Below are 115343 nucleotides of genomic sequence, written 5' to 3'. Positions count from 1 at the left end.
ATCAAATCGATTTAAATTTGATTTTTCTATTTCCTTTATTGATTTAATTTCCACTGAATTAATTTCGGTAAACTCTTTCTGAATGCGACTTGCTAACATTTTCGAAGTACCTATCCCAGTTGGACAAACAATCACAGCATGAATCGTTGTTTTTTCTTCGTTCATTAGCAATGCCGAGCCAAAATGAAGTACAATAAAGGCAATTTCATCGTCAGAGAAATCAATATCTGGTAACTCTTTATCTAAACTGTTTCGTACAGCCATAAATAACATCGGATATTTTTTATTAATTTGATCTGATAATGGATTAAATAACCCCATCTGATGCTGTATTCTAAAGATAGCAGGCTCCATATGGGCGAGTAATCCTTGAAACAAAGAAAAGTCTCTTGATAAATCAACATTGAGCTGACTTGCCACATCTTGAATGATATTTTTAATAATTTGCGAAAGCATAATACTGTCATAATCGACAGTCTCTGAATTTTGCAGCTTGGATCCTTTTAAAATAACGGCTAAGTAGTGCACATCTTTATTCGTTAAAGGTATTGATAATGTTGTCTTCAATTCTTCACATAATTGATCAATCAATTGAAAGGCTTGGGTTGATTCTGTTTGTTTCTCGATTGAGTCCTCTAGTACAAAACCGTTCTCTACTCGCTGAATCGTTATCGCGATATGGACTACTAACCCTAGGTAATCATTATCTGCTAAACGTGTTTGTCCTCTATCAAACAAGTGGTGGACCCTCTCATCAATCACCGTTAAATTAGCAGCTGAAAAATATCCCAGTACAGGAGTATCTATTTGATTATTTTTTTGCAATAAATAAAGACTTTCTAGTAGTTCTTCATGAAAATGAAACAATAAATATGTAGCTAATGCTTTGCGCATGTTTGCTTCATTTCCGCTTAAATGGATGCCAACACCACGTTTACGTGTCAAGTCAACAGAAAATCTATGCAACCAATCTGTTAGGTCATTTAAATAAGAACTAAGCGTTGTTACACTAACACCAAGCTCTTTTGCTAGAACTTGTGTTTTAAAAAATGAACCTTCATGTAAAAGTGTAACCAGTAATTGTAGCTTCTTTTCTTCTGGTGTTTCATCTGTCGGATGTACTTGATATAGCTGTTGAATCAGCTTAAATATTTGCTCATCTTTTCCATCAATTATTAATCCATCATCGGTAGTCCTCTTCAATTGTAAATCAAAGGTTGTTAAAATATTTTCTACAGCCTTTAAATCACGCTGAATAGTTCTCACACTTACATGGAGATAGCTAGCAAGTGAATGTGGTGTGTGCTTACCTGACGTCTTCATTACTAAATCAATAATTGATTTTTCTCTGGACGTTATAAACATTCTAGCCACTCATTTCTATTTTTATCTTATATACAGCATATAACAGAGTAGAAAGACAGTCATCTACCGTCTTTCTACTCTTGTTCCATATTACTGACTATTGATTATAGCTAATAATTCTTTCGCTGTTTTTGCTTGTACCATTTTTTCAATGTTTTCTTCTTCCGCACATATAACGGCAATACTAGAAAGAATCTCTAAATGCGTACCGTCTTTACCAGCGATACCGAAGATTAATTTTGCTTCTTGTCCATCAAAATCAACGCCATTCGGTACTTGAATAACGGTAAATCCTGAACGAAGCACTGCTTTTTTCGCTGCTTCTGTACCATGTGGAATCGCAACATTGTTCCCCATATATGTTGATGTCATATTGTCACGCTCAATCATTGCATCCACATAACTATCTTCTACATAACCAGATTTCACTAATACTTCACCAGCAAAACGGATTGCTTCTTCTTTCGTAGCAAATTCTTGGTTAAGGAAGACATTTTCTTCTTTTAATAAATCATCGTCATCATTACTATGATCTACAGCTGCTACTTCTTCTTCTGTTTCTTCGACTACCTCTGTTAATTCCTCTGATACACCATTTTGTAAGCTATCGATTAGCTTATCATATTCAGGGCTTGATAAGAAGTTATCGACTGAAATGTGGTAAGCACTAGGTAATTTATCTTTTGCACGAGGGGTTAATTCCTCTTGCGTAATAACTACTTGTGCATCATTAGGTAAATTACTAATCGCTGTATTTGTAACATACACATCTAAATCAGCTGCTTTTACTTTCTTACGTAATAAAGAAGCACCCATTGCACTTGAACCCATTCCTGCATCACATGCAAAGACGATTTTATCTACTTTATCTGGAAGTGATCCATCATTAGATTGAAGTGCTCCAGCTACAGAGCTTTTCTTCCCTTTCATTTCTTGCATTTTTTGTGTTGCTTCTTCAATATCTTCCTCAGTTTGTTTTCCTGATTTTAATACAAAGCTTGCGACAATAAAGGAAACAGCTGTTGCTACAATTACCGCAGCAATATTCGCAATATAAACACTTACTTTACCTGGTGTAAGAGCAAGGATAGAAAGAATACTACCTGGTGATGCTGGAGCAGTTAATCCTCCACCTAATAGAACTAATGTTAAGACACCACTCATTCCACCTAAAATAACAGCAAGAATTAACATTGGACGCATTAATACATATGGGAAATAGATCTCGTGAATCCCACCAAAGAAATGAATAATTGCTGCCCCTGGTGCTGATTGTTTGGCAGTACCTTTTCCTAATAACATAAACGCTAGAAGTACACCAAGACCTGGTCCCGGGTTTGCTTCTAATAAAAGAAGAACAGATTGTCCCATACTATTTGCTTGCTCAATACCAATCGGTGATAGAATACCATGATTAATTGCGTTATTTAAAAATAAGATTTTCCCTGGTTCAATAAAGATACTTGTTAATGGTAATAGTCCTTTATCAACTAACCAGTCTACCCCTACTACAAGTACTTGTGTAAAAGCATTTACTGCTGGACCAACACCTAAAAATGATATGATCGCAAGTAAACCACCAAGAATACCAGCCGAGAAGTTATTTACTAGCATTTCAAAGCCAGATTTAATTTTCCCTTCGATTAGTTGATCAAACTTTTTAATGACATAACCACCAAGTGGCCCCATAATCATTGCACCTAAAAACATTGGTGTTTCTGGCGCACCTACAATAACCCCCATTGTAGCAATTGCACCAACGACACCACCACGTTGATCATGGATTAATTTACCTCCTGTGTAACCGATCAACAATGGAAGCAAGTAAGTTACCATTGGATCAACTAACTTCGCTAGGTTTTCATTTGGAATAAAACCATCTGCAATAAATAAAGCTGTAATAAGTCCCCATGCAATAAATGCACCGATATTTGGTAGCACCATTGAGCTAAGGAAGTTACCAAATTGTTGGACTTTCACTTTTACTTTGGATTGTGCCATGTCTCTCTCCCTTTCTTCACATATATTTTGAGATGTTTCCTACACACATCTTGTTATGTTTCACTACCCCTCATTCTATGTCGAAAAACCTCTAAAATGAACGGATTTCCTTTACCTTCTTATGATAGAACAGAGATATCCTATCTTCAAGATACTTGAAAACTAACTTTGTCGCAGAAAGGATGACAAAACTATTTTTTCTCAAATGGAAGTATTTATACAAATAGTTCGGATTACATGAATTGTCATACTTTCGTCATACTTTTGTCGAAATTTATCCATAGCCATTTAGGTGTAGCTTTGATATAAATAAGGTATAGTATATATAAAATGAGAGGATGAATGAACATGTTTAAACGAGCATTATTGTTAATTATCGTTTTACTGATTGCTTTACCAACAGCAATTAGTGCACATACACACTTAGAAACTTCAAATCCGGAGGAAAATTCGGTCTTAGATGAAAATACAGAAGCTATTACATTGACGTTTGATTCAACGGTACAAGATGTCAACGAGGTAACGTTAACAGGAGAGAACGATGAAGTACTACAACCAGACTTTTCACATGATTCTGCTGATACTATCATTGTAACATTACCTGAAGAAATGGAAGACGGTGCATATACACTGTTTTTCAGTATCGTCAGTGAGGACGGACATGTAATGGAGCAAGAATTGGCTTATCAATTCTTAGTTTCAGAGGAAGCTACTCCAGAAGAAGCAACAGATGAGCAAGAGGTAACTGAGGATCCTATTGAAGAAGAAGCTGATCAAGTAGAATCAGATGCAAATGAAGTTGTAGAAGATACAGAGGAAAGTAATAACTCTACGATGATTATCGTCATTGCTATCATTCTTGTTATTGTAGCTATTCTTGCAGTTGTGATGATGAGGAAAAACAAAAAATGATTGCGCAGGTAAGTAATGGCCTTTTATATATTTGTTTTGCGGTGGTGATGGGTGCTTGTATTCTCGGCCTTATTCCTGAAGATAAAAAAACGAGCATTACGATGCCCAAAAAAATCGTCGCACTTGCCATTACACTTATTCCTGTTCTTTCTTTTTTGTCATTATTAGATTTAGCAATAACATTAAATCCGTATCGAGAAGAATCGTTTTTAGCAACCACCGGTCATGTCATTTTGCACATCGCTAATGGACATGCCTGGGTTGCATTAGCTATTTTAGCGATTATCTTTTTGATTCTTTTCGTTGTGTTACGAGAGAAAAAGGTATTACCACTTCTTTATGGAATTGGTTTGCTTTTAGCATTTGGTATGTTAGTGACACAAACAGTTGTTGGACACGCTGCTAATATGGGAAGTTATCCCGGAGCTCTTGCACATCTATTTCATTATATAGCGGTAACTGCATGGATGGGTGTGCTATTCATTACAAGCTGGTTTTCTAAAAATGATAACAACTGGCAAGCGTTTCTCGGCTGGTTCACACCGTTTGCGATCGGATGTGTCAGTATTTTAGCTTTATCTGGTATGTTTATGAGCTATTTTCTGAATGAGGATCTTGTTGCTTCGTGGACATTACCGTATGGACAAGCGTTATTAGTAAAATGCTTATTATTTATTCCAATTCTCTTTTTCGCCTTTATTAATAGTGTACTAGTGCGAAAAAGAGTAAAGGAAGATGTGCAATATTCACCTCGTAGCTGGTGGCGTGCTGAAAGTGTGATTATTCTAGTAGTACTTGCGGTAACAGCAATTATGACCGAACAAGAGCCACCACATAATATCGCACAAACACTCGTGCAAGGTGAATCGTCTATTTTATTCCAAACATTCGCTTCCGTTCCTGCAGGGACAAATGTAATCTTTGCATTTAACGGATTAAGTGTATTATTTTTAGCAGTTGGCCTACTATTTTTAGGTTGTATCCTTTATAGCTTTCTCCAAAAGTTATCACCCTATATCTCACTTGTGATGACAGGACTTGCGGTTGTAAGTATTTATATAGGATTAATGAGTGGTGTGACTGTATAAATGGGGTATTATGGACATTTGCATTGTAAGAAAACCCAAAACCTACCACTGGTTTTGGGTTTTCTACATTTTTGCTACTGGGCTAAAGTAATAAGTGTTCACCTATCATTAAGTATGCGCTTCTCCTGATTGATGCTGATAATGACGGATACTCATTCCATTCACTTTGTTCATACCGATTTTTTCATAATAGGGTACTAAAGCATCATCACAACATAGGTCGATCATATATAGATCCTCTAATTCCTTAAACATTTTTTCTACTAATACTTTACCAATTCCGTTATTCTGATAATCAGGTAATACTTCTAAAAATGGAATATAAGCAGATAGTATACCATCACTTATCGCTGTGATAAATCCTACCACTTTCTGTTTCTTGTCATCTAACGCAAGCACTATATGACTACTACTTTGTAAAAGCTTTAAGTGTGTTGCCATACTAGGTTTATTTGGCCAACCTACAAAAAAACCTTCTAACATATCCGCTGAAATATCATCAAGACTATATGTATATCTCATTTCTCACCCTCCTCTTTTTATATAGCAACAGAAATAGTTAAGCTAATAATATCCATTATTATACCAAATATTTGATAATAAAGTGAGACTTCAATCAGTGGGAATTAGCGTCCGTTTATCCCCCGCTTAACTTCCTCGTTTTCACCTGAACCTTGAAGTGGGGGGTGATGTATATAAGCTATTTTTTCACGATTGATTTATCTAACCTTCACCGACTTCTTTTTTTACTGTTCACAACTAATACCCCGATAATAACCATGACCATTCCAACAATTTGTTGCCAGGTTAGCATCTCATCATATAAGAGGACAGCGATAATAGAAGCGTTAATCGGAACAAGGTTCATATAAATACTTGCTTTGCTTGCACCAATTCGATGAATCCCTTCATTCCATAAGAAGAAACCAATTACGGTCGCAAAAATAATCATATAGAGCATCTCACCCCATGCTTGATGTGACATAGACAACACTGCCTGCCACTCTCCATCAAAGAAAGAGCCTATCGCTAAGAATACTGTACCAACTAACGTCGTAACAGTCGTCGTAAACAACGGTGATATGCCTTTCATCACTACTTTTCCAACTAGACCATGAATCACCCAACTTAGCAATGCTAGAATAAATAGGAGGTCTCCTTTATTAAAGGAAAAGTTTGCTCCTTGTAAAATAACTAAACAAACACCGGATAATGATAGAATAAGTCCTATTCCTGTTCGTTTATTCCATGCTTCATGTAAAAATAAAATGGCCCCTAATGTAATAAATACAGGTGAGGTTGCCATAATTAACGAACCATTAACAGAACTAGTATAATGTAAAGCAATGAAAAAGAACGCATTATAACTAAAAATCCCTGTTAACGCCATAATCAACAAGCCAAGCCATCGCTCTTTTAATATAGACCAGTTCCATTCCCTACGAATCAATATAATGATAAGCAAAATCAGACCAGCCGTACCAAACCTTAATGTGGCTGCAACAAGCGGTGAAATTTCTGTAATCACGTGCTGTGCCGCTCCAAAAGCCCCTCCCCAAAATAGTGGAACGAACAATAATAAAAAATAAATTGTTTTATTGTTTTTCATATTTATTTCCTCTCTCTGTCTATGTACACACATTATAAAAAAACATACTAACATTAGTAATACATGGTTAGTGATACTAATAATAATATGTTTTAGCTTAATTATGTTTTGGAGACAGCTTCTCAACGACCTAGATTTCCTTTTTCTCTGAGTTATGTCTTTGAGATGATTTCTTCCTATCTTTTTACAGATTTAATGTTTGTAATTCTTTTTTAATGAGAGAAATCACGTATTCGCGATCTTCTGGGTTGTTCTCAAAATCTAGATTATCTACATTAATTTTTAATACTGGTGAAGCTTGATATGCGTCAAAGTATGCGCGGTATTCTTTGTTTAACCTTTCCCAATACGCATTTTCTGTATCCATTTCATAGCTGCGACCACGTTTATTAATTCTCTTAATAGCCTCTTCTGTAGAAATCTCTAAATAAATCATTAGTGCTGGTGGCTGACAGTGTTCAATCATATTTTCGAATAGATCTAAATAGATATGAAATTCTTCTTCAGACATTTCACTATTATCTTTTAGCATTTTAGCAAAAATAACATCACCATAAATAGAACGATCTAATATCGCACGATCAAGTTCACTAGCATTTTTAATATGTTTAAAACGTTCATTTAGGAAAAATACTTGTAATGGGAAGCTATAACGTTCTCTATCATAATAAAATTTATCCAAGATCGGATTATTAACAACAGGCTCCTCAAACGGTGTATAGCCAAGCTCATTCACCATAATATCCATTAATGTCGTTTTTCCTACACCTACTACTCCATCAATTGTAATCATTCTCCATCCATCTCCTTCTGTCTTTTTCAACTTTTGTAAACATTCCTCGTAAAAGCTTCCCATTTGATATAACTCCTTTGTAAAACGTATATATAATTGAAATAAGTTCGTTTATCACGATTTCCACTGATTGAATCCTGCTTTTATGCACAACCTACATATTATAGCACACGATATAGAATCTGAATATGTGTTATATACTAGATATAGGGATTAAATCTGACTATTATATGAACAAAGCAGTCTGCTTTACATTTCAGATGCAATTCTTTATGATGGAAGTGAAATTTGATATCGAAAGGATGAGTTAACATGGGTAAGAAAATTGCTGCTCTAGTAACAGATATGGTAGAGGAAATCGAATTAACTGATCCTGTAAAAGCATACGAAGAAGCAGGACACACTGTTGAAATCATTAGCGATGAAGCAAGCAAAGAAATCAACGGTAAAAATGGTGATAAAATCAAAGCAGACAAAGGTATTGCAGATGTAGATGCAAATGACTATGATGCGCTATTAATTCCTGGCGGATTCTCTCCAGATCTTTTGCGTATTAACCCGAAAAATGGTGAATTTGCAAAAACATTCTTACAAGAAGATAAACCAGTATTCACTATTTGCCACGGACCACAATTCCTTGTAGAAACAGATCTTCTAAAAGATCGTGAATTGACAAGCTTTGTGTCTGTTCGTAAAGATTTAGAAAACGCTGGTGCAACAGTGAAGGATGAGGAAGTTGTAGTAGATAACAACTTAGTAACAAGTAGAACTCCTGATGACCTTCCTGCATTTAACCGTGAATCACTTAAATTATTAGAAAAATAATCGGCATAAATGAAAAAGGAAAGTGTGGCAATCACACTTTCCTTTTTACTATTTCTTCGCCTTACTAACCTTTAACTTCTTCCCTTTCACTTTCGTATGTTCCATTGCTTCTAATACTAAAGAGCCTTTACCATTTAGAATATCTACATAGGACCAATTATCTTTTATCGTAATAATCCCAATATCATCTGCCGTTACATGTGGGATATTAGAAATCGTACCAACTAAATCTACCGCTCGAATTTTCTTCTTTTTGCCCGCATTAAAGTGTAGCTTCATAATATCTTGATTGATTCTAGCTGTTTTGTTATTTTTCACAATACGGCGTTCAGCCATTTTTTCTTCGAATGGCGCTTTAGCCTCCGTAACAGCTTCCTCTGTCGGTGCTTCTTGCTGCTGAAGTTCGAAACCAATATACTTTTCAATTGATTGTATATACTTCTGTTCAAAATGATCGACAAAAGTGATTGCTTTCCCTTTATTACCAGCACGGCCCGTTCGTCCTGTTCTGTGTACATAGCTTTCTTTTTCGGTTGGAACATCGACATTAATAACAAGTGACACACTATCCACGTCAATTCCTCTTGCTGCTACATCTGTTGCTACTAGATAACGAAATTCTCCCGACTTAAAGCCTTCCATTACTGAAAAGCGCTTTTCTTGTTCAAGTCCACCATGTAGCTGTTCAATTGAATAACCTGCTTGTTGTAACGTAGTCCATACATCATGAACTTTGTCTTGTGTATTACAAAAAATGATACAACTATCAGGATTTTCGATGACAGTCACATCTTGCAATAAGGACAACTTCTCTGATGTTTTCACTTCTATTAAGTGATGCTCAATATTGTTTGTCGTAACTTCTGTACTCATCTCTACTTTTTCAGGAGATTGCATATATTGATGACAGAGGTCTTCAATTACTTTCGGTAATGTCGCAGAATATAACATGGTTACTCTATTTGTTGGTACTTGCTCTATAATGGCCGCAACTTCATCTAAAAAGCCCATTTTTAGCATCTCATCTGCTTCATCTATCACTAGATACTTGATCTTCTCTAAGTCTAGTGTCCCTTTTTCAATATGATCCATTACTCGTCCTGGTGTACCTACCACTACATGTGTTTTTTGTTTTAATTCATCTTTTTGAAATGCAAATGGTTCTTTACCATATAAGGCTAACGCTTTGATTCGCTTGAACCTTCCGATATTGGTAAAATCTTCTCGGACTTGAGCAGCTAACTCTCTTGTAGGCGTTAATACTAATGCTTGGGCTTTATTTTCTTCCCATGTAATATGCTCACTAATAGGTATAGCAAACGCAGCTGTCTTTCCGCTACCAGTTTGAGATTTTACGATCAAATCTTGCTGCTCTAGCACTTTAGGAATGACTTCCGCTTGTACCTTCGTTGGTTTGTGATATTTTAATACATCCAATGCTTTCTTTATTTCATGACTTAATTGATATTCTTCAAAAGTTGTTTCATTCATTCTTTACCCTCATTTGCATTAGATTTAGTTATACTATTTGTACAGATAATTAATCATATACCATTAGAAGAAAAAATGTAATCATTTTCTTTCGATACAGCGAACCTTCCATCAGCGAGAGCTCTAGACTCCTACTGATAATTGCTTGATATACCAGCTATCACAGGCGTTATGCTCTGTACCTTCCAGCGGTTGACTAAGCTCTTCAAAACCAAACATATTATAGAGATGATTGGCTGCTTCCAATCGTTTAAATGTTTCTAAATAACAATATGTATAATGAGTTTTAGCAAAATCTAATGCAACTGTCATTAATTGCTTCGATAATCCTTTTCCTTGTGCTTCTGGACTAATGTATAGCTTTTGTAATTCACAAACATTCTCATCATCGCCAAATGGACCTATACCTACTCCACCAACAACTTGATCAGCACTATTAACTGCAACCCAGTACTTTGCCTTTGGCTCTTCTTGATAAAATTGGGCTAACTTGCCTAATTGCGGATCAAAATAAGCGGTACCAGGAATGTTTAAAGAAAAGGATTCTAGTGATTGCTTAATAATTTGCTCCATTGTCTGATTATCTTTTTCCATTATCTCACGAATATGCATGTCTATCACCTATTCTTCTTAAGTTGCTATTATTCTAGCATAAGAAGGGAAAACAGACTATCTTGCCGTTACTCCAAATATCTTAATCACTTATTCGCGAGTACAAACTGATAGGCACGCTCCACTACCTTTAAATTACCATCATCTGAAAAGCCATGCCCCTCTCCATTAAACACTTCTAGTTCTGCTCTCGGATAAAGCTTGGATGCTCTCTTTCCATATTCCATCGGGACAACCTCATCTTCATCACCATGGAAGATCCATACGTTCTTATCATATTTTCCAATGTGCTCGAATGGATCAAAGTTATGAATGGATGCAAAGAATGGTTTTCCTAGTGTTACGTCCCATACTTCCCACGTCTCAGGGATACTAGCTAATGTTGGGAATTTTTCATTCCAGTTATCCGGTATATTAAAGGCTGGAAATAGCAACAATAGACCTTTTATCTTCTCATTGTAATCAGCTGCAGCTAATGCGGATACTAGTCCTCCTTGACTTCCACCAAACAAAAAGATACTATCCTCATCCACTGTCTCCCAATCACTAATTGTCTCTATAATAGCAACAAGATCTTCTTTTTCAGTAAAAATTGTCATCTCTGTTGTTTTAAGATCACTTTTGGAAAAGTTAGAGCCACCGCAAAAATCAAAACAAAAAGCTCCAATACCTTTCGAGGCTAGATATTCAGCGTTCATAATAAAATCTTTATTTGTGCCATTAAAACCGTGACTAAAAATAACAATCGGACTTTCTTCTACTTGTTCAGGCATGTAAGATACACCATATATCGTTCTTTCACTATGGGTGATTGTCACTTCTTTTTTGATACACTCAGACATTTTTATAACCTCCAATATATTATTAATCGCTTTCATTTAGATAAACAAATACTTACATTGGATATGGATAAATATTTTCAAAAGCTCACTATTAGAACAAGTATATCACTTTTTTGACCAAAAATAATCCATATATATGTTTATGTAAACAGTTGATGACTAACATTAAAAAAACCCCTCAAAAATTAGTCTGCCAGCTAATCTTCGAAGGGCTCTCTTCATTTTATTCAAATTCGTCAGCATTATTTGCCTCAAACTCATCAAGCATCTTGCGTGCTTCATCTGTCGATTTCGTATTCATTAAATGGTTTCTTAAGCCACCAGCTCCACGGAATCCACGCACATATATTTTAAAGAAGCGATGTAATGCCGTGTATTTGCGTAATTCCAACTCTGCGTATTTATCATGTAAATCCAAATGATGTCGTAAAAGATCAAGCAATTCTTTCCCGCTATGTTCTTTTTTCTCCTTTTCAAAGGCGAATGGATTTTTAAACACACCACGTCCAATCATAACACCATCTACACCATATTTCTCAACTAATTCTAATCCCATTTGGCGATCAAGAATGTCTCCATTAATCGTCAAAAGTGTATCTGGTGCCACTTCATCACGAAGCTGCTTAATTTCAGGGATTAACTCCCAATGCGCATCCACTTTACTCATCTCATCTCTTGTACGCAAATGGATAGACAGGTTCGCAATATCTTGCTTTAGAATATGTGTTAACCAATCTTTCCACTCATCCAAGTCTGCATAACCAAGTCTCGTTTTCACACTGACCGGCAATCCTCCTGCTTTAGCTGCTTCAATTAATTCTGCTGCCTTTTCTGGTCGACATATAAGTCCACTACCTTTTCCATGCTCTGCTACATTCGGTACAGGGCAACCCATGTTAAGGTCAACACCTTTGAATCCTTGCTCTGCCATACCAATACTCATTTCGCGAAAGTGCTCAGGCTTGTCTCCCCAAATATGCGCAACCATTGGTTGTTCATCCTCGGTAAACGTTAAACGTCCACGTACACTTTTTCTACCGTCTGGGTGACAATAACTTTCTGAATTGGTAAACTCCGTAAAGAATACATCTGGTCTTGCCGCTTCACTAATGACATGGCGGAACACAACATCTGTGACATCTTCCATCGGTGCAAGTACAAAAAATGGTCGTGGTAACTCACGCCAAAAATTATCTATCATCATCAAATTCCTCTCATTTAACTATCATTAATAATATATAAAAAAATAATTCATTTTCTTCTTTTATACTTATAACATGTGAAAGGGTTTTTAATCAAACTGATTGCAAAAACGTAAGTAACTGAAGGCTCATTGAACAAAAAGAAAAGGGCTGAATCACAATGGATCCAGCCACAAATGTTCAACTACTATAATAAAGCAGAAGGGCAACTATTTTATTTTTTTGTAGTGAACTGATGTATTAAGAAAGTTCAGAAACTGTTACAAACTCGTAGTCATTTTCTGCTAGATACGTTAAGACAGGCTCGACTGCTTCGACTGTCGTCTCATGTATATCATGCATAAGAATAATCGAACCATCTTGGACATTTTCTTTAACTTCTTTCAATATCGCCTCTGGATCATGAGACTTCCAATCCAATGTATCAATCGTCCAAAGGGTTAATGGTAAATCTGTCGCCGCTTCGACTTGTTTATTCGTCGCGCCATATGGTGGTCGCAAAACAGTAGGCTTTTGTCCTGTCGCTTCGAAAATGATTTCACTCGTATCATCGATTTCTTGTTTTATAGTTTCTGAATCAAGGGTCGTCAAATCTTTATGACTCCATGTGTGATTTCCTATCTCATGACCATTTTCTGCTACTTCTTTTGCGATAGTTGGGTAAAAGTCAACTCTGTTACCTAACATGAAAAATGTTGCTTTGGCATCGTATTCCTTTAATAACTCCAAAATTTTCGTCGTGTTTGTTGGATGCGGCCCATCATCAAAGGTAAGAGCCACTCGTTTTTTATTTTCAGATACATCGTTTTTAGGTTCTTCTTTTGATTTCTCTTCATTTTTCTCACTGTTTGGTTCTGTTGATTCATCACTATCGGTTTTATCTTGTTCATTCAATCGTTCTAGCCACTCGTCAGAAAGAATCTCGCGAACCTGTTCAAACGGTAATTCAATTTCTGGCATACCAGCTGCTCCTGCAGTCACTTCGTATTTATCGAATGCAAACACAACTGATTGATTTGTTAAATACATATTCGAAAACTCATTATTTTCTTGTTGAATCCAAGCTTTTAAATAGTCTTCATTTAAAAAAGGGCTATATTGTTCTGAGTCCTTAAATCCGTTAAATAATAGATTGTGCAGCTCTTCTTTGTTTTCCTTCGTATTCTGAATAATCTCTGTTTGTTTTATCAATCGATTCGTTTCTAAATCAACGATAAACACTTTGTTATGTAAACGAGGGTTAGCACCTCCAAAATAACCTTCTTCCTCAAACACAATAGAGTACACTTCATCCGTTACAGGATAGATATCAAATGTTACATAAAGCTGGGCAGGGTGTTCTTGTAAACTTTCGATATCTTGTTTATCTAGCTCCTCCTGAAAGCTTTGTTCGATTTCCGACACATACTTACCAATCGCGTCATTCAAAGACTGTTCCTTAAATTTTGGATAATGTATCGCTTTGTAAAACGTCTCTTCTTCCAATGTATCGGTAATAATATCTACTCCAGAATATTGAGAATGCTCCACTGTCTCGTGTTTTTCTTTCGTATCATTTCCCGTATCCTCTTTATCGTCCCCTTGCCAATAAAAATAAGCAAGAATAGCCAATCCTACCAGTCCAATTATTACGAGAATTATTTGAGTTAATCTAGTTGGTTTCATTTTAAAAGCTCCTTAAATGTTTCTTTATACAAGGCTCTATTGTATCAAAATCAAGGTAACTGCGTCATTATCTATCTTTTAACATATTATGATTGAAGCTTTTATAACTATAAATTTGGAAATAATACGAAATGAATTGAAGCAAAAGATAGACAAAAAAACCGAAGATCGCAAATGTTGCGAAAACCGGGGCTTCTCTATCATTTATTTCAATTCTAACCTATCGATTGTTTCACTGTGAGAGGAGTTGACACTGCATACAAAAGTAATATTAGTTTAGGCTTAAAGCGAATCAAAGGCTCCGTTTTCAACTAATTCCTTGAACTAAACTAATTAATCTATGTTGTTTCGCATCTATGTATCCTTTTTGTTCATGACTTCCCTCATTTTTTCCGGAATCATAACAACTTCCGTAGATAGGTCAACAGGGCTAAACGTAGAATCTATACATTGCTCCCAAAACTCTACATGCTTTTTATCAACCCAGTGATTGGATTCTTCAACTTCTTGACCACCATCACCTTGAACGGAATACCAATATAAATACTCCTCACCATCCAGAGTTTCTCTAAAAATAGTTTCTACATACATCCTTTCATCTTCTAATGTTAGCAGGACATCTTGCATATTATCGTTTAAAAACTTCATCCATTCATCTACCAATTTAGATTTACCTTTTTTAACTCTAAATCTCGTTAATTCAACATTCATCATGTATTCCCCACCTTATTTTTTTATCCTGTATTCCATTCACCTGCTTTTCTGAGTATATTTTGTTCGATGCAAAATGACTTTTAATAGTTTGCAGTACAATCAAATTTCGTTTTTCTTTACTTGGAAACGCACCCATCCACTGTCTATCTCCTCTTTAAAATAGGTTGTTAAAACTTTATTCTTAAGGTTTATCATCGAAAGAGAAAAAATGATCTACACTGTAGCAGGTCTCATTGCTTAATCATTTCTTGCTCTTTTCTCTTTAGTCTTCCTTCAGTAAGAATGTAAATCAAGACTAAGGAAACGATTACCCAAAGTAACTCAATAAATCGATAGTACTCGTTTTCATAGGGGAAAAACAGTAAAACTGCGCCAATCGCAATATTTATAGCTCCTACCCACACAGATAACTTAGAGTAATATACTTGTCCTAGATTCCACAAAGTTTCGTTCTTCATTGACCTTTTCGTTCTATAACCAGCTACTCTGTTAATATTGCCCTGACCAGAAGTTCTGACTATAAAACTACCTATGATAGTGCCAATACCACAAATTAAGATGAGCATATGCAGTTCTGTCCCCCCATTCACCCTTCTCAAGTATTCTATTGCAACGTGCAACCAAATAATCATTACTTGTATCTTTATTATATAATAGAACACCACATAATTAAATTTGATATACAAGTTATTATCTTGGTACACACGCCAATGATTTTTTCTGTTATTGAGTAATGTCAAAGGAATAAGAAGGAAGGTTAAAGTGGTTGTTATTTGTTCTCCTCCATCACTGTTGCAAAAGTATTTAAGCTGTAACAGATATATCAGTTGACTAAGCCAAATAGGATAGGCATTAATAGCGCTAACATTAGAATGCTTATCCGTTCCTATCAATATTTAACTAAAAACCACCAAAGCAATTGTTATCAAGCTATAATAAAAAAATATTGATATTTTCATTGAAAAAGTGAACTAATTATATTCAATAACATCCTATCGTTTTATTATCTCATTCACCGCCCAGCCTTGATATTCATGAAATAAACATTCTATTGCTTGATATGGTTCCATCCATTTTTAAAAATGGTCTTCTTCTATTGGCTCACTTAATTTTTTACCCTTTTCACATAAATAAAAGTAACCCTCATTAAGATAATATTTGTACTCATTTATAGAATAAAAGTATCTCCGAGCACATCCAACAAATTGACTTATCTCAATTTCCATTCCCATTTCTTCAAGAGCTTCTCTTTTTAAACATTCTTTGTGTGTTTCATTATCCTCTATTCCACCACCTGGAAGAAAATGCTTACCATCGTCTGTTTGTATAATCGCTATCTTATCTTTCTGACTATTGAACATCAAACAATAAACAGCAGGCCTCAATATATATTCTTTACCTTCTTCTTTTTCACCAAATGTGATAATTTCCATTATCCTATTCTCCTTCATCCAGTATAGGGGTTAATAAACTTACAACTTGATAAATTTGTGATAACCTATAGGTTATCACAAATTTCTAACACTTCTACAATAAAAGAGAATTAGTTGTTACTTATCTGTTTATCATTAACATACATAAGTATATTCTTAGCTTTAGTAAATTCCTCTTGTAATTGTTCTGGCACCTTATCCATTTCAGAGGAGTTTGTAATTCCACTTTGTGCCATTATTTGTTCGTGCGTCATTAAAGCACTTATATATTCCTCATATTCCGAATTCGTTAAAACTTTTTCACTTGATTCTTGGCCATTTAATTTATCGAAATATGGCTGAATCTCAAACAAAACTTCTTCTAGTTTTGTTTGCTGTTCACCAGGTATTTGAGAGTAATCAATGTATCCATGTTTATTACCATACTCTAACTTCGAGGTTGTAATGACATTTAGTAGTTCTTTAAAATCAGTATATTCTTCTTTCCCTAGCTCGCCTTTAGCTTGTGTTAATTTAGCATCCAAAAGCATATAACCCTCCATTGTGATAACAGCCATATGTTTTTGTAAATTCTCAAATGAACCATAAAAGTCATCAGCGAGAAGTGTTTGATAAGCAAAAGCTCCCGTTGGAATGAACAAAGATACTGCTATAGCTCCGGCTATGAGACGTTTCCGTACATACCGTTTTATTTTTCCTTCCATTTCTGCCTTTGCACTTTTCACACCGTTTTTACTTCTCTCATGGAGTTCATCTGGTATTTCTATATTAATCAATGCCTGTTTTAGGTCATTATTCATCATTCCCCGCCTCCTTATAATTTTTACGAAGTTTATGTAAAGCTCTATATAGTATTGATTTCGCTGTACCAAGCGGAATATCTAATACCTCAGAAATTTCTTTTATTGTATGATCTTGATAAAACCTTAATAGAATCACACTTTTTTCGTCGTCTTGTAAACTTTCCATTAGTTCCTGTAAAGATAGAGAAAGTATAAGATTTTCATCTTCCCTACCAGGCAGCACATCAAATCCAGAATGTAGAGGAACTACCCTTTTATTATTTCTGATTACATTAATTGCACAATTCATCGTAATCTTCATTAACCAAGTTTTGAAATACTCAGGCTTCTTCAGCGTATCAATTTTCTTAAAAGATTGATACGCTACCTCTTGAACAACATCTAAGGCATCATCTTTATTCTTCACATAAACATAAGCAATTCGATAGATGTCCTCTTCGAATTGTTGAAAAAGTTTTAAAAAAGCCTTATCGCTTCCTTTTTGCGCTTTTTTTACTAACCGTTTTATAGTCATTCACCCTTTCTTTTGAACTTACACTTATTAGACAAATGAGATGCTATTTTGGCTTAAACTTTTTTATTTTTTTCATATTAGTTTTCAAAGTTAGAATAATATACTACTTTTAATTGTATCGGAACATGTTTAAACAAAATAAGCACATCCTACTCCGAGACCTATTCTACAATTAGAGTTAATTTATACCCCTCCCCAAATGTCATTTAATGTAAAAGAAACGAAAATATCCAGACAGGAGACGAACCTACAGAAAACCCGGAAATCGCAAATGTTGCGATTTCCGGGCCTAAGCTATTATTTATTTCTGTAAAACAATAATAAACATCTCCTGAATAAGACCCTTCTACCCTACATTCCACCGTTCGAGTTAAAATAAAGATTTCTGATGAAAGAAGGAAGAGGATATCGAGAAAATCCAGTAAGGACAAGGGCTACACGTGAAAAAGACCCGAAAATCGGAATTGTTTATTTTACCGAAATCCAGGTCTACTTTTACTGGGGAATGTTTATTTTAGTTAGACACTTTCTGTGAAATTAAAATAAACATCAATTTTTTTACGCCCCTCCAGCAACGTTCCTAAAAACTTTCCTAGCATGATTTCCAGTCTTGACACTTTTGTCACAAGCAATCGCATCGTTTTCAACTCAATCTCCTTGTTAATCAAATCATGAGATGTTGCAAAAACAAATAAAAAACCAAACACCAGAACAATTAATGCAATTGCCGCTGTATATACAGACCCTTCTTCACCACCACTTTCCATAAATTCATTAATAAAGCTAGGATTATTATCAATGAATGTGGCTGATTGGTACGAAGTGAATGTGATAAAAAATAGAATAAGAATAGATCGTACACTTTTAAACGCATCAATAAATTCCTGTTTTAATATATGTAACATTTTACCTGCTTCCTCCTCTTACTAACTACTTCATATCATAAGATTCTGTATTTCTCTAATTCTATAAAATAGGCCTTCCTCATGTTTAATCCTCAGATTCTACTTGGTGATTTAGATAATCTCGTATCATCCATTTTAAAATGATACTAATTAAAATTAGGTAGCCAATTAGCTTTGTGTAGGATATTGAAATGATGGAGTTTTGAATTAACAAGGTGCCAATCAATAAGGCGATAATGATAAACCAATAGATTAGATTTCCTGAAAATAAAGCATTATATCTTGTGCGTTGATCATGCTGAAGATTGATTTTATTCCATCTAGCTTTTTTATGAATATCACGACCAAATGCAATGACTTGAATAGTTGCTAAAATAGCAATAATTAAAGTGATTTTAGAGTGTGAAACAAAAAAATAACTAATAAATAAAAACAATGGAATCCCCATACGCAAAATAAAGGCTGTTCGATACGATACGTTCATATTATTCCTCTCCTTCAATCCAAAATAGTTTTTCAAGTGAACAGTTTAGAACAGTTGCTAATTTAATAGCAGTGCCAATAGATGGTTCGTAGCGTTGTTTTTCAATAGCTATAATCGTTTGTCTTGTAACAGAGATCATTTCAGCTAATTGATCCTGCGTAAAGCCTTTTTCCTTTCTAAATACTTTGACTGAATTTCTTACCCCGTGTTTCATAAATTACATCCTTCCCAAAATGTAACGTGTACATTACATATTATTATAATATACAATTCGAAATGTAATGTCAACCTTACATTTCAAATTTATAATTTAAGTATTTTACCTTTTCCAAGTCACGGGGACTCTAACAAAGTAATTAATAAGCCTTGAATATGCTAGTATTTATGCACAACTCGTCTATTTTGGTTTTCTAATCCTTTTATTGCAATATCATCATTTTTTAATTATATAAATACCCACAGTGGCTCCAAAACAATTCTTTAATGCTTATCATACTATACCTTTGGAACTTAGTTGGTATCTCCCAAATCCCCTTCCACCCCTTACCCCTATTGACTCCACGCTCTCTTTTCTCCCTTATGGCAATGGAACTTAGTTCTTCCCCAAAACACCCGTTTTTCCCCTCTTTTTTCTGTACTGGATTGTATAGAATATTCTGCCATTGTAAATAAGTTCTTCCATATTGGAGAGTAGAAAAGGGAATATTAAAGAGGAAATGTAACGATTTGAGGATGGTGTAACAGTTAGGAAACACACTGAACAGAGATTGAAAATCCGTTGGATTTATATTGTGAGGAAAACAATTGAAAAGGGGTTGGACACCGCCTGAGCTCATTATTGGCAAGGGATTAGAGGGATATTGAACAAAAAGTAACGAACTGAATTATTATTGGATCCAACCCGTTTAATATTGACTTATGATTAAAATCCTATTGGATGATGATTGAACACATATTGAACTACATACTGTTTCGTTACTAGCCGTCTCATTACCACTTGAGGATGGACCATAGGACAGTGAGAAATAAAATACGTTCTTACTCCTCTTCCCTCTCTTATTCCACCTTTGTATGAAATATTACAAACCAAACTCAATCTCTTTTCTCTACTATGTGAAATTAAAATAAACATCAATTTTTTTACGCCCCTCCAACCCGCATTCCACCGTTCGAGTTAAAATAAAGTTTTGCTACGGAAACCCCCATTTTGAAGGATTTCCGGTTCAAAAATGACCGTTTTTCCGCTTGTTTTCCACTCGTTTTTTCACCTTTTTTTCGGAGTTGGAATAAAGACTTGCGAAATAATGGAAATAAGAATTGGAGAAAGAAGAGTTGAAGAAAAAAGAGAAAAATATTAGATAAGTATTGATATTATATTGAGTGGTATATTGGATAAACCCAGTAATGGTAATGGATAGAGGGGTATAAAGGTATTGAGAAGATATCGAAAAATGCATAAAAAACTCGGGCTCCTGTTGAGGAAAACCCGAGAGAATTTTGGATTTTGTATTGAAAAAGCAAATGTTTATTATTACAGAATTGGTGGTGGGATTAGCAAGAGTTTATTTTAGTTAGACACTTTCAATTCCAACCTCACGACCGCCTCAATGTGATTTGTTTGCGGAAACATATCAACAGGCTGCACTTCTTTTGTTTCATACCCTCCATCTTCTAAAACACGTAAGTCTCGTGCTAATGTTGATGGGTTACAGGATACATAGACAATTCGCTTTGGTTTCATTTCAAGCATTGCTTGAAGTAATGCTTCGTCACAGCCTTTTCTTGGTGGGTCGACAACGATCACATCTGGATCGAGACCTTGTGCTTGCCACCATGGCATGACTTTTTCTGCTTGTCCGACGAAAAATTCTGTGTTATCAATATTGTTTAGTTTTGCATTTTCTTTTGCATCACTAATTGCTTCTGGCACTACTTCAACACCGTACACTTTTTTGGCTTTTTGTGCTAGGAATAGAGAGATAGTTCCTATACCACAGTATGCATCAATCACTGTTTCATTTCCTGAAAGGTTCGCATACTCTAATGCTTTATCATATAATTTCTTCGTTTGTGGTGGGTTTACTTGGTAGAAGGATTTTGCTGAAATAGCAAATTTAATATCACCAATCAAATCATAAATATATTTTTCACCCCATAGTACTTTTGTTTTCTTCCCTAAAATAACATTGGTACGGTCAGGGTTAATATTTTGCACAATCGATTTCACATGTGGATTCGCTTCTGTTATTTCTTTGATTAGTTGGTCTAAACCATGTACTTTCTCTTTTCGAGTTACTAATACAATCATTGTTTGATTCGTTGCTTGGCCAGAACGTACCATAATATGACGCAAGATACCACGATGATTCTTTTCATCATATGCAGGGATTCCTAAACGGTCAGCGTTTGCTCGAACCGCTTCTACCATTCGATCGTTCACTTCATCTGTAATGATACAATGGTCCATGTCATCGATGATTTCATGACTTCTTTTACGGTAAAAACCAGTAATTAATTTTCCGTCTTTTGATTGGACAGGAATTTGCACTTTGTTACGATAACGCCATGGATCATCCATTCCAATTGTCGGATGAACAGGCACTTGATCAATATGACCAATTTTCTTCAAAGCATTTTGTACTTGATTTCGTTTCATATCCATTTGCATCTCATAACTCATATGCTGTAATTGGCACCCACCACATTGGTAAAATACATCACACGGTGGAGTCACTCGGTGTTCACTTTCCTCTGTCACTTTAATAAGGCGACCAAAACCAAAATTCTTTTTAACCTTTACTACTTTTACCTCGGCCTTCTCTCCAGGCAAACCATATGGTACAAAAAGTGGATAGCCGTCAATCTTTCCTACTCCGTCACCTTCATGAGTAATATCTTCAAATGTAAGTTCTATTGTTTGATTCTTTTGTACAGGCGGGGCTGTTTTTGTCATATTATCAACGTCCTTTTTTCTTATCATGTCTTATTTTAGCTACCGACATCTATTCTGTCCAAATTTTATCACACGTTGCGACAAATAGAAAATTCCGTGTCTAAACAGATCATTTCCTGGGAAATAATTCGAGCAATATCGCTAAAACAGGCAAGCATTTCCCATAAAGTGAGACTTCAATCAGCGGAAGATTTTGACTCCCACTGATTGTTAGCGAAACTTATCAGGGTGTTAGCGTCCGTTTATCCCCCATCTTCGCTTCTTTGTTTTCACTCGAACCTTGAAGTGGGGTATTACGGACGTTTGCACCGCGAAAAATAAAGGCACACTCCGCAATAGAATGTACCTTTTTAACTACTCGATTTTTAATTGCTTATCTAAAAATTTATCTGAAACAAAAAATTCGATATGTTGATGGAGATTTTCAAATTCTCCTGGTAAAAGCCCACCATATTCTCCATCTATATTCAACTGCATTTTTTCTTCTGTATGAACTTTAATGCGGTTTGCTCTTGTGTAAAAAATATTTTTATCTACTAAATGAGCACCTTTTGTCGCCGCTGAAGTAATTCGGACAAATTCCGCTAAATTTGTTTTTCTTAATATGAGTAAATCAAAGTACCCATCATCCATTCTTGCCTCTGGAGCAATCTTTTCGAATCCACCGACAGAGTTTGTGTTAGATACTAAGAAAAGCATAATTTCATCTTCAAACCAGTTTCCATCATATTCTATTTGTACTTTTGTCGGCTTTAAAGATGGAAGCATTTCGATTCCTTTTAAATAATAAGCAAGCTGACCGAGCATTGTTTTTAGCTTACTTGGCACTTCATACGTTAACTCTGTAAGCTTCCCGCCTCCAGCAATATTCATGAAATACTGATCATTTACTTTACCAATATCTAGCTTACGGATCTTATGCTGTAAAATAACATCGACAGCCTTCTGAATTTCGCGTGGAATACTGAGTGCTCTAGCAAAGTCATTCGTCGTACCTACTGGAATAATAGCAAGCTGCGGACGATATTCTTGTTCGGCAATGCCCTGTATTACTTCGTTAATCGTACCATCTCCACCGGCAGCAATAACTACATCATATTGTCGTTCTACTGCGATTTTTGCAGCCTTTGTCGCATCACCTTTACATGTTGTTGCATGGGCAGATGTCTCATATCCTGCTTCCTCAAAACGCCTCAATACCTCTGGCAATTCTTTTCTAAATGCCTCACGACCCGAAGTTGGATTATAGATAATGCGTGCACGTTTCATAGTCATTCTCCTCTTAACGTAACTTCTATCTTTCATCATAATCGTTTTAGTAAAAATTGCAAATGTTTTGATGAAAAATAATCACTATTCACGAGATACTTTTCGCTTTCGGCAAGATTCTCGCAAGATAAAGTGAGAGGCTTTACAGACGTTTACACCATGATGCCTCTCAGGAACAGAACTAATTATCTCGTGAAGAAAGGACTGTACCATTAGCTTGGCACAGCCCCTTTTTCATTATTATCGTTTATTGATTTCTTCCAAGATAATTTTATTTACCATTGGTGGGTTTGCTTGTCCTTTTGTTGCTTTCATTGTTTGACCTACTAGGAAACCAAGTGCTCTATCTTTTCCGTCCTTGTAATCGATGATTGACTGTTCATTCGCATCAAGGATTCCAGTAATGATCTCACGTAATTGACCTTCATCAGAAATTTGGACAAGTCCTTTTTCCTTAACGATTTTTTCCGGTTCTCCACCATTTTCAACAAGCTCTGCGAAGACTTTTTTCGCCATCTTAGAAGAAATAGTTCCATCTTCAATAAGTTTAATCATTTTCGCTAGAGCAGCAGGTGTCATTTTTAAGTCTTGGATTTCAACTTGTTGCTTATTCATATAAGCGGACACTTCACCCATTAGCCAGTTAGATGCTTGTTTTGCATCTGCACCAGCTTCAATTGCTTCTTCAAAGAAATCAGACATTTCAATTGTACTTGTTAAGACACCAGCATCATAAGCTGGTAAGTCTAATTCTTTTACGTAACGTTTCTGGCGAGCATCTGGTAATTCAGGAATCTCTGCACGGATACGTTCTTTCCACTCATTATCAATATAAAGTGGAACAAGGTCTGGTTCAGGGAAATAACGATAGTCGTCAGATCCTTCTTTAACACGCATTAGAATCGTTTCTTTTGTTTGCTCATCGTAACGACGTGTTTCTTGAAGAATTTCACCACCATTTAGTAGTACATCACGTTGGCGTTTTTCTTCAAATTCCAATCCTTTTTGCACAAAAGAGAAAGAGTTTAAGTTTTTCAATTCAGCTTTTGTACCGAATGCTTCTTGCCCGACTGGACGGATAGAAATGTTGGCATCACAACGAAGCGATCCTTCTTCCATCTTACAGTCTGATACCCCTGTATATTGAATGATATTTTTTAATTTTTCTAAATAAGCATAAGCTTCTTCTGGTGTACGAATGTCTGGCTCTGATACGATCTCTACTAGTGGTGTACCTTGACGGTTATAATCCACGTAGGAATAGCCATACTCACCGTGCGTTAGTTTTCCTGCATCTTCTTCTAAGTGAAGGCGAGTAATACCGATTCGTTTCTTCTCACCATTTACTTCAATTTCAATCCAGCCATTTTCACCGATTGGTTGATCAAACTGCGAGATTTGATAAGCTTTCGGATTATCAGGATAGAAATAGTTTTTACGGTCAAATTTCGTATCTGTGGCAATTTCACAGTTTAGTGCCATTGCGGCTTTCATTGCATAGTTAACTGCTTCTTCATTCAATACAGGTAACACACCTGGATACCCTAAATCAATTGGGTTTATGTTGCTATTCGGTTCAGAACCGAATGCGTTAGGTGCTGGACTAAAAATTTTCGATGCTGTTTTAAGTTCAACGTGTACTTCTAGACCAATAATTGTTTCAAAGTTAGACATTATTTGTCACCTCCTAGGTTAGGACGTTTTTTATGGTGATCGGTAGCTTGTTCGTAAGCATATGCTGTACGATAAATAGTTGCTTCATCAAAAGGACGAGCAATGATTTGTAAACCGATTGGTAATCCAGCACTAGAGAATCCACATGGAATAGACATGCCTGGAAGGCCAGCAAGGTTCACTGGTGTTGTTAATACGTCATCTGTATACATTGTTAATGGATCATCGATTTTTTCTCCGATTTTATATGCTGGTGTAGGTGTAGTAGGTCCAACTACGACATCAAAGTCAGCGAAGATTTTTTCGAAGTCATTTTTAATTAATGTACGTACTTTTTGCGCTTTTTTGTAGTAAGCATCGTAATAACCTGAGCTTAAAGCAAATGTACCAAGCATAATACGACGTTTTACTTCATCACCGAATCCTTCTGCACGAGATTCTTTGAACATATCTACCATGTCCACTTTTTTCTCTGTACGTTTACCATAACGCACACCATCGAAACGTGCTAAGTTTGCACTTGCTTCAGATGCTGCAAGTAAGTAATAAGCGGCAACTGCGTATTTAGAGTGTGGCAAGGAAACTTCTTCCCATGTCGCACCTAATTCTTCATATTGTTTTAATGCAGAAAGAACTGCTTCTTTTACTTCCGGGTCTACCCCTTCTTGTAAATACTCTTTCGGTACGGCAATGCGTAGTCCTTTCACATCTTGTTTCAATGCATCACTATAATTAGGGATTTCTACGTTAGCAGAAGTAGAATCCATATTGTCATGTCCTACAATCGCTTGTAGTAAGTATGCATTGTCTTCTACTGTTCTAGTAATTGGTCCGATTTGGTCTAATGATGATGCGAAGGCAATAAGACCGAAGCGAGATACTAAACCATATGTAGGCTTCATACCAACTACACCACAAAATGCCGCTGGTTGACGAATAGAACCACCTGTATCAGATCCTAACGAGAAAAGAACCTCTCCTGCTGCTACAGCAGCTGCTGAACCACCACTTGATCCACCTGGTACATAATCTGTATTCCATGGATTACGTGTATTTTCGTAGCTAGAGTTTTCATTGGAAGAACCCATCGCAAACTCATCCATGTTTAATTTCCCGATATTAATCGCATTTTCTGCATTCAATTTTTGGACAACCGTTGCATCATATAATGGATCGTTTAGGTTATCAAGGATTTGACTCGCAGCAGTTGTGCGCAATCCTTTCGTTACGATATTATCTTTAATCCCAATCGGCATACCATATAAAATAGATGCGTCATCGCTTAATTTTTCGTCTAATTCTTTTGCTTGTTTCTTCGCTTCTTCTTCGTTCAATGTTAAGAATGCTTTCACTTCTCCATCTACTTCGTTAATACGATCGTATGAAGCTTCAACAAGCTCACTAACTGTTATCTCTTTGTTATGTAGCTTTTCTTGCAATTCTTTTAATGTATAATCAAAAAGTGACAAAAGAAACCCTCCTTATTCAAGAATTGATGGTACACGGAACTGCCCATCTTGCTCGTCTGGTGCATTCTTCAATGCATCTTCTTTCTTAATCCACTCTTTTGGCTCATCTTTACGCATAACATTCTTCAAATCTAATACGTGTGTTGTTGGTTTCACATCGCCTGTATCTAATTCATTTAAAAGCTCTGCATAGTTGATGATATCTCCTAGTTGCTGTGTAAATGTTTCTACTTCTTCATCTGTCAATGATAGACGTGCTAGATTAGCAACATGCTTTACTTGTTCTTTTGAGATTTCTGCCATGTTGATTCACCTCCATGTATATTAAATACTAATGAACTCAACCTTCGCAGCTATCATAGTCAGCTACTACACGTTCGCTACGAAAGCTGAGTAATATATATTAGTAAAATTCATACCGTTTATTTTACCATTAATCCTATCATTGCAAAACTCTTTTGAATAGGTTTAATTGTAGATATGAACAAATCCTTCTTCTGCTCCAGCATCCCTCACAATTAATGCTTCTTGCTTCTCACCAGATGTTATATTCACCTCTAGCTCATAATCACTAGGGAATCCTGCCAGGACGAGGCCATATACATACTGGGTAAAACCGATTAACTCAGCCTTTCCATAGAAGGAGACAGGAATTTCAACCGTTAACTTTCTAAGTTCACCATTTTGGAAGAATCCTTTACCAATAGCACTGACATAGTTCGGGAAGTAAGAACCAATGTCTGATTCAAAATCGACTAGAGTCGCCCAAACGTCAGGATAGGTGTCTTGACCGTAACTTGACGGAAATAGCACATTTTCTTCGTTAATATCTTGCCAATTACCAACCGTACTACTATCACCAGCAATATTTGTTTTTGCTACAAAATTACCTGGAACTAATGAACTTTGAGATTCTTCACGAAAGACCGATAACATAATCGGTACATTTTCTAATCCTTCCATTTGGCGAATTCGTTCCACTACTTTTTCAGCAATCTCATTCGCCTCATTCATCATTTCTTTTTCAGAGATATCTTGATAATAATACGGTCCACCAATTTCTGTTTGGAAACGATAAACAGATTTCATTGCAATCCCAATCGAGATTCCTGCTAACTCAACCGAATCATTTTCCGTTCTTTGCAAATAATTCTGCTCTAAAATATGTGACAAGTATTTAGGATTATCTTCCTCTTCTTCTTTTCTTTCATCGTCTTCTTTCGATTCATCTGCCTCAGGGTTTAAACCTTCTGGATTGGAATCTTCGTCATAACGATCTAACCAACTATATAGTATATCATCTGTTAAATATTGACCTTCTTGAAAATAGTACGTGTCAGGATCATATACTTCCATCGAATGCCTGCGCAGTCCTTCCTCCAATTCATCAATATCCAAACGATTTGCCACTTGATTCGTAATAACTCCTCTAGCTTTACTTAAGTTAGAATCAATTAACACACGGTAATTGTCTTCTCTTAAATTATATTTTGGTACGATCGCTGTTTCTGGCATTGATTCATCGATACTTTCATCAATGACCGCCTCATCTCGCTCACCGAAATCTGGTGCACATCCGACTAACAAAACGAATAGGAAGAGGACAGCTATCATTTTTTTCATTATGCTTCCCCCTCTAACACTGTTTGTAGTTTTGCTTCATCCCAAACTTCTACTTCTAGCTTCTCTGCTTTCTCTAATTTAGATCCAGCATCTTCACCAGCAATTAACAGGTCTGTTTTCTTACTTACACTACCTGTTACTTTACCACCTAGCGCTTCGATATGTTGTTTCGCTTCTTGTCTCGTGTAAATAGATAATTTTCCTGTTAATACAACCGTTTTACCTGCAAACACACTGTCATCAGCTTGTGCTTCACTTCGTTTAGGACCTGTATAGGCAAGATTTAAGCCTAACTCTTTCAACTCGGCAATTAGATGACGGACCTTCTCATCTTCAAAGTATTGCACGATGGAGTCAGCCATTTTATCACCGATTTCGTCTACCGCTACTAATTCATCAAAACTTGCCTCTTGCAAACGGTCAATCGTTTCAAAATGCTCTGCTAATGTTTTAGCCGCTTTTGAACCGACATACCGAATACCTAGACCAAACAACAGTCGTTCTAATGAGTTTTCTTTAGACTGTTCAATTGCTTTTAATAAATTATCGACTGACTTTTCACCCATGCGTTCAAGCTTTAACAATTCATCACGTTCTAAGCGGTAAAGGTCTGCAATCGTATGAATATATTCCGCTTGGAATAGTTGTTCGACAACTTTTTCTCCCAATCCATCAATATTCATCGCAAGCCTTGATACGAAATGAATCAATCCTTCTTGTAACTGTGCTGGACAATTTGGATTAATACAACGTAAAGCAACTTCGTCTTCTAAGCGGACAAGTTCATCAGCACAGGACGGACATCTTTCTGGCATGGCAAAAGGTTCCTGCTCTTCTGTTCGCATATCCATAACTACTCGCACAACTTCCGGAATGATGTCTCCAGCTTTCTTAATCACAACCGTGTCACCAATCCGAATATCTTTTTCTTGAATCAAGTCTTCATTATGAAGAGAAGCTCGCTGTACAGTCGTTCCAGCTACCTTTACAGGCTCTAGTATCGCCGTTGGTGTAATCACACCGGTTCTTCCAATACTTAATTCAATATCAATTAATTTCGTTACTGCTTCTTCTGCTGGAAACTTATAAGCAATGGCCCAGCGTGGACTTTTCGCCGTAAACCCTAGTTCTTCTTGCGCTTCTAGATTATCGACCTTAATAACAATACCATCGATGTCATAAGATAATGCTGCACGCTTTTCGACCCATCGTTCTACATATTGTAGCACTTCGTCTATACCATGACATTTTCGCCATTCTGGATTTGTTTTATAACCTAATTCCTTGAGGTATGTAAGTCTATCACTATGTGTTTCTAGCTCACCGGACTCCCACTCTCCTACTGCATAAAGGAAAATATCCAATTGACGTTCTGCGGCTATCCTCGGATCAAGCTGTCTTAATGACCCTGCAGCTGCATTTCTTGGATTAGCGAACGGTTCTTCCTCTTTTTTCTCGCGTGCTTCATTTAAAGAAACAAATGCTTTTTGTGGCATATATGCTTCTCCACGTACTTCAATAGCTGAATGGTCTTTAATACTAAGCGGAATACTTCTAATCGTTTTTAGATTGTTCGTAATATCCTCACCAGTCGTTCCATCTCCACGTGTTGCTCCTTGGACAAATAAACCATCCTCATATCGTAATGAGATCGCCAGACCATCAATCTTTAATTCACACACATATGTGACATCATCTGTTCCTAAACCTTCACGCACACGACGGTCAAAGTCGCGTAAATCTCCTTCATTAAAAGCGTTGCTTAAACTTAACATTGGCACACGATGTGTCACTTTTTCAAATTGTTCTAGTGGTTCTGCACCTACACGTTGCGATGGTGAATCCGGTGTGATCATCGCAGGAAATTCAGCTTCAATTGCTTTTAATTCCTTCATTTTTTCGTCATATTCTGCATCCGAAACAGTCGGATTATCTAATACATGGTATTGATAATTATATGTTGTTAATTCTTCTCTTAATTCCTGTAACCGTTGGCGTGCTTCTTGTTCTGTCATATGAGCACCTCCTATTTACGCTTTCGTAATTGGGGCAAACTTAGCAAGCAGTCGTTTAATGCCGGTTGGTGCTGGGAAGGCAATATCTAATTCCATTGCATCACCAGAACCTTCTACTTTCACAACTGTTCCTTGTCCCCATTTTTTATGATTTGCTTTGTCGCCTACATTCCACGCTTCTTTTTCTCCGCCAGTAGTTTGATTCACATTGCGCACAGGCTTACGCTTCGGTTTTTCAGGTTGTTTCTTTTCAAAAGGTAAGTCCTGGTCATTAATAGACATGCGTCCACGACCAAATGATGAACCAAAGGTAGATTCTTGCATACTTTCTTTCCCTTCGATTAAATCTGCCGGAATCTCATCAATAAAGCGACTGATAGGGTTCATATTTGTTCGCCCAAATAGTGTACGCATTTTCGCATGTGAAACATGTAACATTTCTTCAGCTCTTGTGATACCAACATAAGCAAGGCGGCGTTCTTCCTGCATCTGTTCCTCATCCATTAATGAACGGCTATGAGGAAACACACTCTCCTCCATACCAATGAGAAATACGACAGGAAACTCTAAACCTTTTGCCGCATGTAATGTCATCATTGTTACACTATCATCTGCTGTAGGATCATCATCCATACGGTCAATATCTGAAACTAACGCTAGGTCTGTTAAAAAGTTAACTAATGTTTTATCATCATTTGTTTCTTCAAAATGCTTTGTAACGGTCTTAAATTCTTCAATATTTTCTAAACGCGTCTCTGCTTCAATGCTACGTTCATTATGAAGCATTTCTTCATAACCTGTTTTTTCAATTACTTCTGCAACCATATCTGTTGCAGATAAGAACTCTTGTTGTTGCTCCCAATTTTTAATCATTTGACCAAATTCCATTAAAGACTTGGCAGCCTTGGCACTAACACCGATAAAATCTACTTCTTGTACAGCTGTATAAAAAGAAATATCGTTTGCCGCAGCATAAGCCTCTAACTTATCCATCGACGTTTTTCCAATACCACGTTTCGGCACATTGACTACTCGAGCAAAACTAATGTCATCATCTGGATTCACAATTAAACGTAAATAGGCAAGCAAATCTTTAATTTCCTTACGGTCGTAGAACTTTGTACCGCCGACCATTTGATAAGGAATATTTGCTTTCATAAATGTTTCCTCAATCGCACGTGATTGGGCATTTGTTCGATAAAGGATTGCGATATCTTTATGTTTATAATGGTTTCCTCTAATCAACTCTTCAATTCGCTCTGCTACAAATAAGCCTTCTTCACGTTCTGTCGATGCTTGAAAATAACGAATCTTATTACCATTTTGATTCTCTGTCCAAAGATTTTTCGGTTTTCTACCAGCATTGTTTTCAATTACTTGGTTGGCAGCTTGTAAAATTGACTTAGTCGATCGGTAATTTTGCTCCAACAACACGACACGAGCAGATGGATAATCTTTCTCAAAAGAAAGGATATTCGATATATCTGCACCACGCCATGCATAGATAGACTGGTCAGAGTCCCCTACAACACAAAGATTTTGAAAACGTGCTGCCAATTGTTTGACTAATGAGTATTGGGCATGGTTCGTATCTTGATACTCATCGACATGAATATATTGAAAACGGCGTTGATAATATTCTAAAATCTCTGGTACACGTTTAAATAAATGAATCGTCTGCATAATTAAATCATCAAAATCTAATGCTTGGTTTTTACGAAGACGGCGCTGATATTCCGTATACACCTCTGAAACTTGACGAGCATAAAAATCATTAACAGACTCGGCATATTTCTCAGGAGTGACTAATTCGTTTTTCGCACTACTGATCGTTCCAAGAATCGCTCTCGGCTCAAATTTTTTAGCATCAATGTTTTTATCTTTCACGATATTTTTAATAACAGTAAGCTGATCACTACTATCTAAAATAGAGAAGTTTCGACTGTAACCAATTCGATCAATATCTCTTCGCAAAATACGTACACACATCGAGTGGAAGGTAGATACCCACATATTTTCGCCATATGAACCGACTAGCCCAGCAATTCTTTCTTTCATTTCACGTGCCGCTTTATTAGTAAACGTAATCGCCAAAATACTTCCCGGGGAAACGTCTTTTTCGTCTAATAAATAAGCAATACGGTGGGTAAGTACACGAGTCTTCCCACTACCTGCTCCAGCCATAATTAATAACGGTCCTTCTGTATGCTGTACTGCTTCTCGTTGTTCCTTATTTAATCCTTTTAATAAGTCGTGCATCATCCGACTCATCTTAACACCGTCCTTTTATTTTGTTGCTTGTACCGTTAGTAATGCTTCTTTCGGATTGTCATATAAAGCATTTCCGACCACAATAATGTCAGCAAAAGCACTCACTTCAGCTGCTTGTTCTTTCGTCTCAATACCGCCACCATATATTAACTTCGTGTTATCTAGTTCTTCACTAATCGATTGTACGAGTGATACATCACCATATGTCCCACTATATTCTAAGTAGAAAAAAGGTAACCTTAATAAGTGCTCTGCCATTCTTGCATACCCAATTGCTTCTTCATCCGTCGGCAGCTTGCAATTAGCATGCTTAAATACTTTTGAATGTTCATTCATAATGCAATAGCCTTCTGCAAACATTTCATTCCAGTTAATCACATCGCCATATTCGGTAACTGCTTGATGTTGGATGTCCATCATCCATTTTTTATCTTGACTGTTTAACACCATCGGCACGAAGTAATAATCATAACCTGGCGTGACAGATTCTATTGTTGATATTTCTAAAATAACCGGTATATCATGATGGCGAATACTGCTTAACAAGCGCAGCACACCATCTAATGTGATATTATCAGTTCCACCGATTATAATAGCATCTGTTCCTGATTCGCACACTTTATCTATCATTTCTTCCGCGATCTCTTTAGCAGGATCTAACTTGAAGATATGTTTCCATTCATCGATATTATACACTATCAAATCCTCCAATAATGAAGATTCTATATCCATTATTTCATTATAGCAAAAATATACACATTTTCAGAATGATATAGTGAAGAATTTATGAAGATGTTTTCAATGGCGCTTTTCTTAGTAAAGAGTTTTGCTAACACTTTTGATTGGAATGCTTGTTCTTTTCATCAGTAAAATCGCTGGACTCCCCCGGGTAAGATAATGAATAAAAGAAGCCACAAGCTCTTTATGAAGGAGCTTGCGGCTTTTGATTATTTATGCAATTCACTAAATACACCGACATAATTGGTTATGTTTTCTCCACCATCTTTTAGCACACTGATGGAGAGCCATTGTGTGTATAGTTCACCGGTTTTTCGTTTATTCGTTATTTTCCCTTGCCATATTTCTTTTTCTTGCAATTGATTCCACATTTCTGTGTAAAAATGTTGTTCCTGCTTTCCTGAACTTAAGATGTTAGGGTTCTGACCAAGTACTTCTTCCTCACTGTAACCAGTAATTTGTTGAAAGGCACGATTAATTTTTGTGATTTTTCCTTTTTCATCAGTAACTAAAATTCCTTGACCTGCATTGTTTACAATATAATTGGATAAATTCAATTTATCTGTATAATACATCCAGATAATAATAATTAAGCTTGCTAATGCAAATTGGGATAATGCCATAAAACCTATCGCATAGTGTCCACTGAGGTCAAACACAAAGGTCAAAATGATTGGCGGAAAAAATCCACCTAATCCACCCATTGCTGCGACAATACCATTCACAATCCCTGCTTGCTTCGTGAAATATAACGGAACAAGTTTAAAAATAGTACCATTACCAATTCCAGCGAAAACCGCTACAGACAAACTGCCAATTGTGTATAGTGTAATGGTTGGTGAGAAAGATAATAATACTCCAGAAACAGTCAGACCTCCAAAGACTACCATTAATACTTTAAAAGGATTCAACTTATCACCTAACCAACCACCAACAGGTCTCAATGCCGTACATAACGCAATGAAGCCTGCCGTTCTCAGCCCTGCATCCACCTCTGATAATTGAAATTCTGATACAAGAAAATTTGGCAAATAGACAGTGAGTGCAACAAAAGCACCGAACGTTAAAAAGTAAAAAATACTTAAAAACCATAACTTATTATTTCGATAGACACCGAGAACTTGTTGTTTTAATGATGTCTCCACTCTCGGTTCATGACGGTCACCTAATAGAAAATTCAGTAACGCAAATAATACTAATGGGATAATAAACGTCCATACAGCTACTCGCCAACCGAACATACCAGCAATAATCGGTGCACCAAATGACGTAATGGCTGTACCGATATTCCCTACACCATATATCCCGTTCACAAATCCATGCTTTTCTTTCGGATAATACTTAGGTAATGACGTAACACCAACAGAGAATACTGCTCCACCAATACCTAAGAACAATCCTGAAATAATTAAATCTATGAAGTTTTTTGCCATACCAAGATAACCAACAGGCAATACAAGAAAAATTAAACTTAATACAAATAATCCTCTTGCACCAAAACGATTCGTATAAAAGCCTAGTGGAATACGCAAAATAGACCCTAAAATAACAGGTATTGCAGTAACAAAAGAAATTTGTCCTGCCGTCAGACTAATATCTTGTTTAATAAAACTCATTAAAGATGAAAGCAATACCCAAACCATAAAACCAACGACAAGACTTAATGTTTGTAATGGCAATTGTAATTTTTGAACCTTTTTCATTTATTGTGCACCCTTTCTCCACACTATTTGCCTTCATCTTATCAGCCAATAAAATATTATTTTGTGATTCATTTCACATCTATGTTTTTTCTTTTTAAAGCGTGGATAAGTTGATATAACAAGCGTCTACAGCTTACACACTTACATAAAAAGCGTATATTTTTACAATTTTATGAATTATCTCATTTGGATTTCACTTGTAATAAAATATACTTTATAATAATGTGTATAAAGTAATGGATACTATTTATAGAGAAAGTATCCAAAAAAAGAAAAATTCAAGGAGGACAATCATTATGTCATTAATCGGAAAAGAAGTATTACCATTTCAAGCATCTGCATTCCGCCAAGGAGAATTCTTAGATCTAACAGAAGAAAATTTAAAAGGTCAATGGAGCATTGTTTGCTTCTACCCTGCTGATTTCACATTCGTATGCCCAACAGAATTAGAAGATTTACAAAATCAATATGCTGAATTACAAAAATTAGGTGTTGAAGTTTACTCTGTTTCTACAGATACTCACTTCACTCACAAAGCATGGCATGAAAGCTCTGACGCTATTGGAAAAATCGAATACACAATGATTGGTGACCCTTCACACGTTATCTCTCAAAACTTCGATGTACTTCGCGAAGAGGAAGGTTTAGCTGACCGTGGAACATTCATCATCGATCCAGATGGTATCATCCAAGCAGCAGAAATTAACGCAGAAGGTATTGGCCGTGACGCTAGTACACTAATTAGCAAAATCAAGGCTGCTCAATACGTACGTAACAACCCAGGCGAAGTTTGCCCAGCAAAATGGGAAGAAGGCGGAGAAACACTTAAGCCAAGCATCGATTTAGTAGGGAAAATATAAGAAAAGAGGGTCAAAATGCTTGATCAAGAAATCAAATCTCAACTTAATGAATATTTGAAACTGTTAGAAAGCGACATTGTTATTAAAGTAAGTGTTGGATCTGACAATGTTTCAAAAGAAGTAGATGAACTTGTGAAAGAAATCGCAAGTATGTCTAACCGAATTACAGTAGAGAATGGATCTTTTGACCGTACACCAAGCTTTAGCATTAATCGTGTTGGTGAGGACACTGGCGTTACTTTCGCTGGTGTTCCACTTGGTCATGAGTTTACTTCTCTAATACTAGCATTATTACAAGTAAGTGGACGTGCACCTAAAGTAGAAGATGCTGTTATTGAACAAATCAAAAAACTAGAAGGTCCACTAAACTTCGAAACATATGTCAGCTTATCATGTCAAAAATGTCCGGATGTTGTACAAGCTTTAAATATTATGAGTGTTGTCAACCCTAATATTACACACACAATGGTCGAAGGATCTGCTTTTAAAGAAGAGGTAGATAGTAAAGATATTCTTGCTGTCCCTTCTGTTTACTTAAACGGCGAGCAATTCCTTGATGGTCGTCAAACTATCGAAAGTATTTTAGAAGCATTAGGAAGCACAGCGGATATTTCTGAACTAAACGAAAAAGATCCTTATGATGTACTAGTTGTTGGTGGCGGTCCTGCTGGTTCAAGTGCTGCGATCTATGCTGCACGTAAAGGTATCCGAACTGGTATCGTTGCCGAACGTTTTGGTGGTCAAGTACAAGATACACTTGGTATCGAAAACTTCATCACAACGAAATATACAGAAGGTCCAAAGCTAGTAGCGAATATGGAAGAACACGTACGCGATTATAATGTGGATATTATGAACTCTATGCGTGCTAAATCTCTTCAGAAGAAGGATCTTTTTGAACTTGAATTAGAAAACGGTGCGACACTGAAAAGTAAAACAATCGTCCTTTCAACAGGTGCACGTTGGCGTAATATCAATGTTCCTGGTGAAGCAGAGTTCAAAAACAAAGGTGTAGCATACTGTCCACACTGTGATGGTCCTATCTTTGAAGGAAAAGATGTTGCCGTTGTTGGTGGCGGAAACTCAGGAGTAGAAGCTGCGATTGACTTAGCAGGAATTGTTAAACATGTCACACTGATTGAATTTGCACCAGAATTGAAAGCTGACAAAGTCTTACAAGAGAGATTACATAGTTTATCTAATGTGACAGTTCTTACAAACGCTAGAACTTCTGAAATTTACGGTTCTGACAAAGTTGAAGGCCTTAAATATGTTGATCGTGAAACAGAAGAAGAGAAAAGTATCGCACTTGCTGGCGTCTTCATTCAAATCGGTCTCGTACCTAATACAGAATGGTTACAAGACACCGTTGAATTAAATAAATTTGGTGAAATTGTTGTTGATGAACGTGGTACAACAAGTATCCCTGGTGTATTTGCAGCAGGAGACTGTACAAACAGTGCTTACAAACAAATTATCATTTCAATGGGATCAGGTGCAACTGCATCACTAGGTGCCTTTGATCACTTGATTCGAAATTAATCTATCAAAAAAGAGTGCCCTGTTATTTTTACAGGCACTCTTTTTCTGTTAACGTGATTCCTTCTCCCCTTCGCGAGATTCTTTTACTTATCTTGTGAACAAGTACAGTTATCTCGCAAGACGATATCTTATTCTACCAATCGGCTATCTTTTGATTTACGAGCAGTATGGTCAATCCTTTTAGCAAGTAACGGCTTCAAGATTACACCGATAATGATCGCAACACCCCAGAAGATGGCAAGCATTATCATATTGTACCTAACAACCTCTGGTACAACTCCTCCAACAGCTTCGCGCAATAAATCTATTCCATATGTAAACGGAATAAACGGATGTACATGTTGGAAGAATGGTGGTGCCACTTCCACTGGGAAGGTTCCTCCACTACTAGATAACTGCAACACTAACAAAATAATCATGAGCGCTTTTCCAATATTACCGAGTATCGATGCAAAGGTATAGACAATCGTCATAAAGACAATGGATATAAAGATCGAATACAAGACAAATTGGACTGGATTATGCGCATAAACACCAAGTATCGTTAAATCCCCAATACTGGCGATGATAGCTTGCAAAATACCAACGATAACAAATAAAATCATTCGCCCAAAATAAATTTGACGTAATGTATAATCTTCTCGACGATCTAACTTATGCAGATTGGTCGATACTAAATTGGATAGTAATAATGCCCCTACCCATAAACATAGTGTCGTGTAAAACGGCGCATTAGCAGATCCATAGTTTGGTACCGGAAATAGGTCTTCCTCTTCTAAGTGGACCGGGCTTGCGAAAAAGTCACTTTCATCAGCTAAATCATTTCGTAAAATAGAAATTAGTTGATTCAGTTGATCTTGCGTTTCTGCATCATGCACTTTATCTGCTGCTTCTTTGACCCCTTTTTGTAACTCTGGCAACTTATCCTGACTGAAGGATGCTAATTGGTGTATAGCAGATTCAACAGTAGATTTGTTTTTCTTAATTTCATCCACTACATTTAAATAGGTTTCTTCAATGCGCGGAAAATCATCTTCTATAAAACCTGCTAATGTATTCACTTTTTCTTCTACGTTCGGTAAATCATGCTCAACAAAACCACTAAAATCATGGATCGCATTTTCTACTAACGGAAAAGCACCTTGCATCTTTCCGTTTACTTCTTCCCATTTTTCCTTCCATTCCGGCAAGTCTGCTTGAATGGTTTCCATATCTTGCTCAATATTATCCATTACCTCATCTGCATTACTTAGTAAAGACTGTAATGAATCTTTGATATCATGAAGTTCATCCATATTCATATTTGATTCAGAGATCGTGGATTGCATTTGATCAAAACTGTTATTTAAACTACTTTCGCCATTATTCTCTAACCATGTTGATAAACTGTCCGTATGTTGCTGAGTCGTTTCAATATGGTTAGCTATCTCTGTACTATCAGAACCACTTATTAATGCATCCACATCTTGATTCAATTGATTGAAGCTTGCTTTTGTTTGCTCCATTTCATCAATAAATCCAGTCATACTTCCATCATCTGACACCGAAGCAAGGTTATCATATACTTGAATATTACTTTCTAAATAAGCAATATGACCGACAATTTCTTGCTTAATAACGGATAAATCTGGATCAACCTCTGAACCTTCTGCAGGTTGGATATATGCACTTAATTCGGTCAGGGTTTGATCCATTTTCACCAATTGTGTTTGAGAAGCACGAACGAATGGTTCTGCATCTATATCTGCTTCCGATAAAAAGGACTGAATATCCTCGGCATATTGCTCAATCGTTTCTGCATGCTCATCAATGTTAGCTAGTTTTTCTTGTGTAGCATGAATCTGTTCTTTTGTATCTGCTAACCTCTCTTGTGCATCTGTCAAAAAGTTGGCTACATCATCAAACATTGGACCTACATCATTAAATCGGTCAACTGCATTTTTTACATCTGGTAAAGCATCTTCCACTTCTGTTATATGATCGGTTATTTCATAAATCTTCGGGAATTGCTTTTGTAGTTCTAGTATTTGATCAGTTCCTTTATGGATTTCCGGCAGATAATCTTGAATATCCATAAAATGATCAATCTGTTCATCAATATCATCCCAGTCATCGTCAATTTTCTGAATGAAATCACCTACACGAACAATTTCTGGCATATTTTCATCTAACTCATATAAAGCACTTTTAATTTTTCTAATCGTTGGCAAATCTTCTTCTAATCGAATACCCAACTCATTAAATTCTTCAAAAAGTGTGGAAGCCGCTGTATCGACGAATTGTTCATTAATCGTATTGACAATAGTCGACGCTCCTGCAGATGTCATCTTAGGTGCGATAGCATTTTTCTTCTCATTCACTTGATATGTTACGGTTGTTTGTACAGGCTCACCATCGATAACCTTCGCTAATTCCTCTGAGAAATCTGCATCGATGTAAATACCTGCATAATAGTCGCCTTTTCGTACCCCTTCTTCAGCATCTTCTCTATCCGTAAATACCCAACCTAAACTATTATTATCCTTCAAATTATCAACGAGTTCTTCCCCGACATTTATCTTATCGTCTTGAATCGTAGTTCCTTCATCTTCATTAACTATTGCTACTTTTACTTCCTCTGTATTGGCATATGGATCCCATGAAGCACTTAAATTAATCCATGCGTATAACGAAGGTAAGATCGCTAAGCCTAATAATAGAATCCCGACTAGTGGAACACGTTTTATATTGCTTACATCTTGTTTGAAAATGTTCCATACATTTTTCACGCTAATACCTCCCTAACTCTTTGTGTTATTCTTTCACTCATGGCGCTAATCCTTCAATAAAATATAAATTTATGAGTGCTGCTACTTGATCTTTTGGTAAAGGTTGATGGCGCACTTTCCAATCATTGACTAAATTAATATACATTTTAAACATTAAAAATGCAGTTATTTTCGGGTCGCAATCCTTGATCTCCTTCTTCTTAATAGCATGTGCAATTTTCTCTTCAATAAAAAAACAAATTGCTTCTTCTAATGATTGCAATACTTCATAAACGACAGGAGTACCGAAGTCCTTAAGTTCCTGTGACAGTTTAATAATTAACTCATGTTGCTCCCGGAATTTTAACATTCCTTGTACTGCTTCATGGAAATAATCAATAAATGATTGATTCTCTTCTATTGTTTTTAACGCAACAACATGCATCTCATGAACAACATTGTTCATAATTTCTTGAAGTAACTCTTCTTTATTGGAAAAGTATAGATAAATAGTGCCTTTTCCCACACGAGCTATCTTTGAGACTTGATCCATCGTTGTTGCTTTATAACCGAATTGTGAAAAAGATTGTGCTGCCGCATCCATTATCAATTGTTTTCGATCCAAAATAACTTCCTCCTAAAAACTGACTAAAATACTTTTTTGGTCATCAGTCAATCATACACCGTTTTAGAAGCAATGTAAAGCTACGTTATTATACAAAAACCCCTTATTCTTTTACCATTGGTAAAAGAATAAGGGGTAAGATAGTTTTATTTAGAAACTTCATCAGCTGGGAATACTAAGCCGATTTCTTTTCTTGCTGCATCCAGTATTCTCATCGTTTCAATCGAATTTTCCCATGTGTTTACGTTATTTTCTATTTCATTATTCTCAATAGATTCAATGAATGATTTCGTTTCGTAATACATGGAGTTTTCTTGTTGTTCACCATCCACTTTCTCTTCGGTACCATCTTTATATACAACCTTGATATCTTTCATATCAGAAAATTTCCCGATCACTATCGACCCATTTTCACCTTGTATTTCAGAGGGGATTTCTGAATTAGTTATTTTGGAAAACATACACACACCATTTAATGATGGATAATCAACGGTTACCGTTCCTTCTCCATCTACACCAGACTCAAGCATATAAGCTGTAGCCTTCACCCGTTCTGGTTTACCAAACAATGCAACCATTGGATAAATACAATAAACACCGATATCCATCAATGAACCATTAGATAATTCTGGCTTAAATGCATTTAATACAACACCCTCTTTATACTTATCATATCGAGAGGAATATTGACAAAAGTTTGCAACAAAGCGGCGAACTGGTCCAATCTTTTCAAGACTTTCTTGCAGTCGATTAAAATTAGGAACATGGGGCGTTTTCATCGCTTCCATTATTGTTACATTATATTGTTTCGCTGTTTCAATCATTGCCCGAACTTCTACTTCATTTGATGCAAAAGGTTTTTCCACAATGACATGTTTACCACCTTTCATGCAGGTAATCGCATGTTGGCTATGTAAAGCAGTAGGCGATGCAATGTATACTGCATCAAACGCATCGCTATGTGCAAACGCTTCTAAATCTGTGTATGTATGTTCTACATTATATTTACCTGCGAATTCTTTCGCCTTCTCATCTGTTCGTGAATAAACAGCGTGTAGTTGAAAACGATCAAGCTGACTTGCCCCATCTAAAAATCGATCAGTAATCCAATTTGTTCCGATAACTCCAAAACGAATCATATACTCTACCTCCATATGTTTATTGAAAAAGAGTCCCTCTATCATAAGAGGCACTCTTTTTTCCTACTCTTTTTCCTTCAATCGGTCTAATACTGTGCGGTAACCATCCGTGCCATATGCTAGACATCTTTTCACACGAGAAATCGTTGTAGATGATGCACTTGATTCCTCTGCAATAGCTGTATAGGTTCTACCTTCATCAAGCATTTTAGCAACTTGCAATCGTTGTGCTAGTGCTTGAATCTCATTCATTGTAGCAATATCATCAAAGAAACGATAACATTCTTCCCTGTCTTCCAGTGATAAAATAGCATCGAATAATTGGTCTAATTGTTCGCCACGCAATTTATCAATTTGCATGGTATTCATCTCTCCTTTTTATTCTGCCTCGCTTGACAGCTCTACACTAGCAATACCACTACTAGTAGGAATGACATTGATCCATGTTTGTCCTGGAACAAGCGGAACAGGCTCTCCATCTCTCGTTGGGATTATTCTACCATCAATTCGCTCCCATTGCACGTTTTCCACTTTACCTTGCTGTAAGAGTAAAGCATTACCACCAGATTGAAGATCAATTTCCCGACGTCCTTCATCATCGATGACTTGATGTGGAGTCTCTAAAATAAATACATTATCAAGCGTGATTGGCGTACTGTCCATATACTCGACTGTTTGCATACCGTCATTATATCGTACATACTGAGCTAACTGTTCATCATAGTGATAACGAACACTATGATTGCCATAGTTAAAACGTACATCTGTTGCTGTGTTACCTTCTACTGTTTCATCTTCTGCTAAAAAGGTTATCGGCTCATAATCTGCTTCAAGCGGATAACCTTGTTCCTCTGCACGTTCATAAATACCGTTAAAGATCGCATAAGAGTTATGTGGTGCGACACGGTCAGTAGAACGCTCAAAAAGCACTTTATCATCATCAAAATACATACCATTTAAGCCTTGAATGCCACCTGTTTGGACCATATTCTCAATATGATCGGCTGCACCATGATAGACATAGATAGCGTTATAGTCATTCGCTAGATTAAAATAATAAGGTCTTGCACTTCTGACAGGACCTACTTTATTAGGAATATCGCTTTGAAAAAGTGCCATAAAGCGAGTAGTATTTCCTTCTGCAAGAATCTCAAACACTACATCTGCATGTGACAGACCTGTTTGTGGTCTTGCATCCGGATGATTGTTGACCATCACAGCCACTAACCGATTATGTACATCTGTTTCAGTCGGCAATCCTGTTAAAGGATAAACACTGTCAACACCACTCTCTTCCTCCTCTTGTATATTTACATCATTTGAATCTACTTGTGCTTTTTCTTGCTCATCATCACTTGAACAAGCAACTAAAGCAATTAACACGGTTAATAAAATAAACCATTGTCCTTTCCTCAACATAAACAAATCCACCTTCACTTCCAAAATATCAAACTATTGATCATACTCATTTAAGTCAATAGTACTATTTTAGTATAGGGGAAAAATGGTGGGATTACTACCCTTTTGTAAAATGTTTAAGCCCTCTTTCTTCAATTAAAAGAGGGCTTGAATATTATCTCATAATAGCCGGGAATAGTATTTCTTTTTTCTTTACATCAATGATGCCAAGTGGTGTTACACGAACAAAAGGCAAGTGCATCGACGATAAAAATAATAAGTTGTATGGCGGATCCTGATATTGATACCCATGATAAATCAACAGTTCTTTCAAATGTTTATCTTGTTCAATTAAGGTTTGCATCGTTCCGTTATACATCATTCCAGCAATTTGTAACGGTAATTCAAAAATAACTTTCCCTTCATGTACAAGTACAATACCGCCACCAAGTTCTTTCATTCTTGTAAATGCTAGCAATAAGTCTGATTTACTCTTTCCAATTAAAATAATATCTCCTGTTAAAGAATAGGAACTACACAGACCACCTAATGTTTTCGTAAATCCTTTGACTACTGTATTGACACGCCATTTACCTTCACGATCTATTAACATCAGAAACGATTCATCTGACTGACTCCTAATTTCTTCTGTATTACAATCAATCGTAATTGGATAAGGTTTCATGATAACATCGTTGACCATTTTTAAGCCTACAGGCATCGAGAATTGTAAATCTCTTTCTGTTAACTGCCAATCCAAGTCAAGTTCTCCTAATCCGTACTTATGCCAATCGACATTACTGTGTTGTTCCACAAGTTTTCCTTCTTTTTTCAACCATTTACCTTTTGCTATAACAGATTCAGGTGTAGCATTATTCTTCTCTGATAGAATATTCACATGCGCTACTCGACCAGGAGCAATTCCGCCTAGCCGCTCTTCCAAATGAAATTGCTCCGCTGCATTATATGTTGCCATCATATATGCCTCAATTGTCGGTACACCATTATCTATCGCAATTTGGATACATTCATTAATCAATCCATTTTCGTAAAAGGCAGGTGTAGAACCGTCCGTTGTCATTGTTAAGAAATCATAGGAATCAACACCTAATTCTTGTAATTCCTTTAGTAGCTTTGGTAAATCAGGGCGTACGGATGAATGACGCAACCCCACACGATAGCCCATTGATAAACGATTATACACTTCTTCACCTGATAATGCTTCATGGTCTGAACTAACACCTAGTAGCTTCAGTTTTACTAATGTTTGCTCAGAAGCGCCTGGAAAGTGACCTTCTACTGGCTTACGCAACCGCTTTGCTTCTTGCATCCAATAAAGAATTCGATCGTCATCACGCATAACTTGTGGCCATGCTGTTAATTCCCCACCTTGAACAACCGCCTCATGCTCTAGCCATGCTCTTACTTCTTCATCTTTAAAAATTTCTTGTTCTTCATTGATAACAGATTGTGAATCAAACCTTGCCCACCAATACATCGATACAGGTAATTGCATAAAATCTTCTAACAAGGAGAACGCTTTCTTTCTAGTTGTTAAATAAAGCCACGGCAAATTATCATTCATCAAAGTCGTTGTGCCAGTCTGACCAGCATGCATCGCTAATTCATGCGGATTATACAATTGAAAAGGATGTGCATGTGGTTCAATGTAACCTGGAACCACATACTTCCCTGTACACTCTACTACTTCTACACCAGCTAACGATTGTGGTAATTCGGATCCAACATATACAATACGATCATGATAGATCCATATATGTGCTTCCAGCCATTTACGAAGAAATACATTTAAATAACAAGCATTTTTCAAAACCATTGTCGGGGACTCTGTACCATCGATTACCGCAACTTGCTTACGGATTTCTTTATTTCGCCATCTATATAAATGATCATTCATACTAATCTCCTCGACTTTTCCTGTATTTTCTTCTATTCTACCACTTATTGTTAGCGTTTTCATTGTGTGCTATTTACAAAATTTCACTCTGTTTTTAGGCAGATTTACGTACAAATAAAAGCATCACAAACGATACGACAACAATCGATAAAACCCATGCCCATGCTAATGTCATTTTATTTGATTGAAATGCTACATAAATAGCCATCGGAACTGTTTGCGTTCGCCCAGGAATATTGCCAGCAAACATAAGGGTTGCGCCAAATTCACCTAATGCTCTAGCAAAACTAAGTACAATTCCTGAGATAAGTGATTTTTGAATAAGTGGCAATGTAATAAAGCGAAGCACTCGCCATTCACTAGCACCATCTATTCTGGCAGCCTCTTCTGCACTTCTATCTACAAAAGATAAACCTGTTTTTACCGATTGATACATGAGAGGAAATGCTACAACGACAGCCGCTATTACTGCTGCCCAAATCGTAAACATAAGGGATTGATGAAACAGCAGGTTCGTTAGTTTCCCTAAAAACCCATTTTGTCCAAATAGCATAATTAAAATAAAACCAATCACAGTTGGTGGTAATACAATTGGTAACAATAAAATCGTTTCTAATATAACCTTCCCTCTAAATCTTTTATATGTCATGAGCCAAGCTATCGTCGTTCCTAAAAGAACGACGATAACTAAAGCTAATAAAGAAATGATTACTGATAATTTAATTGGTTGAAAAAATGCTTCCATCTATATCACCATCTACTTTGCCAAATCCATATTGTTCAAAAATATTCGCTGCTTCTTCTGTTAATAAATATTGATAAAAGGCTTCTACTGCAGGCTTGTTATTGATTATACCGACAGGATAAATAATCGCATCATGTGTACCAATTGGTAAATGTTCATTTATTTGCACCTTATCTGAAGTAAGTGCATCTGTCCGGTAAACTAAACCTGCATGAACATCACCCTTTTCGACATACTGCATTACTTGTCGTACATCTTTTGTAAAAACAAATCTACCTTCTAACGCTTCATATATTCCTTGCCCTGTTAATGCTTGTTTGGCATAATCACCTGCTGGTACCGCCTCTGGTGTACCGATTGCTATTTGTTCAAAGTTGTCTATTTCCGAAGCTAATTCTGTGTCTGCCTGCTGAATCCAAACAAGCTCATTCGCTAATAAAGGAATTTTATAGTCATCATCGATTAACCCTTCTTGATACACTCGTTTGAAATCATGAAGTGATGCAGAAAAAAAGATATCTGCTGGCGCACCTTGTATAATTTGTTGACTTAACGCACCAGATCCGCCTGCATTCACTGCTACTGTATAGTTTGGATTTTCCGCTTCAAATTGTTCGATGATATCTGTCATTGCATCTGTTAATGACGCTGCGACAGATATGGTTACCTCTTCTTTCTCTTGCCCACATGCTATTAAAAGCGTTAGTGCAAATAAAAATATGTACAGTACTTTCTTCATTTCCTTGTTCCAAACCTTTCCTTTGGCATTTTGGGGTCTAAAAGCGTGAGCTATTCGGAGAAATACGCTCACTCATTCTACTTCTAGTGAGTGGTAGACAATCGCTAAATTTGTTGCGAGAAAAACACTAAGGTTCTATGTCCATAGAGCACGTATTAAGTAATAATCCGCTACATATAACGGAGGCAAAACACGAAGACTCCTGCGGGAACTCATGCGAACTGAAGCTCCACTTTGGAAAGTGGTTTTCTTCACAAAGTTAGCAGACCGCCGTACCCAGCGGCATAGAAAACACTACGAGAGCGTTCTTTGCTTGAGTTGATGTTGCACTTGTGCCCAGAGGGCGAAAGCGTAGTGTTTTGTCGGAGTGATTTGCCAGCACTAATTATCAATAAGCTGGAAGAAAGCTTACCTCACATGAGGCTATCGTTTTTAGACAGTGAATTTTGATTTTTTATCTATTTACCCTTCTATTATAGCATGTATTTTTGTAGTATAATGTGATCGGAGAGGAAGTGATTGAATTGGCTGAATTTTCTCATATAAATGAACAAGGACGAGCTAAAATGGTAGATATTACAGAAAAACAAGTGACAAGCAGAACAGCTATTGCTCGTTCCAGCATTTTTGTCAACAAAGAAATCTATACAAAAATTGTAGATCAAACTATCGGTAAAGGGGACGTCCTTTCTGTCGCACAAGTTGCAGGAATTATGGCCGCAAAACAAACCTCTACGATTATTCCAATGTGTCACCCACTACCATTGAGCGGTGTGAATATTCAATTTGACTGGGAAAGTGATGACGATACATATGAACTTATTATTACGGTAGAAGCAAAAACGAAAGGAAGTACTGGTGTGGAAATGGAGGCATTAACAGCAGCCTCTGTAACAGCCCTGACCGTTTATGATATGTGCAAAGCCGTTGATAAAGGTATGGTGATTGGACAGACATATTTAGTTGAAAAAACCGGGGGAAAAAGTGGGGTATATCGGAGAGAGGGCTAAGATTTCTGCCCTCTATTTTTCTAGGTCTTTATGTATCTCTCTCATCACATGCCCCAACTCTGGAACTATCAATTTTTCCATTGCTAGTTTAACTGCTCCTGATGAACCTGGTGTTGCAAAGATAGCTTTATCTTGCACTACACCTGCTGTTGCACGGGAAAGAATCGATGCCGAACCAATATCTTCTGTATAGCTAAGCATGCGGAAGATTTCACCGAAGCCAGGCATCTCTTTATCTAGCATACTTTCGACTACTTCAATCGTAACATCTCGCTTGGCGATTCCTGTACCACCATTAATTAAAATCGCATTAATATCATCCTGCTGAATACCTTTTTCAATTGCTTGGGCGATTTCAGTTTGTTCATCTTTGACGATTTCGTAAGCATTAACTTGATACTCATGACTCTCTAGATATTGATACATGAGCTTTCCACTTTTGTCCGTTTCTTTTGTTCGCGTATCACTTACGGTAATGATTTTACATCTAACTGTTTTAGGTGCTTCTTGTTTATGTGCTTGTGACATGGAGTAAACTAGCTCCTTTACGATTATTGTTCTTCATTCCTTTTGATATTGTAATGGTATTACTTCATTATCCTCAAGAGCTGCTTCATATAACAAAATGTCACCAACTGGCGGCTCCATCGTATTCTGATCATAATAAAAGTCATCTCCCAATGCAATGATCCATTTCGCTTCATTATTTTCTTCTAAGACGATAATCAATATGCCATATTGGTGGAGTTGTTCCCATTTAAACAATGGAGATAAATGGACTGCAACTTCATGAATCTACTAACTAGAATTTTGAAGAATAGAGATTGTGGCAATCAAATAAATTAGGAATTATGGGCGTTTTACGTTGCGATCAATCATGCGATCAAAAAAGAAAGTTGGTATGGCAACTTTCTTTTTCCCTTGAGTTATGTCCTCGAGGCGGCTTATCAACGACTTAACTTCTACTTTCCTCTTCGTTTTGTCATTGATAAGCCTTTTTCTTTTGATCAATTAAACCCAATATCTTTGCGATAGAAAAAGTCATCTGTTTGATCAAATCGTTGTAAATATTGATAGATTTCTTTTTGTGCTTGTTCTGGACTATCTTGGATCGATCCAACTAAGAGAACACGGCCACCTGTTGAAAGGTATGGTCCATTTTCTGCTTGAGCTGTTCCTGCATGGCTAACATAAACTTGATCAGACTCGTCTAGATTAGGAAGCTCTACATGTTTTTTATAGGAGCCTGGATAGCCTTTGGAAGCAACAACTGTTCCGATTGCATAGCCATCTTTCCATGTTAATTGCGGATCTTTTCCTGCTGTTACATCCTCAATTACTTGAATAAGGTCATTTTCCAATAATGGCAATACTACTTGTGTTTCTGGATCACCAAAGCGAGCATTAAACTCAATTACTTTCGGCCCCTCTTTTGTTTCGATTAAACCGCCATATAACACACCTGTATATGTGCGCCCTTCTTGTTTCATTCCTTTTGCAACAGGCTTCAAGATCTTCTCGACGGTAAACTCTACATGTTTCGGATCTAAATCTGGGACAGGTGAATAAGCTCCCATTCCTCCTGTATTTGGTCCTTCATCATTGTCATAAGCACGCTTATGATCGCGAGCAGGAACCATCGGGAAAACATTTTCTCCATGAACAAACGCAAACAAGGAGAATTCTTTTCCTTCTAAATATTCCTCAATAACTACTCTGCTTCCAGCTTCACCAAATTGGTTGTCAATCAACATATTTTCCACAGCATCTAGTGCTTGGCTCTCTGTCATTGCTACAACGACACCTTTTCCAGCTGCTAGTCCGTCTGCTTTAATGACAATTGGCGCACCCTCTTGTTGTATGTATGCCTTTGCTTTATTAACATCCGTGAATGTCTGATATTTCGCTGTCGGGATATCATATTGTTTCATAAAAGCTTTAGCGAAGTCTTTACTTCCTTCAATGATTGCTGCTTGTTTCGATGGGCCGAATACTTTTAAGTTCTTATCACGAAAAGCATCTACCACCCCTTTTGTTAAAGGGATCTCCGGACCTACGATTGTCCAATCGATTTGTTCTTTTTGTGCAAAGGCAACTAATTCTTCGATTGCATCATCCTTAATTGGTACACATGTTGCATCTTGGGCAATCCCGCCATTACCGGGTGCAGCAAAAATCTCTGTTACACACTCACTCATCTTTAACTTTTTGACAATCATATGTTCACGGCCACCGCCGCCAATTACTAATACTTTCATGACAGCCTCCTGTTATCTTGTTTATTTGTGAAAAAGGATTCCCAACTTAATGAGAATCCTTGCTGCTTAATGTTTGAAGTGACGCATTTTAGTGAATACCATTGCGATGCCATGTTTATTACATTCATCAATTGAATCTTGATCACGCTTGGATCCACCTGGTTGGATAATTGCTTTAATTCCTGCTTTTGCTGCATTTTCGACTGTATCTGGCATTGGGAAAAATGCGTCAGATGCCATCACAGCACCATTTGCTTTTTCTCCAGCTTGTTCAAACGCAATACCTGCAGCACCTACACGATTCATTTGACCAGCACCTACGCCGAGAGTTTGATCACCTTTTGCGACGACAATCGCATTAGACTTCACATGTTTCACGACTTTCCAAGCAAATAGAAGCTCCTCAATTTCATTTGCATCAGGTTTACGATCTGTTGCTACTTCTAAGTTATCGGCAGATACAGACCCATTATCACGATCCTGTACGAGTAAACCACCGATTACACTGACAACTTTCTTTGTATCATTTTCGTTTACTTGCATAGGTGTTTCTAGCAAACGGATATTTTTCTTCACTGTTAAGATTTCAATTGCTTTGGCAGAAAAGCTTGGTGCAATAACGATCTCTAAGAAAATATCTTTTAATTGATTAGCTGTTGCTTCATCTACTTCACGGTTTAATGCAACAATTCCACCGAAAATAGAGATAGGATCTGCATCATATGCTTTCGTAAATGCAGTAGAAATAGTATCTCCAACACCTACACCGCATGGATTCATGTGCTTAACCGCTACTGCTGCTGGTTGTTCTGGGAATTCTAACACGATTTCTAGTGCGGCATTTGCATCCTGAATATTGTTATAAGATAATTCTTTACCGTGCAATTGCTTCGCATTAGCAATCGATGCACCTTTTACATTACCCTCTTTATAAAATGCTGCTTTTTGATGTGGATTTTCCCCATAGCGAAGTGATTGTACTTTTTCAAATGTTTGGGTAAGTGTTTCTGGGTCTTCCTCATCTGTAATATCGACAAAGTAATTAGCAATCATCGCATCATAGTTAGCAGTATGACGGAATACTTTCGCTGCTAATTGTTTACGAAATGCTACTGTTCCAGCATTATCAGCTAAGTTTTCTAATACTGCATCATAATCAGTTGGATCAACGACTACTGTAACATCGCGGAAATTTTTTGATGCAGCGCGAAGCATTGTTGGACCGCCAATATCGATATTTTCGATTGCATCTTCCTCTGTTACTCCTTCTTTTGCAATCGTTTCTTTGAATGGATAAAGATTGACAACAACTACATCAATTGGTGCAATATTACGTTCTTCTAGCTGTTGTACGTGTGATTCTTGATCGCGGCAAGCAAGAAGGCCTGCATGGATATATGGATGCAATGTTTTAACACGACCATCCAAAATTTCATCAAAGTCCGTTATTTCCGAAACACCCTTTGCAGGTAGACCAGCCTCTTGCAATGCTTTTAATGTACCACCTGTTGAGATTAATTCATAACCTAATCTGTCTAGTCCTTCTGCAAAAGGCACTAAATTACTCTTATTAGATACGCTTAGTAATGCACGTTTTTTCAACGTTATTCCCCTCTCGTAATCAGTTTTTGAACCGTAGCTGGATAAAGCTGATGTTCAACTTGTTGAATCGCCTGCTGCAATTCCTCTCTTGTCATATCTTCCGTTATATTTACTGCTTGTTGTGCAATAATCTTACCTGTGTCCATGCCAGCATCTACATAATGAACCGTAACCCCTGACACTTTAACACCAGCATCGAAAGCTTGGCCAATCGCATCTAATCCAGGAAACGCTGGTAAAAGGGATGGATGAATATTAATGATTTTCCCTTCAAAAGAATGTAAAAGCGTCTCACCGATTAAACGCATATAGCCAGCGAGAACAATCCAATCAATCTGCTCTGTTTGGAGTACTTCTACAATTTTCGCTTCAAACATCGCCTTGTTTTTATATTGTTTGGGATCAAACACAAACATTGGTGTACCATTTTTTTCTGCTTTTTCTACTACTTTTGCTTTTGGTTTATCACAAACAAGCAAGGACACCGTTGCATCTATTGTACCATCTTTGGTTGCGGCAACAATCGCATCATAATTACTCCCTGTACCAGATGCAAATACTGCTAATTTAGTCATTAGAGAATGTCACCCCAGCTTCTGCTGTAACCTCACCAATAATCGCTGCCTTTTCACCTATATCTTCTAATAATTGTAATGCCATATCTGCTTCATGTGCTTCTACAATTACCGCCATTCCAATTCCCATATTAAAGACACCGTACATTTCTTCTTCTTTTAAGCTTGCTTTGGCTTGTAAGTAATCAAATATTGCTGGTTTCTCCCATGATCCTGATTGAATCTTCACACCAAGATGGTCCGGAAGCGCACGGGGTAAGTTTTCATAGAAACCACCACCGGTAACATGGCTAATCCCTTTGATTGTTAGGTCTTGCTTTAATTGTTGAATCGCCTTGGTGTAAATTTTCGTTGGTTCTAATAATGCTTCCCCTAATGTTGTGGATAGCTCCGCAACCTCATCATGGAAATTTAGACCATTGTCTTCAATAATTTTACGAACAAGAGAAAAACCATTCGAGTGTACGCCAGATGATGCAAGGCCAATAACCTTATCACCTGCTTCTATTTTGTCCCCTGTAATGATTTGTTTTTTATCCGCGATTCCTACAACAAAACCAGCGAGGTCATATTCATCTTCGTCATACATACCTGGCATTTCTGCTGTTTCCCCGCCGATAAGTGCTGCACCAGACTCTACACAGCCATCTGTAATTCCTTTGACAATTTGCTCGATTTTTTCTGGTTGGTTCTTACCACACGCGATATAATCAAGGAAAAACAGCGGATCAGCACCTTGAGCAACGATATCATTAACACACATTGCGACAAGATCAACTCCAACTGTGTCGTGTTTATCCATCGTAAACGCGAGTTTGAGCTTTGTTCCGACACCATCTGTTCCAGAAACTAATACCGGCTCTTCATACGAAAACTTGCTTAAATCAAAGAGACCGGCGAAAGCACCTACACCACCGATAACTTCAGGACGATTCGTTTTGGCGATATGCTTTTTCATTAAATCAACAGCTTGATAACCTGCGTGTACATCGACACCAGCATCTTTATAAATATCACTCATGATTCGGACTCCTTTTTGAAGCGGAATTTTTATGGCCACTTTCATGCATTTTATGGCCACTTTTCGTTGTTTTATGGCCACTTCCGAGCACTTTATGGCCACTTTTCACTGTTTTATGGTCACTTCTAAGCACTTTATGGCCACTTTACTCTTTATAAGCCGGAATAACAGTATCTGGATAAATTTCTGTTGGATAATTTCCGGTAAAACATGCTTGGCATACGCCGTGTTGTTGTCTGTCACGTCCTTCTACGATAGATGCTTCTAGTCCTTCTGTTGATAAAAAGGATAGACTGTCAGCACCGATAATTTCGCGCATCTCTTCTATAGAATGATTGGCTGCAATCAATTCACCTGTAGTTGACGTATCAATACCGTAATAACACGGATTCTGAATTGGTGGTGAAGCAATTCGCACATGTACTTCTGTTGCACCTGCTTCTTTCAGCAAACGTACAATTCGACGACTTGTCGTACCACGAACGATCGAATCATCAACCATGACAACACGTTTTCCTTCAACAATTCCGCGAACTGCAGATAATTTCATTTTGACACCTTGTTCACGTAATTCTTGTGAAGGTTGGATAAACGTACGACCAACATACCGATTCTTAATTAAACCTAGCTCATAAGGAATTCCTGCTTCCTCTGAAAAGCCAATGGCCGCTGAAATACTTGAATCAGGCACTCCTGTTACAACATCTGCCTCAACCTTCGATTCTATTGCCAACTGTTTACCCATTGTTTTACGACTTGCATGGACATTTTTTTCATTTAAATCACTGTCAGGACGAGAAAAATACACATATTCCATTGAGCACAATGTTCGCTCAAGCGGTGAAGTGAATTGCTTCGTTCTAAATCCATTTTCATCAATGATAATTAATTCACCTGGTTTTACTTCACGTTCATATGTTGCACCGATTAAATCAAAAGCACATGTTTCTGAAGCAACGACATACGCATCACCAAGACGACCAATTGATAATGGACGTAATCCACGTGGATCTAATCCAATAAAAAGCTGATCTTCTGTTAAAATGCTAAAAGCATATGCACCTTTGATCATGCTTAATGCAGAAGAAATCGCATCTTCCATTGGCACATTACCACTTCGTTTCACTAAGTGAGCAATTACTTCTGTATCAGATGTCGTCTGCAAAATACTACCTTGTGCCTCTAGTTGACTCTTCAATGCATGAGCATTAACGAGATTACCATTGTGTGCCAAAGCCATACTAGTTGTTTGCGAACGGAAAACGAGTGGCTGAACATTTTCAAATCCGCCACCACCCTGTGTTGCATAGCGGACATGCCCAATTGCTGCATGTCCTTGTAGACGAGAAACTTCACCGGTAGAAAAGACATCATTAATCAGCCCTACACCTTTATGGGTATGTAGCTTTTCTCCATCTGTCGTGACAATTCCTGCACCTTCTTGCCCACGATGCTGGAGAGCATGTAAGCCGTAGTACGTCATTTCAGCTGCTTTTTCATGTCCCCAGATCGCAAATACACCACATTCTTCATTTAAGCCTTTGATTTCAGCAAGCACGGGATAGCTCCTTTCCATAGCTGTTGTAATGTTGTCACATCTTCTTTGATTACTTCTGTTTCACCATTACGAACAGTTAATTGACTAGTAGCAGTAACCGTTCCTACTAATTGCGCATCGTCTACTTTTGCTTCAAACTGTGTACGATCTTGCTCCGCCACTGTCACAACAAAGCGAGATTGTGATTCACTGAAAAGTAATGTTGTTACGTCACCATCTAATTGAACGTCTGCACCGAAGCCATTGTTATTAAATAGACTTTCTGCTAATGCAACACCTAGTCCACCTTCTGCAATATCATGGGCAGATGAAACAAGTCCAGCTCGAATCGCTGCTAATAATTGATCTTGGCGTTTTGTCTCTACATCTAAATCAATTGCTGGAGCCTTACCGAAGTATTTACCTTCTAATAAATTTTGTAACTCACTACCACCGAACTCTGCTGCCGTATCACCAATTACATAAATTGAGTCACCTTCATTTTGGAAATGGGATGGTGTAATATGTTCTAATGATTCATGTAAACCAACCATACCAACGACTGGTGTTGGGAAAATAGCTCGACCGTTTGATTCGTTATAAAGGGAAACATTACCACTAATAACAGGCGTATTCAGCTTCGAACTTGCTGCACTCATGCCCTCTACACTTTTCTCCATTTGCCAGAAGTTTTCTGGTTTATCTGGATTACCGAAATTCAAACCGTCTGTTAATGCAAGTGGTTTTGCTCCAGAAGCAATGATATTACGTGCTGCTTCTGCTACGGCAATTTTACCACCTGTTTCCGGATCTAAATGAATGTAGCGAGAATTACAATCTGTCGTCATCGCAATGGCTTTGTCATAACCACGTACACGAACAACTGCTGCATCAGATCCTGGTGAAAATACTGTATTCGCTTGTACCATAGAATCATATTGGTCATACACATATTCTTTACTTGCAATAGTTGGTTGTTGCAATAACTGTTTTAATGTTTCGTTATAGTCAGTGATTGCTGGCTGATATGCAGGCATTGCTTGATATTCTTCATAAAAGCTTGGTACTTTTGATTCTTTATGGAAAATCGGTGCATCTTCTGCCAAATTATCAACCGGAATATCTGCTACAACTTCCCCTTTATGTAATAAGCGGAACATTTTATCATCTGTTACTTTACCTACCGCTACTGCTTCCAATCCATATTTCTTGAAGATATCAACAATTTCTTGCTCTTCCCCTGTTTTCACACATAAAAGCATACGCTCTTGTGATTCAGATAGCATCATTTCATATGCTGTCATGTTCTCTTCACGTTGTGGAATAAGATCTAAATTCATCTCCATCCCCATGCCTGCTTTACTTGCCATTTCACTAGCAGACGAAGTAAGACCTGCTGCACCCATATCTTGAATGCCCACTAATGCGTCAGAATGAATCACTTCTAAACATGCTTCAATTAGTAATTTCTCCATAAAAGGGTCGCCAACTTGTACATTGGAACGTTTATTTTCAGAGTCTTCCGACAAATCTTCTGATGCAAATGTCGCACCATGAATACCATCACGGCCTGTTTTAGAACCTACATACATGATCGTATTACCAAGTCCTGCTGCGATTCCTTTTTGAATATCTTTCGTATCAATTAACCCGACACACATCGCATTAACGAGTGGATTTCCTTCATAGCAATCATCGAATTGCACCTCACCACCAACAGTTGGTACACCGACACAGTTACCATAGCCTGCAATACCGTGAACAACTTCATCGAATAAATACTTCACACGACCAGTGTTCAAATTACCGAAACGTAAGGAATTCAATGATGCAATTGGACGTGCCCCCATGGAGAATACATCACGGATAATACCCCCAACACCTGTTGCTGCTCCTTGGTATGGCTCAACAGCTGATGGGTGATTATGACTTTCGACTTTAAATACAACCCCTTGGCCATCCCCAATATCTACGATACCAGCACCTTCACCCGGTCCTTGCACGACTTGAGGTCCCTCTGTCGGGAATTTCTTTAATAATGGTTTAGACGTTTTATAGCTACAATGTTCCGACCACATGACAGAGAAAATACCAATCTCGGTAAAATTCGGGCGACGGCCCATAATATCTTTAATCATGTCATACTCTTTATCTGTTAATCCCATTTCTTGATAGACTTTATCTTGTTCGATCATTTCAGGAGTAATCTCAGGCGCCTGCAACATAACGTTCCCTCCAGTTTTCCAGCATTGATTGGAATAGTTTTAATCCGTCATCACTAGTTAAAATAGCTTCCACCGCACGTTCTGGGTGTGGCATCATCCCTAGTACATTTCCTTGTTCATTGACAATCCCCGCTATATCACTAACAGAACCATTCGGATTATTTTGATACGTAAAAACGATTTGATTGTTCTCTTTTAATCTAGCAAGTGTCTCCTCATCACAATAGTAGTTGCCGTCATGATGGGCAATTGGAATCGAGATTACCTCGCCATTATTGTATTTGGAAGTAAAAATAGTCTCGTCGTTTTCCACTACTAAGTTTTCAAAATGACACATAAATTTTAAGTTTTGATTGCGTAGCATCGCACCTGGTAACAAACCAGACTCTAATAAAATTTGAAAACCATTGCAGACACCTAGAATCGGAACACCTTTGTCTGCTTGCTCTCGTAATTGTACAACGATATCTGATGTAGACGCGATCGCACCAGAGCGAAGATAGTCACCATAAGAGAAGCCACCAGGGATCAGAATAGCATCATAACCTTCTAGATTTGCCTCCTGATACCAAAGTAGATCTGCTTCTTCACCTAATGCATCCTTCGCCGCATAATACATATCACGGTCACAGTTAGATCCAGGGAAGACAATCACAGCGAATTTCACTGGACAACCCCCTCTTCTACTGTATATGAATAATTTTCGATAACTGGGTTCGCCAACAGCTTATTACACATCTCTTCGATTGCTGTTTCAATATTGGCATCATCGTCCACCGTTAACTCTAAATACTTACCGACACGAACCTCTTGGACATTGTCATAACCTAATGTATTTAATGAACCTTGAACTGCTTTACCTTGTGGGTCTAATACACCCTCTTTTAATGTAATGTGCACTTTTACTAGTTTCATTGTTTTGCCTCCAGTCTCGATAATATATTGTCATATACAGTAACTAAATCACCTAAGTCTTCTCGGAATACGTCTTTGTCCATCTTCTCACCTGTTGCGATATCCCAAAGTCTACAAGTGTCAGGGCTTACTTCATCCGATAACACAATCTCACCATTCGGATTGCGTCCAAATTCTAATTTGAAATCAACAAGCTGTAAATGAATTTCCTTGAAGAAAGCTTGCAATTGTTCATTTACTCGAAGCGCCATTTCTTTAATCTGATTCAACTCTGCTTCTGTTACATCTGTTAAAAGTAATGCATGTTCATCATTAATTAATGGGTCGCCAAGCTCATCTTTTTTATAAAAAAGTTCTACTAATGGCGGAGTAAAGATGGTTTTTTCTTGCATTCCGATGCGACGGACAATACTTCCCGCCGCAACATTACGAACAACTACCTCCAATGGAATAATCGTTGTTTTTTCCACTAATTGTTCTGTTTCATTTAACGCCTCTTTAAAATGGCTATTAACACCATGTTCATGCAGATATTCGAACACTTTAGCTGAAATTAAATTATTATAACGACCTTTTCCTTGGAATTGTGCTTTTTTCTCCCCGTTAAAGGCTGTTGCATCATTTTTGTAAGAAAGAACGAGCAGATTCGGATTATCTGCTACCGTAAATACTTGCTTTGCTTTCCCTTCATATAACAGCTTGTCTTTCATCGGATTCCTCTCCTTATGCTAGGCCAATTTTTTTGAAAATCTGATCAACATTTTTTAAGTGATACGTATAATCGAAGCAATCATCTAATTGTTCTTTCGATAATGTGTTGTTAATACGTTCTTCTTGTTCAATTAGCTGACGGAATGGTGTCGCTGTCTCCCATGCCTTCATCGCATTCGGTTGTACAATATCATATGCCTCTTCACGGCTCATACCTTGGTCAATTAAAGAAAGCAAAACACGTTGGGAGAAAATAACTCCGTATGTGCGATCAATATTTCGCTTCATGTTTTCAGGGAATACCGTCAAGTTTTTCACGATATTACCGAAGCGATTCAACATGTAATTAAGCGCAATTGTTGCATCAGGTAAAATAACTCGCTCTGCTGATGAATGGGAGATGTCACGCTCATGCCATAAAGACACATTTTCATAAGATGTCATCATATAACCACGAATAACACGTGCCATTCCTGTCATGTTCTCAGAGCCAATCGGATTACGTTTATGCGGCATTGCTGATGATCCTTTTTGACCTTTGGCAAAGAATTCTTCCACTTCTCTTGTTTCTGTTTTTTGTAGTCCACGGACTTCTGTCGCAAACTTCTCAATCGATGTTGCAATTAATGCTAATGCAGACATATACTGTGCATGACGATCACGTTGTAATGTTTGTGTTGATACTGGTGCTGGCTCCAACCCTAGTTTTTCACAAACATATTTTTCTACGAATGGATCAATATTTGCGTATGTACCAACAGCTCCTGATAATTTACCTGTTTCAATTGTTTTAGCTGCTGCATTAAAACGTTCTAAATTACGTTTCATCTCTTCATACCATAACGCCATCTTTAAACCGAATGTTGTCGGTTCTGCATGAACACCATGTGTACGTCCCATCATAACCGTATTTTTATGCTCGATTGCTTTTTCTTTTAATATTGCAATGAAATTCTCCACATCACGACGGATTAGATCGTTTGCTTGTTTTAGCAGATAAGAAAGTGCTGTATCTACAACATCTGTTGACGTAAGGCCGTAATGTACCCACTTCTTCTCTTCGCCTAATGTTTCAGAAACAGCACGAGTGAATGCTACGACATCATGGCGTGTTTCTTGTTCTATTTCTAAAATGCGCTCAATATCGAATGATGCATTTTCTCTAATTTTTTTCACATCTTCTTTTGGAATGATTCCTAGTTCGCTCCACGCTTCACAGGCTAAAATTTCTACTTCTAGCCATGCATTATAGCGATTTTCATCTGTCCAAATCTTGCCCATTTCTTCTCTTGTATAACGTTCGATCATTATGTGTTTCCTCCTAGTTTTCGATTAGCTTTTTTTCTACTAGTTCATTATATATGATGTTAGGATTGTCCCCAATAAAAGTTACATGCCCCATTTTACGCAATGGCTTGTTTTCTGCTTTCCCGTACATATGAATATGGGCATTTGAATGGTCATCTAATTGATCGAAAAAGGGGTCGACATCTTTTCCGAGTAGATTCAGCATTACTGCACCACCATGTGAATGCACATCAATTAGTGGCAAACCACAAATCGCTCTAATATGTTGTTCAAACTGTGATACATCACAAGCTTCGATCGTAAAGTGACCAGAGTTATGTGGACGCGGTGCTAATTCGTTAATGAGAATATCTTCCCCAATCACGAACATTTCAATCGCAAACGTACCGACAACATCAATTGTATCAGCAATTGCTTTAGCCGCTTGACGAGCTTTCTCAACAATTTGCGTTGAAACACGTGCAGGTGCGACCGTCGCATGTAAAATATGGTCACGATGAATGTTCTCTGCTACCGGAAAATAAGTGATTTCACCTGTTTTCGCTCTTGTAAAAACAATCGAGATTTCTTTATCAAAAGGGACCCACTTTTCTACTATTAAACGATCTGTTTGTTCTAGCATTTCTACTGTCGATTCAAGATCTGCTTCACTTGATAGTTTCATTTGTCCCTTGCCATCATAGCCACCTCGACACGTCTTAACTACAGAAGGATAACCAATTTCTGTCGCCGCTCTTTTTAATTCTTCTTTTGTTGTGACAATCGCAAAATCGGCAACAGGCTGATAACTATCAACCATTGCTTTTTTCTCTAGTTCACGATCTTGTGTAACCTCTAGTGAGTTAGCACTTTGTGGCAGAATACCTGCTTCTTCTAAGATTTGTGCTGCATGTAAATCAACATTTTCAAATTCATATGTCACGACATCACTTTTTTCTGCAAGTTGCTTTACTGCTGCTAAATCATCATAAGCGGCGACAATTTGATCATCTGCTACTTGTGCTGTCGGACAATCAGGAATCGGATCGAGTACAATGACACGGTATCCCATATGCTTCGCTACTGTCGTCATCATACGTCCTAATTGCCCGCCACCGATAATACCGATAGTAGATCCGAATAACTGTCTATTTGTTCGCAAGATCGTCCCTCATTTCTACTACTTTTTCCTTCAGCTGTTGCTTTTGGTTTGCTAAACGTTCTGCTATTTTCTGATCAGATGTACCAATAATTTGTGTTGCTAAAATACCTGCATTTTTAGCTCCTGCTGTACCGATCGCTACTGTCGCTACTGGTACACCACCAGGCATCTGTACAATGGAATAAAGCGAGTCAACACCACTAAGCGTACTTGTTTTAACCGGTACACCGATGACTGGTAAAGTTGTTTTGGATGCGACCATACCTGGTAAATGAGCTGCACCACCTGCACCTGCAATAATCACTTTTATCCCTCTACCTCTTGCAGTTTCGGCATATTCAAACATATCTTCTGGTGTTCTATGTGCAGAGATAACTTCTTTTTCATAGCTAATACCAAGGTCTTCTAATGCTTCACAAGTATGCTTCATCGTTTCCCAATCAGATATGCTTCCCATAATAACACCAACAAGTGCCACACCATTCACTTCCCTTTATCTAATTATGTAAAAAAACCTATCCATTTTCTCTATTAGAGAGAAGATGAATAGGTTTGATGTCTATTGCTATCAGGATGATTCTTACTCTTCAAACCATCCGTCCATCTTCCCTCATAGTCCATCATTTACGGTGACGGGTAGAAACTTTTGAGCCATATTCTCAAATTATATGAGGTCATTATTGCGTTAGATTTTTTACTACATTGATATGATAACAAGATCACTCGAATTCTGTCAATACAAAAATCGAACATTAAAATAAAGTTTTATTTTAATGTTCGTATTTAGCTTGGTTATTATTCTATTTTGCCTACATATTTATTTTTTTACAATCAAAGATTATTTTTCGACTATGTGGAACTGGCTGACCATTCTCTTCAATAAAAATCGGTTCTTCAACACGTCTAACTGGTTGATAGCCTTCCCCTTTTATTCGATCTAAACAAGCGTCAATTGTCTCATTTTCCATCACTTCAAATCTTTTTTTATTCGACATTGCATACACTCCTTTCTATTCATTATCGGAGGATTGCACCATGATAAATGCACAACGATTTTTTTCAATCATATCTTATATACTGTAGCAACATTATTTTATCACAGCACTATTCATTCGTAACTTCTCCTTTTCTATAAATTAGAAGGAAAGCGGATGTTAAAACGATTACTAATGAATAAATTCCTATCTTTATTATCACTTTACCACACTGGAGAGAGGAAGAAATAGTTTTGGATCCTTTTCAACATATGCACGATTGGAAAAATAACTTAGATCAGTTTTTCGGTGGAAGCTTTTGGGATGAGTTTGAACATATCGTTAAGCCACCTATTCCTGCTGTTAATATATACGAATTAGAGAATGAAGTAATCGTTTATGTTAGTTTGCCCGGAATCAAGGAGCGCAAACAAGTAAAAGTATTTGTTGATTACGATAAGTTGGAACTGAAGGGAAATCTATTTCCAATCAAGCAAGAAGGTACTTTATTTAAACAGGAAATGTTGTATGGTGAATTTTCTCGTCAACTTGACTTACCTTTTCCTGTTCGAAAAGATCAAATAACAGCTTCGTTAAAACAAGGTTTAATGACGATCCACCTCCATCGACTTGTTCCTGACAAACATAATAAATACGAAATCGATATAGCGGAATTTGAGGATTGAGACAACAACATGTGATTGTTGTCTTTTTTATTGATTTTTTGCCTAAATATGGCTTATCCACTATATTCGACCATATGCAACACGCACTCTCAACATACAATACTATGACCATAGGAATAAGGTAGATAAAATCCTTCTTCATGTTTTCATTTCAAATGAATTCGCCCGAACTTTGTAGCAACTATGGTTAGGTTATCCACTCTAACTTTCACATTAATTATCTTACCTCAGCTTTTATCTACTATTCTTACAGAGAGGGTGAGCATTAATCTTATGGGAAAATTTTGTAGCAACTGTAACTGTGGTAGCGATAATGGCGGAGCAACTGCGGAGTGTCATTTTGTCAAGGATCAAATTTGTGTTGGTTGGAGTGTTCCTCAAGGCATTTCTCAAGATATCTACAATACGTCTGGTTTAGATATCGTTGCTTCGGGATACTTGGCGTACGATGAAGGTGCTTCTGACTTTGTTACTTTCAGTTTCTATAATGGCGGGGACCTTGTTAGTGGCCCACTGACAGTATATGAAGGAAGTAGCATTGCGTTTACAAGTATTAACTTTACTCGTATTGAGGTTACTGTACCTACTGGTGCTGAAGGTGATCTGTCTTCTGGGCAAATTTGTATTACTCCTCGCTATCAAATTGATTGCGATCTATAACATTCTATCCTCATGCAATCAAAATGTCGGTTTTCTTTTGTTTTAAACAATAACTCGTTTTTTACTTTTAATAAAGAGGTGATTTTTTTGTCAAATATTCATTTTCATGACAATGATTCTGGCGGATGTGCACGCGGACCACGAGGACCAGAAGGACCCGTGGGACCGGAGGGGCCAATGGGAATTCCTGGTCCTATAGGGCCAGCAGGACCAGAAGGGCCAGTCGGACCGGAGGGACCAGCAGGACCGGAGGGGCCAGTCGGACCGGAGGGACCAGCAGGACCAGAAGGAGCAGTCGGGCCAGAGGGACCAGCAGGACCGGAGGGGCCAGCAGGACCAGAAGGGCCAGTCGGGCCAGAGGGACCAGCAGGACCAGTTGGACCGGAGGGACCAGCAGGACCAGAAGGGCCAGTCGGGCCAGAGGGACCAGCAGGACCAGAAGGAGCAGTCGGGCCAGAGGGACCAGCAGGACCGGAAGGACCAGTTGGACCAGCAGGACCAGAAGGGCCAGTCGGGCCAGAGGGACCAGCAGGACCAGAAGGAGCAGTCGGGCCAGAGGGACCAGCAGGACCGGAGGGGCCAGCAGGACCAGAAGGGCCAGTCGGACCGGAGGGGCCAGTCGGACCGGAGGGGCCAGTCGGACCGGAGGGACCAGCAGGACCAGAAGGAGCAGTCGGGCCAGAGGGACCAGCAGGACCAGAAGGGCCAGTCGGGCCAGAGGGACCAGTCGGACCGGAGGGACCTATGATTACGGAAACTTCTGGTTTTGCGGGGAACACATCACAGTCTCCTATCGCTGTTGTTCTTGGTGGTACAAACGTTCCGCTACCTGATGCTCAAAACTTAAATGGTATTACTTCCAACGCTGCTGGTACTGTCTTTACTATCACAGAACCAGGTCGCTACTATATTGAATATGTCATTAATTTAACAGCAGGACTTCTAGTAGGTTCCCGACTTATGGTAAACGGTACGGAATTAACTCCTGCTACACGAAACCCAGTGCTTACGTTAAGTCATTTATCCGCAAGTGTTATTACTAACTTAAATGCAGGTGACACAATATCCCTCCAATTATTTGGACTACTAGCAGCCGCTACACTACAAGCTGGCCAAGGTGCCGCATTAATAATTGTTAGACTCGATGATTAATACAAAAAAGCAGCACTCGCATTGTCATCCTATAGCGAGTACTGCTTTTTATTTATATTTTTCTAATAGATACAGAAAGACTTTAATCCACGTGAACTTTAACTCAAAGCTTGAAGCTGGGATACTACAGTCGTTTGAACCACAATGAAAAAGAAAGTAGATTCCTTCACTTAGAATCTGCTTTCTCTCATTTGCAATGATTTAAAAGAATATTTTCTCTTGGCATACAATTCTTCGCATCGATTCCGATTACCGCTTTAAAAACAGACTGCACATCTATACAAAAAGCAAGGTTCATACAAACTTCCCAGCAATTCTTTAATTGTTGCTTATCCATGATACATGCGTTACATTCCAAATGATGGATTTTACATGTAATATTTGTACCCTCCGGTGCACAAAGAATCAATGTTTTTCTCATCATTATCGGAAATGTACAGATTACAAAGCTACCATCACACACATCAATTATTTTTATTGTATAATAGCCTTTGATTAACAAATGCACCTTTTGTAAATACATTTCCTGTCCTTCTGCTGATAAAAACCACTTCGCCTCTCTAGTTCCAAATTCCTTGCAGTGTAATGTCTCGATAGGATGTCCGTGTTTATCTGATATAAAGCACTCCACTTTTTTCTTCCTTATGTCTTGTTTCTCTTCAGGACAAAGTAGATAATGTATAACGATATACAACTTACCTCTACAGTTTTCATCATCTGAACAATTGTTAACACATGCAACCGAAAGCTGTTCTATATCTTCTACAGTCGTTTCTAAACTATTATTTGGTGATAGAGTTGTTAATTCCTCATTATCTAACATTATGCTCCAATCACAACTACATGTCCCTTCATGCTCAATCGAAAAAGTAACAGCATCCATCTTATCCCCTACCGCTTGCCAAATAATTGTTGGCAGCTCACTTTGACAATTTACTCGAAAATTAATACAGATGCAGTCTTCTATATGTTTTACTTGGTTTTTAAATGGAATGAGTTTACACTTTTGCATCTCTTCTTCTTTCATGACCCAATCATAAACAATCGGTGCACGAATACAATATTCTGACATATGCATACTCCCCATCACATTAACCTTTAATAAAGTATATGTAAATCTATTATTTTTATGTAGGAGTTCTATCATGCGAAAAAAAGAAAAAGGCTTTGATACATGATGTCAAAGCCCTCTTCTACTATTTTTTAATGCAAGAATCCTAAGTAAAGAATGAAAATAACAAATAAGAACCACATAATTGGACTTATTTCTTTCACTTTACCTTTTACAATCATCATAATTGGGTAGAAAATGAAACCTACCGCAATACCTGTCGCAATACTATAAGCCATCGGCATCGTTACAACCGTAAAGAACGCCGGAACTGCAACTTCAAATTTATCCCATTCAATATCTTTTAATGATGATGCCATTAATACACCGACAATAATTAACGCTGGTGCTGTTACAGATGAAGTAACTACTTCTAATAACGGCGAGAAGAATAATGCTAGCGCAAATAAAATCGCGGTAACGACTGAAGCAAACCCAGAACGTCCACCAGCTCCAACACCTGTAGTTGACTCTACAAATGATGTTGTTGTAGAAGTTCCTAATGCAGCACCTACTACTGTTGCAGATGAATCCGCCATTAATGCTTTACCTGCTCGTGGTAACTTATTGTCCTTCATCAAGCCTGCTTTTGATGCAACTGCCACTAATGTCCCTGCTGTATCAAAGAAATCAACAAACAAGAACGTCAAAATAACGACTAACATTTGTACGGTAAATACATCACCAATATGCATAAATGCTGCTCCAAAAGTTGGTGCAACACTTGGCACTGGCGCAAGAATTTGAGTTGGAACAGGAACTTGCCCAACAATCATTCCGACAATAGCGGTAATGACCATACCATAGAATACGCCGCCTTTTAATCCAAGTGCCATCAAAATAACTGTCACAACAATTCCGAATACAGCTAATAGCGTTGGACCTGCTGTTAAGTCACCTAAAGCAACAACTGTAGATGGATCACTAACAATAATGTCTACATTTTGAAATCCGATAAATGCAATAAACAAACCAATACCGGCTCCAACCGCTAATTTTAGTACTGGCGGGATTGCATTAATAATTCTTTCTCGAACACCTGTCAATGTTAATACAATAAAGATGAGACCTGAAACCAACACACCTGCTAACGCCGTTTCCCAAGGAACCCCTTGACCTAATACAACCGTATAAGCAAAAAATGCGTTCAAGCCCATACCGGGCGCTAGTGCGATTGGATATTTTGCTACAACACCCATGATTAACGTACCGATTGCAGCAGCAAGTGCAGTGGCAACAAATACGGCATTTGCATCCATACCCGTTCCATCTGCTAACATATCAGGATTAACAAATAATATATATGCCATCGCTAAGAAGGTTGTAAGACCTGCTACGGTTTCTGTTCGATAATTCGTTCCTAGCTTATCAAACTCAAAATACTTTTTCACTTTCTTCTTTTCCTCCTTTGTCATCAAACCGAAAAAACACTCTTAGTATAACCAAGAGTGTTTCCAACAATTCGGTACAGTTACTAAACATCTAGTTAGTAACTTGCATCCTCCTCGTAGTCAGAGCAAATATGCGGTGCTCTGGTAGAAACTCTTGGGCCATATCCCCAACATTATACGATGAATGATTATGTTTATTAATAAGTTCAGTATTATTCTACTAGGCTATAAGCATTTCGTCAAGGTTAAATACGAATATTATTTCCGTTAATTATAACAACGTTCGTTTATTGCCAATCTTTTAGCTTATTTCTTGTAAATAACAATCTCCATCAGCAATAATAAGAAGGAACACTATTTACTAAATGGAGGATGAAACAATGTTTGTCTATACACGAAAAGCAACGATACATGACGCAGAAGCAATCATGTCGATTTTAAATGATGGAATTGCCTATTTAAAGGAGCAAGGGCTACCACAATGGCAAAACGGTGAAGGCCCGACACTTGAATTAATTAAACAGGATATCGAAAAAGGATATGCCCATGTCTTAATCTATGAGAACAAGATAGCAGGTTATGGCGCGTTAATCCCTGGACCTGAAGCGCCTTATGAGGATATAACGGAAGGCTCATGGAAAGAACAAGAAGATTCCTACATGGTTATCCATAGAATTGCAGTAGATTTACATGTGCGCGGGCAAGGATTATCGAAAATATTGTTACATGATTTAATTGTACTCTCCCGTCGAATGGAATATAAGGATATACGTGTAGATACATACCCTAAGAATGAAATTATGCAAAAAGTGATTCTAAATGCAGGATTTAATTATAGTGGAATGATTTATTTCCCGATTGAACACGGGGAGCGTAAGGCTTATCAGCTTTTGATGGATTGATCATTATAGTTAACATATGACCTGCACACGATGTTAAGGTCATATGTTAATATTCATTATTGATTTTCTATAGATCGGCAATGTTTCATCTTCTTCTGTTTGCATATCAACGCTCTTACCTTCAATCTCTTCATCAGCCGTATTCATCATCAATTCCTGAACATATTTAATGGCAACGCCATACCAATAAAAAAAGCCTTAATGGTACAAAATAAAAACTATCAAAAAAAATTAAAATAGTATCGATTTATCTAATCAAGATAACCGATTTCATCTTCACACACAATATAAAATAAGCAGATAAGATACTCCCACATAATCAAGAGACTTAGCTGCTTATTACTTTATTCTTCTACAATTTCAAATCCTTGTGCTTGGAACATCCGTACAGAATCTTGCAAACTAACACCATTGCTCAAATCCCCTTCTACGAATGCTCCTGTCAACTCCGTTAAAACAGAAGGATCTGCAATTTCATAATTTATTGATAGAGACTCCACAAATTGATCATCTTGAAAGTCTACATTATACGATACACCTTCTATACCAGTGTATTCTTCTGTCAGTTCTTCTAATGCTTCCTGAGCTTCCTCTGCATTAGACAGACCCATAGAATCATATTTAACAATGCTTTCTGTAGTTTGTTCCGTTACTAGGTCACCGATTCCTTTGTATGTAAGTCTGACCATTAATCCTTCGTCTGTAAGCTCAAGGGGTACTATGTTCTCTCCAGACGGATCAAATTCAAACGCCTGAGTTTCTAGGGCTTCACTTCCTTCTTCTAAATTCTCCTCCTCTACATTCCCTTCTACTTGTTCAGTTGTTTTCGTTACATCTTTGTCATTACTTTCTTTACCTTCGCTTTTATTAGCATCACTAGAATTACAAGCAACTAATGCTATACTAAAGAGTAATACAAGACAAAGCATCATTATTTTTTTCATTCTCATCTCCCTTTCTAATAATTTCCTATATTACCAAACTTAACAATAACCATTTTTACCCAAATTTTCAATAGGGCAAATGGTTTATTCTTGCCCACAAACATATACAAACCGTTTCTTTCATTACTAAAGTATTTCCATTTCAAATTCTACTTTTGATTTTTCCATATATAACAGAAAATCCGATGTAAACAAGTAATATGAGTGCATACTATTATTATCAGCTTCCCAGTTTAAAAATATGACAGTCTTTAAGCCTTTTAAACACTCCATCCTATATTCAAAGGGATTGAATTGTTCCTTACACCATTCAATTGAATGTAAAATACTCTACCTTCTCTTTTCCTGTAGCCATATCTTTCACTGTTATTTGATTGTTGTTCACTTCATTTTCGCCAATGATAATCACATAGGGAACTTTTTCTTTGTTCACTTTATCGAGGGCTTTTCCTATTTTTTTATTGCTCATTTCCACCTCTACTCTGTACCCTTGTTTCCGCCATTCACTCGCAACTAGCAACGCTTCTTTCTGTGTACCTAACGGAATAATGTAGTAGTCTAAATCTGCTTGTTCTGGCTGTTTTGCCATACTTAAGGCGCTATAAATCACATCTAAGCCAAACGAAATACCTACTGTCGAAAAAGTTTCATCTGTGCCAATCAGTCCACCAATCGCATTATCATATCGACCACCACTACCAATACTAGATGTAATCGACTCATCTACTAAAAATATTTCATAAATAGTGCCTGTATAAATGTCTAAACCTCTCGCCAAGAACGGCTGAAACACACAATTTTGCTTCACTTGTAAAAAGGCTAAATAAGATTCTAATTCTTGTAATTCCGCTAATCCTTGCTTGACTAACTCATTTTGTTCAGCATAAGGGACAAAATAATGAATATCCATATTATCTTCATCAGTTAACAATCGTTGCACCTTCTCCACTGTTGTAGCTGGTAGGCCTTGTTCATCTAGTTCTCTGATTACCGCTTGTAAGCCAACCTTTTCTAACTTATCTAAAATCAATACTACCCGATTCATTTTCTCTGCTTCCACACCACAAACTTCTAGCATACCTGTTAATAACTTGCGATTATTATATTCGAGCACAACTGATAAATCTAATCGAGCGAAAGCGTCCAAGGCCATCATCATTAATTCCGCTTCTGCTATTTGCGATTCTACACCGACAATATCGACATCACATTGGGTGAACTCACGGAATCTTCCTGCTTTAATTGGCCCATCTCGGAATACTTTACCTATTTCATATCTTTTGAAGGGCATCTTTAACGACGGATTCATTGCGACTACTTTAGCAAAAGGAATCGTTAAATCATAACGTAGAGCCAGTTCACGTTCACCACGGTCAGATAAGGTGTACATTTCTTCTAAAATTTCTGCACCACCACCATATTTGGATGCCATTAATTCCGTATAATTTAGAATAGGTGTTTCTAATGGTTTACAGCCATATTGTATGAACACATCTTCCAATGTTCTTCTTACTTTCCTTCTCACAACTTCTGCATTAGGCAAATAATCTTGTGTCCCTCTGACATTTTGATAATTCATTTTTTTCATTTCTGTTCCCTCCATTTTTTTAAAAATAAAAAAACTGCATTTGATTTAAGCGTAAAAATTAAATCAAATGCAGTTTCATGAGAAATAGCCTTCCCTATGTATGATTTTTCTTGAAAATCTACTAAGCAAGGCTACTTGATATGATGATGTAATTGTGAGAAATAGCTAATCGTTTGATTCATTATAAGCATGTAACTCACCTCAAAAATTTTTATTAACTTTATCATAAGCCCTTTTTATTGTCAAACACTTCCATTATTCTGATTGCTACTAACTAACGGAACAAAAAAGGCTGACACCATTACGTTGCATTGTTTTCATTAGATACCTCAAAAATACTAATCCCTACAGTTGTATCTTCTATCAAAACAGACCGTTTTCTATTTTTCCATAATTTATAACAATAATAAAAATCGCCAACACAACCGGATGTATGTATCGCAAATAGCAAATAAAGGGCTATCTTATTAACAGGAAAGCTAAACAAGACACATGTCAAGAGTGTGATAAGAACAAAAGGCATAATCGCAATCAATGTGAATTGTTTTTTATTATATTTCGCACCTGGATTAGCCGCATAGAGCATGCCACTTTTAAAGCCATATTTCACCTTGGATTTAGGAGCAAACATTTTAAAAAAGATACCGTGAATCCATTCATGTAACATAATGATAACCATTAAGCTGATGAAAAACAGTAATAAGTTTACAAGCGTAAACGCTACAGTTCCTTCTATTGGTAGGAATAAACTACCTGCTAACAACACTAAGAATATTACAACAGCCCATACATTCAACCAAACAATTAACTTCCGATTGACCAAGATATTGATTTCTTCAATCAACTTTAAGTCCATTCCTCATCTACAATGAGAGTAGTATCTCCGTTTTCCTCTATTATTTCTCTTTGACACAAACAAGCAATGTAACCTTTATAATGCCTCAAGACTTGTTCCATTGCTTGTCTATCACCCTGCGTCGCCAAAAATATTACTGAATAAGGGAGTAAGTTAGATTCACTCATTTGCATGATCCTTTAAATATTTTTTGAGCTTCTCTAATGCCTGCTGTTTTTGGTAATAAACAGTTCCACTGGCTATTCCTAACTAATTGGCAATTTCGGTATCACTCATATCTAAGAACAAGAAGAATAGAATAATGAGTTGACTACATTCTTGTAAAGATTGAATAGCGTTCGCAATCAAAAAATCTTTTACTTTGATAGTACGACCATGAAAATAAAAATGATAAACATTCGTTATATAACTATCATGAATGCTAAGTTGGTTTAATCTATCGTGGGTTAGTACTGATAATATAATCAAATTTTTATTTTACTTACTTATTTCTCGATAAATATCTCGTGCTGCATTTCTAAAAACTGTTTTACAAAATGAATCAAATTGACGCGTGATTCTGCTTTGTTGCACAGGTTCGTTTGTTACCATATATATCACCTCCTTTCTATATGACAAGGCTTCTTATCTTTTTGCATAACTAACACGATGAGAAAGGAGTTTTTGCCGAAAAAAAGAAAGAAAATACAAAAAAGACCAATAACCATAAAAAGTTTTATTGATCTAGAAATTAAAAATATAAAATTGATAGAAAAACTTATTTTTAATAGGGAAATAAAGGATGTTTAATACAAAAAGCCCAACTAAACATAAGTCAGTTGAGCATAAATTTTTCTATATCATATTAATTATTTTGTACTGATAAATTAAAGTCATAATAAACCCATAACACTTCAAAAATTTCCTGCTATCAAGTCTATGATTGTTTACTTTTTCGATAAATTAACTGTATTAACCCTATTAATAATAACCCTATTAAGCTTAATACACTCCCAATTTTTAGATATGGATTTTGATAAGAAAAGACAATTTCTGAATTGCCTGAATTCAGAGGTACGCCGATAAATCCAATATTTGCTTGAACTATTTCTTTCTTTTCACCATTTACAGTTACTTCCCATCCCTTTTCATATGGAATTGTTGTAACAAGGATTCCTGGATTGTCTCTTTGTAAGGTTCCTTCAATACGCTCATTTTCAAATACTTTAATATCTAGGGCATTTTCTTGTTTTTCATCAGCAATTTGCTTATCATTATTTTCATCTACAGGCAGGGCATAAATTGTAATATCATCTATATGATATTTTCCAGTATCCTCAAATTGAATAAACATCTCATCTGTTCCCAAATCAGTATGTCCGAGATTAACAAACATATTTTCTCTGTGAAAATATGTACTAAATGAATATTTATCAGATTGACGTAAAGTGTTTTCACGACCTTCATATAGAAAGCAGATATTATAACTTGTATCATCAGGCATATAAAAAGGTATGTCCGTAGTTTCATACTCTAAACCTTGTAAGTAAATGAACATATCGTGACCTGCAAGTTCATTTGCATTTTCAAGGGAGATTTTAAAACGGGCCCCACTTTCTGTAACCTCTATTAGGTTTTTATCTAGTGGTGAAAGGCCAGTATCAGTATATTCGATTTGATATTCAACTTCTTTTATTTGTTCATTTGTTATTTCCTCAATTTTTCTTCCTTCAACATCTTGATTTGTCTCTAAAACAACACCTTTTGTTAGAAACGTTTCTTTTTCAATTGGGTTTAACTTCGAAAAATTTTCTCTTGTGATGATCCTATCTTCAACATATGCAAATGGGAAATTAGCTTCTGTTTTTGCAAGAATAAAAGTTGGAACATCATTTGACCGATGTACAACTTCATAACCATATGGAAGATAGGCTTCATTTTTTTTCTCGGTTAGTATATATTCAATGTTAAAAAAATGATTAGTTATTCGGCGATCATCAACACCATTTCGAAGAGGTTGAATAATTTGATAGGAAGAAAATTCCATCTCTTCAGCAAATTCAGCTAAATAACCATTTGTAACAGAAAGGTATGTGCTTAAACCCATTAAATCATGATAGATAAATTGATTACGCACATGACTATCTTGTGATGTAACTCCTACTCGGTACAAATCTTCCTTAGGTAAAAGATTTTGCATACCTCCAAACAAATTTTCATAACGATCCAATGAAGTATTCAATTCAATCATTTTTGATATTGAACCATTACCATATGAGTAATACAAATTCGTTGCGTTAGTTGCCATACTCAACATGACTAATGCCAATAATACGATAGAGATTTTATTTACTATTTTCTTTTTTATTTCTTTCTCATACATCAATATAAACCAAATCAACCAGCCCAAAATTAAAGGTATAACATAATACAAATACATATTCTGTGCAATTGCTGCTATTCCATAAATAAAAGTGAAGCCTATCAAAATATATTTAACTAATCTCAGATCTTTTACTTGTAACTTATCCCGTTCTTCTAAAAATTGACCACTTGCAAAAGCTATAAATAAAGGAATTGCAAAACTAAAACGGTTATATGGCCCAGACATGCCATTCATAAATGATCCAAAGAAAGGAAACAATAGAAAAACACCTAAAATTAGAAGCATTATGCCTGAGAATGTTCTTTTCTTTTTAGTTTTAAATAAAAAAGCAACGGTAAATAAAGCAAAAATGGAAAGTCCACCAGCAGACCAGAAGTATGCATAAGGGACAAAGAGATTATGAATCAATACTGCATAGTAACTGACGTGATAAAGAAGGAGATTAACTGCTATTCCATCTGTATTTCTGGATGAATTTAAAAACCCATCAATCATTGGCAAAAAGACTACTGCACCTAACAAAAGACCAATGAGATAGTGTAACGAACAACGTCCAAAAGAACTACTTAATTGCTTCCAATCTTTGAATCGATAGAGCATTCCATAACGTACAATTCCATATATAAAGACTAATATGGTTAACTTGTAAAAAAAGTAGAAATTAGCAATTGCACTGATCGCTACCATTATACTAAATAGCAAGCCTGACTCTCTTTTTAATATTTTTTCGACTCCTAAACAAAGAAGAGGGTACCAAATTAGTGGTAAAATAAAAAAGGGATGTCTATCTGCATTAAAAATAACAAAGAAACTGAACGTATACATAAACGCACCCAGTAAAGCAGCACCATGTGAAACTTTAAACTTTCTTACAAAAATGAGATAACTAAGTCCAACACACCACATTCTAACAAACATTATTAAATGAAAAGAAAATTCTCGTAAACTTTCTGGAAAAAACACTCCTAGATAAGCAAATGGATCTCCTAGTACATAGTAACCATATGAAGTAATTGTATCGGCTCCTGCACCAATTGACCAATCCCATTGAGAGAAACCTTCTCCCCTTAGCAGACCTTGTAATATATTTACATATTCATTAAATAATAGAAAATGTTGTGTAAACCCATCACTTTCCCATATAAAAGACCCGCCAGACATGAAATAATAACTATAAATAGCCATACACATAATACAGAAGAATATAGTATAATAACCAAATGTTTTTTTAGAAATAGGTTTATTTAATAATTGCTTATCAGATAAGATTTTATACCCCCCCTTTTCATTTAAAGATATATAGCTTACTAAATATATAATTTGAAATAACGATTATAAATTGAGTAAGAATTTTAGAAAAATTAGTTTCTAAGTTCATTAAATCAACAAATATCCACATGCTTAACATATCAAATAAACCTGAAATCAATCTTAAACCTACAAACAAATAAAATTCTTTAAAAACTATTTTAAATGTAGGAGATTCAGTTCTGAAAACATATTTTTTATTTGTAAAAAAGGCAAATAGGATAGCAACAATAATTGAAATAGCATTTGCTATAAGATAGGGTATGTTAAATACTGTATCGAATAGAATGAAGACAGTTATATTAACAACTGTAGTCAACACACCAAATAGGATGTATCTAAATATCTCTTGATATTTGATATAAATTTTTTTTAGCCGCCCCATAAAAATTAATCCTTTAATTTTATTTTTTCGCTAGACTTTTCTCTAACAAAATAAGGAGGCCTTCCTTTTGTTTCGACAAAAACTCTCCCTAGATATTCACCAATAAATCCTAAAGAAATCAATTGAATTCCTCCTAGAAATAAAATGGCTGCAATCATTGTTGGGTAGCCACTCACATCTGTTCCATACAGAATCGTCTTGCCCATTTCATATGCTAAAGAAAAAAATGCTAAAATTGATATGATAAATCCAACATAAGACCATACTTTCAGAGGAACGGTACTATAGGATGTAATCCCATTGATCGCAAGCTTGAATAGTTGTGTCCAACTCCATTTAGTAACGCCCGCTGCACGACCATTCGCATAGTAGGTCAATTCTTTTTTCTTAAAACCAATCCATCCATACATACCTTTTGTATAGCGTTCCGCTTCTCTTAATCCTTGTAATGCTTCAATACATTTTTTATCGAGCAATCGAAAATCTCCCGCAAGAGGATACACATTTTCACTAGACATTTTTTGCAACAATTTATAATATAATTTTGAAGTCCATTCTTTCAGACGACTTTCTTCTTCACGCTTTTCTCGAACTGCATAAACATCTTCGTATCCTTTTTCCCACCACTCTATCATTTCACTAATGAGTTCTGGCGGTTGTTGTAAATCGGCGTCAAGAATGACAACTGCATCTCCTTTTGTATAATCAAAACCTGCAAGCATTGCAATTTCTTTACCAAAGTTTCTAGATAAATCTACATAACGTATATAGTGCGTATTTGCATTATATTTTTTCAATATTTGAAGTGTATGATCTTCACTTCCATCGTTTACAAACAAAAACTCAAAATTATAGTGTGAATTTGAGCCTTTAACAATTTCTAAACGATTGATTAATTGTTCTAAGACTTCTTCTTCATTATAGGCAGGAATTAAAATGGTAATTAATTTTTTATCTTGCTCATGATTAGCTACAGCCATTTCAATCCTCCTTTCATCCTTTTTCCATGTTTCATTAAAATGCAGGTATTATCTTTAAGTCCATGATTCTAAATCAATCCAATAAATCTTTATCTTGCTGACGAATACAAAAAATGATCGGTAAACTGATACTGATAACCAACAGAAGAATTCCCGCATATAATTCAATCATTGGAATTTTTGTCCATTGATACAATGCATTATTTAGGTAAAACGCATTGATAAGCAATCGACCAGCAATGAACATAAAAACAAAGCCAACTGGAATCACCTTCATGAGTAAGGACAAATAATGTTTACTTGTTTGAGAGAGAAAAAAGAGAATGCCGCTATAGGCCATACCAATCAAAGATGTCAGTAATCCCACCCTCACTATCCACTGACCAAATGTCCATTGATAAAAAGATACCTGTAAAGGTTCCTCTATAAAAAATGAATTTAAACCATTTGAAAAATATTGTTTGAAATCAGTGAAATACAAAAAACCTCCAAAGAAAACCACAACACAAGTAATCACTAGAAAACTGGCAATCATACCACTAGCAAATTGTGTCCAAAGAATATTCCGTCCACGCCGACTGCTCCATTGAATATTTTGTAATCCTACCAAGCGATCTCTAACAAAAACAGAAGGAATTAATAAAGACAACAGAATGATAAGGAGCCTATGAATCTTTTCAAAATGATCAGTAAATATCGTAGATAATTCGGTGGGCAAAATGTTTCGCCAGCCTTCACTATCTTTTAAAAATAGGGTTTCTGAAAGTCTTACTCTTTCCTTTTCCGTAAAGCCTTCATTATTAAAAAAAGTGTCTGGTGATTCAAATTGTTTGATCGAATGATATAAGTTTTGTAAGACATAGATTTGATCCACTATTGAATCACCTGAATCATCTATTAGGTCTTGTTCAATAGCATCCCCTTGTTCAATAATCTCTTCCTCTTCATCACTCATCTCATTGATTCTCCCACCGGAGACGTTTTCTTCATGCCACGATTCAAACTCCTCATAATTGGCAATTTGAAGTTGTTTTGCGATAGCGTTTTCTGAGATCATCTTGTCTGCTTGATCAAGAAGGTTAAAATACTCCGCTTCAATTTCTGCTATTTCTTCTTCTTCAAGCGTTTGTCCAAAGCGATTTTGCCAATCAGAAGCATAATCATAAATAGGAACCATCCGACCATTTGGCCAATGTTTATCGATAAAACTCAAATCTTGAATAGAGAACACAATCGTTATCAAGAGTGCGACAAGAAGTAAAATCGGTTGAATTAATTTTTTAAACTCCACAGGAAACACGTTATTTTACCTCCTTGGTTGCATAAAATTTACTTGTTAGAATACCACCAACACCTAACAAAAATAGGTTAATGACCATTGCAATGGATTCTTGCCATGGAATAACGGCATAAGGTCCCATTTCTGTAAACCAATAGCTTTGTTTGTTCCATAGTGAAATAGGGTGCCACATCAATAAAGCATGTATATTCCACCAACTGAATTGATTAATGATGTGTACCAGTCCTAAAAAGCCAACATACAGCACAACAAATATAATAAATCCTCGAAAGAAATGCTCTGTCCATAGACCAACAAGAAAATTAAATCCATGACAAAAGCTGATTAATAACCCACCTAATCCAATCGACAGAACCATATAGTTTAACAATGTCATTGGCTGCCAAGTGATAAAGGGAATTTCCAATGAGTAAGTTTCCAGGAAATGAGGGAAATAAAAATTTGTGTGAAATTGTGTTGACATACTCGTTTGCCACAAAGTCCCAATAGGGTGCACATAATTAAAAATGCCAAACGTCAACATAATCATCATTCCATAAAATAGAAGTGTGAGAATGAAACTCGCTATATATTTACTCCCTTGTGTATTACGTCCTGTTTTTGAAGTCACCATTAGAACCTCTGTTTTGGTTAATCTCTCAAAAGTACTTCCATACAAGCCCAGCAATAAAGCAAAAATTAAACTTTCTCCTAAAACCACATGAAATAATCGATCTTTTATAAAGGTGAAAATATTCATTGTTTCTTCTGCTCTACCTATTTCCAACGCTGCTTGTTCTTCCGCTAATTCATGGACAACAGGAGTTAATTTTTCATACTTTTTTTTCATTTTTTCAGTAACTGAACCATCTATTTGAAAAAAATCAATCATCTCTTGACCCAATGCTTCTGTAGAATAATCTTGAAAAATATTCTCCTGGTCAGCAGTTTCAGTTAATAAACGTTGTTGTTTCTTACTAGCAGGTTGATTAGAAAGAGTTTCTTGAAATTCAGAGCTAATCAAAGTTCCTGTTTTTGCTTCTGTTTGCTGAATATAATTTACATAAGATTGATCCACCCCTGCTGTAGCAATAAAGATGGTGTTTAACAATAAACTGGCAATAAAAAACAAGAGAATTACGGGTTGTTCCAATAGCTTACGAATTTCAAATGGAATGATTCGCAGCAACTGCACCCACCTCATCTCGATAAATATACAAAAAAGCGTCTTCTAAATTCGGGCGTACTTCCACACCTTCCTTTGGGGCTACTGGGCTAGCAATTCTTAACAAATGTCCTTCATGGCTTTCTCTCTCACTTAATAGCAATTGCTCGGGAGTTAATGCATAGCCAGCAGGGACTTCAAAAATTTTCCCTTGTACGGACTGCGTAATTTGAGAAGGGGTTTCGCAACAGTAAAGGTGTCGATTTTTAATCATAATGATTTGTTTAGCAATGGTCTCCACATCTGAAACAATATGAGTGGATAATATAACAATCCTGTCTTGAGCAAGACGGTGAATCAAATTTCGAAAACGGACGCGTTCTTTCGGATCTAGGCCTGTTGTTGGTTCATCCAAAATCAGTAACTTCGGATTATTTAACATCGCTTGAGCAATTCCTACTCGTTGAATCATCCCTCCTGAAAAACGTTTCATTTTCTTGTTTTTCACCTCAGAAAGTGCAACAAGTTCTAAAAGTTCATCAATCTTTTTTTCCGCTTCTCTCTTATTCATTTTTTGTAATGCTGCTATATATTTTAAAAACCTTGTAGGCGAATAATTGCCATAATAACCAAAACTTTGAGGTAAGTAACCCAATATACCACGATAATCTGCTCCCAACTCTTTGATTGCTTGTCCATTCCACAATATTTCACCAGAAGTAGGGAATAAAAGAGTGGTAATCAATTTTAATAATGTCGTTTTACCAGCACCATTTGGAGACAATAATCCGTAAACTCCATTTTCAAAGGTTAAAGAAATGTCTTCCAAAACGGGGCTGGATTGAAATTTCTTACTAACATTGTTAAGCATTAGCATAAGTAATCGTTCCTTCCTTTTGCATAAAGTAGTTATGACGCAATAAATACATAAATAAAAAGAGTAAACCAAGAACTATCCCTGAGACAACCGAAAGTGGCAGATAGAACAGAAGCTGAGCAATCTTTTCTTGTTGCCAAATTAAAAGAACTCCAACAACACCCCATATCATTGGCGTGACCCAATAGCTGTAATGAATTGGTATTTTATATTCTAAAAGTAGTTGAATATTCGCAAATAAAAACAAGGAAGTAAACGATAGACTGAACAATCTCATCAACGAAAGTTCCTGACCAAGTAATTGCCAAATAAAGATATTAGTCCCTACAGAAACAAGCAAAGAAATCCCGCTAAACGCCAACATGCGTAAAATGAGCAGTTCCTTTAAAGAAACGCGTAGAGTCATTTTTAGTTCGAAGGTTCCTAACAACTTTTCTTTCCAAATACCAATAAAATACAAGAGTGCATAGCAAAGAGGTGAGGCCATAAAAACAGTAAAATAAACTTTGTTGCTATAATCATTCTCAAGTGAATAATGAAAATCAGAAAAATACATTATCCCTGTTCCTATCAATAAAAGACCAATTATAAATAAAATATCGCCCATTCCCCAAAAAAGATAACGGAAGCCAACCTCTTGAAAATAAGAACGAAGAAACGATCTAAACGTTGCTGGTTGAAGATCAACTTCTTTTAAAATGAAAGTAATACTATTTTCTTTTTCATTCTGTGTCAAAGGGCTATTCTTTCTGACTCTATTCATGGTCACGAAACTCCTCTCTAATTTTTTTAATCAACCGATAGTATTGAGCTTTGATTCGCTCTTCTTTTTGCTCAAGCAATGAAGCAATCTCTGGAAATGATAACTCTCCATAGACTCGCAACCGAAAAATTTCCTGAATTTCTGGACGAAAACTTGCAACATATTGATTAATCGCCTCTAATAGTTCTTTCTGATATAAGCTTTCATCAAAATCCTTTTCTTCTATCGATTCTACCTCCTTCAACTCTGACCAAGTCATCTTCGCCTTACGTCGAGCATCAATGACTTTATAGGTTCCAATACGAAAGAGCCACGTTCGAAACGAAGATTTGCGTTTATCATAAGAACTTAGTCCCTTTAGAGCAGCGATAAATACTTCCTGAGTTAAATCAAGAGCGTCATTTCCATTACCCACTTGGCGATAAAGATAAAAATACAGGTCATCGTAATAACGTCGAATCAATTCATCCGCGGCTTGATTCGATCCTTTTTTTAATATGTAATGGATTAAACGCTTGTCAGTTAACACTTTTCTACTCCCTTCGATTTCGCTACCTTTATATTCGAAATCTAACATGAAATCGTTGCACTTTTAACTTTTTATTTTCTAAAAAAGCGAATGATAATGATATTATGTTAAGAAAATAGACCAAATGAATAGGCAGAATATTTCTTGTTCCTACCACGATTCTCTTCTTGCCATCCTCCATCATCATGCGGACTGCTTGTAATTTAAATTCTTTGTTGTATATTTTTTTCGTGCTTTGAACACTGCTGTAAAAAATTTACCGCTATATTTGAATTTCTTCCATTTTACCTTGTTTAACTTTTAGACGAACACCAACATTCTACATTTTATGCGTCCAATAATTTACATAGCTCCATTATGATTTTATTAACCATTTCAGGATAATGGAAATGTTGTATTCTTGATACTATAACGGAAGAAGATTATCGGTTTTTTCCTTATAAAAATTGAAGGGGGATAAAAATGTGGAAACAAGGTCCTTTAAGTAATACTTCATCATTATGTCATTAGTGATATAATTTTAATAAGTTTCCCAATGTTTGGTCACCACACTGCCTGCCAAAGTCATTAACTTATCAGATTAATCTTGGCAGCATAACTCTATTCTTAAATAAATACAGTAGAACAAAGGAGATATATGAATGATTATTTGGCTAAACGGAGCATTTGGTTCAGGTAAAACGACTAGCGCATTTGAATTGAAACGAAGATTACCCAATTCTTTTGTTTATGACCCGGAGAATATAGGTTATTTCATCCGCGAAAACATACCAAAAGAATTACATGAAGCAAATTTTCAAGATCATGAACAATGGAGAATCTTTAATTATGAAATGTTAAAGTACATTTCAAACACATATGACCATACCATTATTGTACCAATGACCATATTTAATCCCCAATACTATGAAGAAATCATTCAAAGACTTATAGATGAAGGTATTTCTTTAAAGCACTATATCTTATACGCCGATAAAAGCACCTTATTAAAACGTTTGAATAAACGGCTTGAACGAGGGGAAACTTGGGCAAAATCTCAAATTGACCCCTGTATTGAAATCTTCAATACAGAAATTACAGAAGAAAAAATAATAACAGATAATAAAAGTATTGACTCCGTTGTGGAAGAAATCGCGAAAAGGAGTGGAGTGAACCTTCTACCAGATAATAGAACTTACGCCAAAAAAATGATTGATAGAATGATAGTATTAATTAAACATATAAGGTAAGGGCTATTTGAGCTATTCACTACTTAACACCCTTATAAATAATTTGAAGCGGAAGATTCTTGAATCTATATCAGTTTAAAGTACATCAAGTTTGACATATCGTAAATTCTCGATATAATAAGACCCATGGAACCGATTAATGTATTTAAGGCTTTATCAAACGAAACTCGACTTAACATTTTGAAATGGTTAAAGGAACCAGAGAAGCATTTCCCTAAACAAGGTGCTCATCTACCAAAGGGAGTAAGTGTTAAAGGAGGGGTATGTGTAGGAGATATTCAGGAAAAAGCACAAGCTTCTCAATCTACGGTTTCCCAATACCTAAATATGATGCAAAATGCTGGTCTCTTAGAATCTGTTCGTTATGGTCAATGGACTTATTATCGGCGAAACGAAGAAACTTTTTCTTGGTTAGCTGAATATTTTAAAACGGAAATCTAAGTTAATTGTAGGTTTCCCTTTTTTTGTTCTATTATATCGGTAATTCTAGATATTCTAATATATTAATTTAGGAGGTTATTATATAATGCGTTACTTAGCATATATTTTAGCAGTGTTAGCAGGGGCGGCACTCAGCTTTGAAAGTGCAATATACGGTCAACTCGGAGAATCAATCGGAGAATTGGAGACTAGTTTTTATAATTTCTTTATGGGTACCCTCATATTGGGTATATTAATGTTGTTTTTCGGGAAAGGAAAACTCTCCTATACGTTTGAAGCACCTAAATGGTCACTTCTTGGTGGAGCATTAGGAGTTGTGTATTTAACAGCTATCGTTATCAGTGTTCCTTTTGTTGGTGTTGGTATAACCATGGTCTCAGTAATTATTGGTCAATTAATTATGAGTATGGTTATTGAACATTTTGGTTGGCTTGGTATGAAGCAAACTAAAATTAATAAAGAAAAAGTATTTGCGGTTATTTCCATGATAATTGCACTTATATTTATGTACTAGGAGGTCTAATAATGAGTATATTAATGATTCTATTTACCTTATTAGCTGGTGTTACATTAAGCGCACAATCATCCGTCAATGGAACGTTTAGTCGAAAAGCTGGAACAATTGAAACGACTTTTTTAACCATGTTAACTGGTTTTATATTCCTTACAATTATTATTATATTTTTCGGTCAAGGTAACATACTTGGGGTACTATCGGCACCAAAATGGCAGTTAAGCGCAGCATTTTTAGGCACGATGTACTTACTTCTCACAGTTATAGCTGTCCCAAGAATAGGGGTAGTAGCAACGAATATTGCCGCTATCAGTGGACAACTTGCAATCAGTATGGTTATTGATCACTTTGGTTGGTTCAATAGTTTAGTAGTAGATCTAGATTGGAAGCGTCTTGTTGCATTAATATTTATGATTATTGCTCTTTATTTCATTTATCAGGGAAATAAACGTTCTAACGCGGAAATCAATTCTTAGATATTTATTATAGTATAACTAAGTTCTCCATAGAAAAGGTTCCCTACCAAAATGTTTATTGGTAGGGAACCTTTTAAATCATTTTACTTTATAAACCGTATTCTATCAGTAGCAGAGGGAATTTGATTGTATACTGTTTTCCAATCTCCGTTTTGATATATTTCGTATTCTTCAAATAAACAAGGAATACCTTGAGCGTTTGCAATATCACTACTATCCATAAGTTGAAAATGTAAATGAGGAAAAGTCGAATTTCCAGAATGTCCAACATTTCCTATATGCGTTCCTTTTTTTAATTTATCATGTAAACAAACGTTGACAGAGTTTGTCTGCAAATGTACAAATGCCATGTATACATCATTTGAACATTTAAGAATCACATAGTTACCTGCAATCTTTTTAAAATCGTGCTTCTTTTCGTTAAAGAAAAGCGCATTTTTTATGCCAATTAATGAATCGACAAGCCAGTGAGCAATTTTTCTTTCCCGATTTCCATCTTCCACGAATACAACTTCCCCATCACATGGAGCATAGATACCCTCTCCCCAGCAATAGCATTTCTTCAAAGGAACACCTAAAAATAAATAGTGCAAGAAACTCACATTATACGACGGCTTTTGAGGATTGCCCCAATTCAGTTGTAAAAAATCAAAGGCATATCGCAACCCCATTCTATTTGTTCCATGACTAGGAACTCGCTTTGCAGGAGTAGTCGGAGCATTCCATTCGCCTCTTAACGGAAATTCAATAACTATTGGTTTCTGGTTATTGTTCATTAGTTTCCTCCTTTATTTAAATGATAAATGGTATGTCATATAATGGACACAGGTAGCTTGTCAGTATTTAATTTGTATCACTACTTATCATTATACATAATTCAGAGAGGCGCTCCATTTTTATACCTTAAAATCTTTGAACTGTATAGAATCAGAATTATGAGCATTTTTACCCCATATAAATAGATAACCCTTTTTGATAAGGTTTCAAAAATGAAATATTGTTGTCTAACAGCATATTGCATGACGACTACCTCCTAGAAGCCGCCATTTCCTTAAAAATTAAGCTTAATATCTTATCCGTAAATTCCTGTATAAAAAAGAAATTATATTTTTAAAGCACGACAACCGAACTGCCCAGACAACGTTTTTTTTATTACCGCCCGGCAGTCATTTTGTTGTATAAAGCATATAGCAGGAATTGTATAACAACATAGCACATTTTTTTATACCTATTTCTGTTCTAATAGGAACAATACATTATATAGAGGTTGTTTATTAAAAGGAATATAAAAGGACAAAGATTTTGCACGGTATCATTAGTTATTATTCATTGATAGGTATGCCAACATCCAACTAAATATAAGCACATTACGATAAAGTCTCGTATGGTTATTAACTAGTTTGTGCGGATTAATTACAGTCATTTTAACTTTATTTAATACCTTGTTGACTTTCTTTATAATTGTATATCTAAAAAATTAATATTTTTTTAATAATCGTGTATTAAAGTGTATACAACAATATAAATCAAGGGGGAAAAAGCATGGATAAAGTGTTTATAATGCTGGCAATTGTATCATTTCTGCTATCCGTTTCATTATTCATAGTAGAAATTGTTAAGAACGGTTTTAAGGGAAGTAATTTTAAACCATCCATTGTGTTATTTGTTGTTTATATCTTTAGTGTGATTTCATTTTTAATTATCTACAACGTTTAGGGGGGAAAATAATGATTACTTTAAAAAATGTTAGTTTTGAAGTAGAAGGACATAACATTCTAAATGATATAAATATGGAATTAAAAGGAGGTAAAGTTTATGGTCTTTTAGGCCCGAATGGAGCAGGGAAAACCACGTTATTTAAAGCTTTATTAGATATAATAGAATACAAGGGAGAGGTCTTCAAAGGTGATGCTAATGTAATAATTGGCAAGTTAATTGAGTATCCTTCCTTTTATCCTAACTTAACATGTGTAGAAAATCTAAAATTACATGCTTCATATGCTGATATGGAGTGCAATGATTCAATCGTAAATCATTTATTAGAAGTAGTCGGCTTACCTGACGCTAAACATAAAAAGTTTAAAGAATTATCTATGGGAATGAAACAGCGATTAGGTGTAGCAAAAGCGTTAATGGGAAATCCAAATCTATTACTGTTAGATGAGCCTACCAATGGGTTAGACCCTATGGGCATGAAAGATATGCGAAATCTCATCGAACAAGACCTAAAAGACAACCAAAGAACCATAGTCATCTCTAGTCATAATTTAAATGAAGTTTCTTTAGTTACGGACACTTTCCTATTTATGAGAAACGGGAAAAAAATCTTAGAAATTGATAACAAGGAAGACATCTATATGTTGGGTAGTGTACAACAAATACCTGAAAACACCATAATAAAACAAGATATTACCTTATTGAAAGATAGTAAAGATAATTTATACTTCATCCTGAGCGAAATCAATTTCAACAAGTTAAAAACTACGAATGATTTTGTATATAGTGATGTAGAAAAACTAACTTTGGAAAACTTATATATTAGATTAATGTCTACAGATTTGATTGAGGTGAAAAGCTATGTTTAAGTTGATAAAAAATGAGTGGATTAAAATGAAGAGTGAAAAGGTAATCCTGGTCATTGTCATACTTAGCTTGATTCCCTTATTAATGAATTTCGCCAATTTTGTTGTGAATAATAGAGACATGAGTTTGGATAGTGGTTTTTACTTTACTTATTACAATCAGTATTTTATGATGTTACCGATTATTTCTAGCGTCTTAATCTCCTTTACTTTTTATATGGAATTTAAGAACAAAATGTATTTAGATTGGATAACATATAATATTCCGCGTTCTAAATTACTTTTTTCAAAATTATTAATATCTACCATCATTATGTTAGCTATCTGTATAATGCAATTAGTAATTTTGTCTGTTTTCTATTTTGTAGTAGACGGGAATATCGAGTATATTCTTCGCTTAATTTCCTCTTATATTATCCTAAATGTAATAGTGATTACGACCATAACTTTAGTGTTTGCTGTCATTATCCAGTTAACCAAGAATATAGTAGCAAGTATATCCATTGGGATAGGCGTTTCTTTATTGTCCATGATTCTAATGGCAGCACCTTTTTCTTATTTCATTCCTACAGCATATGGATATAGACTCGGATTATTAATCATTGATAATGGATATTATTATGAAGGAGATATGTCTCCAACTATTATTGGCATAGGTCTGTTTGTACTAATAAATGCTATTATGTTAATAATAAATTTGAGATTGATTAATAAAAAGAGATTGTAAAGGAGAGATTAAGTTTGGCTATAGAAGATATACTTAAACGGTTAAACATCTTTGTACTCGAAGATGACCCAGATATATCGAAGTTTTTAAACCTATTTTTAAGTGATTATTTTAATAAGGTAACTGTTAAAACAGATAATCGATTTAATTATTCGGATTTTGAAAACATAGATATTTTTTTGTTAGATATTGAAATACCGTTTGATAGTGGTTATGAGGTCTGTAAACGAATAAAAACGGTTTATCCTAATAAACCTGTCGTCTTTCTCACAGCACATAGCCAACTTGATGATAAAATTAAAGGATTAGAATTGGGTGATGATTTTATACCTAAACCTTTTGAACCTTTGGAGCTTATTGCAAGACTTAAAAACCTGTTGAAAGACAGGTATGGGGAACTTGTCTATTTAGATGATATAATAATTGATAAACGAGCACACTTAATTTCAGATAGTGTAACAGGAACGAGAATACCTTTAAGTGAAACCGAAAATAAGATATTCTTTTACTTGTACGATAACATAAATGTTAGTTTATCAAGGGAACAAATCATAAATCATGTATGGGGAATAGAACGTCGTAGTAGTCAAGCAAATTCCTTAAATGTGTATATAAATAGTTTGAGGAATAAAGTAGATATGGAAGGCAAGTTAATTCAAACTATTTATGGTTATGGATACAAATTATCCAACGTAAAGGAATGATGGTATTGAAAAAAAAGATATACTTTTTCACGCTAATCACTGTCTTGTTCTTTCCAGTTGCTTTTATCGTTTCGAATTATATCGTATTGGGAGTCCATTTAATACACAATTATATCAATGGAACGAATACTCCCTTTGTAGCATACGAAAATTATATATATATTTTTTCTCTTTTCTTTATTATGATTTTATTGTACGTTTTCTTCCTATCAAAAGCTATTGTAAATATTTCATCTGAAATAAGGCTTCTTTCTCACCTTATAAGGGATATTGCAAAAGACCAAAAATATCCAGAACCAGTGGATCCTAAGATGTTAAAAAATAGCGAACTAAAGCATTTGGGTGAATCAGTAAATATATTAATTGATAGATTAAAATACAATCAAGATAAGTACAGCGAATCAGAAGAAATGATAAAAAGATACCTAGACCAACTTTCACATGATATAAAAACACCATTGTCTATCATAAAAATTAATTTATTCTACCTAAAAACGCAACAAAATGTAGATGAGGCAATAGAAGAAATTAATAAAAATACGGATATAATATCGACGCTAAGTGAACGAATATATCATAAGAATTATCTAAATTCTGACTCTATCATTACTCATATGTCACCGATTAATTTAAATGACTGTATACATTCCATTACTAGAAAATGGAAAAACGCTTTAAGTCACAAGAAAATAAATTGCTCAAGCAACATAGAACCTAATATTATTTGGGAGTTAGATAGAGTATGGTTTGAAAGACTATTTGATAATATTTTGCAAAATGTTTTATATCACTCTAAGGCTAGTCATCTAACGATAGAAAGTGTTAAAAATGATGAACAAGATCAGTTGATTATAACCGATGATGGTGTAGGTTTCAATCTAAAAAAACAACTTCTGCAATCCAATCAAAAAGGATTAAATATTATTAATGAAGTCCCAAAGCTGTTAAATCTCCACATTGTAATAGAGAGCAATGATTCTGGTACAAGAATTGTGCTAACTAAAATATAGGGATGTGCAATTGTAATTTCGCTCGATAATATATCACTCTTTTCCAGTTAATCGTAATTGAAAAAACAACTACATTTTCTTTGAAAATTAATTCACTAAATGCACGAAGAACCACCACTTGCTTATTTGATTTACTTAACTTAGTTGTTGCTCCATACAAGTTTTTTTCATCTTCTTTTTTAGGGTAAAAAATCATTCTCTACCAAAATCCGATAAAATAAAAAAATTCCCTGCCAATTTTTTGGCAGGGAATTTTTTTATTTTTAACAGCATTCCCACTGCAAATTAAGTTGTCGCTTTATTCCCACTCAATCGTAGCAGGTGGCTTACTCGTCACATCATACAGCACGCGGTTAATATGATCTACTTCATTAACCAAGCGTACAGATATTTTCTCTAATACATCCCATGGGATTCTTGCCCAGTCTGATGTCATTCCATCGATAGACGTTACTGCACGAATACCAATTGCGTAATCATACGTACGTGCATCCCCCATAACACCTACACTACGGATGTCAGGTAAGACAGTGAAATATTGCCAGATGTCGCGATCTAATCCAGCTTTTTTAATTTCTTCGCGTAAGATCGCGTCTGATTCACGAACAATTTCTACCTTTTCTGGTGTGATTTCACCAAGCACGCGAATACCAAGGCCAGGTCCTGGGAATGGTTGACGCCATACAATTTCATCTGGTACTCCAAGTTCTGTACCTAACGCTCGTACTTCATCTTTGAATAATGTGTTTAACGGTTCAATCAATTCAAATTCCATATCTTCTGGTAATCCACCAACATTATGGTGTGATTTGATTGTTTGAGCTGTTTCGGTACCACTTTCTACAATATCTGTATAAAGTGTTCCTTGAGCTAAGAAGTCCATGTTTTCTAACTTAGCTGCTTCATCATCAAATACATAGATAAATTCATTACCGATGATTTTACGTTTTTGTTCTGGATCAGCTACACCTTCTAGTTTAGATAGGAAGCGGTCTGCTGCGTCTACCTTAATAATATTCATGTGGAACTGGTCACGGAATGTACGCATGACGGTTTCACCTTCATCTTTACGTAATAAACCATGATCAACGAAAATACATGTTAACTGTTCGCCAATAGCTTTATGAATCAATGCCGCTACAACAGAAGAGTCTACTCCCCCACTTAATGCACATAGTACATTACGATCGCCAACTTGTTCTCTAATTTTTTCTACTTCCATATCGATAAAGTTAGCCATTGTCCAATCGCCTGTACAATTACATGCCTGGAATACAAATGATTTTAATAGATCATTACCATACTCTGTATTACGTACTTCTGGGTGGAATTGTACACCATATAAATCTTTTTCTTTATTACTCATTGCTGCTACTGGTGTAGAAGAACTTGTCGCATCGATATTAAAGCCTTGTGGTGCTTCAATGATCTTGTCACTATGACTCATCCAAACAACTTGATCCTGTGGAGTTCCTTCAAATAAAAGTGCTCCATCCTTCACATTAATTTCCGCTTTACCATATTCACGTTCATTCGCACGTTCTACTTTTCCATCAAAATGGTGTGTCATTAATTGCATACCATAGCAAATACCTAGAACTGGAATATCTAAATCGAAAATACGCTCATCACAACGGAAGCTATTTTCATCATATACACTATGCGGACCACCAGAAAGAATAATCCCCTTCGGATTCATCTCTTTAATGTCCTCAATTGTTAGACGGTGAGAGTGTAACTCACTATAGACACCAAATTCACGAATACGACGTGTAATCAATTGATTATATTGACTACCAAAATCTAATACTAAAATCATTTCATTGTTTACTTCCAAGTTGTCCACTCCTTCTATTTCCTTCCCTATCATCAAGGAAAACCAAGTCCCTGCTTTCCTTTACTATAACCTATTTTCCGCATTAGAAAAACCCAGCATTCGTCCTTTTTCGAGCAGATGCCTAAGTTTTACCTAAATGATTGATCATAAAGTGAGACTTCAATCAGTGGGAGTTTTTGACTCCTACTGATTGTTAGCGAAACTTATCAGGGCGTTAGCGGCCGTTTATCCTCACTTAGCTTCTTTGTTTTCACTCGAACATTGAAGTGGGGATTTTACGGACGTTTACACCGTGATAAAGAAAAATCTGCCTTTCTTCATATGATAAGAAAGGCAGAAATCACGACATGACCTCCGCCTTCATAGTCCGAACATTTACGGTGTTCTGGTAGAAACGTTTGAGCCCTATTCTCAAACATATATGAAGGTATTGTGATGTACAAAATGTATTTATATCATCACTTATGAGTATAACAAATATTTTCATCTATTCTATCAATCGTTAGGTAACTGGTCAAGCAAATATTCGCTCGGTTAATTGCTCAAATTGGCTTTGTAATCGCTTGTCATCCTTTAATAATGAAGCTTGATTACGATACAAATATTCTTCATATGCATGGGTAATTTCAGACATTTCCGTTGTACCCAAGTGTTGATCAACCTCTAGCGCGTATTGGCGTAATGTTTGACCTTTCACACGATGTATTCCTTGTTTTTCTAATATTACAAGTAAATACATATAAGAAGATTCAAATTCTAACTTCGCAAAGATCCGCTGCCATTTCTTCTGAATATACCAGTCTCGCCAATCATCACGTTTCAAATAAACAACGATAGCTATAATAGCAACTAATAAAATCACTATTATCGTCCAGAAGTATTTCCATCCTGTACTCATGCGTTCATTGTCCACACTAGCTGACTCGTTGTCGTCTTCCTCCAGGTTAGTGTCATCTTCTCGTTCTTCCTCTGTTACATCATCTTCTACTTCCTCTGGTTGTTCTTCCTCAACCTCTGGAGGTTCGGTTCGGTCTATTTCACCACTAACATCTAAATACATATCAGTCGGGTTGGAGAAACCTTTTGTCGGCTCAAATGGTACCCAACCAGTCTCAGGGAAATATACTTCTACCCATGAGTGGGCGTTGTTATTCGTTACTTCATATAAATTATAATTATCTGGAAGTGGATAATCCGCATCTGTTACAGTACCACCAGTAAATCCTTTCACCCACCGAGCTGGAATATCCAATGTACGGAGCATCACAACCATTGAAGTAGAAAAGTTATCACAATATCCTACTTGTGTTTCAAACAGAAACTGATCGACATAGTCATCTCCACCAACTGGAACTGCGACATCTTGTGTTTGATAGCTAAATCCATTTGTCGAAAAATAGCTTTCGATTGCTTGTGCTTTATCAAAACGATTATCAAGATCTTGTACGATATCTGCGGCAAGCTCTCCTACTCGATCCGGTAAACTATTTGGCAATTGCAAATATTGTTCTTTAATAGGCTCAGGATCATTTTCTGAGTTAACTCTTAACTCACTAATCTCAAACGAAGGTGCAGCATATTCAATCGAATAAGATAATTGACTGCTTTGCTCTGATAATTCAGGTTCTATTTGACCAGATGCACTGTCCGTATAAAAAACTTCATCACCTAATGCTTCAATCGTCGTTGTACCATATGGGTAAACGGCTTTTGGTAATGGAATAGTCGATACGGTTCGCACAGAGGCAGCATATCTCTCACTCTCGACTTGTTCATGGTCAAACGTCTGCCAAGCTAATCGTCCGTTTTCTATTTCGGTAAAGTTTATATCTGCCGAACGCTCCCAGCCCTTACCGGTATAAAAATCCTTCGATTCGATGCGCCAATAAACATTGTCATGAGCCATTGCTTCAAATACTGGTGAATCATCTTGTACAAAGGAGCCACCTAGTTGCGTGTCATCTTCACCGTAACCAACCTTTTGCACGCCACCATTTTGAAAACTAGGATGGTTTGCAGTACTTTGAATAAATGGCACTGGATCTGGCCATTTCGGTTCTGATTTTGGTGAAATAATACCGAGCACTACTGCAAATCCGACAATCCCAACTACTATCGCCATCCAGCCGGCTACATGTTTTTTTCGAGGTTCTGTCTCGACAGTTTTCATAACTTTTACATAGCGGTTCATACCAAGCAAAATAAACGACACAACAAAAGTCCTGATCATTGCAATTTGAGCATCATAGCTTGTAAACGTATCAAGAACTGCTAAATAAACAAACGTTAATACGATAAACGCAAAGAATTTTTGCGCTACCGTAAACCAATAATGTAATAAGTAACTCATCAGCCATAGCAATAATAAAAACAGAAAACTACGGAAAAAGGCTGTCATCAAACTAAAATGATTATCCCAAATCATCATGATATTATATTTCATCTCCACCCATAACATTTGTATCCAACTAGGTGAAAATAAAGGGACATCAAAAAATAGATAATCGATAATAAATAACATCGCGATAAATTTAACCGCAAACTTTGCCCACTTATTTTTCACAAAGAATGAAGTGGCAAAACAGATTGCTGTATAGATAACGAACAAATAATTGTTACCTGTATCAGTAATCTGCTCTAACGGGCGTAACCATTCCCAAAACAACATAAATCCTGCTATTAAGAGAATAAAAGAAAACATCCTATCTAACTTTTTCATGGAGATACGCGCACCTCCCACTGCTCCTCTAGTAACACTTGTTCAGTAATTACTTGCACCTGAACATGTTGCAGGCGAAGCGTTTGAATATATTTCTGTTGCACACTATCTAACTGTTTTTCCGGAATAATATAACAAACAGTCAGTGTATACTCTCGTTTCTGCCAATCTACTAATCGATCTACTAATTCTTTATCCAAGTCATAGATAACGAACAAAAGCATACTACCTCTTGATAATTCATTTATCGGCTTAGCCATTCGCTCTTTCAAGGATGCCCCTTGTTCTTGTTCAATCGTCGCTAAATAGTTTCTTACTGCGGGAAATTGGAATTGTAGCTGTTGATGGGAGAAAATTACTTCTGTTCCTCCCAGCGTATAGAAAGATATAGACTGGTCTTTTTTTCGAAGGGAATGGATAAGGGAAGCTGTCCATTCAATCGCTGCTTCAAATATTAGCTGCTTCTGCTCTACTTGCTCCTCCATTTGTAAAATGACTACTATGTTGGCATATTTTTCTTGTTCAAATTCCTTCGTCATCATCGTATTTTTGCGTGCTGATGTCTTCCAGTCAATCCACGAGAAACGGTCTCCTGGTACATATTCACGAACACTAGATACCACATTCGTCACTCTTTCATCATGGATAACGGAAGCGTTCGTACCATCTTCCAAACTGATGGTCTGTTGTTTCCATTTCAACTCCTGCATCACCGGGAAAACATAAAACTCTTGTGCACAACGAACATGATGCTCTCCTGCCACAAAGCCGAACGGATCCTCTAATCGTAACTTCAAATCAGATAGTTGGTGCTTTCCACGTGGCAAATGATCTAACTGATATGTGAGAGTAAATTCTTTACGAAAGCCTGGGTATAATACTTTTTTGACGGTGCGATTTTTCGCATAAGATAATCCTTTCGCTAGATATTGAAATTTTTTCTTTCCCATATCTTGATAGCGCAACACATCTGGAAATTCTTCCTCAATCACTAAACAAAATATCGGAAAACGAAATGTCCTTTTGATCGTAATTCGTACTTCTACACTGCTACCTGCTTGTAAATAACGAGCAGATAGATCACGCTCTATTTGCCAATTACGGAGCGGGTAAACGGGAATAATCATCATATAAATGACAATCGGCAGCATACTGTAAAATAAAAACCAGCTAACAAATCCACCTTGAAACATCGCAAATACAAACAAAATAGCTTGTAAAAGAAGTATTTTTAACTCTTTTACTACAATTCGTGTGGCATTCCTCATCTATGTAATTCCTTTCGAACAGGAACATCGATTTCTTCTAATAGTTGACGGGTCAAGCTAGCTTGTGTAACACCTTCATACCTTGCTTCTGGTCGTAAAATAATTCGGTGTGCTAACACATAGGGCGCTAAATACGCAACATCATCAGGAATGACATAATCACGATTTTCCATATAAGCATAGGCTTTGGCCGCTTTCAGCAGCGCAATTGAACCACGAGGACTTACACCAAGCTGTACATAGGTATTTTCACGCGTTTCTGCTACTAATTGCACAATATAACGTTTCACCATGGCATCCACATAAACCTTTTCTACTTCCTTTTGCATAGTAAGTAAATCTTGTTTATTCATAACAGCTTTTATTTCATCTATCGGATGGTCACGATCTGTTCGATTCAACATTTCCACTTCATCTTCTTCATTTGGATAACCCATGTTCAACTTCATCAAAAATCGATCAAGCTGTGCTTCTGGTAATGGATACGTTCCTTCATAATCAACAGGGTTTTGTGTTGCCATAACGAAAAATGGTTTATTTAATGATTTCGTTTCCCCATCTACTGTAACGCTAACCTCTTCCATTGCTTCTAATAAAGCAGACTGTGTTTTCGGTGATGTTCTATTAATCTCATCAGCTAGTACGATATCACCAAAAATCGGACCACTACGGAATTCAAATACCATGTCTTTTGGATTATATATCGACACACCTGTTACGTCTGATGGTAATAGATCAGGTGTAAACTGAATTCTTTTGAAATCACAATCTAATGATTTAGCAAGCGTACGTACTAACATTGTTTTACCTACACCTGGTACATCCTCCAATAATACGTGCCCGTCTGCTAACAACGCTACTAAACTAAGTGTTACTTCTCGTTCTTTTCCTATGATCACTTTTTCTATATTTGCTAGAATTTGTGCTATTTCTTTACGATACTCCATCACTTTAACCTCCGTTCCACTCACTACTTTTCCGCGAGAACTCATTCTATCTATAACTATACTATATATTATCGCCATACGCACACTGATTCATTTACACAATAGATGAAAAAGTTGTCTTTTTTCTGGCAATATAGAGAGACTATAGACATTGCGATGGTGAGCGTAGATATGTGGTGGTGAATTTTTTGTTCATTGGGCTCTTTAAGTGACCGCGTTGTGTCTATGAGACTGCTTCTCATAGACATAACTTCCACTTTTTTCCGTGTTATGTCCACGAGACTGCTTCTCATGGACATAACTTTCACTTTTTTCCGTGTTATGTCCACGAGACTGCTTCTCATGGACATAACTTTCACTTTTTTCTGTGTTGTGTCCATGAGGCTGCTTCTCATGGACATAACTTTCACTTTTTTCTGTGTTGTGTCCATGAGGCTGCTTCTCATGGACATAACTTTTGCCTTTCTACCTGTTATGTCCATGAGCCCGTAATTTTGCTAATCAACAATTATGAGCGTTCATAAAGAAAAACCTCAGGCACATAGCCTTGAGGTTATCCGATAATAACTCGTTCTGTTGGATAGTGGAAACGATCTTTTGTATCGTCACCACGAACAATGAATAGGAATGTAAACAAACCAATTCGACCAATAAACATGAGACACATAATTAAACATTTACCAAAAACCGATAAATCAGGAGTGATTCCCATTGATAGTCCCGTTGTTCCGAAGGCCGATGATACTTCAAAAATAATTTCCATTAAGCTAAACGACTCTGTTTTGTTTAACACGATAATCGATCCGACACAAAGCATTAATGCTGTTGTGATGACAATAAAGGATCTCAACATATCTTCTTGGTGAATTTCTCGTCCAAATACTTTCACACTTGAGTTCCCTTTTGCATAATTCCAAATCGTCAGTAGCATGATAGCAAAAGTTGTCGTTCGAATCCCGCCTCCCACACTACTTGGTGACGCCCCGATAAACATGAGCGCACTAATTAAAAATAGTGTACCTGCTGAAAACTCAGACACTTCCATCGTAGACAAACCACCACTCCGACTTGTCACAGACTGGAATAAGCTATAGAAAAATGTTTCATGCCATGATTTATCCGCAAAAAAAGCATCTCTTTCTAATAGGAAAATGAATATTGCACCGAGTATAACAAGCCAAAAGAACGTAACAGATGTAATTTTCGTAAACAACGAAAATTTATGACGATCATTTAATGCTTGATGTCTTCCTCTTAGCACTTCTTTTACTTCCACTAAAACTGGAAAACCAATTGCTCCTAATACGATTAAAATCATATTGATAAATTGGACAAAATAGTCTTCAGCAAAAGGAATTAATGATGCACCAGTAATATCAAGCCCACCATTTGTCGTGGCGCTGACAGATGCAAAAACCCCATGAAGCACTGCCTCCCAAAAAGAATCGTAATAATTGAGAAAATGGATCGATAAAATAGCTGCTCCAATCAATTCAATTAGTAAGATTAATTTAAAAATCTCTAACATTAATTTAACAAGACCAGAAAAAGTTTTACTGTTTTGTTCTACCATGATCATCTTTCGGTTACGAATACCGATTTTCTTACCGAGTATAACCCAAATGAACGTACCCATCGCCATGATCCCGATACCACCTAGGTGTAAAATGACAGCGATAGCTAACTGACCAGCTGGATTAAACACATCTGGAATAGAAACAACAGTCAAACCTGTTACACTTATCGAAGTAACTGCTGTAAACATCGCATCAATAAACGATAATTCCACACCCGGTCGATGGAGAAAAGGTAAACTAACAATAATCGTCGCAATTACTACCGCTATTAAATAATAAATAACTATATGATGGATCGCTGTCCATTGCTTAGACAGCTCCTTTATTTTTTGTATACCAACCATTTTATAGACCCCTTAGTATAAGTACAAACTAGAGGATAGTTTACCATATATTTAACCAATTATCATCTTTTCTTTTGGATAATGATAGCTGACTTTTTGATCTCTTCCTCTTATCAAGAATAGGAAAGAAAAGCTGCCAACCCCATCAATAAATGGTTTATTCTGTAATTCACAGCTTCTGCCCCCTTCCTTTTTCATTCAATATTATACTAAAATCAAAAAAAGGGAGTATACAGTTTGTATTTCTGTACTATTCATCTTAAAATGATTTTAATAGAGAAGATTTATATAAAAGGAGAAATCGAATGAATTTCATAAAGTCTTTGGTTACAGATAAACGCTTTAATCGTTTTATCACGGCATTAATTCTATTCAACGCTGTCTTAATTGGACTTGAGACATACCCACCTATTTACGAAAACTATCATACATACTTTGTTGTAATTGATATTATTATTCTAATTATTTTTGCATTAGAAGTTATTTTGAAGATACTCGTTTGGAAAAAGGACTTCTTCTCGAACCCTTGGAACATCTTTGACTTTGTCATCGTACTCGGAAGTCTTATTCTATATAGCACTCCATTTGTTAGTGTCTTACGTATTTTCCGTGTCTTGCGAGTATTCCGTACGATTACAGCAATTCCTACATTAAGAAGAGTTGTCACTGCTTTATTTATGGCTATCCCAACTATTAGTAGTGTACTTTTAGTGATGTCACTTATTTTTTATGTGTATGCTGTTTTAGGAACATCTTTCTATCACGAAATTGCTCCAGAATATTTCGGAAATATCTTTTTAACATTCATCACCTTGTTCCAAATTTTCACCTTAGAATCTTGGGCAAGTGGTATCTTCCGACCAATCTTTGAACAAGAACCATGGGCATGGCTTTACTTCCTTACTTTCATTGTTATATCAGCTTTCATTATGATTAACTTAATTGTCGGGGAAATCGTTAATAACGCACAAAAAATTACGGACGATATTGAAGAAGATACAGACGAAATTAAAGAGGATACCAGTGAAATAAAAGAATTAAGAAAAGAAATTCAAGAACTGAAAGAATTAATTCAGAATAAATCTGAGTAATCATATAAAGCGAGACTTCAATCAGTGGGAGTTTTACGAAAAGAGAGTTAGTGTGCTTACCACTAACTCTCTTTTTATTACACCTATCTAGCGCGATTTGATGACACTTTGTGCTAGATTCCCGCTCATTTTTGTCAGCAAATTAATCCGCCTCATACGCTTATTTCATGATACTTTTTCTATTCAATCTGCCAATCGATCGGCTGTTGCCCATTTTGTTCGAGCAGTTGGTTTGTTTGTGAAAATGGTTTACTGCCGAAAAAGCCACGATGTGCGGATAAAGGGCTTGGGTGTGGTGATTTAATCACATAATGTTTGGATAAATCGATTAGTGCTTGTTTTTTCTGTGCTGCTGCTCCCCATAGAATATAAACAACAGGTGTTTCTTTTTGATTCAATGTCGTAATGACTTGGTCTGTGAACTGCTCCCAGCCTTGGCCTCGGTGGGAATGTGCCTGTCCATTTCTGACCGTTAATACATTGTTTAGTAACAAGACACCTTGCTCTGCCCATCTCACCAAGTAGCCGTGATTCGGGATTGCACAACCTAAATCTGCTTGCAACTCTTTATAAATATTCCGTAATGACGGTGGAATCGTAACCTCTGGTTTAACAGAAAAACTCAAACCATGCGCTTGCCCCGGACCATGATATGGATCTTGGCCGAGAATGACTACCTTTACTTGATGAAAAGGTGTGTAATGTAACGCATTGTAAATATCGTACATATCAGGATAAATCGTATGTTGCTGATATTCCCTTTTTAGAAATTCACGCAAGTGCCAATAATAATCCTTTTGAAATTCTTCTTCTAATCGTTCTGCCCAATCATTTTTTATGATACTTGTTGCCATCATCATCAACCTTTTCGTAAAAATTGTAGAACTTGTTCTCTTGTAGGCATTCCGCCCTGTGCCCCCATTTTACCAACAGATAGTGCTGCAGCTGCATTAGCAAAAGTCACTGCTTCTGTTAAAGACTTTCCTTCTGCAAGTGCTACTGCAAGTGCCCCGTTGAACGTATCACCAGCTCCAGTAGTATCTACTACTTCGACTGCATGTGATGGTACACTTTTTTCTGCCCTATCCTCAACAAACGTCACACCGTCTTTTCCTTTTGTCGTAATTAAATGCTCACTTAATGTATCACCAAATAATTGTTCTTTTTCTGTTTCATTCGGTGTAATATACGTAGCCTTCTCCCATGAAGCATTATCTAATTCCATTGCAGGTGCTGGATTAATGATAACGGGAATATTATGCTCCTGACAAAAATCGATACAAAAAGTAATCGTCTCTTTCGGAATTTCAAACTGTAATAAAACATAATCGCTATCAAGGATGGATTGTTTTACTTGTTCGATATATTCGGTTGTTACTTCGCCATTTGCACCCGCAACGATAATAATTCGGTTATCTTGGTCTGACAAAATAATATTCGCAAGTCCTGTCGGTGTTTGATTTAGACGCTCAACATGGTCTACATGAATATGTTCATTGCGTAAATTATTGAGCAACTCTTCTCCAAATGCATCGTCCCCAACACGACCAATCATTGTTACATCTGCGCCAAGCCGGGCTGCTGCCACTGCTTGGTTAGCACCTTTCCCACCAGGAATGGTATGAAAGTTTTCACCTCTTACCGTTTCACCTTGCACAGGTACAACATTTGTCTCTGTCACTAAATCCATATTAATACTACCGATTACCGTAATTTTCGGTTTTGTCATATGTATGCCTCCGATATTCATTATTATTTTATATTTTAGTACAAAAAAGAAAAACTGCGAAGTATTTACTTCACAGTTTTAACTACCACTATACCGGGTAATCTTTATACAAGTGATTGATTATCTGCTTCTTGCCAGTTATCTGCCCATCGTTGAATACTTTCTAATACCGGTTTTAACGCCAGCCCTTTTTCCGTTAGATCATACTCGATTCTAACTGGGGTTTCATTATATACATGGCGCTTAACAATACCTTGCTTCTCTAAGTCCTTTAAACGCTCAGATAAAACACGACCGCTAATACCGATTGATGATTCAATCGTTGAAAAACGTTGTGCACCTTCAAGTAATTGAAAAATGATCAATCCAGTCCAACGCTTATTTAATATATTTAATGCCGATTCAAACTTCGGACAAATGGTTGTATCTGCCATAGTTTTCACCTCTTTAATTGTAGTATAGCAAATTTTTTTACATAAATAAAATAATTAAATTACTTGACGTAACTGATTATTGTTTGTATACTTAGTTACATAAAGTAAGTAATTAATTTTTTGGGAGGAATTTTAAAATGGCAAACGTAACATTAGATAAAGTACACAGTGGTCTTAATTTTGAAGTAAAACATATGATGGTATCTAAAGCGAAAGGTGAATTCCAAAGCTTTGATGTTGATTTCAACGGTGACTTCGATAAATTAGAAGACGCTAGCGTTAAAGTAACAATCGATGTAGCATCTGTTGAAACAAATAATGAAGATCGTAACGGACACTTAAAGTCTGCTGACTTCTTCAACGTAGAAGAATTCCCAACTATTACATTCGAAAGTAAAAACATTACAAAAGTAAGTGACGATGAATTCAAAGTAACTGGTGATTTAACAATCGTAGACGTTACAAAAGAAGAAACGTTCACTGTAGAATATAACGGAAAAGCAAAAGATCCAATGCAAGGTAACACAATCGCAGGTGCTGATGTATCTGGTAAAATCAACCGCGAAGATTATGGTTTAACTTGGAACGCAGCACTTGAAACTGGTGGAGTATTAATTGGTAAAGAGATCAAATTCTCTGGCGGATTCGAATTTGTTGTAGAAGACTAATAGCCATTAAAAAATCCAACGTGTGACAACACGTTGGATTTTTGCTTTTCAGAAGTAATGTAACTTACACAGTTTTTCTTTCTATTAATGTAACAGCTAGCTTTTCATGTGACGTTTCCGCTTCACCTAATGCATGTATAAATAACCTCTCCCCCATTGTCACAATTGGGACTTCAAATGTAGTTATTCCCATCATTTTTGACATCGGTTGATTATCAAAACCTATTAGTGCTAGATCATTCGGTATCTCTATTCCTATATTCTGGACAGCTGTAAAAATACCTGCAGCCACTATATCACAACTCACTAACAATGCATCTGGTTTAACACGCAACTGCATGATCTCATCAACGATTTTTTGCCCATCCTCAAAATAATAATTATCAGTAAAAATAAATTCCTGCTGTGGATAACGTTTAAGGAAATCTTGATATGCTTGATGACGGAAATAACTATTAGATCCAGATTGGCGACCAATACAATATCCTATTTGCTGATATCCATGTTGATGTAAATATGTCAACGCATCTGTAAAGCTTTGATAATGATCTATATATACAGAATCGACATACTGATTACCTGTCGCATTTTCACAAACAACAATGGCTCCATATTGCTGATATCGTTCTATTTCATCCAGTGCCAACGTACGTGAACAAATAATTAGAGCATCTATTTGTTTATGCTTTAGCATATTTAATGCTTCCCACTCACGTGACCCTTCATAATTAGTTTGAATAAGAACAAAATGGTAGTGTCTTTCCATTGCTTGTTTAGCTACTCCCTCGATCAACAAACCAAAATAAGGATGCCTAGCAAATGGTACAACCACACCAATCAAATGTGTTTTCCCTTGGCTTAGATTGACTGCTGTACGATTAACTTGATAATTAACTTTTTCCATCGCTTGTATGACAGCTTCTCTTTTCTCTTCACTTACATATGGATGATTATTGATTACTCTTGACACCGTTGTAACAGACACACCTGCCATTTGAGCAATATCACGAATATTAGCCATGTCCTCTCACCTTTTTCAAAAAAGTTCTTGCTCTGAAACGCGTTCCATCCTCTAACATACAAATAAAGGAGGTTAAAAGATGAATATATTATTTGGTATCTTTGCCTGGGTGATGATGTGTAGCACCATCCTTATTTTAACATTTTTTGCAAGTTGGTTAGAAGAAAAATATAATAATTCAGATGTAAAAAAATGAGCGCTTCATTAAGAGCGCTCACTGAACATTTTTGATTATATCTCTACTACATAACTAATAATTTCTTTAATCTTTCCATCTTTATGTTTATTTAATTTGTAGATATCGCAAAAACTATAGTGACGTTGTACACCACTTCTATCGGTTGAATGGATAATCCCATTTACGACACCTTCTTTACCATGAGTAATTAAATGTTCGATATCTAGCTCAAATTGGTTCCCCTTATCCATTCCTTCTAATGATTCTTCTAGTACATCTATCCCTTTCAATGTATCATTTCCTACCATGCGCCAAACGATATCCTCTGTCACACTTTGCAAGATTTTTTCACTATTTGCTTTAACAAAAGCTTCATTAAATTCACGGAAAAACTGTTGATTTTTTGTTTCCATTTTATACACGCTCCTTCGATTACTTACACCTAGACTAGCACAAAGCCTGGTTCGTTAATAGTAGATTGGTTTAGAGATGTAAATTGTTGTATAATATAATGGTGGAGGTGTTTTAAATGGCAATACTTAAGCAATTGCCCTTCTTTAATCGTTCCCATGCAAAGCCTAACAAATAAGGCGATACTTTGTATGGGTGATGAGAAAATCGCCTTATTTGCGCAGGCTCCTACTTATCGAACGAAAAATAAGGAGTGAGCACATTGAAAACGACAAAAGCGCAAGAAATCCTTCCCGAAGAACTACTGCTTGCCTTACAGGAATATGTACAAGGAAAAAGCATCTATATTCCAAAGCGAGAAACAAAAAATCGCTGGGGAATATGTTCTGGAAGTAGAAGTTATTATGACAAGCGAAATCAACAAATACGAAATTTATTTCATACAGGTACAACCATCGAAGTGTTAGCGACAACCTTTTCTTTATCAGTTGAAACGATTAAAAAAATTGTCTATAAAAAGATATAAGGTACGAATATGGTAAGAATGGTTTCCAATCGTTCTTGCCATATCTTTTTATCTAAAAACTGCTAAACTAAAAGCAAGGAGGATGAACAATGGACGCGTTTATACAACCCCATCAATATCATTATATAAAACAACAAGTGAAAAAGATCGTCAGTGCTCAAGCGAATTCTAACGATAGCCAAGTCATTCAAGCAGTCAAAGAAATCGCTATGGAAGAATTAGAAAAGCAATTAGATCACCTTTCTGAAGAACAAAAGGAGATACTATCTGCTATACAAACAATGAAAGATAGAGAAGATATCGATCCCTTTCTTCAACAACTTAAACAATATGTTATATCTTTTCCACTAATTAGTGAAAAGCAATTACAAAAAGCATTTCCCAAAGTAAAGAAATTGAAAATGCCTGACTTAGAACCATTTGATAGAAAAGAAACGGTCTATCTAAGATGGGATGATGTCAGTTTAAACAAAACATTTATGCTCATTCCTAAGGATGAAAAGCTAATCGGAGTCCAAGGACAACTTGATACGACACAACAAAAAGGAATCTGTTCCCTTTGTAACGGATTAGAAAATGTTTCACTATTTACATCCGCGAAAAAAGGGCAGATGCGTGGTACCTATTCGAAGCGAGGAAACTATATTTGCAAAGATCCAATAAGCTGTAATCAAAATATTGCAACATTGCAGTTGCTTCATAATTTTATCGATCGTTTACAGGCATGAATCTAATAGCAGATTCATGCCTGTTTAATAGTTGATAAAGATTAATCCCCTAGAAAGGCTGCCATAATAACAGCGATCACAAACACAAGAACAAAAACAATCATAAGCCCATAGAAGCCTTTCTTCGTCAGTTGCTGACTATTATTTCGAGCTTTTTTCGAAATTACATATGTCACGATCACACCAAATAGAATAACGATAAGTAAATACCAACCATACATATTTCTTCCCCTCCTTACTAATACCGTTTTGACAGTACAACCATCGTCAGAAAAGATGTCACAATTATTAATGCACCTAAGATTGCTACTGCTTGATATGCCGTTACATCTAGTATGTCAAAGTATAATACGGTAAGCATGACGATGATAAATCCGATATTCATAATATAACTATAAAACATGCTACGCTCTCTAATCTTTTTTGTCCGTTCATCATTTTGAACAAATTGCGGTGCTAAATAGGCATTACAAAAACACATCACCGTCATAGCAAGTAACATCAGATCATGACCAGCTGGAAAAGTCCTGGTACTGATCGTCGCTACATTAAATAAAATAGCCAATAACAAAAAGAACACACCTAAAATCACAAATAATTTTCGGTCATATTGCTTTGTCACATTTATCTTCCTTTCTATTTTATATCATCATCTTCCAATATAAATACTTCCTCTACCGTTCGATTAAATAGTCGTGCGATTTGAATAGCTAACGGTAAAGAAGGATTATATTTACCTTTTTCAATAGAGATAATGGTTTGACGAGACACATTTAATTTGCTTGCGATGCTTTCTTGAGAAATCCGCTGCTCATTCCGAAATTCCTTCATTCGATTTTTCACACACAACTCATCCTTTCTATTTTGAGTTTAATGTAAAGCAACCTTTACCGTCAAGTAAACTTTACGCTTTATTCAAAAAAAAATAAAACACTAGATAACTCCAGTGTTTTACCTACTATTTAGTTACGACTTTTTCATATAAAGTGAGACTGTATTCTCCATCAATCCTCTTCCAGTTCATCTTTAGAAATGGAGATAATCGAACCAGTATATGCATCAATCTCTAAGTCAATTTCTTCTTTGTCTGTTCTCAATTCTATTTCATAGAGGTATCTTCCATCCTCTTCATCTTGTTCAAATTCCATAATATCTCCATTCGGATATTGTTCTGATACAATCGCTCTTGCCTCTTCTGCGGAAATCAGTGTATTTGTTGCAGAATCAGATTGTTGCTCGATTTCATCCGATCTACTGTCATCATCTTCTTCCTTGTTATTTTCCTGACTTACCGTATTTTCATCCACATCCTCTTCATTCGAACTAATTGGAGGTGTGGATTTTTCATCTAGCTGTAACACTTCTCCTGTTTCTGCATTTACTTCCAATGCATAATCCCGATCCGTTCCTTTTATACTCACTTCATACACTTTTGGATTGCTTTCCTCTACTAATTTTATTTCCTCTATTTGACCGGCATATTGCTTCGCGATTTTTTCTTTCGCCTCATCCTCTGATAAATAGGCTTCGGCTGGAGAAGCGGTGAAGATGTTAATGACAAATATTCCACCACAAATAATAAGAATCGTGGATACCAACATCAATAGCTTCTTTTTCATCCTTAATCACTCCTCTTTTTTGTTACTTATAGTATAGTCAAAAGTACTAAGCAGACTATGAGAGAAAAATGAGAATTTGATGAGAAAATAGTTATTTGGGCAATGTTATAGTAAAGGTTGAACCTTGGTTCATTTGACTCTCAATATGAACCTTTCCTCCGTGTAACTGAACAATCCCATGACAAATCGCCAACCCAAGACCTGTTCCACCTGCTTTTCGACTTCGTGCCTTGTCAACACGGTAAAAACGGTCAAAAATATGTTGTTGCTCTGCTTCAGATAACCCTTCGCCTTTATCTATCACATCAATTGCTAACTGGTCTTGTATATCTTGCATCCTTACAATGACGGTATCTTCGCTATATTTACATGCATTATCAACTAAAATGTAAAGCGCCTGATGCATTTTACTTCTGTCTGCGCTAATTGTAATATCTTGCTCTGTTTCATGATAAAATTTAATTTCTCGCTGATAGGCAGTAGATAATGACCGAATGACATCACGTACAATTTGACTAATATTAACTTGTTCAAATAGAACATTTTCTTGATCCTCATTTTTAGCTAAAATAAGCATTTGTTCCGTTAAATGCTGCATACGGTCAGATTCCGATAGAATGGCATCTGTTGCTTCATCAAATATTTCAGGTTTGTCCTTCCCACGCCGTTGTAATAGTTCCGCATAGCTTCTAATAACAGATATAGGAGTTCTGAGTTCATGCGAAGCATCAGAAACAAACCGTTCTTGTTTCTGTCTATTTTCTTCTATTCGATCAATCATAGCATTATAAGCTTGCTGCATCTCACTAATCTCATCTTTGTTGTTTCGTTTAAGTTCAAGCTTCTCCCATCTTCCATTCTTCGGGTTTTCTTTCATTTCAGCTGTCAATGCCTGAATCTTGTTGGTGATATATTGGGATAAAAGATAACCAGCTAATAATGTCGGGAATATCATCATCCCAGCAGTAAGTAATAACACGAGTCGCAAAGTACTTAATGAATCATCCATTGCATATAAAGCTTCACTAACTTGTAAAGTAACGACGGAACCATCTTTCCAAATAATTGGTATCGAGACTTGGACATATCGTGTTTGATTATCTCTCGCTATCTGACTGTGTTCCGTTTGTGAATAAGCAAAAGGCCATTCGTCAAAACGTTCATCTGTGCTAACATGTTCTATCGTATCCCCGTTGCTATCAATAACTCTAATGATCCCATTAGCAGGAAGATAAGCCGTCAGCAAATTCTCCTGTTCGATCTCAAGCGTTGAGCTATTAACAATTGCCTCCATAATACTTTCTACATCTGCTTTCACTCGATTTATTTCGTTTTCACTAGCGCGATTTTCATATAATACATAAACAGCGCTATTAATAAGCAAAATAACAAGAATCATAAATCCACTTAGGAAAAGTTGTACTTTTGTTCGTAATTTCACTTTTTAACATCCTTTATCGTATAACCAACACCACGAACTGTTTGAATCGTTACTTTTTGAAATGGTTTATCGATTTTATTGCGAATATAGCGAATATAGACATCAACAATATTGGTATCCCCGATATAATCGAATCCCCAAACTTTATCTAATAATTGCTCGCGATTAAATACTTGGTTTTTGTTTTTTAATAAAAAGGTAAGCAAGTCATATTCACGAGGGGTAAGTTCAATTGATTGACCATCTCTTATCACATCTCTTGACGGGAGATCAATCGTTAAATCTTGATAATTTAGTTGGTTTTGATCACTATTAGCTGGTTTCACAAGTCTTAATTGTGCTCGAACTCTTGCTAATAATTCTTCCATCTGAAATGGTTTGGTTATATAATCGTTTGCCCCTAAATCTAGTCCAGATACTTTATCATGTACTTCATCACGAGCAGTTAACAAAAGAATCGGAGTGGCCGTGTTTGTTTTTCGATAACGTCTCAGTATTTCCAGACCACTCATTCCAGGTAGCATAATATCTAATAAAACAAGATCATAATCATTTTCTTGTAAAAGTTGAAAAGCTGTTTGTCCATCAATAGCAATAGTTGTTTGGTAGTCTTCGTAATTCAATTCCAGTTCTAAAACACGAGCTAGCTTTTCTTCGTCTTCTACAATTAGAATCTTTGTCATGTAATCCTCTCCTCAGCAATAAATATAGCACAAACTAAGAAAGGAGGCATTACAAAAGGATGATTGCTGCACTATGGCTTCACAGCAAAACCTAAAACTTTTTACAGCTGTCTATTTCGACATTTTCCATAGCCTTTGTCGCTAACTGATGTGCTTCTCGATTATCTTTTCTGGCGATGTCCTGATATTGGGCATCAACCCCCATCATCTCCAGCTTTCGCTCAATTCTGTCAGCCCAATTATTTAACGTTTCCTCCATGCACGGCCATTCTCCCAATAATTGATTGATCACTACTTTAGAGTCTCCTTTAAATGTAACCTGCTGATGATGAACATGCAGTTCTTCTAATTGTTTAATCGCTTCAAATAATGCGACATACTCCGCTTCATTGTTGGAGGTCAATTCAGGGACTGTACTATTTTTTCGTATGCGGTATGATTGATGATTTTGTGTGTAGTAGATCGCAAAACCTAATCCCGCTTTATTCGTTTTCAAATCAAAACCAGCATCAAAATACACCGTGACATGACTTGGCTCTGATACCATTTCTTCTGTGTAGGTCTTTAGCTCTTTTTTATTCCAGTGGTTGCCTTTGTAATCAATAAATTCAATCGATTTCGTTCGATTCCACTGTTCAAAATCATTAGCAATTGCTAACGCCACTTCCACTTCAAGTTCTTCTGAATGAAATGTTGTCTGCATACCTTTAGGTGATACATAAGCTATCTTTAATGTGACATACATATATTATATCTCCTTTGGCTCATATCTTCTCATTCTGTAAATAGAATAGTAATAGTACAAGCATATATTAGCTGGGGGGAGCGAAAGTAATTGACTATTTTTCTTAGTTACATGTTTCTTGGGATATCTTTAGCCGCACCAATCGGGCCAATCAATGCCGCACAAATTAACCAAGGCATTAAAAATGGCTTCTTGCATTCATGGATGATTGGATTAGGTTCTATTATAGCAGAGTTATTTTTTATCCTTGCGGTCTACTTTGGCGTTGTCCATTTTTTAGATACTCCTTTGGTGAAGACATTTTTATGGTCATTTGGCGCATTTGTTCTTATGTATACAGGGATTGAAAGTATTGTTTCCAATCAATCCTTACAAGTGCGAGGGGAACGTGATTCATTATTCAAAACCTTTACCTCTGGATTTCTGCTTTCTATTAGTAATCCACTCTCGATTTTGTTTTGGTTAGGTATTTATGGTTCTGTATTGGCAAACACGATGCACAAATATGATACACTTCATTTATTTTGGTACAGCTCTGCGATTATACTCGGTGTCATGGTATGGGATCTCTCCATGGCTTTCATCTCTAGTAGCTCTCGGCGCCTACTCTCAGACAAAATAGTAAAAGCCATTTCTGTTATCACAGGCATTTCCTTAATTGGCTTTGCTATTTATTTTGGCTATCAGGCCATTACACTCATATTTTAGCTCACTTTATCCAATACTAAACACGCTTTAGTTCAACAGGATAAGGAGAATGTAATGTGAGTGAATCGGCTTCTACTTCGGAAAAAAAACTTACTTGGTGGCAATTAGCGTTAACAGGTGTCGGCTGCACGATTGGGACAGGCTATTTTCTCGGTTCAAGTATTGGTATCAAACTTACTGGACCTTCCATTGTCTTTTCTTTTTTGATTGCAGCCATTGGTACGTATATTGTGTTTAATTTATTAGCAAAGATGTCTGCTGCTGATCCCCAGGAAGGTTCTTTCTGCTATTATGCGGAAAAAGCCTTTGGTAAATGGGCTGGCTTTAGCTGTGGATGGAACTATTGGTGTTCAAGCATTTTAATTATGGGTAGTCAATTAATCGCCTTGGCTATTCTAACAAAGAAGTGGTTTCCGGACATTCCACTTTGGGTGCTTGCGGCGATTTATGCGATACTGTCTATTTTAGTTATTTTGCTTGGAACAAGAGGATTTGACCGTATTGAGGATTTTTTAGCAGTTATCAAAACTGCTGCCATTTTTATGTTTATTATCATTGCGATTGTTGCACTATCTGGTGGAATCTCTGGTGATTCAGTCTCTCAGCCAGGCTTTCCAACTAATTTAGCTGATACGTTTACTGGTGGATATAAAGGCTTTTGGGCATCACTTATCTATGCTTTTTATGCTTTTGGTGGCATTGAAGTAATTGGATTGATGGCAATCAGATTGAAGAAAAAAGAAGATGCACCAAAAACAGGGAAAGTGATGCTAGGATTACTCACTCTTATCTATATTGTCTCTCTTTGTCTAGCTGTGATTATGGCATCGGTTGATAAATTCGATCCAAAAGAAAGCCCATTTGTGACAGCTTTAGCTGAGTATTCACTACCTTTTTTTCCACACCTATTTAACGCAGCAATCATTGTTGCTGGCTTCTCGACGATGACTGCTGCGTTGTTTGGCGTTGTTACTTTACTCGTCACTTTAGCAAAAGACGGAGATGCACCGAAGTTGTTCTCGAAAAAAATCAACAGGTTTAAAGAACTACCTCTTCCTTCTTTATTACTTGCGACCATCGGAATGGTTGCCTCCGTCATTACTGCTTTACTCTTGCCAGAAAAAATTTATGAATATATTACAACAGCTGCCGGAATCTTATTGCTGTTCAACTGGGCTTTTATTATCATTTCCTCATGGCGTGTCTTAGAGGGAATAAAGTTGGTTAACAAGGTGATTGCATGTGTTGGGTTATTGTTTCTAACAGCAGCCGTTTCTGGAACTTTAATGGATGAAACCATTCGACCTGGATTTTGGATTAGCTTGTTGCTAGTATTCATCATTGGTGTTATTACACTGCTGATGCAAAGGCATTGGAACAAGCAGTAGCTGTTCCAATGTTTCCTAAAACAAACCAATTTTTATTCTTGATTATTTTCTTCCTCAACTTTTTTAAATTTGTTGACCTGTTCATTTAAACTATTTACAATTTCTTTATTATGGTTAGCTTCCTGAGTAATCGTCGTAACCGAATTTAGTAAACTAGTTGTATTCTCGCTAGATTCAATCACTGTATTAACATTTTCCTCCACAGCAACTGTAATTTCCTGAATACCGGTTGCCATTGTATCTGAAATCCCTCGAAGTTCTGTCGATTTCGTGCTGAACCGTGAAAGCATATCATTAACCCAGTCCATATTTTTCTTATAATTATTGGCTATCTCCACAAATTCCTGATAATCAGTTAATACCTTTTCAGTTATATAAGCATTAATTTTATTCGCATTCTCAACCAATTCGTCTACCGATTTTGTTACTAACGTATTAATATGTTGGATATCACTCGCTGTCTCTTGTGTGCTTTCTGCTAATTTCCTTACCTCATCTGCCACAACAGCGAAGCCTTTCCCTGCTTCTCCCGCCCTTGCTGCCTCAATGGATGCATTAAGAGACAGAAGATCTGTCTGAGCAGAAATATCTAAAATATTTGTTGTAAGACCATTTATTTGTTCTACAGATCGACTGTTTTCAATCGATATATCCATTGCTTTCTTGATTTCCTTCAAAATATGCTCTGTTTGCTCTTTACTCTGATTAGATTTCGTTCTAACCTCCTCTGCTTGTTTTGCAATATTTTCAACATAATCTGATTTTTCATTTACCTCATTTGTCATACTATCAGCGGCAAATAGAACATGTTGTGCACCATCCTCCATATTTTGAATCGTTGCACTTATTTCTTCCATACTTGCAGATAATTCATTTAAGGCACCAGAAATATTAGCTGTTGCATCTTTGGAATGTGAAATATTATTACTAATATTTTCTGTAGAAGCATACACCTTGCGCGAGCCAGATTTGATAGAAATCATCGCTTGTTGTAACGTCTCTAAGAAACGATTAATACCTTTTGTAATTTGCCCTACTTCATCCACTGAGTTATTTTTTATCCGTACTGTTAAATCACCTTCGTTATTTTCTAACTTTTCAATAATAGATTGAAGGCTGTTGTTCGCGGTTTTAAGTGGATTAATGATCGTCCTTTTCGAAATCCAAAAAGCTACAGCTGCGGAAATGATAAAAATAATAGCCATTCCCCAAATAATAATAGTAGATCTATTTATTCTAGAATTAATTAGATTTTTCTCGTGGCTTATACTGTTATCTAATATAGTTAAAAATTCACTCTTCGTATCCGCCATATCCTCCGCTATTGAAATAAGATTTTGATAACTATTTGCAGCAGATGATAAATCATTATTTGCCATATAATCCGCTATAGAAGATACTTGCTCCAAATATGTAGCTAAATCTTCCTCATATCGAACGTACCCATCTCTTAACGTATTATCCATTGCATTTTCAGAAAAAGTTTTTGTGATAGAAGCGATTTCATTTTTGTTACTATTTGCTTTCTCTAAGCTAGTCAATAATGTATCGGTCATCGCTTCCTCATCTTTACTACTATTCATAAGAAAAGCTTGAATAGTTTTATCAATTTGCCCCATTTCCTCAGCTAAACTAACACGTTCCCTTTCTAAATTGACAAAAGAATTAGACATTAAGTCAGCAGATAGTTTTACCTGAGAATTGGTAATCGCACTAAGTGCTGTGTTTAAAGTAAATAAAAACGCTAACAAAATAAGAATTAACAATATTCGATTAGCTATTGATTTGCGCATAAGTTTGTCCTCCTTTTCCGATATAGGAAAAGGATAATACTCCTAAAGACCTATGTCCATCAACAAAAAGTTGATACATAGTTACTTTTAGTTGATCATAAAAAAACAGCATAACCAGAATACTCTGCTTATACTGTTTCTTAACCTATTGAATTATGCAAAAACTTGCCCACCATTCACATGCATCGTTTCACCTGTAACAAAACGTGAATCATCTGAAGCAAGATAAACAAACGCTGGCGCAATCTCAAATGGTTGTGCTTGGCGATCCATTGGGTTACCAGCAAGCGTCACTTCGTCAGCTGAGAAACTAGATGGGATTAAGGGCGTCCAAAACCTTCCTGGTGCAATGGCATTAACACGAATACCTTTTTCCACTAGATTTCTAGCAAGCGCACGAGTGAAACCAATGTTTGCACCTTTTGTTGCTGTGTAATCGATTAATTGCTCAAACCCATAAAAGGTAACGACAGAAGAAGTATTGATGATGGAGCTTCCTGCTTTTAAGTATTGTAATGCCGCTCTAGTAGTATAAAAATGCGAATAGATATTTACTTTAAATGTATCATCAAATTGTTCATCCGTAATATCTTCTAAACTTAATTGTTGGAACTGAATCCCCACGTGATTGCATAACACATCAAGCTGCCCAAATGCTTCCACTGTTTTTTCTACGATATCCACACATTGTTGTTTCTCACGCAAATCACCAGGAAGCAATAAACATTTTTGCCCTAACTCTTCGATTCTCGCTTTCGTTCGATTGGCATCATCATGTTCATCTAAATAAGCAATCGCCACATTTGCTCCTTCTTTCGCAAAGGCAATCGCAGCGGCTGCCCCCATCCCACTATCACCACCTGTGATAAGAGCTACTTTATCTTTTAACTTCCCGCTTCCTTTGTAGTTAGGGTTTTCGATAATTGGATGAGGTACCATTAATCCTTCCACACCTGGTTGACGATATTGTCGTTGTTCAGGCACTGTCATTCCTACTTCTTCATACTTCGTAATCTTCCCATAATTAGGGTACATCGGATATTCATTCGACATTCGTATGCCTCCTTTAATACTCGCTACACATACTTTATGCTTAATGGGCACATACCGTGTTTGTCTAATTTTCCATTAAACTAGCTCATTTCACAAAGAGTATGCATAGCCTACTATCACGGAGGTGAAACGATGCATTATTATTACAATCCAGAAGCAAAGTACTTATTAATAAGAGAATCCGAGAAAACAGAAAATGTGTTATATGATGACAATTCAGCCGCTTGGCCACTACCCGCAATTGGACCTAGACCACCATATTATACAAATCCCGTTTATCAAGCTTATTATCCTGTTATCTAAACTAGCCATGGAGCCATTCATCTTAATGGATGGCTTTTTACTTGTTAAAATTGTGCTATAATATAGGAAAACTTATCAATAAAGGAGATGATTCATTGATTGTAAAACCTCCTGAAAAAACAGAACAACTTCGCCAATTAGAAATAATCATGAAGCGCCGTTCAAGCATTCCATCTGATCTCAGCGAACTCTACGGGCGTGAACTGGCTGGGTACCTCGGAGAACAGAGCTTACCTTATTACCTCCATCTCGCTTCTTTTACTTCCCATTATGACTTATACAACTTGAGACTCGAATTTAATAATTATCATTTTCAAATGGATGGATTATTTCTGTTTCCTACTTTTTTCTTGTTGATAGAGGTTAAACATTTAAAAGGAACTATATCTATTAATCAAGCTGGACAGTTAATCCAAACGAAAGAATCCGAGGAAAAAATCTATCAACACCCTTTGCATCAGGCCAATTTACAAAAAGAACAGCTACAACACCTTCTTTATTCCCTTGGGCATGATACGATACCCATCCACACCTTAACAACATTAACTCACAGGGAAGCTAATTTGACTTTTCATGATCCTGATGTTATCCCTATTCAACAACTTCCTTTTCGCATTAAAGAATTATCAAAAACTTACGCAGAAGCTCAACTAATAGCGGACAAGCGCTTACAACTAAGTAAGCAACTCATCTCTTTACACCGTAATAGACCACTTTCTTTTTCTAAACTAACAAAAGATAATGTGAAAAATATCAAAAGGGGCGTATATTGTCCGAGATGTGAAGCTATCATGAAAAGGATATACGGAACATGGAAGTGTTACAGCTGTGGCTGTCAAGATAAGCAAGCACACCTATCTGCACTAATCGACTACAGCTATTTATTCGGCTATTCTATTACTAATAAACAGGCAAGGTGGTTTCTATTATTAGATTCAATCTATACTACATCCCGCCTATTAAAACAGCTAGATATAGAATCAAAAGGAAGAACGAAATTCAGAATATATAACTTGAAGAATTTACTGCTGAGAAAATAAATCATTTTAGGCACTTCCGATAAGCCCGAGGAGGTGCCTTTTTTGTTATGTTCTGCCTTCCTTCTTGCAACTTCCGCTCTTCTTCTTGCAACTTCCGCTCCTCTTCTTGCAACTTCCGCTCCTCTTCTTGCAACTTCCGCTCCTCTTCTTGCAACTTCCGCTCCTCTTCTTGCAACTTCCGCTCCTCTTCTTGCAACTTCCGCTCCTCTTCTTGCAACTTCCGCTCTTCTTCTTGCAACTTCCGCTCTTCTTCTTGCAACTTCTGCTCCTCTTCTTGCAACTTCCGCTCTTCTTCTTGCAACTTCCGCTCTTCTTCTTGCAACTTCCGCTCCTCTTTCTTGCAACTTCCGCTCCTCTTCTCGCAACTTCCTCTCTTCTTCTTGCAACTTCCGCTCTTCTTCTTGCAACTTCCGCTCTTCTTCTTGCAACTTCCGCTCTTCTTCTTGCAACTTCCGCTCTTCTTCTTGCAACTTCCGCTCTTCTTCTTGCAACTTCCGCTCTTCTT

The 115343-nt window shown here is 36.4% G+C and carries 113 protein-coding genes and 3 riboswitches (1 of these 116 running past the window's edge); of the genes, 26 read left to right on the top strand and 87 right to left on the bottom strand.

Annotated features, from left to right (window positions below; translation table 11 throughout):
- Together SH601_RS12690 and SH601_RS12685 are read right to left on the bottom strand one after the other, a co-directional pair.
- Positions 1 to 1365, bottom strand: partial view of a BglG family transcription antiterminator gene (locus tag SH601_RS12690; protein ID WP_319958694.1) — the 5' portion only. 711 nt of this gene lie to the left of the window's left edge; only the first 1365 of its 2076 coding nucleotides appear in the window; its start codon is at positions 1363 to 1365; its stop codon lies off the left edge, out of view.
- A gap of 90 nt (positions 1366 to 1455) precedes the next feature.
- Positions 1456 to 3366 carry a PTS mannitol transporter subunit IICBA gene (locus SH601_RS12685; protein ID WP_319958693.1) on the bottom strand — a complete coding sequence of 637 codons (1911 nt, stop codon included), beginning with the start codon at positions 3364 to 3366 and terminating at the stop codon, positions 1456 to 1458.
- A gap of 348 nt (positions 3367 to 3714) precedes the next feature.
- On the opposite strand from SH601_RS12685, the gene SH601_RS12680 reads away from it, so the two are divergent.
- Positions 3715 to 4278 (top strand): copper resistance CopC family protein, encoded by a 564-nt coding sequence (locus SH601_RS12680; protein ID WP_319958692.1) that lies wholly within the window; start codon positions 3715 to 3717, stop codon positions 4276 to 4278.
- Positions 4275 to 5366 (top strand): copper resistance D family protein, encoded by a 1092-nt coding sequence (locus SH601_RS12675; protein ID WP_319958690.1) that lies wholly within the window; start codon positions 4275 to 4277, stop codon positions 5364 to 5366. Before SH601_RS12680 ends, SH601_RS12675 begins: the two co-directional genes overlap by 4 nt.
- A 108-nt stretch (positions 5367 to 5474) precedes the next feature.
- Here SH601_RS12675 and SH601_RS12670 read toward each other — a convergent pair whose 3' ends face one another.
- The 3 genes from SH601_RS12670 to SH601_RS12660 form a co-directional block, all read right to left on the bottom strand.
- On the bottom strand, positions 5475 to 5888 hold the full coding sequence (locus SH601_RS12670) for a GNAT family N-acetyltransferase (protein WP_319958689.1): 414 nt from the start codon (positions 5886 to 5888) through the stop codon (positions 5475 to 5477).
- 208 nt (positions 5889 to 6096) lie between these two features.
- Positions 6097 to 6975 (bottom strand): DMT family transporter, encoded by an 879-nt coding sequence (locus SH601_RS12665; protein WP_319958688.1) that lies wholly within the window; start codon positions 6973 to 6975, stop codon positions 6097 to 6099.
- 184 nt (positions 6976 to 7159) lie between these two features.
- The gene (locus tag SH601_RS12660; protein ID WP_319958687.1) at positions 7160 to 7831 is read right to left on the bottom strand and encodes a deoxynucleoside kinase; all 672 of its coding nucleotides are present in this window, start codon (positions 7829 to 7831) and stop codon (positions 7160 to 7162) included.
- A gap of 249 nt (positions 7832 to 8080) precedes the next feature.
- Here SH601_RS12660 and SH601_RS12655 point away from each other — a divergent pair, with 249 nt between their 5' ends.
- Positions 8081 to 8593, top strand: coding sequence for a type 1 glutamine amidotransferase domain-containing protein (locus tag SH601_RS12655; RefSeq protein WP_319958686.1), 513 nt, complete (start codon positions 8081 to 8083; stop codon positions 8591 to 8593).
- Positions 8594 to 8641: 48 nt separating this feature from the next.
- On the opposite strand, the gene SH601_RS12650 is transcribed toward SH601_RS12655, so the two are convergent.
- From SH601_RS12650 to SH601_RS12540, 24 genes are all read right to left on the bottom strand, one after another.
- Entirely contained in the window at positions 8642 to 10084 is a 1443-nt protein-coding gene (locus SH601_RS12650; protein WP_319958685.1) for a DEAD/DEAH box helicase, read from the bottom strand.
- A 123-nt stretch (positions 10085 to 10207) separates the two neighbouring features.
- Complete coding sequence (locus tag SH601_RS12645) at positions 10208 to 10696, bottom strand: GNAT family N-acetyltransferase (protein WP_319958684.1); 489 nt, start codon at positions 10694 to 10696, stop codon at positions 10208 to 10210.
- Positions 10697 to 10782: 86 nt separating this feature from the next.
- Positions 10783 to 11538 carry an alpha/beta hydrolase family protein gene (locus SH601_RS12640; protein ID WP_319958683.1) on the bottom strand — a complete coding sequence of 252 codons (756 nt, stop codon included), beginning with the start codon at positions 11536 to 11538 and terminating at the stop codon, positions 10783 to 10785.
- Positions 11539 to 11761: 223 nt separating this feature from the next.
- Positions 11762 to 12739, bottom strand: coding sequence for a tRNA dihydrouridine synthase (locus tag SH601_RS12635; protein ID WP_319958770.1), 978 nt, complete (start codon positions 12737 to 12739; stop codon positions 11762 to 11764).
- A 241-nt stretch (positions 12740 to 12980) separates the two neighbouring features.
- A complete protein-coding gene (locus tag SH601_RS12630; protein ID WP_319958682.1) occupies positions 12981 to 14405 on the bottom strand; it encodes a polysaccharide deacetylase family protein in 1425 nt (474 codons plus the stop codon).
- A gap of 354 nt (positions 14406 to 14759) precedes the next feature.
- On the bottom strand, positions 14760 to 15116 hold the full coding sequence (locus SH601_RS12625; protein ID WP_319958769.1) for a DUF6176 family protein: 357 nt from the start codon (positions 15114 to 15116) through the stop codon (positions 14760 to 14762).
- Positions 15106 to 15255: a DUF2087 domain-containing protein gene (locus SH601_RS17650; RefSeq protein WP_413775123.1), complete on the bottom strand. Its 150-nt coding sequence runs from the start codon at positions 15253 to 15255 to the stop codon at positions 15106 to 15108. The genes SH601_RS12625 and SH601_RS17650 overlap by 11 nt, the downstream gene beginning before the upstream one ends.
- A gap of 94 nt (positions 15256 to 15349) precedes the next feature.
- Positions 15350 to 16012 carry an SdpI family protein gene (locus SH601_RS12620; protein ID WP_319958681.1) on the bottom strand — a complete coding sequence of 221 codons (663 nt, stop codon included), beginning with the start codon at positions 16010 to 16012 and terminating at the stop codon, positions 15350 to 15352.
- Between the two features lie 183 nt (positions 16013 to 16195).
- Positions 16196 to 16552 (bottom strand): NUDIX domain-containing protein, encoded by a 357-nt coding sequence (locus SH601_RS12615; protein WP_319958680.1) that lies wholly within the window; start codon positions 16550 to 16552, stop codon positions 16196 to 16198.
- Positions 16553 to 16662: 110 nt separating this feature from the next.
- Positions 16663 to 17355, bottom strand: coding sequence for a DUF3600 domain-containing protein (locus SH601_RS12610; RefSeq protein ID WP_319958679.1), 693 nt, complete (start codon positions 17353 to 17355; stop codon positions 16663 to 16665).
- Positions 17345 to 17869: a sigma-70 family RNA polymerase sigma factor gene (locus SH601_RS12605; protein WP_319958678.1), complete on the bottom strand. Its 525-nt coding sequence runs from the start codon at positions 17867 to 17869 to the stop codon at positions 17345 to 17347. Before SH601_RS12605 ends, SH601_RS12610 begins: the two co-directional genes overlap by 11 nt.
- A gap of 518 nt (positions 17870 to 18387) precedes the next feature.
- Positions 18388 to 18774, bottom strand: a complete 387-nt coding sequence (locus SH601_RS12600; protein ID WP_319958677.1) for an ABC transporter permease — start codon at positions 18772 to 18774, stop codon at positions 18388 to 18390.
- Positions 18775 to 18859: 85 nt separating this feature from the next.
- The gene (locus tag SH601_RS12595; RefSeq protein ID WP_319958676.1) at positions 18860 to 19258 is read right to left on the bottom strand and encodes a hypothetical protein; all 399 of its coding nucleotides are present in this window, start codon (positions 19256 to 19258) and stop codon (positions 18860 to 18862) included.
- A 1-nt stretch (position 19259) separates the two neighbouring features.
- Positions 19260 to 19472, bottom strand: a complete 213-nt coding sequence (locus tag SH601_RS12590; protein ID WP_319958675.1) for a helix-turn-helix transcriptional regulator — start codon at positions 19470 to 19472, stop codon at positions 19260 to 19262.
- Positions 19473 to 20825: 1353 nt separating this feature from the next.
- A complete protein-coding gene (gene rlmD, locus SH601_RS12585; RefSeq protein ID WP_319958674.1) occupies positions 20826 to 22211 on the bottom strand; it encodes a 23S rRNA (uracil(1939)-C(5))-methyltransferase RlmD in 1386 nt (461 codons plus the stop codon).
- A gap of 354 nt (positions 22212 to 22565) precedes the next feature.
- Positions 22566 to 23480: a diacylglycerol kinase gene (locus SH601_RS12580; RefSeq protein WP_319958673.1), complete on the bottom strand. Its 915-nt coding sequence runs from the start codon at positions 23478 to 23480 to the stop codon at positions 22566 to 22568.
- A gap of 240 nt (positions 23481 to 23720) precedes the next feature.
- The gene (gatB, locus tag SH601_RS12575) at positions 23721 to 25154 is read right to left on the bottom strand and encodes an Asp-tRNA(Asn)/Glu-tRNA(Gln) amidotransferase subunit GatB (protein WP_319958672.1); all 1434 of its coding nucleotides are present in this window, start codon (positions 25152 to 25154) and stop codon (positions 23721 to 23723) included.
- Positions 25154 to 26623: an Asp-tRNA(Asn)/Glu-tRNA(Gln) amidotransferase subunit GatA gene (gene gatA, locus SH601_RS12570; RefSeq protein WP_319958671.1), complete on the bottom strand. Its 1470-nt coding sequence runs from the start codon at positions 26621 to 26623 to the stop codon at positions 25154 to 25156. Before gatA ends, gatB begins: the two co-directional genes overlap by 1 nt.
- A 12-nt stretch (positions 26624 to 26635) precedes the next feature.
- A complete protein-coding gene (gene gatC, locus SH601_RS12565) occupies positions 26636 to 26926 on the bottom strand; it encodes an Asp-tRNA(Asn)/Glu-tRNA(Gln) amidotransferase subunit GatC (RefSeq protein ID WP_319958670.1) in 291 nt (96 codons plus the stop codon).
- A gap of 165 nt (positions 26927 to 27091) precedes the next feature.
- Complete coding sequence (locus SH601_RS12560; RefSeq protein WP_319958669.1) at positions 27092 to 28246, bottom strand: CamS family sex pheromone protein; 1155 nt, start codon at positions 28244 to 28246, stop codon at positions 27092 to 27094.
- Positions 28246 to 30261: an NAD-dependent DNA ligase LigA gene (ligA, locus tag SH601_RS12555; RefSeq protein WP_319958668.1), complete on the bottom strand. Its 2016-nt coding sequence runs from the start codon at positions 30259 to 30261 to the stop codon at positions 28246 to 28248. Before ligA ends, SH601_RS12560 begins: the two co-directional genes overlap by 1 nt.
- A gap of 15 nt (positions 30262 to 30276) precedes the next feature.
- On the bottom strand, positions 30277 to 32532 hold the full coding sequence (pcrA, locus tag SH601_RS12550) for a DNA helicase PcrA (protein WP_319958667.1): 2256 nt from the start codon (positions 32530 to 32532) through the stop codon (positions 30277 to 30279).
- A gap of 15 nt (positions 32533 to 32547) precedes the next feature.
- Positions 32548 to 33228: a heptaprenylglyceryl phosphate synthase gene (gene pcrB / locus SH601_RS12545; RefSeq protein ID WP_319958666.1), complete on the bottom strand. Its 681-nt coding sequence runs from the start codon at positions 33226 to 33228 to the stop codon at positions 32548 to 32550.
- Positions 33229 to 33479: 251 nt separating this feature from the next.
- A complete protein-coding gene (locus SH601_RS12540) occupies positions 33480 to 34973 on the bottom strand; it encodes a nitrate/nitrite transporter (protein WP_319958665.1) in 1494 nt (497 codons plus the stop codon).
- A 296-nt stretch (positions 34974 to 35269) separates the two neighbouring features.
- On the opposite strand from SH601_RS12540, the gene ahpC reads away from it, so the two are divergent.
- Together ahpC and ahpF are read left to right on the top strand one after the other, a co-directional pair.
- Positions 35270 to 35833, top strand: coding sequence for an alkyl hydroperoxide reductase subunit C (gene ahpC / locus SH601_RS12535; protein WP_319958664.1), 564 nt, complete (start codon positions 35270 to 35272; stop codon positions 35831 to 35833).
- Between the two features lie 15 nt (positions 35834 to 35848).
- Positions 35849 to 37375 (top strand): alkyl hydroperoxide reductase subunit F, encoded by a 1527-nt coding sequence (gene ahpF / locus SH601_RS12530; protein ID WP_319958663.1) that lies wholly within the window; start codon positions 35849 to 35851, stop codon positions 37373 to 37375.
- A gap of 128 nt (positions 37376 to 37503) precedes the next feature.
- On the opposite strand, the gene SH601_RS12525 is transcribed toward ahpF, so the two are convergent.
- The 8 genes from SH601_RS12525 to modA form a co-directional block, all read right to left on the bottom strand.
- Positions 37504 to 40143 (bottom strand): YhgE/Pip domain-containing protein, encoded by a 2640-nt coding sequence (locus SH601_RS12525; RefSeq protein WP_319958662.1) that lies wholly within the window; start codon positions 40141 to 40143, stop codon positions 37504 to 37506.
- A 37-nt stretch (positions 40144 to 40180) separates the two neighbouring features.
- Positions 40181 to 40747, bottom strand: coding sequence for a TetR/AcrR family transcriptional regulator (locus tag SH601_RS12520; protein WP_319958661.1), 567 nt, complete (start codon positions 40745 to 40747; stop codon positions 40181 to 40183).
- A 146-nt stretch (positions 40748 to 40893) separates the two neighbouring features.
- On the bottom strand, positions 40894 to 41886 hold the full coding sequence (locus tag SH601_RS12515; RefSeq protein ID WP_319958660.1) for a Gfo/Idh/MocA family protein: 993 nt from the start codon (positions 41884 to 41886) through the stop codon (positions 40894 to 40896).
- Positions 41887 to 41949: 63 nt separating this feature from the next.
- Positions 41950 to 42246 (bottom strand): YerC/YecD family TrpR-related protein, encoded by a 297-nt coding sequence (locus SH601_RS12510; RefSeq protein WP_319958658.1) that lies wholly within the window; start codon positions 42244 to 42246, stop codon positions 41950 to 41952.
- Positions 42247 to 42264: 18 nt separating this feature from the next.
- Positions 42265 to 43305 (bottom strand): DUF3048 domain-containing protein, encoded by a 1041-nt coding sequence (locus SH601_RS12505; RefSeq protein WP_319958657.1) that lies wholly within the window; start codon positions 43303 to 43305, stop codon positions 42265 to 42267.
- Between the two features lie 154 nt (positions 43306 to 43459).
- Entirely contained in the window at positions 43460 to 45202 is a 1743-nt protein-coding gene (locus tag SH601_RS12500; RefSeq protein WP_319958656.1) for an adenine deaminase C-terminal domain-containing protein, read from the bottom strand.
- Between the two features lie 94 nt (positions 45203 to 45296).
- A complete protein-coding gene (modB, locus tag SH601_RS12495; RefSeq protein ID WP_319958655.1) occupies positions 45297 to 45947 on the bottom strand; it encodes a molybdate ABC transporter permease subunit in 651 nt (216 codons plus the stop codon).
- Entirely contained in the window at positions 45922 to 46686 is a 765-nt protein-coding gene (gene modA / locus SH601_RS12490; RefSeq protein WP_319958654.1) for a molybdate ABC transporter substrate-binding protein, read from the bottom strand. The genes modB and modA overlap by 26 nt, the downstream gene beginning before the upstream one ends.
- A 524-nt stretch (positions 46687 to 47210) precedes the next feature.
- Here modA and moaC point away from each other — a divergent pair.
- On the top strand, positions 47211 to 47696 hold the full coding sequence (gene moaC / locus SH601_RS12485) for a cyclic pyranopterin monophosphate synthase MoaC (protein ID WP_319958653.1): 486 nt from the start codon (positions 47211 to 47213) through the stop codon (positions 47694 to 47696).
- A gap of 12 nt (positions 47697 to 47708) precedes the next feature.
- Here moaC and SH601_RS12480 read toward each other — a convergent pair whose 3' ends face one another.
- The 15 genes from SH601_RS12480 to SH601_RS12410 form a co-directional block, all read right to left on the bottom strand.
- Entirely contained in the window at positions 47709 to 48224 is a 516-nt protein-coding gene (locus tag SH601_RS12480; protein WP_319958652.1) for a MogA/MoaB family molybdenum cofactor biosynthesis protein, read from the bottom strand.
- Positions 48225 to 48257: 33 nt separating this feature from the next.
- Entirely contained in the window at positions 48258 to 48461 is a 204-nt protein-coding gene (locus tag SH601_RS12475) for a hypothetical protein (RefSeq protein ID WP_319958651.1), read from the bottom strand.
- A 242-nt stretch (positions 48462 to 48703) separates the two neighbouring features.
- Positions 48704 to 49954, bottom strand: coding sequence for a phosphoribosylamine--glycine ligase (gene purD, locus SH601_RS12470; RefSeq protein WP_319958650.1), 1251 nt, complete (start codon positions 49952 to 49954; stop codon positions 48704 to 48706).
- Between the two features lie 66 nt (positions 49955 to 50020).
- Positions 50021 to 51556 (bottom strand): bifunctional phosphoribosylaminoimidazolecarboxamide formyltransferase/IMP cyclohydrolase, encoded by a 1536-nt coding sequence (gene purH, locus SH601_RS12465; protein ID WP_319958649.1) that lies wholly within the window; start codon positions 51554 to 51556, stop codon positions 50021 to 50023.
- 2 nt (positions 51557 to 51558) lie between these two features.
- Positions 51559 to 52131 (bottom strand): phosphoribosylglycinamide formyltransferase, encoded by a 573-nt coding sequence (gene purN, locus SH601_RS12460; protein ID WP_319958648.1) that lies wholly within the window; start codon positions 52129 to 52131, stop codon positions 51559 to 51561.
- Positions 52124 to 53152, bottom strand: coding sequence for a phosphoribosylformylglycinamidine cyclo-ligase (gene purM / locus SH601_RS12455; protein ID WP_319958647.1), 1029 nt, complete (start codon positions 53150 to 53152; stop codon positions 52124 to 52126). Before purM ends, purN begins: the two co-directional genes overlap by 8 nt.
- Positions 53153 to 53297: 145 nt before the next feature.
- On the bottom strand, positions 53298 to 54710 hold the full coding sequence (purF, locus tag SH601_RS12450; protein WP_319958646.1) for an amidophosphoribosyltransferase: 1413 nt from the start codon (positions 54708 to 54710) through the stop codon (positions 53298 to 53300).
- Complete coding sequence (gene purL, locus SH601_RS12445; protein ID WP_319958645.1) at positions 54686 to 56914, bottom strand: phosphoribosylformylglycinamidine synthase subunit PurL; 2229 nt, start codon at positions 56912 to 56914, stop codon at positions 54686 to 54688. Before purL ends, purF begins: the two co-directional genes overlap by 25 nt.
- Positions 56898 to 57581 (bottom strand): phosphoribosylformylglycinamidine synthase subunit PurQ, encoded by a 684-nt coding sequence (purQ, locus tag SH601_RS12440; RefSeq protein WP_319958644.1) that lies wholly within the window; start codon positions 57579 to 57581, stop codon positions 56898 to 56900. The genes purL and purQ overlap by 17 nt, the downstream gene beginning before the upstream one ends.
- Positions 57578 to 57829 (bottom strand): phosphoribosylformylglycinamidine synthase subunit PurS, encoded by a 252-nt coding sequence (purS, locus tag SH601_RS12435; protein ID WP_319958643.1) that lies wholly within the window; start codon positions 57827 to 57829, stop codon positions 57578 to 57580. Before purS ends, purQ begins: the two co-directional genes overlap by 4 nt.
- The gene (purC, locus tag SH601_RS12430; protein ID WP_319958642.1) at positions 57826 to 58539 is read right to left on the bottom strand and encodes a phosphoribosylaminoimidazolesuccinocarboxamide synthase; all 714 of its coding nucleotides are present in this window, start codon (positions 58537 to 58539) and stop codon (positions 57826 to 57828) included. The genes purS and purC overlap by 4 nt, the downstream gene beginning before the upstream one ends.
- A gap of 13 nt (positions 58540 to 58552) precedes the next feature.
- Positions 58553 to 59848: an adenylosuccinate lyase gene (gene purB, locus SH601_RS12425; RefSeq protein WP_319958641.1), complete on the bottom strand. Its 1296-nt coding sequence runs from the start codon at positions 59846 to 59848 to the stop codon at positions 58553 to 58555.
- A gap of 13 nt (positions 59849 to 59861) precedes the next feature.
- On the bottom strand, positions 59862 to 60989 hold the full coding sequence (gene purK, locus SH601_RS12420; protein ID WP_319958640.1) for a 5-(carboxyamino)imidazole ribonucleotide synthase: 1128 nt from the start codon (positions 60987 to 60989) through the stop codon (positions 59862 to 59864).
- Positions 60976 to 61467, bottom strand: a complete 492-nt coding sequence (gene purE, locus SH601_RS12415; protein WP_319958638.1) for a 5-(carboxyamino)imidazole ribonucleotide mutase — start codon at positions 61465 to 61467, stop codon at positions 60976 to 60978. The genes purK and purE overlap by 14 nt, the downstream gene beginning before the upstream one ends.
- A gap of 115 nt (positions 61468 to 61582) precedes the next feature.
- Positions 61583 to 61681: riboswitch (purine riboswitch) on the bottom strand.
- A gap of 117 nt (positions 61682 to 61798) precedes the next feature.
- Positions 61799 to 61984, bottom strand: a complete 186-nt coding sequence (locus SH601_RS12410) for an NETI motif-containing protein (RefSeq protein WP_319958637.1) — start codon at positions 61982 to 61984, stop codon at positions 61799 to 61801.
- A gap of 233 nt (positions 61985 to 62217) precedes the next feature.
- Here SH601_RS12410 and SH601_RS12405 point away from each other — a divergent pair, with 233 nt between their 5' ends.
- The 3 genes from SH601_RS12405 (at position 62218) to SH601_RS12395 (ending at position 64461) form a co-directional block, all read left to right on the top strand.
- On the top strand, positions 62218 to 62649 hold the full coding sequence (locus SH601_RS12405) for an Hsp20/alpha crystallin family protein (RefSeq protein WP_319958636.1): 432 nt from the start codon (positions 62218 to 62220) through the stop codon (positions 62647 to 62649).
- 273 nt (positions 62650 to 62922) lie between these two features.
- Positions 62923 to 63309, top strand: a complete 387-nt coding sequence (locus SH601_RS12400; protein ID WP_319958635.1) for an S-Ena type endospore appendage — start codon at positions 62923 to 62925, stop codon at positions 63307 to 63309.
- A gap of 87 nt (positions 63310 to 63396) precedes the next feature.
- Positions 63397 to 64461, top strand: a complete 1065-nt coding sequence (locus SH601_RS12395; RefSeq protein WP_319958634.1) for a BclA C-terminal domain-containing protein — start codon at positions 63397 to 63399, stop codon at positions 64459 to 64461.
- 187 nt (positions 64462 to 64648) lie between these two features.
- On the opposite strand, the gene SH601_RS12390 is transcribed toward SH601_RS12395, so the two are convergent.
- Positions 64649 to 65533, bottom strand: coding sequence for a BMQ_0737 family morphogenetic spore coat protein (locus SH601_RS12390; RefSeq protein WP_319958633.1), 885 nt, complete (start codon positions 65531 to 65533; stop codon positions 64649 to 64651).
- Between the two features lie 131 nt (positions 65534 to 65664).
- On the bottom strand, positions 65665 to 66963 hold the full coding sequence (locus tag SH601_RS12385) for an NCS2 family permease (RefSeq protein WP_319958632.1): 1299 nt from the start codon (positions 66961 to 66963) through the stop codon (positions 65665 to 65667).
- 97 nt (positions 66964 to 67060) lie between these two features.
- Positions 67061 to 67164, bottom strand: a riboswitch (purine riboswitch).
- Between the two features lie 179 nt (positions 67165 to 67343).
- Here SH601_RS12385 and SH601_RS12380 point away from each other — a divergent pair.
- Positions 67344 to 67865: a GNAT family N-acetyltransferase gene (locus SH601_RS12380; protein WP_319958631.1), complete on the top strand. Its 522-nt coding sequence runs from the start codon at positions 67344 to 67346 to the stop codon at positions 67863 to 67865.
- A 344-nt stretch (positions 67866 to 68209) separates the two neighbouring features.
- Here SH601_RS12380 and SH601_RS12375 read toward each other — a convergent pair whose 3' ends face one another.
- The 12 genes from SH601_RS12375 to SH601_RS12320 all read right to left on the bottom strand — a co-directional run bounded on the left by SH601_RS12375 (position 68210) and on the right by SH601_RS12320 (position 80952).
- A complete protein-coding gene (locus tag SH601_RS12375) occupies positions 68210 to 68809 on the bottom strand; it encodes a DUF1307 domain-containing protein (RefSeq protein ID WP_319958629.1) in 600 nt (199 codons plus the stop codon).
- Positions 68810 to 69119: 310 nt separating this feature from the next.
- Complete coding sequence (locus tag SH601_RS12370) at positions 69120 to 70397, bottom strand: histidine--tRNA ligase (RefSeq protein WP_319958628.1); 1278 nt, start codon at positions 70395 to 70397, stop codon at positions 69120 to 69122.
- A gap of 301 nt (positions 70398 to 70698) precedes the next feature.
- On the bottom strand, positions 70699 to 71253 hold the full coding sequence (locus SH601_RS12365; protein ID WP_319958627.1) for a DUF3267 domain-containing protein: 555 nt from the start codon (positions 71251 to 71253) through the stop codon (positions 70699 to 70701).
- The gene (locus SH601_RS12360; protein WP_319958768.1) at positions 71244 to 71354 is read right to left on the bottom strand and encodes a helix-turn-helix domain-containing protein; all 111 of its coding nucleotides are present in this window, start codon (positions 71352 to 71354) and stop codon (positions 71244 to 71246) included. Before SH601_RS12360 ends, SH601_RS12365 begins: the two co-directional genes overlap by 10 nt.
- Positions 71355 to 72169: 815 nt before the next feature.
- Positions 72170 to 74809, bottom strand: coding sequence for a YfhO family protein (locus tag SH601_RS12355; RefSeq protein WP_319958626.1), 2640 nt, complete (start codon positions 74807 to 74809; stop codon positions 72170 to 72172).
- Between the two features lie 94 nt (positions 74810 to 74903).
- Entirely contained in the window at positions 74904 to 75311 is a 408-nt protein-coding gene (locus tag SH601_RS12350; protein ID WP_319958625.1) for a GtrA family protein, read from the bottom strand.
- A 5-nt stretch (positions 75312 to 75316) separates the two neighbouring features.
- Positions 75317 to 76291: a glycosyltransferase family 2 protein gene (locus tag SH601_RS12345; protein ID WP_319958624.1), complete on the bottom strand. Its 975-nt coding sequence runs from the start codon at positions 76289 to 76291 to the stop codon at positions 75317 to 75319.
- A 73-nt stretch (positions 76292 to 76364) separates the two neighbouring features.
- On the bottom strand, positions 76365 to 77591 hold the full coding sequence (locus SH601_RS12340; protein WP_319958623.1) for a hypothetical protein: 1227 nt from the start codon (positions 77589 to 77591) through the stop codon (positions 76365 to 76367).
- A 1-nt stretch (position 77592) separates the two neighbouring features.
- Positions 77593 to 78759: a hypothetical protein gene (locus SH601_RS12335; protein ID WP_319958622.1), complete on the bottom strand. Its 1167-nt coding sequence runs from the start codon at positions 78757 to 78759 to the stop codon at positions 77593 to 77595.
- Complete coding sequence (locus tag SH601_RS12330) at positions 78737 to 79612, bottom strand: ATP-binding cassette domain-containing protein (protein WP_319958621.1); 876 nt, start codon at positions 79610 to 79612, stop codon at positions 78737 to 78739. Before SH601_RS12330 ends, SH601_RS12335 begins: the two co-directional genes overlap by 23 nt.
- Positions 79599 to 80375 (bottom strand): hypothetical protein, encoded by a 777-nt coding sequence (locus tag SH601_RS12325; RefSeq protein WP_319958620.1) that lies wholly within the window; start codon positions 80373 to 80375, stop codon positions 79599 to 79601. The genes SH601_RS12330 and SH601_RS12325 overlap by 14 nt, the downstream gene beginning before the upstream one ends.
- On the bottom strand, positions 80368 to 80952 hold the full coding sequence (locus SH601_RS12320) for an RNA polymerase sigma factor (RefSeq protein ID WP_319958619.1): 585 nt from the start codon (positions 80950 to 80952) through the stop codon (positions 80368 to 80370). The genes SH601_RS12325 and SH601_RS12320 overlap by 8 nt, the downstream gene beginning before the upstream one ends.
- Positions 80953 to 81545: 593 nt before the next feature.
- Here SH601_RS12320 and SH601_RS12315 point away from each other — a divergent pair.
- The 4 genes from SH601_RS12315 to SH601_RS12300 all read left to right on the top strand — a co-directional run bounded on the left by SH601_RS12315 (position 81546) and on the right by SH601_RS12300 (position 83564).
- A complete protein-coding gene (locus tag SH601_RS12315) occupies positions 81546 to 82133 on the top strand; it encodes an AAA family ATPase (protein ID WP_319958618.1) in 588 nt (195 codons plus the stop codon).
- A gap of 126 nt (positions 82134 to 82259) precedes the next feature.
- Positions 82260 to 82574 carry an ArsR/SmtB family transcription factor gene (locus SH601_RS12310; protein ID WP_319958617.1) on the top strand — a complete coding sequence of 105 codons (315 nt, stop codon included), beginning with the start codon at positions 82260 to 82262 and terminating at the stop codon, positions 82572 to 82574.
- An 85-nt stretch (positions 82575 to 82659) separates the two neighbouring features.
- Positions 82660 to 83088, top strand: a complete 429-nt coding sequence (locus tag SH601_RS12305) for a DMT family transporter (RefSeq protein ID WP_319958616.1) — start codon at positions 82660 to 82662, stop codon at positions 83086 to 83088.
- Positions 83089 to 83099: 11 nt separating this feature from the next.
- The gene (locus tag SH601_RS12300) at positions 83100 to 83564 is read left to right on the top strand and encodes a DMT family transporter (RefSeq protein ID WP_319958615.1); all 465 of its coding nucleotides are present in this window, start codon (positions 83100 to 83102) and stop codon (positions 83562 to 83564) included.
- An 83-nt stretch (positions 83565 to 83647) separates the two neighbouring features.
- On the opposite strand, the gene SH601_RS12295 is transcribed toward SH601_RS12300, so the two are convergent.
- The gene (locus SH601_RS12295) at positions 83648 to 84340 is read right to left on the bottom strand and encodes a M23 family metallopeptidase (protein WP_319958614.1); all 693 of its coding nucleotides are present in this window, start codon (positions 84338 to 84340) and stop codon (positions 83648 to 83650) included.
- Positions 84341 to 85291: 951 nt separating this feature from the next.
- Here SH601_RS12295 and SH601_RS12290 point away from each other — a divergent pair.
- The 4 genes from SH601_RS12290 to SH601_RS12275 are packed head-to-tail and all read left to right on the top strand — an operon-like array spanning position 85292 to position 88587.
- On the top strand, positions 85292 to 86149 hold the full coding sequence (locus SH601_RS12290) for an ATP-binding cassette domain-containing protein (RefSeq protein ID WP_319958613.1): 858 nt from the start codon (positions 85292 to 85294) through the stop codon (positions 86147 to 86149).
- Complete coding sequence (locus SH601_RS12285; RefSeq protein WP_319958612.1) at positions 86142 to 86873, top strand: ABC transporter permease; 732 nt, start codon at positions 86142 to 86144, stop codon at positions 86871 to 86873. Before SH601_RS12290 ends, SH601_RS12285 begins: the two co-directional genes overlap by 8 nt.
- Before the next feature lie 14 nt (positions 86874 to 86887).
- On the top strand, positions 86888 to 87577 hold the full coding sequence (locus tag SH601_RS12280) for a response regulator transcription factor (RefSeq protein WP_319958611.1): 690 nt from the start codon (positions 86888 to 86890) through the stop codon (positions 87575 to 87577).
- Positions 87578 to 87582: 5 nt separating this feature from the next.
- Positions 87583 to 88587: a sensor histidine kinase gene (locus tag SH601_RS12275; protein WP_319958610.1), complete on the top strand. Its 1005-nt coding sequence runs from the start codon at positions 87583 to 87585 to the stop codon at positions 88585 to 88587.
- 298 nt (positions 88588 to 88885) lie between these two features.
- Here the strand turns inward: SH601_RS12275 and guaA are convergent, their stop codons facing one another.
- From guaA to SH601_RS12250, 5 genes are all read right to left on the bottom strand, one after another.
- Positions 88886 to 90457, bottom strand: a complete 1572-nt coding sequence (gene guaA, locus SH601_RS12270; RefSeq protein ID WP_319958767.1) for a glutamine-hydrolyzing GMP synthase — start codon at positions 90455 to 90457, stop codon at positions 88886 to 88888.
- A 310-nt stretch (positions 90458 to 90767) separates the two neighbouring features.
- A riboswitch (purine riboswitch) is annotated at positions 90768 to 90869 on the bottom strand.
- A 69-nt stretch (positions 90870 to 90938) separates the two neighbouring features.
- On the bottom strand, positions 90939 to 93143 hold the full coding sequence (locus tag SH601_RS12265) for a DUF4129 domain-containing transglutaminase family protein (protein WP_319958609.1): 2205 nt from the start codon (positions 93141 to 93143) through the stop codon (positions 90939 to 90941).
- Positions 93140 to 94411, bottom strand: coding sequence for a DUF58 domain-containing protein (locus SH601_RS12260; protein ID WP_319958608.1), 1272 nt, complete (start codon positions 94409 to 94411; stop codon positions 93140 to 93142). The genes SH601_RS12265 and SH601_RS12260 overlap by 4 nt, the downstream gene beginning before the upstream one ends.
- The gene (locus SH601_RS12255) at positions 94408 to 95358 is read right to left on the bottom strand and encodes an AAA family ATPase (protein WP_319958607.1); all 951 of its coding nucleotides are present in this window, start codon (positions 95356 to 95358) and stop codon (positions 94408 to 94410) included. Before SH601_RS12255 ends, SH601_RS12260 begins: the two co-directional genes overlap by 4 nt.
- Positions 95359 to 95911: 553 nt before the next feature.
- Positions 95912 to 97279 carry a TrkH family potassium uptake protein gene (locus tag SH601_RS12250; protein WP_319958606.1) on the bottom strand — a complete coding sequence of 456 codons (1368 nt, stop codon included), beginning with the start codon at positions 97277 to 97279 and terminating at the stop codon, positions 95912 to 95914.
- A 305-nt stretch (positions 97280 to 97584) separates the two neighbouring features.
- Here SH601_RS12250 and SH601_RS12245 point away from each other — a divergent pair, with 305 nt between their 5' ends.
- Complete coding sequence (locus tag SH601_RS12245) at positions 97585 to 98370, top strand: ion transporter (RefSeq protein ID WP_319958605.1); 786 nt, start codon at positions 97585 to 97587, stop codon at positions 98368 to 98370.
- 179 nt (positions 98371 to 98549) lie between these two features.
- Here SH601_RS12245 and SH601_RS12240 read toward each other — a convergent pair whose 3' ends face one another.
- The 3 genes from SH601_RS12240 to SH601_RS12230 all read right to left on the bottom strand — a co-directional run bounded on the left by SH601_RS12240 (position 98550) and on the right by SH601_RS12230 (position 100533).
- Positions 98550 to 99224 (bottom strand): uracil-DNA glycosylase, encoded by a 675-nt coding sequence (locus SH601_RS12240; RefSeq protein WP_319958604.1) that lies wholly within the window; start codon positions 99222 to 99224, stop codon positions 98550 to 98552.
- 5 nt (positions 99225 to 99229) lie between these two features.
- A complete protein-coding gene (gene rbsK / locus SH601_RS12235) occupies positions 99230 to 100099 on the bottom strand; it encodes a ribokinase (RefSeq protein WP_319958603.1) in 870 nt (289 codons plus the stop codon).
- Positions 100100 to 100203: 104 nt separating this feature from the next.
- Positions 100204 to 100533 (bottom strand): winged helix-turn-helix transcriptional regulator, encoded by a 330-nt coding sequence (locus tag SH601_RS12230; protein ID WP_319958602.1) that lies wholly within the window; start codon positions 100531 to 100533, stop codon positions 100204 to 100206.
- A gap of 137 nt (positions 100534 to 100670) precedes the next feature.
- On the opposite strand from SH601_RS12230, the gene SH601_RS12225 reads away from it, so the two are divergent.
- Positions 100671 to 101201, top strand: a complete 531-nt coding sequence (locus SH601_RS12225) for a YceI family protein (protein WP_319958601.1) — start codon at positions 100671 to 100673, stop codon at positions 101199 to 101201.
- Between the two features lie 64 nt (positions 101202 to 101265).
- Here the strand turns inward: SH601_RS12225 and SH601_RS12220 are convergent, their stop codons facing one another.
- Positions 101266 to 102222, bottom strand: a complete 957-nt coding sequence (locus tag SH601_RS12220) for a LacI family DNA-binding transcriptional regulator (RefSeq protein ID WP_319958600.1) — start codon at positions 102220 to 102222, stop codon at positions 101266 to 101268.
- Positions 102223 to 102453: 231 nt separating this feature from the next.
- The gene (locus SH601_RS12215; RefSeq protein WP_319958599.1) at positions 102454 to 102813 is read right to left on the bottom strand and encodes a nuclear transport factor 2 family protein; all 360 of its coding nucleotides are present in this window, start codon (positions 102811 to 102813) and stop codon (positions 102454 to 102456) included.
- Between the two features lie 260 nt (positions 102814 to 103073).
- Here SH601_RS12215 and SH601_RS12210 point away from each other — a divergent pair, with 260 nt between their 5' ends.
- Positions 103074 to 103337, top strand: a complete 264-nt coding sequence (locus SH601_RS12210; protein ID WP_319958598.1) for a CD3324 family protein — start codon at positions 103074 to 103076, stop codon at positions 103335 to 103337.
- An 89-nt stretch (positions 103338 to 103426) separates the two neighbouring features.
- Positions 103427 to 104065 carry a FusB/FusC family EF-G-binding protein gene (locus SH601_RS12205; protein WP_319958597.1) on the top strand — a complete coding sequence of 213 codons (639 nt, stop codon included), beginning with the start codon at positions 103427 to 103429 and terminating at the stop codon, positions 104063 to 104065.
- A gap of 41 nt (positions 104066 to 104106) precedes the next feature.
- On the opposite strand, the gene SH601_RS12200 is transcribed toward SH601_RS12205, so the two are convergent.
- The 7 genes from SH601_RS12200 to SH601_RS12170 form a co-directional block, all read right to left on the bottom strand.
- A complete protein-coding gene (locus SH601_RS12200) occupies positions 104107 to 104286 on the bottom strand; it encodes a hypothetical protein (protein ID WP_319958596.1) in 180 nt (59 codons plus the stop codon).
- Positions 104287 to 104303: 17 nt separating this feature from the next.
- On the bottom strand, positions 104304 to 104687 hold the full coding sequence (locus SH601_RS12195) for a hypothetical protein (protein ID WP_319958595.1): 384 nt from the start codon (positions 104685 to 104687) through the stop codon (positions 104304 to 104306).
- Positions 104688 to 104701: 14 nt separating this feature from the next.
- Positions 104702 to 104908 (bottom strand): helix-turn-helix transcriptional regulator, encoded by a 207-nt coding sequence (locus SH601_RS12190; RefSeq protein WP_319958594.1) that lies wholly within the window; start codon positions 104906 to 104908, stop codon positions 104702 to 104704.
- Between the two features lie 161 nt (positions 104909 to 105069).
- Positions 105070 to 105684 (bottom strand): PepSY domain-containing protein, encoded by a 615-nt coding sequence (locus SH601_RS12185; protein ID WP_319958593.1) that lies wholly within the window; start codon positions 105682 to 105684, stop codon positions 105070 to 105072.
- Between the two features lie 91 nt (positions 105685 to 105775).
- Positions 105776 to 107125: a HAMP domain-containing sensor histidine kinase gene (locus tag SH601_RS12180; protein WP_319958592.1), complete on the bottom strand. Its 1350-nt coding sequence runs from the start codon at positions 107123 to 107125 to the stop codon at positions 105776 to 105778.
- Positions 107122 to 107808 carry a response regulator transcription factor gene (locus tag SH601_RS12175; RefSeq protein WP_319958591.1) on the bottom strand — a complete coding sequence of 229 codons (687 nt, stop codon included), beginning with the start codon at positions 107806 to 107808 and terminating at the stop codon, positions 107122 to 107124. Before SH601_RS12175 ends, SH601_RS12180 begins: the two co-directional genes overlap by 4 nt.
- Positions 107809 to 107899: 91 nt before the next feature.
- Positions 107900 to 108553 carry a reverse transcriptase-like protein gene (locus tag SH601_RS12170; protein WP_319958590.1) on the bottom strand — a complete coding sequence of 218 codons (654 nt, stop codon included), beginning with the start codon at positions 108551 to 108553 and terminating at the stop codon, positions 107900 to 107902.
- Positions 108554 to 108643: 90 nt separating this feature from the next.
- Here SH601_RS12170 and SH601_RS12165 point away from each other — a divergent pair, with 90 nt between their 5' ends.
- Both SH601_RS12165 and SH601_RS12160 read left to right on the top strand, forming a co-directional pair.
- On the top strand, positions 108644 to 109261 hold the full coding sequence (locus tag SH601_RS12165; protein WP_319958589.1) for a LysE family transporter: 618 nt from the start codon (positions 108644 to 108646) through the stop codon (positions 109259 to 109261).
- Between the two features lie 56 nt (positions 109262 to 109317).
- On the top strand, positions 109318 to 110649 hold the full coding sequence (locus tag SH601_RS12160; RefSeq protein WP_319958588.1) for an amino acid permease: 1332 nt from the start codon (positions 109318 to 109320) through the stop codon (positions 110647 to 110649).
- A gap of 32 nt (positions 110650 to 110681) precedes the next feature.
- Here SH601_RS12160 and SH601_RS12155 read toward each other — a convergent pair whose 3' ends face one another.
- Both SH601_RS12155 and SH601_RS12150 read right to left on the bottom strand, forming a co-directional pair.
- The gene (locus SH601_RS12155; RefSeq protein WP_319958587.1) at positions 110682 to 112442 is read right to left on the bottom strand and encodes a methyl-accepting chemotaxis protein; all 1761 of its coding nucleotides are present in this window, start codon (positions 112440 to 112442) and stop codon (positions 110682 to 110684) included.
- 153 nt (positions 112443 to 112595) lie between these two features.
- Positions 112596 to 113495 (bottom strand): SDR family oxidoreductase, encoded by a 900-nt coding sequence (locus SH601_RS12150; protein ID WP_319958586.1) that lies wholly within the window; start codon positions 113493 to 113495, stop codon positions 112596 to 112598.
- Positions 113496 to 113627: 132 nt separating this feature from the next.
- Between SH601_RS12150 and SH601_RS12145 the strand changes: the two genes are divergently transcribed.
- On the top strand, positions 113628 to 113798 hold the full coding sequence (locus SH601_RS12145; RefSeq protein ID WP_319958585.1) for a hypothetical protein: 171 nt from the start codon (positions 113628 to 113630) through the stop codon (positions 113796 to 113798).
- 95 nt (positions 113799 to 113893) lie between these two features.
- Entirely contained in the window at positions 113894 to 114838 is a 945-nt protein-coding gene (locus SH601_RS12140; RefSeq protein ID WP_319958584.1) for a nuclease-related domain-containing protein, read from the top strand.
- Position 114839: 1 nt separating this feature from the next.
- Here SH601_RS12140 and SH601_RS12135 read toward each other — a convergent pair whose 3' ends face one another.
- Positions 114840 to 115160, bottom strand: coding sequence for a hypothetical protein (locus SH601_RS12135; protein WP_319958583.1), 321 nt, complete (start codon positions 115158 to 115160; stop codon positions 114840 to 114842).
- Positions 115161 to 115343 lie beyond the last annotated feature (183 nt).

It is taken from the genome of Gracilibacillus pellucidus, from assembly GCF_033949965.1.
GTDB classification, from domain to species: Bacteria; Bacillota; Bacilli; order Bacillales; family Amphibacillaceae; genus Gracilibacillus; species Gracilibacillus pellucidus.
This window is presented reverse-complemented; position numbering and strand designations above follow the sequence as displayed.

Bases quoted from the DNA above. Each gene is read 5' to 3' on its own strand.
- SH601_RS12685 (WP_319958693.1), bottom strand. From the start codon at position 3,366: ATGGCACAATCCAAAGTAAAAGTGAAAGTCCAACAATTTGGTAACTTC.
- SH601_RS12680 (WP_319958692.1), top strand. From the start codon at position 3,715: ATGTTTAAACGAGCATTATTGTTAATTATCGTTTTACTGATTGCTTTA.
- SH601_RS12675 (WP_319958690.1), top strand. From the start codon at position 4,275: ATGATTGCGCAGGTAAGTAATGGCCTTTTATATATTTGTTTTGCGGTG.
- SH601_RS12670 (WP_319958689.1), bottom strand. From the start codon at position 5,888: ATGAGATATACATATAGTCTTGATGATATTTCAGCGGATATGTTAGAA.
- SH601_RS12665 (WP_319958688.1), bottom strand. From the start codon at position 6,975: ATGAAAAACAATAAAACAATTTATTTTTTATTATTGTTCGTTCCACTA.
- SH601_RS12660 (WP_319958687.1), bottom strand. From the start codon at position 7,831: ATGGGAAGCTTTTACGAGGAATGTTTACAAAAGTTGAAAAAGACAGAA.
- SH601_RS12655 (WP_319958686.1), top strand. From the start codon at position 8,081: ATGGGTAAGAAAATTGCTGCTCTAGTAACAGATATGGTAGAGGAAATC.
- SH601_RS12650 (WP_319958685.1), bottom strand. From the start codon at position 10,084: ATGAATGAAACAACTTTTGAAGAATATCAATTAAGTCATGAAATAAAG.
- SH601_RS12645 (WP_319958684.1), bottom strand. From the start codon at position 10,696: ATGCATATTCGTGAGATAATGGAAAAAGATAATCAGACAATGGAGCAA.
- SH601_RS12640 (WP_319958683.1), bottom strand. From the start codon at position 11,538: ATGTCTGAGTGTATCAAAAAAGAAGTGACAATCACCCATAGTGAAAGA.
- SH601_RS12635 (WP_319958770.1), bottom strand. From the start codon at position 12,739: ATGATAGATAATTTTTGGCGTGAGTTACCACGACCATTTTTTGTACTT.
- SH601_RS12630 (WP_319958682.1), bottom strand. From the start codon at position 14,405: ATGAAACCAACTAGATTAACTCAAATAATTCTCGTAATAATTGGACTG.
- SH601_RS12625 (WP_319958769.1), bottom strand. From the start codon at position 15,116: ATGAATGTTGAATTAACGAGATTTAGAGTTAAAAAAGGTAAATCTAAA.
- SH601_RS17650 (WP_413775123.1), bottom strand. From the start codon at position 15,255: ATGGGTGCGTTTCCAAGTAAAGAAAAACGAAATTTGATTGTACTGCAA.
- SH601_RS12615 (WP_319958680.1), bottom strand. From the start codon at position 16,552: ATGGAAATTATCACATTTGGTGAAAAAGAAGAAGGTAAAGAATATATA.
- SH601_RS12610 (WP_319958679.1), bottom strand. From the start codon at position 17,355: ATGATGAATAATGACCTAAAACAGGCATTGATTAATATAGAAATACCA.
- SH601_RS12605 (WP_319958678.1), bottom strand. From the start codon at position 17,869: ATGACTATAAAACGGTTAGTAAAAAAAGCGCAAAAAGGAAGCGATAAG.
- SH601_RS12600 (WP_319958677.1), bottom strand. From the start codon at position 18,774: ATGTTACATATATTAAAACAGGAATTTATTGATGCGTTTAAAAGTGTA.
- SH601_RS12595 (WP_319958676.1), bottom strand. From the start codon at position 19,258: ATGAACGTATCGTATCGAACAGCCTTTATTTTGCGTATGGGGATTCCA.
- SH601_RS12590 (WP_319958675.1), bottom strand. From the start codon at position 19,472: ATGAAACACGGGGTAAGAAATTCAGTCAAAGTATTTAGAAAGGAAAAA.
- rlmD (WP_319958674.1), bottom strand. From the start codon at position 22,211: ATGACAAAAACAGCCCCGCCTGTACAAAAGAATCAAACAATAGAACTT.
- SH601_RS12580 (WP_319958673.1), bottom strand. From the start codon at position 23,480: ATGAAACGTGCACGCATTATCTATAATCCAACTTCGGGTCGTGAGGCA.
- gatB (WP_319958672.1), bottom strand. From the start codon at position 25,154: ATGTCTAACTTTGAAACAATTATTGGTCTAGAAGTACACGTTGAACTT.
- gatC (WP_319958670.1), bottom strand. From the start codon at position 26,926: ATGGCAGAAATCTCAAAAGAACAAGTAAAGCATGTTGCTAATCTAGCA.
- SH601_RS12560 (WP_319958669.1), bottom strand. From the start codon at position 28,246: ATGAAAAAAATGATAGCTGTCCTCTTCCTATTCGTTTTGTTAGTCGGA.
- ligA (WP_319958668.1), bottom strand. From the start codon at position 30,261: ATGACAGAACAAGAAGCACGCCAACGGTTACAGGAATTAAGAGAAGAA.
- pcrA (WP_319958667.1), bottom strand. From the start codon at position 32,532: ATGAGTCGGATGATGCACGACTTATTAAAAGGATTAAATAAGGAACAA.
- SH601_RS12540 (WP_319958665.1), bottom strand. From the start codon at position 34,973: ATGAAAAAGGTTCAAAAATTACAATTGCCATTACAAACATTAAGTCTT.
- ahpC (WP_319958664.1), top strand. From the start codon at position 35,270: ATGTCATTAATCGGAAAAGAAGTATTACCATTTCAAGCATCTGCATTC.
- ahpF (WP_319958663.1), top strand. From the start codon at position 35,849: ATGCTTGATCAAGAAATCAAATCTCAACTTAATGAATATTTGAAACTG.
- SH601_RS12515 (WP_319958660.1), bottom strand. From the start codon at position 41,886: ATGATTCGTTTTGGAGTTATCGGAACAAATTGGATTACTGATCGATTT.
- SH601_RS12510 (WP_319958658.1), bottom strand. From the start codon at position 42,246: ATGCAAATTGATAAATTGCGTGGCGAACAATTAGACCAATTATTCGAT.
- SH601_RS12505 (WP_319958657.1), bottom strand. From the start codon at position 43,305: ATGTTGAGGAAAGGACAATGGTTTATTTTATTAACCGTGTTAATTGCT.
- SH601_RS12500 (WP_319958656.1), bottom strand. From the start codon at position 45,202: ATGAATGATCATTTATATAGATGGCGAAATAAAGAAATCCGTAAGCAA.
- modB (WP_319958655.1), bottom strand. From the start codon at position 45,947: ATGGAAGCATTTTTTCAACCAATTAAATTATCAGTAATCATTTCTTTA.
- modA (WP_319958654.1), bottom strand. From the start codon at position 46,686: ATGAAGAAAGTACTGTACATATTTTTATTTGCACTAACGCTTTTAATA.
- SH601_RS12480 (WP_319958652.1), bottom strand. From the start codon at position 48,224: ATGTCACAAGCACATAAACAAGAAGCACCTAAAACAGTTAGATGTAAA.
- purD (WP_319958650.1), bottom strand. From the start codon at position 49,954: ATGAAAGTATTAGTAATTGGCGGCGGTGGCCGTGAACATATGATTGTC.
- purN (WP_319958648.1), bottom strand. From the start codon at position 52,131: ATGACTAAATTAGCAGTATTTGCATCTGGTACAGGGAGTAATTATGAT.
- purM (WP_319958647.1), bottom strand. From the start codon at position 53,152: ATGAGTGATATTTATAAAGATGCTGGTGTCGATGTACACGCAGGTTAT.
- purL (WP_319958645.1), bottom strand. From the start codon at position 56,914: ATGTTGCAGGCGCCTGAGATTACTCCTGAAATGATCGAACAAGATAAA.
- purS (WP_319958643.1), bottom strand. From the start codon at position 57,829: ATGAAACTAGTAAAAGTGCACATTACATTAAAAGAGGGTGTATTAGAC.
- purC (WP_319958642.1), bottom strand. From the start codon at position 58,539: ATGAAAGACAAGCTGTTATATGAAGGGAAAGCAAAGCAAGTATTTACG.
- purB (WP_319958641.1), bottom strand. From the start codon at position 59,848: ATGATCGAACGTTATACAAGAGAAGAAATGGGCAAGATTTGGACAGAT.
- SH601_RS12410 (WP_319958637.1), bottom strand. From the start codon at position 61,984: ATGTCGAATAAAAAAAGATTTGAAGTGATGGAAAATGAGACAATTGAC.
- SH601_RS12400 (WP_319958635.1), top strand. From the start codon at position 62,923: ATGGGAAAATTTTGTAGCAACTGTAACTGTGGTAGCGATAATGGCGGA.
- SH601_RS12390 (WP_319958633.1), bottom strand. From the start codon at position 65,533: ATGTCAGAATATTGTATTCGTGCACCGATTGTTTATGATTGGGTCATG.
- SH601_RS12380 (WP_319958631.1), top strand. From the start codon at position 67,344: ATGTTTGTCTATACACGAAAAGCAACGATACATGACGCAGAAGCAATC.
- SH601_RS12375 (WP_319958629.1), bottom strand. From the start codon at position 68,809: ATGAAAAAAATAATGATGCTTTGTCTTGTATTACTCTTTAGTATAGCA.
- SH601_RS12370 (WP_319958628.1), bottom strand. From the start codon at position 70,397: ATGAAAAAAATGAATTATCAAAATGTCAGAGGGACACAAGATTATTTG.
- SH601_RS12365 (WP_319958627.1), bottom strand. From the start codon at position 71,253: ATGGACTTAAAGTTGATTGAAGAAATCAATATCTTGGTCAATCGGAAG.
- SH601_RS12360 (WP_319958768.1), bottom strand. From the start codon at position 71,354: ATGGAACAAGTCTTGAGGCATTATAAAGGTTACATTGCTTGTTTGTGT.
- SH601_RS12355 (WP_319958626.1), bottom strand. From the start codon at position 74,809: ATGTGTATGGCTATTTATAGTTATTATTTCATGTCTGGCGGGTCTTTT.
- SH601_RS12350 (WP_319958625.1), bottom strand. From the start codon at position 75,311: ATGGGGCGGCTAAAAAAAATTTATATCAAATATCAAGAGATATTTAGA.
- SH601_RS12345 (WP_319958624.1), bottom strand. From the start codon at position 76,291: ATGGCTGTAGCTAATCATGAGCAAGATAAAAAATTAATTACCATTTTA.
- SH601_RS12330 (WP_319958621.1), bottom strand. From the start codon at position 79,612: ATGCTAATGCTTAACAATGTTAGTAAGAAATTTCAATCCAGCCCCGTT.
- SH601_RS12325 (WP_319958620.1), bottom strand. From the start codon at position 80,375: ATGAATAGAGTCAGAAAGAATAGCCCTTTGACACAGAATGAAAAAGAA.
- SH601_RS12320 (WP_319958619.1), bottom strand. From the start codon at position 80,952: ATGTTAGATTTCGAATATAAAGGTAGCGAAATCGAAGGGAGTAGAAAA.
- SH601_RS12315 (WP_319958618.1), top strand. From the start codon at position 81,546: ATGATTATTTGGCTAAACGGAGCATTTGGTTCAGGTAAAACGACTAGC.
- SH601_RS12310 (WP_319958617.1), top strand. From the start codon at position 82,260: ATGGAACCGATTAATGTATTTAAGGCTTTATCAAACGAAACTCGACTT.
- SH601_RS12305 (WP_319958616.1), top strand. From the start codon at position 82,660: ATGCGTTACTTAGCATATATTTTAGCAGTGTTAGCAGGGGCGGCACTC.
- SH601_RS12300 (WP_319958615.1), top strand. From the start codon at position 83,100: ATGAGTATATTAATGATTCTATTTACCTTATTAGCTGGTGTTACATTA.
- SH601_RS12295 (WP_319958614.1), bottom strand. From the start codon at position 84,340: ATGAACAATAACCAGAAACCAATAGTTATTGAATTTCCGTTAAGAGGC.
- SH601_RS12290 (WP_319958613.1), top strand. From the start codon at position 85,292: ATGATTACTTTAAAAAATGTTAGTTTTGAAGTAGAAGGACATAACATT.
- SH601_RS12285 (WP_319958612.1), top strand. From the start codon at position 86,142: ATGTTTAAGTTGATAAAAAATGAGTGGATTAAAATGAAGAGTGAAAAG.
- guaA (WP_319958767.1), bottom strand. From the start codon at position 90,457: ATGATAGGGAAGGAAATAGAAGGAGTGGACAACTTGGAAGTAAACAAT.
- SH601_RS12265 (WP_319958609.1), bottom strand. From the start codon at position 93,143: ATGAAAAAGTTAGATAGGATGTTTTCTTTTATTCTCTTAATAGCAGGA.
- SH601_RS12260 (WP_319958608.1), bottom strand. From the start codon at position 94,411: ATGAGGAATGCCACACGAATTGTAGTAAAAGAGTTAAAAATACTTCTT.
- SH601_RS12255 (WP_319958607.1), bottom strand. From the start codon at position 95,358: ATGGAGTATCGTAAAGAAATAGCACAAATTCTAGCAAATATAGAAAAA.
- SH601_RS12250 (WP_319958606.1), bottom strand. From the start codon at position 97,279: ATGGTTGGTATACAAAAAATAAAGGAGCTGTCTAAGCAATGGACAGCG.
- SH601_RS12245 (WP_319958605.1), top strand. From the start codon at position 97,585: ATGAATTTCATAAAGTCTTTGGTTACAGATAAACGCTTTAATCGTTTT.
- SH601_RS12240 (WP_319958604.1), bottom strand. From the start codon at position 99,224: ATGGCAACAAGTATCATAAAAAATGATTGGGCAGAACGATTAGAAGAA.
- rbsK (WP_319958603.1), bottom strand. From the start codon at position 100,099: ATGACAAAACCGAAAATTACGGTAATCGGTAGTATTAATATGGATTTA.
- SH601_RS12230 (WP_319958602.1), bottom strand. From the start codon at position 100,533: ATGGCAGATACAACCATTTGTCCGAAGTTTGAATCGGCATTAAATATA.
- SH601_RS12225 (WP_319958601.1), top strand. From the start codon at position 100,671: ATGGCAAACGTAACATTAGATAAAGTACACAGTGGTCTTAATTTTGAA.
- SH601_RS12220 (WP_319958600.1), bottom strand. From the start codon at position 102,222: ATGGCTAATATTCGTGATATTGCTCAAATGGCAGGTGTGTCTGTTACA.
- SH601_RS12215 (WP_319958599.1), bottom strand. From the start codon at position 102,813: ATGGAAACAAAAAATCAACAGTTTTTCCGTGAATTTAATGAAGCTTTT.
- SH601_RS12205 (WP_319958597.1), top strand. From the start codon at position 103,427: ATGGACGCGTTTATACAACCCCATCAATATCATTATATAAAACAACAA.
- SH601_RS12200 (WP_319958596.1), bottom strand. From the start codon at position 104,286: ATGTATGGTTGGTATTTACTTATCGTTATTCTATTTGGTGTGATCGTG.
- SH601_RS12185 (WP_319958593.1), bottom strand. From the start codon at position 105,684: ATGAAAAAGAAGCTATTGATGTTGGTATCCACGATTCTTATTATTTGT.
- SH601_RS12175 (WP_319958591.1), bottom strand. From the start codon at position 107,808: ATGACAAAGATTCTAATTGTAGAAGACGAAGAAAAGCTAGCTCGTGTT.
- SH601_RS12170 (WP_319958590.1), bottom strand. From the start codon at position 108,553: ATGTATGTCACATTAAAGATAGCTTATGTATCACCTAAAGGTATGCAG.
- SH601_RS12155 (WP_319958587.1), bottom strand. From the start codon at position 112,442: ATGCGCAAATCAATAGCTAATCGAATATTGTTAATTCTTATTTTGTTA.
- SH601_RS12150 (WP_319958586.1), bottom strand. From the start codon at position 113,495: ATGTCGAATGAATATCCGATGTACCCTAATTATGGGAAGATTACGAAG.
- SH601_RS12145 (WP_319958585.1), top strand. From the start codon at position 113,628: ATGCATTATTATTACAATCCAGAAGCAAAGTACTTATTAATAAGAGAA.